This is a genomic window from Polaribacter septentrionalilitoris, assembly GCF_009832745.1.
Lineage (GTDB): Bacteria > Bacteroidota > Bacteroidia > Flavobacteriales > Flavobacteriaceae > Polaribacter > Polaribacter septentrionalilitoris.
This window is the reverse complement of sequence record NZ_VRMJ01000042.1, coordinates 1-115,343: the sequence shown is the minus strand read 5'-3', so window position 1 is coordinate 115,343 and position 115,343 is coordinate 1. Positions and strand designations below refer to the sequence as shown.

At 30.1% G+C, this 115,343-nt stretch carries 105 protein-coding genes (1 of these 105 running past the window's edge); 48 read left to right on the top strand and 57 right to left on the bottom strand.

Annotated features, from left to right (window positions below; all coding sequences use genetic code 11):
• Positions 1–1,893, bottom strand: the 5' portion of a protein-coding gene (locus FP421_RS12985; protein ID WP_159951320.1) for a 3-hydroxyacyl-CoA dehydrogenase/enoyl-CoA hydratase family protein. The gene continues 513 nt to the left of window position 1, outside the view; the window shows 1,893 of its 2,406 coding nt (coding positions 1–1,893); the start codon lies at positions 1,891–1,893; the stop codon falls past the left edge of the window.
• Between the two features lie 14 nt (positions 1,894–1,907).
• Entirely contained in the window at positions 1,908–2,366 is a 459-nt protein-coding gene (locus FP421_RS12980) for a MarR family winged helix-turn-helix transcriptional regulator (RefSeq protein ID WP_159951318.1), read from the bottom strand.
• A gap of 178 nt (positions 2,367–2,544) precedes the next feature.
• Here FP421_RS12980 and FP421_RS12975 point away from each other — a divergent pair, with 178 nt between their 5' ends.
• Genes FP421_RS12975 through FP421_RS12960 form a run of 4 tightly spaced genes read left to right on the top strand, consistent with a single transcriptional unit; the run spans position 2,545 to position 6,804 of the window.
• A complete protein-coding gene (locus FP421_RS12975; RefSeq protein WP_159951316.1) occupies positions 2,545–3,474 on the top strand; it encodes an ABC transporter ATP-binding protein in 930 nt (309 codons plus the stop codon).
• A gap of 3 nt (positions 3,475–3,477) precedes the next feature.
• Positions 3,478–4,803, top strand: a complete 1,326-nt coding sequence (locus tag FP421_RS12970; protein ID WP_159951314.1) for an ABC transporter permease — start codon at positions 3,478–3,480, stop codon at positions 4,801–4,803.
• Between the two features lie 5 nt (positions 4,804–4,808).
• Positions 4,809–5,630 (top strand): mechanosensitive ion channel family protein, encoded by an 822-nt coding sequence (locus FP421_RS12965; protein WP_159951312.1) that lies wholly within the window; start codon positions 4,809–4,811, stop codon positions 5,628–5,630.
• A gap of 10 nt (positions 5,631–5,640) precedes the next feature.
• Positions 5,641–6,804 carry a sigma-54-dependent transcriptional regulator gene (locus tag FP421_RS12960; RefSeq protein WP_159951310.1) on the top strand — a complete coding sequence of 388 codons (1,164 nt, stop codon included), beginning with the start codon at positions 5,641–5,643 and terminating at the stop codon, positions 6,802–6,804.
• On the opposite strand, the gene FP421_RS12955 is transcribed toward FP421_RS12960, so the two are convergent.
• On the bottom strand, positions 6,782–7,279 hold the full coding sequence (locus tag FP421_RS12955; protein ID WP_159951308.1) for an ankyrin repeat domain-containing protein: 498 nt from the start codon (positions 7,277–7,279) through the stop codon (positions 6,782–6,784). The genes FP421_RS12960 and FP421_RS12955 overlap by 23 nt on opposite strands.
• Positions 7,280–7,332: 53 nt before the next feature.
• A complete protein-coding gene (gene katG / locus FP421_RS12950) occupies positions 7,333–9,564 on the bottom strand; it encodes a catalase/peroxidase HPI (RefSeq protein WP_159951306.1) in 2,232 nt (743 codons plus the stop codon).
• 287 nt (positions 9,565–9,851) lie between these two features.
• Here katG and FP421_RS12945 point away from each other — a divergent pair, with 287 nt between their 5' ends.
• From FP421_RS12945 to FP421_RS12935, 3 genes are all read left to right on the top strand, one after another.
• Positions 9,852–10,493: a peroxiredoxin gene (locus FP421_RS12945; RefSeq protein WP_159951304.1), complete on the top strand. Its 642-nt coding sequence runs from the start codon at positions 9,852–9,854 to the stop codon at positions 10,491–10,493.
• A gap of 70 nt (positions 10,494–10,563) precedes the next feature.
• Positions 10,564–10,872: a thioredoxin family protein gene (locus tag FP421_RS12940; protein WP_159951302.1), complete on the top strand. Its 309-nt coding sequence runs from the start codon at positions 10,564–10,566 to the stop codon at positions 10,870–10,872.
• A gap of 2 nt (positions 10,873–10,874) precedes the next feature.
• Entirely contained in the window at positions 10,875–11,132 is a 258-nt protein-coding gene (locus FP421_RS12935; protein ID WP_159951300.1) for a DUF6952 family protein, read from the top strand.
• Positions 11,133–11,185: 53 nt separating this feature from the next.
• Here FP421_RS12935 and FP421_RS12930 read toward each other — a convergent pair whose 3' ends face one another.
• Complete coding sequence (locus FP421_RS12930) at positions 11,186–11,686, bottom strand: cupin domain-containing protein (protein WP_159951298.1); 501 nt, start codon at positions 11,684–11,686, stop codon at positions 11,186–11,188.
• Between the two features lie 326 nt (positions 11,687–12,012).
• Positions 12,013–14,469 carry a TonB-dependent receptor domain-containing protein gene (locus FP421_RS12925; protein ID WP_159951296.1) on the bottom strand — a complete coding sequence of 819 codons (2,457 nt, stop codon included), beginning with the start codon at positions 14,467–14,469 and terminating at the stop codon, positions 12,013–12,015.
• A 96-nt stretch (positions 14,470–14,565) separates the two neighbouring features.
• Between FP421_RS12925 and FP421_RS12920 the strand changes: the two genes are divergently transcribed.
• Positions 14,566–14,928, top strand: coding sequence for a CoA-binding protein (locus tag FP421_RS12920; RefSeq protein WP_159951294.1), 363 nt, complete (start codon positions 14,566–14,568; stop codon positions 14,926–14,928).
• A gap of 162 nt (positions 14,929–15,090) precedes the next feature.
• On the opposite strand, the gene FP421_RS12915 is transcribed toward FP421_RS12920, so the two are convergent.
• From FP421_RS12915 to pyrR, 6 genes are read right to left on the bottom strand one after another with little or no spacing between them, the layout of a single operon-like run.
• Positions 15,091–15,864: a LuxR C-terminal-related transcriptional regulator gene (locus FP421_RS12915; RefSeq protein ID WP_159951292.1), complete on the bottom strand. Its 774-nt coding sequence runs from the start codon at positions 15,862–15,864 to the stop codon at positions 15,091–15,093.
• 10 nt (positions 15,865–15,874) lie between these two features.
• Positions 15,875–16,789 (bottom strand): ribonuclease Z, encoded by a 915-nt coding sequence (locus FP421_RS12910; RefSeq protein WP_159951290.1) that lies wholly within the window; start codon positions 16,787–16,789, stop codon positions 15,875–15,877.
• Positions 16,786–17,106 carry a T9SS type A sorting domain-containing protein gene (locus tag FP421_RS12905; RefSeq protein WP_159951288.1) on the bottom strand — a complete coding sequence of 107 codons (321 nt, stop codon included), beginning with the start codon at positions 17,104–17,106 and terminating at the stop codon, positions 16,786–16,788. Before FP421_RS12905 ends, FP421_RS12910 begins: the two co-directional genes overlap by 4 nt.
• Positions 17,107–17,118: 12 nt before the next feature.
• Positions 17,119–17,451 carry a hypothetical protein gene (locus tag FP421_RS12900; protein WP_159951286.1) on the bottom strand — a complete coding sequence of 111 codons (333 nt, stop codon included), beginning with the start codon at positions 17,449–17,451 and terminating at the stop codon, positions 17,119–17,121.
• Between the two features lie 3 nt (positions 17,452–17,454).
• The gene (locus FP421_RS12895) at positions 17,455–18,384 is read right to left on the bottom strand and encodes an aspartate carbamoyltransferase catalytic subunit (protein WP_159951284.1); all 930 of its coding nucleotides are present in this window, start codon (positions 18,382–18,384) and stop codon (positions 17,455–17,457) included.
• Position 18,385: 1 nt separating this feature from the next.
• Positions 18,386–18,925: a bifunctional pyr operon transcriptional regulator/uracil phosphoribosyltransferase PyrR gene (gene pyrR / locus FP421_RS12890; protein ID WP_159951282.1), complete on the bottom strand. Its 540-nt coding sequence runs from the start codon at positions 18,923–18,925 to the stop codon at positions 18,386–18,388.
• A gap of 189 nt (positions 18,926–19,114) precedes the next feature.
• On the opposite strand from pyrR, the gene FP421_RS12885 reads away from it, so the two are divergent.
• Positions 19,115–20,485 carry a tetratricopeptide repeat protein gene (locus FP421_RS12885; RefSeq protein ID WP_159951280.1) on the top strand — a complete coding sequence of 457 codons (1,371 nt, stop codon included), beginning with the start codon at positions 19,115–19,117 and terminating at the stop codon, positions 20,483–20,485.
• Positions 20,486–20,516: 31 nt separating this feature from the next.
• On the opposite strand, the gene FP421_RS12880 is transcribed toward FP421_RS12885, so the two are convergent.
• On the bottom strand, positions 20,517–21,038 hold the full coding sequence (locus FP421_RS12880; protein WP_159951278.1) for a superoxide dismutase family protein: 522 nt from the start codon (positions 21,036–21,038) through the stop codon (positions 20,517–20,519).
• 14 nt (positions 21,039–21,052) lie between these two features.
• The gene (locus tag FP421_RS12875) at positions 21,053–21,832 is read right to left on the bottom strand and encodes an MBL fold metallo-hydrolase (RefSeq protein WP_159951276.1); all 780 of its coding nucleotides are present in this window, start codon (positions 21,830–21,832) and stop codon (positions 21,053–21,055) included.
• 108 nt (positions 21,833–21,940) lie between these two features.
• Between FP421_RS12875 and FP421_RS12870 the strand changes: the two genes are divergently transcribed.
• From FP421_RS12870 to FP421_RS12855, 4 genes are all read left to right on the top strand, one after another.
• The gene (locus FP421_RS12870) at positions 21,941–22,864 is read left to right on the top strand and encodes a DUF368 domain-containing protein (RefSeq protein WP_159951274.1); all 924 of its coding nucleotides are present in this window, start codon (positions 21,941–21,943) and stop codon (positions 22,862–22,864) included.
• The gene (locus FP421_RS12865) at positions 22,864–23,871 is read left to right on the top strand and encodes a DUF368 domain-containing protein (protein ID WP_159951272.1); all 1,008 of its coding nucleotides are present in this window, start codon (positions 22,864–22,866) and stop codon (positions 23,869–23,871) included. Before FP421_RS12870 ends, FP421_RS12865 begins: the two co-directional genes overlap by 1 nt.
• Complete coding sequence (locus tag FP421_RS12860; RefSeq protein ID WP_159951270.1) at positions 23,852–24,610, top strand: shikimate dehydrogenase family protein; 759 nt, start codon at positions 23,852–23,854, stop codon at positions 24,608–24,610. Before FP421_RS12865 ends, FP421_RS12860 begins: the two co-directional genes overlap by 20 nt.
• A 109-nt stretch (positions 24,611–24,719) precedes the next feature.
• Entirely contained in the window at positions 24,720–26,606 is a 1,887-nt protein-coding gene (locus FP421_RS12855; RefSeq protein ID WP_159951268.1) for a DUF349 domain-containing protein, read from the top strand.
• Positions 26,607–26,679: 73 nt separating this feature from the next.
• Here the strand turns inward: FP421_RS12855 and FP421_RS12850 are convergent, their stop codons facing one another.
• Together FP421_RS12850 and FP421_RS12845 are read right to left on the bottom strand one after the other, a co-directional pair.
• Positions 26,680–27,453 carry a zinc ribbon domain-containing protein gene (locus FP421_RS12850; RefSeq protein ID WP_159951266.1) on the bottom strand — a complete coding sequence of 258 codons (774 nt, stop codon included), beginning with the start codon at positions 27,451–27,453 and terminating at the stop codon, positions 26,680–26,682.
• Between the two features lie 2 nt (positions 27,454–27,455).
• On the bottom strand, positions 27,456–28,550 hold the full coding sequence (locus tag FP421_RS12845; RefSeq protein WP_159951264.1) for a Nif3-like dinuclear metal center hexameric protein: 1,095 nt from the start codon (positions 28,548–28,550) through the stop codon (positions 27,456–27,458).
• Positions 28,551–28,625: 75 nt separating this feature from the next.
• Between FP421_RS12845 and lpxK the strand changes: the two genes are divergently transcribed.
• Positions 28,626–29,657 carry a tetraacyldisaccharide 4'-kinase gene (lpxK, locus tag FP421_RS12840; RefSeq protein WP_159951262.1) on the top strand — a complete coding sequence of 344 codons (1,032 nt, stop codon included), beginning with the start codon at positions 28,626–28,628 and terminating at the stop codon, positions 29,655–29,657.
• 91 nt (positions 29,658–29,748) lie between these two features.
• Here lpxK and FP421_RS12835 read toward each other — a convergent pair whose 3' ends face one another.
• The gene (locus tag FP421_RS12835) at positions 29,749–30,462 is read right to left on the bottom strand and encodes a YebC/PmpR family DNA-binding transcriptional regulator (RefSeq protein WP_159951260.1); all 714 of its coding nucleotides are present in this window, start codon (positions 30,460–30,462) and stop codon (positions 29,749–29,751) included.
• Between the two features lie 114 nt (positions 30,463–30,576).
• Between FP421_RS12835 and FP421_RS12830 the strand changes: the two genes are divergently transcribed.
• A complete protein-coding gene (locus FP421_RS12830) occupies positions 30,577–32,124 on the top strand; it encodes a ThuA domain-containing protein (protein ID WP_159951258.1) in 1,548 nt (515 codons plus the stop codon).
• Between the two features lie 137 nt (positions 32,125–32,261).
• Here FP421_RS12830 and FP421_RS12825 read toward each other — a convergent pair whose 3' ends face one another.
• From FP421_RS12825 to FP421_RS12810, 4 genes are all read right to left on the bottom strand, one after another.
• The gene (locus FP421_RS12825; RefSeq protein WP_159951256.1) at positions 32,262–33,446 is read right to left on the bottom strand and encodes an acetate/propionate family kinase; all 1,185 of its coding nucleotides are present in this window, start codon (positions 33,444–33,446) and stop codon (positions 32,262–32,264) included.
• A 1-nt stretch (position 33,447) separates the two neighbouring features.
• Positions 33,448–35,541 (bottom strand): phosphate acetyltransferase, encoded by a 2,094-nt coding sequence (gene pta / locus FP421_RS12820; protein WP_159951254.1) that lies wholly within the window; start codon positions 35,539–35,541, stop codon positions 33,448–33,450.
• Between the two features lie 101 nt (positions 35,542–35,642).
• Entirely contained in the window at positions 35,643–37,286 is a 1,644-nt protein-coding gene (locus FP421_RS12815; RefSeq protein WP_159951252.1) for an acyl-CoA carboxylase subunit beta, read from the bottom strand.
• A gap of 87 nt (positions 37,287–37,373) precedes the next feature.
• Positions 37,374–41,987, bottom strand: a complete 4,614-nt coding sequence (locus FP421_RS12810) for a T9SS type B sorting domain-containing protein (RefSeq protein WP_159951250.1) — start codon at positions 41,985–41,987, stop codon at positions 37,374–37,376.
• 232 nt (positions 41,988–42,219) lie between these two features.
• Here FP421_RS12810 and FP421_RS12805 point away from each other — a divergent pair, with 232 nt between their 5' ends.
• The 9 genes from FP421_RS12805 (at position 42,220) to ettA (ending at position 50,163) form a co-directional block, all read left to right on the top strand.
• Positions 42,220–42,804: an NUDIX domain-containing protein gene (locus FP421_RS12805; RefSeq protein WP_236548112.1), complete on the top strand. Its 585-nt coding sequence runs from the start codon at positions 42,220–42,222 to the stop codon at positions 42,802–42,804.
• A gap of 211 nt (positions 42,805–43,015) precedes the next feature.
• Positions 43,016–43,552 (top strand): NADPH-dependent FMN reductase, encoded by a 537-nt coding sequence (locus FP421_RS12800; protein ID WP_159951246.1) that lies wholly within the window; start codon positions 43,016–43,018, stop codon positions 43,550–43,552.
• A gap of 2 nt (positions 43,553–43,554) precedes the next feature.
• On the top strand, positions 43,555–43,803 hold the full coding sequence (locus FP421_RS12795) for a glutaredoxin family protein (RefSeq protein ID WP_159951244.1): 249 nt from the start codon (positions 43,555–43,557) through the stop codon (positions 43,801–43,803).
• Between the two features lie 2 nt (positions 43,804–43,805).
• Positions 43,806–44,243 carry a MarR family winged helix-turn-helix transcriptional regulator gene (locus tag FP421_RS12790; RefSeq protein WP_159951242.1) on the top strand — a complete coding sequence of 146 codons (438 nt, stop codon included), beginning with the start codon at positions 43,806–43,808 and terminating at the stop codon, positions 44,241–44,243.
• Between the two features lie 45 nt (positions 44,244–44,288).
• Positions 44,289–45,158, top strand: coding sequence for a pirin family protein (locus FP421_RS12785; RefSeq protein WP_159951240.1), 870 nt, complete (start codon positions 44,289–44,291; stop codon positions 45,156–45,158).
• A gap of 129 nt (positions 45,159–45,287) precedes the next feature.
• On the top strand, positions 45,288–45,995 hold the full coding sequence (locus FP421_RS12780; RefSeq protein WP_159951724.1) for a pirin family protein: 708 nt from the start codon (positions 45,288–45,290) through the stop codon (positions 45,993–45,995).
• A gap of 158 nt (positions 45,996–46,153) precedes the next feature.
• Complete coding sequence (locus FP421_RS12775; protein WP_159951238.1) at positions 46,154–48,178, top strand: NADPH-dependent 2,4-dienoyl-CoA reductase; 2,025 nt, start codon at positions 46,154–46,156, stop codon at positions 48,176–48,178.
• Positions 48,179–48,230: 52 nt separating this feature from the next.
• Entirely contained in the window at positions 48,231–48,413 is a 183-nt protein-coding gene (locus tag FP421_RS12770) for a CAL67264 family membrane protein (RefSeq protein ID WP_159951236.1), read from the top strand.
• A gap of 58 nt (positions 48,414–48,471) precedes the next feature.
• On the top strand, positions 48,472–50,163 hold the full coding sequence (gene ettA / locus FP421_RS12765; protein ID WP_159951234.1) for an energy-dependent translational throttle protein EttA: 1,692 nt from the start codon (positions 48,472–48,474) through the stop codon (positions 50,161–50,163).
• A 178-nt stretch (positions 50,164–50,341) separates the two neighbouring features.
• Here the strand turns inward: ettA and FP421_RS12760 are convergent, their stop codons facing one another.
• Complete coding sequence (locus FP421_RS12760; protein WP_159951232.1) at positions 50,342–51,205, bottom strand: hypothetical protein; 864 nt, start codon at positions 51,203–51,205, stop codon at positions 50,342–50,344.
• 249 nt (positions 51,206–51,454) lie between these two features.
• On the opposite strand from FP421_RS12760, the gene FP421_RS12755 reads away from it, so the two are divergent.
• Entirely contained in the window at positions 51,455–51,937 is a 483-nt protein-coding gene (locus tag FP421_RS12755; protein ID WP_159951230.1) for a DinB family protein, read from the top strand.
• Between the two features lie 4 nt (positions 51,938–51,941).
• Here the strand turns inward: FP421_RS12755 and FP421_RS12750 are convergent, their stop codons facing one another.
• The 16 genes from FP421_RS12750 to FP421_RS12675 all read right to left on the bottom strand — a co-directional run bounded on the left by FP421_RS12750 (position 51,942) and on the right by FP421_RS12675 (position 70,935).
• A complete protein-coding gene (locus FP421_RS12750) occupies positions 51,942–52,937 on the bottom strand; it encodes a DUF6695 family protein (protein WP_159951228.1) in 996 nt (331 codons plus the stop codon).
• A 1-nt stretch (position 52,938) separates the two neighbouring features.
• Positions 52,939–53,181 (bottom strand): DUF6095 family protein, encoded by a 243-nt coding sequence (locus FP421_RS12745; protein ID WP_159951226.1) that lies wholly within the window; start codon positions 53,179–53,181, stop codon positions 52,939–52,941.
• A complete protein-coding gene (gene murQ / locus FP421_RS12740; RefSeq protein ID WP_159951224.1) occupies positions 53,181–53,990 on the bottom strand; it encodes an N-acetylmuramic acid 6-phosphate etherase in 810 nt (269 codons plus the stop codon). Before murQ ends, FP421_RS12745 begins: the two co-directional genes overlap by 1 nt.
• A 54-nt stretch (positions 53,991–54,044) precedes the next feature.
• On the bottom strand, positions 54,045–54,875 hold the full coding sequence (locus FP421_RS12735; RefSeq protein WP_159951222.1) for a DUF4249 family protein: 831 nt from the start codon (positions 54,873–54,875) through the stop codon (positions 54,045–54,047).
• Between the two features lie 3 nt (positions 54,876–54,878).
• Positions 54,879–57,248: a TonB-dependent receptor gene (locus tag FP421_RS12730; protein WP_159951220.1), complete on the bottom strand. Its 2,370-nt coding sequence runs from the start codon at positions 57,246–57,248 to the stop codon at positions 54,879–54,881.
• A gap of 97 nt (positions 57,249–57,345) precedes the next feature.
• On the bottom strand, positions 57,346–58,803 hold the full coding sequence (locus tag FP421_RS12725) for a TolC family protein (protein ID WP_159951218.1): 1,458 nt from the start codon (positions 58,801–58,803) through the stop codon (positions 57,346–57,348).
• Between the two features lie 2 nt (positions 58,804–58,805).
• The gene (locus FP421_RS12720; RefSeq protein ID WP_159951216.1) at positions 58,806–60,140 is read right to left on the bottom strand and encodes an ABC transporter permease; all 1,335 of its coding nucleotides are present in this window, start codon (positions 60,138–60,140) and stop codon (positions 58,806–58,808) included.
• Between the two features lie 4 nt (positions 60,141–60,144).
• Positions 60,145–61,398 (bottom strand): efflux RND transporter periplasmic adaptor subunit, encoded by a 1,254-nt coding sequence (locus FP421_RS12715; protein WP_159951214.1) that lies wholly within the window; start codon positions 61,396–61,398, stop codon positions 60,145–60,147.
• A gap of 98 nt (positions 61,399–61,496) precedes the next feature.
• Positions 61,497–63,716 carry an NADP-dependent isocitrate dehydrogenase gene (locus tag FP421_RS12710; RefSeq protein ID WP_159951212.1) on the bottom strand — a complete coding sequence of 740 codons (2,220 nt, stop codon included), beginning with the start codon at positions 63,714–63,716 and terminating at the stop codon, positions 61,497–61,499.
• Between the two features lie 859 nt (positions 63,717–64,575).
• A complete protein-coding gene (rplS, locus tag FP421_RS12705) occupies positions 64,576–64,926 on the bottom strand; it encodes a 50S ribosomal protein L19 (protein ID WP_159951210.1) in 351 nt (116 codons plus the stop codon).
• Between the two features lie 108 nt (positions 64,927–65,034).
• Positions 65,035–66,513, bottom strand: coding sequence for a glycosyltransferase family 39 protein (locus tag FP421_RS12700; protein ID WP_159951208.1), 1,479 nt, complete (start codon positions 66,511–66,513; stop codon positions 65,035–65,037).
• Positions 66,506–67,183 carry a tRNA (guanosine(37)-N1)-methyltransferase TrmD gene (gene trmD, locus FP421_RS12695; RefSeq protein WP_159951206.1) on the bottom strand — a complete coding sequence of 226 codons (678 nt, stop codon included), beginning with the start codon at positions 67,181–67,183 and terminating at the stop codon, positions 66,506–66,508. Before trmD ends, FP421_RS12700 begins: the two co-directional genes overlap by 8 nt.
• 13 nt (positions 67,184–67,196) lie before the next feature.
• Positions 67,197–68,147, bottom strand: a complete 951-nt coding sequence (locus FP421_RS12690; RefSeq protein ID WP_159951204.1) for a succinylglutamate desuccinylase/aspartoacylase family protein — start codon at positions 68,145–68,147, stop codon at positions 67,197–67,199.
• Positions 68,137–69,012, bottom strand: a complete 876-nt coding sequence (gene rimK / locus FP421_RS12685) for a 30S ribosomal protein S6--L-glutamate ligase (protein ID WP_159951202.1) — start codon at positions 69,010–69,012, stop codon at positions 68,137–68,139. Before rimK ends, FP421_RS12690 begins: the two co-directional genes overlap by 11 nt.
• Entirely contained in the window at positions 69,013–69,465 is a 453-nt protein-coding gene (locus tag FP421_RS12680) for an ATP-dependent zinc protease family protein (protein WP_159951200.1), read from the bottom strand.
• 21 nt (positions 69,466–69,486) lie between these two features.
• Positions 69,487–70,935 (bottom strand): energy transducer TonB, encoded by a 1,449-nt coding sequence (locus FP421_RS12675; protein ID WP_159951198.1) that lies wholly within the window; start codon positions 70,933–70,935, stop codon positions 69,487–69,489.
• A gap of 133 nt (positions 70,936–71,068) precedes the next feature.
• Here FP421_RS12675 and FP421_RS12670 point away from each other — a divergent pair, with 133 nt between their 5' ends.
• Positions 71,069–71,476, top strand: a complete 408-nt coding sequence (locus FP421_RS12670) for a DUF2721 domain-containing protein (protein WP_159951196.1) — start codon at positions 71,069–71,071, stop codon at positions 71,474–71,476.
• 150 nt (positions 71,477–71,626) lie between these two features.
• On the opposite strand, the gene FP421_RS12665 is transcribed toward FP421_RS12670, so the two are convergent.
• From FP421_RS12665 to FP421_RS12645, 5 genes are all read right to left on the bottom strand, one after another.
• Positions 71,627–72,151, bottom strand: coding sequence for a nuclear transport factor 2 family protein (locus tag FP421_RS12665; RefSeq protein WP_159951194.1), 525 nt, complete (start codon positions 72,149–72,151; stop codon positions 71,627–71,629).
• Between the two features lie 95 nt (positions 72,152–72,246).
• Complete coding sequence (locus tag FP421_RS12660; RefSeq protein WP_159951192.1) at positions 72,247–72,972, bottom strand: head GIN domain-containing protein; 726 nt, start codon at positions 72,970–72,972, stop codon at positions 72,247–72,249.
• Between the two features lie 97 nt (positions 72,973–73,069).
• Positions 73,070–74,740: a PspC domain-containing protein gene (locus tag FP421_RS12655; RefSeq protein WP_159951190.1), complete on the bottom strand. Its 1,671-nt coding sequence runs from the start codon at positions 74,738–74,740 to the stop codon at positions 73,070–73,072.
• Positions 74,733–75,077, bottom strand: a complete 345-nt coding sequence (locus FP421_RS12650) for a PadR family transcriptional regulator (protein WP_159951188.1) — start codon at positions 75,075–75,077, stop codon at positions 74,733–74,735. Before FP421_RS12650 ends, FP421_RS12655 begins: the two co-directional genes overlap by 8 nt.
• 19 nt (positions 75,078–75,096) lie before the next feature.
• On the bottom strand, positions 75,097–75,525 hold the full coding sequence (locus FP421_RS12645; RefSeq protein WP_159951186.1) for a DUF4870 domain-containing protein: 429 nt from the start codon (positions 75,523–75,525) through the stop codon (positions 75,097–75,099).
• A 154-nt stretch (positions 75,526–75,679) separates the two neighbouring features.
• Here FP421_RS12645 and FP421_RS12640 point away from each other — a divergent pair, with 154 nt between their 5' ends.
• Positions 75,680–76,138: a DUF4442 domain-containing protein gene (locus FP421_RS12640; RefSeq protein WP_159951184.1), complete on the top strand. Its 459-nt coding sequence runs from the start codon at positions 75,680–75,682 to the stop codon at positions 76,136–76,138.
• Between the two features lie 3 nt (positions 76,139–76,141).
• Here the strand turns inward: FP421_RS12640 and FP421_RS12635 are convergent, their stop codons facing one another.
• Positions 76,142–76,510 (bottom strand): hypothetical protein, encoded by a 369-nt coding sequence (locus FP421_RS12635; RefSeq protein ID WP_159951182.1) that lies wholly within the window; start codon positions 76,508–76,510, stop codon positions 76,142–76,144.
• 126 nt (positions 76,511–76,636) lie between these two features.
• On the opposite strand from FP421_RS12635, the gene FP421_RS12630 reads away from it, so the two are divergent.
• The 5 genes from FP421_RS12630 to FP421_RS12610 are packed head-to-tail and all read left to right on the top strand — an operon-like array spanning position 76,637 to position 83,237.
• Positions 76,637–77,008, top strand: coding sequence for a response regulator (locus FP421_RS12630; protein WP_159951180.1), 372 nt, complete (start codon positions 76,637–76,639; stop codon positions 77,006–77,008).
• Between the two features lie 59 nt (positions 77,009–77,067).
• Positions 77,068–78,114: a hypothetical protein gene (locus tag FP421_RS12625; protein ID WP_159951178.1), complete on the top strand. Its 1,047-nt coding sequence runs from the start codon at positions 77,068–77,070 to the stop codon at positions 78,112–78,114.
• Positions 78,104–79,537, top strand: a complete 1,434-nt coding sequence (locus FP421_RS12620) for a glycosyltransferase family 2 protein (RefSeq protein WP_159951176.1) — start codon at positions 78,104–78,106, stop codon at positions 79,535–79,537. The genes FP421_RS12625 and FP421_RS12620 overlap by 11 nt, the downstream gene beginning before the upstream one ends.
• A 5-nt stretch (positions 79,538–79,542) precedes the next feature.
• The gene (locus FP421_RS12615) at positions 79,543–81,969 is read left to right on the top strand and encodes an alkaline phosphatase family protein (protein WP_159951174.1); all 2,427 of its coding nucleotides are present in this window, start codon (positions 79,543–79,545) and stop codon (positions 81,967–81,969) included.
• A complete protein-coding gene (locus FP421_RS12610; protein ID WP_159951172.1) occupies positions 81,966–83,237 on the top strand; it encodes a YaiO family outer membrane beta-barrel protein in 1,272 nt (423 codons plus the stop codon). The genes FP421_RS12615 and FP421_RS12610 overlap by 4 nt, the downstream gene beginning before the upstream one ends.
• 54 nt (positions 83,238–83,291) lie before the next feature.
• On the opposite strand, the gene FP421_RS15140 is transcribed toward FP421_RS12610, so the two are convergent.
• Entirely contained in the window at positions 83,292–83,438 is a 147-nt protein-coding gene (locus FP421_RS15140; protein ID WP_201288848.1) for a hypothetical protein, read from the bottom strand.
• 147 nt (positions 83,439–83,585) lie between these two features.
• Between FP421_RS15140 and FP421_RS12605 the strand changes: the two genes are divergently transcribed.
• Positions 83,586–84,431: a TIGR00266 family protein gene (locus tag FP421_RS12605; RefSeq protein ID WP_159951170.1), complete on the top strand. Its 846-nt coding sequence runs from the start codon at positions 83,586–83,588 to the stop codon at positions 84,429–84,431.
• 97 nt (positions 84,432–84,528) lie between these two features.
• On the opposite strand, the gene FP421_RS12600 is transcribed toward FP421_RS12605, so the two are convergent.
• From FP421_RS12600 to FP421_RS12585, 4 genes are all read right to left on the bottom strand, one after another.
• Positions 84,529–89,106, bottom strand: a complete 4,578-nt coding sequence (locus FP421_RS12600; protein WP_159951168.1) for a putative Ig domain-containing protein — start codon at positions 89,104–89,106, stop codon at positions 84,529–84,531.
• A 442-nt stretch (positions 89,107–89,548) separates the two neighbouring features.
• Positions 89,549–90,421 (bottom strand): peptide chain release factor N(5)-glutamine methyltransferase, encoded by an 873-nt coding sequence (prmC, locus tag FP421_RS12595; protein ID WP_159951166.1) that lies wholly within the window; start codon positions 90,419–90,421, stop codon positions 89,549–89,551.
• A gap of 5 nt (positions 90,422–90,426) precedes the next feature.
• Complete coding sequence (gene cls, locus FP421_RS12590) at positions 90,427–91,851, bottom strand: cardiolipin synthase (RefSeq protein WP_159951164.1); 1,425 nt, start codon at positions 91,849–91,851, stop codon at positions 90,427–90,429.
• A 2-nt stretch (positions 91,852–91,853) separates the two neighbouring features.
• Positions 91,854–92,348, bottom strand: coding sequence for a GNAT family N-acetyltransferase (locus tag FP421_RS12585; RefSeq protein WP_159951162.1), 495 nt, complete (start codon positions 92,346–92,348; stop codon positions 91,854–91,856).
• A 51-nt stretch (positions 92,349–92,399) separates the two neighbouring features.
• Here FP421_RS12585 and FP421_RS15135 point away from each other — a divergent pair, with 51 nt between their 5' ends.
• From FP421_RS15135 to FP421_RS12560, 6 genes are read left to right on the top strand one after another with little or no spacing between them, the layout of a single operon-like run.
• Positions 92,400–92,858 carry an LEA type 2 family protein gene (locus FP421_RS15135; RefSeq protein ID WP_201288847.1) on the top strand — a complete coding sequence of 153 codons (459 nt, stop codon included), beginning with the start codon at positions 92,400–92,402 and terminating at the stop codon, positions 92,856–92,858.
• Entirely contained in the window at positions 92,859–93,902 is a 1,044-nt protein-coding gene (ribD, locus tag FP421_RS12580) for a bifunctional diaminohydroxyphosphoribosylaminopyrimidine deaminase/5-amino-6-(5-phosphoribosylamino)uracil reductase RibD (RefSeq protein WP_236548111.1), read from the top strand.
• On the top strand, positions 93,895–94,506 hold the full coding sequence (locus FP421_RS12575) for an HAD-IA family hydrolase (protein ID WP_159951160.1): 612 nt from the start codon (positions 93,895–93,897) through the stop codon (positions 94,504–94,506). Before ribD ends, FP421_RS12575 begins: the two co-directional genes overlap by 8 nt.
• Positions 94,503–95,366 carry an EamA family transporter gene (locus FP421_RS12570; RefSeq protein WP_159951158.1) on the top strand — a complete coding sequence of 288 codons (864 nt, stop codon included), beginning with the start codon at positions 94,503–94,505 and terminating at the stop codon, positions 95,364–95,366. The genes FP421_RS12575 and FP421_RS12570 overlap by 4 nt, the downstream gene beginning before the upstream one ends.
• Position 95,367: 1 nt before the next feature.
• On the top strand, positions 95,368–95,976 hold the full coding sequence (locus FP421_RS12565) for an IMPACT family protein (RefSeq protein ID WP_159951156.1): 609 nt from the start codon (positions 95,368–95,370) through the stop codon (positions 95,974–95,976).
• Positions 95,977–96,002: 26 nt separating this feature from the next.
• Positions 96,003–96,965: a D-2-hydroxyacid dehydrogenase gene (locus FP421_RS12560; RefSeq protein WP_159951154.1), complete on the top strand. Its 963-nt coding sequence runs from the start codon at positions 96,003–96,005 to the stop codon at positions 96,963–96,965.
• 11 nt (positions 96,966–96,976) lie between these two features.
• Here FP421_RS12560 and FP421_RS12555 read toward each other — a convergent pair whose 3' ends face one another.
• Positions 96,977–97,375 carry an acyl-CoA thioesterase gene (locus FP421_RS12555; protein ID WP_159951152.1) on the bottom strand — a complete coding sequence of 133 codons (399 nt, stop codon included), beginning with the start codon at positions 97,373–97,375 and terminating at the stop codon, positions 96,977–96,979.
• 175 nt (positions 97,376–97,550) lie between these two features.
• Here FP421_RS12555 and dnaA point away from each other — a divergent pair, with 175 nt between their 5' ends.
• From dnaA to FP421_RS12535, 4 genes are all read left to right on the top strand, one after another.
• On the top strand, positions 97,551–98,978 hold the full coding sequence (gene dnaA, locus FP421_RS12550; RefSeq protein WP_159951150.1) for a chromosomal replication initiator protein DnaA: 1,428 nt from the start codon (positions 97,551–97,553) through the stop codon (positions 98,976–98,978).
• A 128-nt stretch (positions 98,979–99,106) separates the two neighbouring features.
• Entirely contained in the window at positions 99,107–99,556 is a 450-nt protein-coding gene (locus FP421_RS12545; protein WP_159951148.1) for a low molecular weight protein-tyrosine-phosphatase, read from the top strand.
• A 3-nt stretch (positions 99,557–99,559) separates the two neighbouring features.
• Positions 99,560–100,264: an SAM-dependent methyltransferase gene (locus tag FP421_RS12540; protein ID WP_159951146.1), complete on the top strand. Its 705-nt coding sequence runs from the start codon at positions 99,560–99,562 to the stop codon at positions 100,262–100,264.
• A 5-nt stretch (positions 100,265–100,269) separates the two neighbouring features.
• Positions 100,270–101,040, top strand: coding sequence for a hypothetical protein (locus FP421_RS12535; protein ID WP_159951144.1), 771 nt, complete (start codon positions 100,270–100,272; stop codon positions 101,038–101,040).
• Positions 101,041–101,054: 14 nt separating this feature from the next.
• Here FP421_RS12535 and FP421_RS12530 read toward each other — a convergent pair whose 3' ends face one another.
• The 5 genes from FP421_RS12530 to dapF form a co-directional block, all read right to left on the bottom strand.
• Positions 101,055–101,612 (bottom strand): peptidoglycan-binding protein LysM, encoded by a 558-nt coding sequence (locus FP421_RS12530; RefSeq protein WP_159951142.1) that lies wholly within the window; start codon positions 101,610–101,612, stop codon positions 101,055–101,057.
• A gap of 106 nt (positions 101,613–101,718) precedes the next feature.
• On the bottom strand, positions 101,719–102,612 hold the full coding sequence (locus FP421_RS12525; protein ID WP_159951140.1) for a DUF2279 domain-containing protein: 894 nt from the start codon (positions 102,610–102,612) through the stop codon (positions 101,719–101,721).
• Position 102,613: 1 nt separating this feature from the next.
• Complete coding sequence (mltG, locus tag FP421_RS12520) at positions 102,614–103,639, bottom strand: endolytic transglycosylase MltG (protein ID WP_159951138.1); 1,026 nt, start codon at positions 103,637–103,639, stop codon at positions 102,614–102,616.
• Positions 103,640–103,666: 27 nt separating this feature from the next.
• Positions 103,667–104,191, bottom strand: a complete 525-nt coding sequence (locus FP421_RS12515; protein WP_159951136.1) for a GNAT family N-acetyltransferase — start codon at positions 104,189–104,191, stop codon at positions 103,667–103,669.
• Positions 104,191–104,961: a diaminopimelate epimerase gene (gene dapF / locus FP421_RS12510; RefSeq protein ID WP_159951722.1), complete on the bottom strand. Its 771-nt coding sequence runs from the start codon at positions 104,959–104,961 to the stop codon at positions 104,191–104,193. The genes FP421_RS12515 and dapF overlap by 1 nt, the downstream gene beginning before the upstream one ends.
• Before the next feature lie 130 nt (positions 104,962–105,091).
• Here dapF and FP421_RS12505 point away from each other — a divergent pair, with 130 nt between their 5' ends.
• From FP421_RS12505 to FP421_RS12485, 5 genes are all read left to right on the top strand, one after another.
• Positions 105,092–106,480, top strand: coding sequence for a trypsin-like peptidase domain-containing protein (locus FP421_RS12505; protein WP_159951134.1), 1,389 nt, complete (start codon positions 105,092–105,094; stop codon positions 106,478–106,480).
• Positions 106,481–106,616: 136 nt separating this feature from the next.
• Positions 106,617–108,059, top strand: coding sequence for a glyceraldehyde-3-phosphate dehydrogenase (locus tag FP421_RS12500; protein ID WP_159951132.1), 1,443 nt, complete (start codon positions 106,617–106,619; stop codon positions 108,057–108,059).
• A 283-nt stretch (positions 108,060–108,342) separates the two neighbouring features.
• Positions 108,343–108,909, top strand: a complete 567-nt coding sequence (locus FP421_RS12495; protein ID WP_201288846.1) for a hypothetical protein — start codon at positions 108,343–108,345, stop codon at positions 108,907–108,909.
• A 7-nt stretch (positions 108,910–108,916) separates the two neighbouring features.
• Positions 108,917–110,917: an NAD-dependent DNA ligase LigA gene (gene ligA / locus FP421_RS12490; protein ID WP_159951130.1), complete on the top strand. Its 2,001-nt coding sequence runs from the start codon at positions 108,917–108,919 to the stop codon at positions 110,915–110,917.
• Between the two features lie 56 nt (positions 110,918–110,973).
• Complete coding sequence (locus tag FP421_RS12485; protein ID WP_159951128.1) at positions 110,974–111,714, top strand: DUF4294 domain-containing protein; 741 nt, start codon at positions 110,974–110,976, stop codon at positions 111,712–111,714.
• A gap of 29 nt (positions 111,715–111,743) precedes the next feature.
• Here the strand turns inward: FP421_RS12485 and FP421_RS12480 are convergent, their stop codons facing one another.
• Positions 111,744–113,078, bottom strand: a complete 1,335-nt coding sequence (locus FP421_RS12480; RefSeq protein ID WP_159951126.1) for a DUF5723 family protein — start codon at positions 113,076–113,078, stop codon at positions 111,744–111,746.
• A gap of 4 nt (positions 113,079–113,082) precedes the next feature.
• The gene (locus FP421_RS12475; RefSeq protein WP_159951124.1) at positions 113,083–114,744 is read right to left on the bottom strand and encodes a hypothetical protein; all 1,662 of its coding nucleotides are present in this window, start codon (positions 114,742–114,744) and stop codon (positions 113,083–113,085) included.
• Positions 114,745–115,343: the final 599 nt, after the last annotated feature.

Genomic DNA, 115,343 nt, shown 5'->3' with positions numbered 1-115,343 from the left:
CATTTCTTTAGAACCACCACCACCAGGAATTACACCAACGCCAAATTCTACTAAGCCCATATAGGTTTCTGCTGCTGCAACCACTTTATCTGCGTGTAAAGAAATTTCGCAACCACCACCTAAAGCCATTCCATGAGGAGCAGAAATTGTTGGTATTGATGAATAACGCATACGCATCATTGTGTCTTGGAAATATTTAATGGCATAATTCAACTCATCATATTCTTGCTCTACAGCCATCATAAAAATCATACCAATATTGGCACCAACAGAAAAGTTTGCTGCTTGGTTACCAACCACCAATCCTTGAAAATCTTTTTCTGCCAAATCAATACCTTTGTTGATTCCTGCTAAAACATCACCACCAATAGTATTCATTTTAGATTGAAATTCTACATTTAAAATTCCATCTCCAATATCTTCTATAACAACACCAGAGTTTTTGAAAACCTCATTCGATTTTCTAATATTATCTAAAATGATAAAACCATCTTGACCTGGTTTTTTAGTTTGAGATTTAGAAGGGATATCATAATAATAAGTAGCACCTTCTTTTACAGAATAAAAAGATTTAGAACCAGTAGCTAACATTTCTGTTACCCAAGTTGCAGGTTCTTTTCCTTCAGCTTTCATTAATTCGATTCCTTTTTCTACACCAACAGCATCCCAAATTTCAAATGGACCATTTTCCCATCCAAAACCAGCTTTCATGGCATCATCAATTTTATATAATTCGTCAGAAATTTCTGGAATTCTATTTTGCACATAGGCAAACATTGCTGCAAAATTCTTTCTGTAGAATTCGCCTGCTTTGTCTTTACCACCTACTAAAATTTTAAAACGATCAATAGGTTTGTCTATAGTTTTTGTTAGTTCTAAAGTTGCAAATTTTGCACGTTTTTTAGAACGATATTCTAATGTGTCTAAATCTAAAGTTAGAATTTCACTTTTACCAGCATCATTTTTAACTTTTTTGTAAAAACCTTGCCCTGTTTTGCTACCTAACCATTTGTTTTCCATCATTGTGTTGATGAAATCTGGCAGTTTAAACAATTCATGCGCTTCATCATCTGGACAGTTTTCATAAATACCATTAGCAACATGTGCCAACGTATCTAAACCAACCACATCCACAGTTCTAAAAGTTGCCGATTTTGGTCTACCAATTACAGGTCCAGTTAATTTATCAACTTCTTCTACAGTTAAACCTAATTCTTTTACTTGATGAAATAGCGATTGAATTCCGAAAATTCCAATTCTATTTCCAATAAACGCAGGTGTGTCTTTAGCTAAAACCGATGTTTTTCCTAAAAACTTTTCACCATACATCATTAAGAAATCTGTAACCTCTTGTTTACAATCTGGTCCAGGAACTACCTCAAAAAGTTTTAAATATCTTGGAGGGTTAAAAAAGTGTGTTACAGCAAAATGCTTTTGGAAATCTTCGCTTCTTCCTTCATTCATAAATTTAATTGGAATACCAGAAGTGTTAGAAGAAATAATGGTACCAGGAGTTCTGTGTTTTTCTAGTTTTTCAAAAACTGTTTTTTTGATGTCTAGTCTTTCCACCACAACCTCCATAATCCAATCTACATCTGCAACTTTTGCAATATCATCTTCTAAATTACCAGTAGTAATTCTACTTGCAAATTTTTGATTGTAAATTGGCGAAGGTTTGGATTTAAGGGAAGCTGTAAGCGCATCATTTACCAAACGATTACGTACAACTTTGTCTTCTAATGTGAGTCCTTTGGCTTTCTCTTTGTCGTTTAATTCTCTTGGAACAATATCCAATAAAAGAACTTCAACACCAATATTTGCGAAATGACATGCAATTCCGCTTCCCATAATTCCAGAGCCAACTATTGCTACTTTTTTAATTCTTCTTGCCATTAGTTTAGTTTGTTTTATACTGCTTTATTACTGATTTCATCGTAGATTTCTCTATCAGCAATAAGTTTATTAATTGTAGATGTTACTTTAAAAAAACCTTCTAGATCTTTTTCAGAAACGTGTTCTCTTACAGTTTCATTAAATTGGATAACGTGTCCACGAGAAATTCTGCGCATTTCTCTACCATAATCAGTTAATTTGATAATGACACTTCTACCATCTTCAGGATTTTTTTCTCTGCAAATTGCTCCTTTAGCTTCCATAGATTTTAAAATTCTTGAAAGACTCGTGGGTTCCATACCCATTAAAGGACCAAGAGCTGTAGATGGAGTTCCATTTTTCTTATCAATATTCAATAAAACAAAAGCAGTTGCCATAGTGCTATTATGATGAGCGGCTTGCTCATTATACATTTTAGCTACAGCTTGCCATGTTGCTCTTAATTGATGGTCTATCGTTTCATTTTTTTCCATTGCCTCAAATATATAAAAATTTATTATGCACGCATAATAAATGTAGAAAAAGTTATGCATGCATAGTAAAATTAACATAAAATTAAGTTGTAACGTTTTTTGTTTTTTGGCACTAATAGTATTAAAATATGTAAGTTTGTAATTACAGATAGCTTTCATAAAAAATCAACAACACTCAATGAATAATTTATTAGAAATTAACAATGTTGTAAAAAAATATGGAGATTTTACAGCATTAAATGATGTTTCACTACACATACCAAAAGGAAGTGTTTTTGGATTGTTAGGTCCAAATGGAGCAGGAAAAACATCCTTGATAAGAATCATCAATCAAATTACTATGCCAGATAGCGGTACTGTTTTTTTAGACGGTGAACTTTTGGCTCCTCATCATGTTGAACAAATTGGTTACCTACCAGAAGAACGTGGTTTGTATAAATCCATGAAGGTAGGTGAACAAGCTTTATACTTAGCACAATTAAAGGGGTTGAGTAAATCTGAAGCGAAGAAAAGGTTAAAATATTGGTTCGAAAAATTTGATATTTCTGCTTGGTGGGGGAAAAAAATTGAAGAGCTTTCTAAAGGAATGGCGCAAAAAGTGCAGTTTATTGTTACGGTTTTGCATCAACCAAAATTACTGATTTTTGATGAACCCTTTTCTGGTTTTGATCCTATAAATGCACAACTTATTGCAAAAGAAATTTTACAGTTAAGAGATGAAGGTGCAACAATTATTTTTTCTACTCACAGAATGGAATCTGTAGAAGAGATGTGTGATGAAATTGCGCTGATTAACAAATCGAATAAAATTTTAGATGGTAAATTAGATGATATCAAACGTGAGTTTAGAACTAATACTTTTCAAGTAGGGGTATCTGATTCAAATTCATCTGAAATAGAAACTTTATTAAAAGAGAATTTTAAAGTAACAAAACCTAGTTTTAAACTATTAAATGATGCTTTTACAGCCAATGTAACCTTAACAAAAGGCAATACTGCTAATGATTTATTATCGTTATTAACAAGTAGAGGAGAAGTGAATCATTTTGTTGAAGTGATACCAACTGCAAACGATATTTTTATTCAGGCTGTAAACAAAAATAATTAAGAAATGGGTAAGTTAAAACTAATAATACAAAGAGAGTTTATTGCAAAAGTTCGTAATAAATCATTTATCGTGATGACTTTTTTAAGTCCGATAATTATGGTAGGAATGGGAGCTTTGGTCTATTTTCTGATGAAGAAAAACGATGAAAAGGTTAAGAAAATTGTTTATGTAGACAATTCTGGAATGTTTTCTAAAGAAGACTTTAAAGATTCAAAAACCATTCATTATACAGATTATACAGCATTAGGAATTGAAGAAACAAAGAAAAAAGTTGAGGCAGGAAATTATTATGGAGCCTTATTAATACCCAAACAAGATAGCTTAGAAATTCTAGCAAAATCTATTGAGTTCTATTCTAAGGATACTCCTGGAATGTCTTTTATGAATACAATAGAAAATAAAATTGAGCAAAAAATTAGAAACGAAAAGTTGACCAACTTCGGAATTGATTTAGGAAAAATTAAAGCTTCAAAAATTAATACAGACATTAAAATGTATAATTTTTCTGGTGAAGAATCATCCAAACTAATTAATGGTTTAAAGATTGGAGTAGGAGCAATAGCAGGTTATTTTTTGATGATGTTTGTTATGATTTATGGAACCTCTGTAATGCGAAGTGTTATCGAAGAAAAAACCAGTAGAATTATAGAAGTCATTGTATCCTCTGTAAAACCTTTTCAGTTAATGCTAGGAAAAATTATTGGAAACGCTTCTGCAGGATTATTACAATTTTTTATTTGGGGGGTGTTACTTTTTGTAATTATTACAATTGCTTCATCAATCTTTGGTATTGATATGATGGAAATGCAAAGCTCTAGAGTTCCAGCAGAACAAATGGACGCAATCAAACAAACAGCAAGTGGTGATAAAGGACAACTGATTATACAAGAAATTTTAAGATTACCAATTTTAAAACTATTTGTTCTCTTTATATTTTATTTTTTAGGAGGATATATGTTATATAGCTCTATGTTTGCAGCAGTTGGAGCTGCTGTAGATAATGAGACAGATACGCAACAATTTATGCTTCCAATTATGTTACCATTAATTTTAGGAGTTTATGTAGGGTTTGCAACCGTAATTAACGATCCTCATGGGCCAATTTCTGTGGCATTTTCTTATATACCATTTACATCTCCTATAGTAATGTTAATGCGTGTTCCTTTTGGTGTTTCGTGGTATGAACTAGCCATATCTATGACGCTTTTATTAATTACTTTTGTGTTTATGGTTTGGCTAGCTGCAAAAATTTATAGAGTTGGTATTTTAATGTATGGTAAAAAACCAAGCTACAAAGATTTGTACAAATGGTTAAAATATAAAGGATAAATGAAATGGATAAATTAAAAGAGTTTTTAAATTTTTCTTTTGAAATTACTGATACAATACACATAGATGTAAAAACAGTAATCTTTATCATCTTTGTTATACTAATTACTAGTTTTTTGTTAAAACTGATTCAAAAATTGGTGTACAGGAAATTAAATGAAGAAGATAAAGGAAAATTTAAAGCTATTTTTACTTTTCTCCAATATTTCGTTTATGTCACCGTATTAATCATTGCCTTAGAATCTTCAGGAATTGACGTTAGTGTACTTTTAGCAGGTTCAGCAGCATTGCTTGTAGGTATTGGTCTAGGTTTACAAACACTCTTTCAAGATATTATTTCAGGAATTTTCATTTTGTTAGATAAAACACTCACTGTAAATGATATTGTTGAGGTTGATGGAAAAGTTGGCAAGATTATTGAAATAAAACTAAGAACAACAAGAGCATTAACAATTGATGATAAAGTTTTAATTATACCTAATCATAAATTTTTAACACAAAGTTTATTCAATTGGACACAGAATGGAGTACAAACTACAGAAGGAGTAGAAGTTGGTGTTGCTTATGGTTCTGATGTAGAACTAGTGAAAAACATTTTAGTAAACGTAGCAAAATCACATTCAAAAATTTTAAAAAATCCTGAACCAAGAGTTTTGTTTATGGATTTTGGAGATAGTGCTTTACAATTTAAGTTGTTGTTTAATATCAATAACAGTTATGCGCATTTGCAAATTAAAAGTGATTTGCGTTTTGAAATTGATAAAAAATTTAGAGAAAATAATATTACAATTCCGTTTCCACAGAGAGATGTTCACCTTATAAAATAAGAAAAAGAGTATGTCAAAAATCTTAATTATTGAAGACGAAGCAGCCATTAGAAGAGTTTTAACCAAAATCATTTCAGAAGAAAATGATGCTTACAAAGTTGAAGAAGCTGAGGATGGTTTATTGGGTATAGAAAAAATAAAAAATAATGATTACGATTTGGTTTTATGCGATATTAAAATGCCAAAAATGGATGGTGTTGAGGTGTTAGAAAAAGCTAAAAAAATAAAACCAGAAATACCCATTGTAATGATTTCTGGTCATGGAGATTTAGATACAGCTGTAAATACGATGCGTTTAGGAGCTTTTGATTACATTTCTAAACCACCAGATTTAAATAGATTGTTAAACACCGTTAGAAATGCATTAGAGAAAAAAGTATTGGTAGTAGAAAACAAGCGTTTAAAGAAAAAAGTGAGTAAAAACTATGAAATGATTGGTGAGAGTAATGCCATTACACACATTAAAGAAATCATAGAAAAAGTAGCTGCTACAGATGCTAGAGTTTTGATAACGGGTCCAAATGGAACAGGTAAAGAGTTAGTAGCTCATTGGTTGCATGAAAAATCAGAACGAGTAAAAGCTCCAATGATAGAGGTAAATTGTGCTGCAATTCCGTCAGAATTAATTGAAAGCGAACTTTTTGGGCATGTAAAAGGTTCTTTTACAGGTGCAAACAAAGACAGAGCTGGGAAATTTGAAGCAGCAAATGGTGGAACTATTTTTTTAGATGAAATAGGAGATATGAGTCTGTCTGCACAAGCAAAAGTATTGCGTGCTTTACAAGAAAACAGAATATCAAGAGTAGGTTCTGATAAAGACATCAAAGTAAATGTTAGAGTAGTTGCAGCCACCAACAAAAATTTAAAAGAAGAAATAGCTAAAGGTAGATTTCGTGAAGATTTGTATCATAGATTAGCAGTAATTTTAATAAAAGTTCCTGCATTAAATGATAGGAGAGAAGACATCCCTTTATTGATAGATTTCTTTGCCAAAAAAATATCAGAAGAACAAGGTACACCTAAAAAAGAGTTTTCATCTGAAGCAATAGAATTGCTTCAAAAATATGATTGGACAGGAAATATCCGTGAATTAAGAAACGTTATAGAGCGCTTAATTATTTTGGGAGAAAAAGAAGTTTCCGCTAACGATATTAAGTTGTTTGCAAGTAAGTAGATTTATTTTTTAATAAGGCAATTATTTCATTAAACCTATTTTCTTTAGCATAATCTAAAGCAGATTTATTTGCTTTATCTGTAAGTGAGATATCTGCATTGTTTTTAATTAAAAATTCTACCATTTTTGGTTTGTTATAAAGTGTTGCGAAAATAATAGCTGAATAACCAATATTGTTTTGTGTGTTAATATTTGCATCATTTTTTAATAAAAGTGCTGCAATATCAACATTACCTTTAAAAGCAACACCCAATAGCGCAGTATTTCCTTTTACATCTCTGTGATTTACATTTGCGTTATGTTTTATTAAAGTTTCTGCAATTTCTATTTTATCGAAATAGGTGGCATATACAAGTGGTGTAAATCCTCTTTGATCTTTAGCATTTGCTAAATTTGGGAATTTTCTTAATAAGGTTTCTATTAACGTGATGTTTACAGATTGTATTGCGTTAAAAAATGTACTCAAAATATTCATAGTAGAAGTTTTAAAAAAAGGATAGGTCTTAAGCCTATCCTTTTTGTTTTTATTTATTTTAAATCAAATCGATCTAAATTCATCACTTTGGTCCAAGCTTTTATAAAATCTTTAATAAAACGATCTTGACCATCATTGGCTCCATATACTTCTGCAATTGCTCTTAATTCTGTGTTAGAACCAAAAATTAAATCAGCTCTTGTACCTTTAAACACAACTTCACCAGTATTTCTATTGCTACCTTCAAAATATCTATCATCTTCAGATGTTGCCTTCCATGTATATGTAAAATCTAAGATGTTCTTAAAGAAATCATTAGTAAGGCTACCAACATTATCAGTAAAAAGACCAAAGTTAGAACCATCATAATTAGCACCAAGTACACGCATTCCTCCAACTAAAACTGTTAATTCAGGTACAGATAAAGTTAATAAGTTGGCTTTATCAACTAATAAATCTTCAGCAGCGATGTTTAAATCTTTATTAATATAGTTTCTAAATCCGTCTGCTAAAGGTTCTAAATATCCAAATTGCTCAATATCGGTTTGTTCTTGTGTTGCATCTCCTCTCCCAGGATAAAAGTCTAAGGTTTCTGAATATCCAGCATTTTTTAACCCTTTTTCAACTCCTACATTTCCTGCAAGTACAATTAAATCAGCTAAAGATACTTCACCTTTAAAATCATTTTTAATTCCTTCTAAAACTGTAAGGACTTTATTTAATTCTTTAGGATTATTAACTTCCCAACTGCGCTGAGGTTCTAAAGCAATACGAGCTCCGTTTGCACCTCCTCTTTTGTCTGATCCTCTAAATGTAGATGCAGATGCCCAAGCTGTAGTTACTAATTGTGATACAGATAATCCAGAAGCTGATATTAATTCTTTTAAAGAAGTAATATTGTTCTCAGTTAATGTATAATTTACTTCAGGGATAGGGTCTTGCCATAACAAAGTTTCCTTAGGGATCTCAGGCCCTAAATAACGCGAAGTGGGTCCTAAATCACGATGTGTTAATTTATACCACGCTCTGGCAAAGGCATCTTCAAAAGCTTTATGATCTTTATGAAAACGTTTAGAAATTTCTAAATATTTTGGGTCTACCTTTAAAGCAATATCAGCGGTAGTCATCATTAAATCTTGTTGTTCATTGGCATTACCCGCTTTTGGAGCTCTTTTTGCATTTGATGCAGCTGTCGGTTTCCATTGGTGAGCTCCAGCAGGACTTTTTGTTAATTCCCATTCATAATTTAATAAGACATCAAAGTAACCTGCATCCCAACGTGTTGGGTTAGGTGTCCATGCTCCTTCAATTCCACTTGTAATAGTATCATCTAAAACACCAGTACCAAAGCTGTTTTTCCAACCTGTACTCATTTCTTCAATTGCTGCTCCATGTGGCTCTTTGCCTACATATTTATTTGGATCAGCAGCTCCATGTGCTTTTCCAAAAGTATGACCTCCTGCAACTAAAGCCACTGTTTCTTCATCATTCATAGCCATTCTTCCAAAAGTTTCTCTAACATTTTGAGCAGATCCCATAGGGTCTGGATTTCCATTTGGTCCTTCTGGGTTTACATAAATCCAACCCATCATTACAGCAGCCAAAGGGTCTTCTAAGTCGCCATTTTCATATCTGTCATCATTTGCGCCCCACTCAGTTTCACTCCCCCAGTAAATATCTTGTTCTGGTTCCCAAACATCTTCTCTACCACCAGCAAAACCTAAAGTTGGAAACCCCATAGACTCTAAAGCACAGTTTCCTGCTAAAATCATTAAATCTGCCCAAGAAATTTTGTTTCCATATTTCTGTTTTATTGGCCACAACAAAAGACGAGCTTTGTCTAAATTACCATTATCTGGCCAGCTATTGATAGGGGCAAAACGTTGATTTCCAGTTCCTGCACCACCACGTCCATCTCCAACTCTATAAGTACCAGCACTATGCCAAGCCATTCTAATCATTAATCCTCCATAATGACCATAATCTGCAGGCCACCAATCTTGAGAATCTGTCATAAATGCTTTCAGTTCTTTCTTCAGCGCATCATAATCTAAACTATTAAATGCTTCAGCGTAATCAAAATCATCTCCCATAGGATTTGATTTTATTGCATTTTGTCTTAAAATATTAAGTTTTAATTCATTTGGCCACCAATCTCTATTTTTTACACCTTCACCAGATGTTTGTTTTGTTGTTCCGCTTAAAAAAGGGCATTTAGCAGCGCTTTCAGATAAACCTAAATTTTCTGTATTATGTTGATTATTAGAATGTGGATTGTTCTTCATTGGGTTTATATTTTTATTTTACGGCAAAGTTACATGATTTAATCGTATAATTAAAATCTATAATATTTATTTTAAAATAGATAATTATTATTTTACGTATTCTTTTAAAATTACGAAAAAAAATCATAAATAATGAATAAGTTTATCTTATTTATAAATATTGTTTTGATAAATTTAATCTATGCATCAATAAGAACTTAACATTATATTTTTCTTTTTTCTTAATAGTCATTTTTATATTTGTAGTGTAAAAATTGAATTAATAATTATTTTAAAATTTATAAAAAATGGCAACAGCAGTTGGTAAAAAATTTCCAGATTTAAACGTAGATGCAATGAATGAAATGGGCGATACATTTAAATTAAATGTATTAGAAGAAGCAGTTAATAATAAAAAGAAAGTTTTATTATTCTGGTACCCAAAAGATTTTACATTTGTATGTCCTACAGAATTGCATGCTTTTCAAGAGGCTTTAGGAGAATTCGAAAAAAGAAATACGATTGTAATTGGTGCTTCTTGTGATACTCCAGAAGTACATTTCGCTTGGTTAAGTACCTCTAAAGATAATGGAGGTATAGAAGGTGTTACTTACCCTATTTTAGCTGATTCAAATAGAAATTTATCATCAATATTAGGAATTTTAGACATTACTAATGAAACGTATGATGAAGCTACAGACACTGTACAAGTAGAAGGAGATAATGTAACTTACAGAGCTACTTATTTAATTGACGAAGAAGGAACAGTTTTTCATGAAGGAATCAACCATATGCCAGTAGGTAGAAATGTAAACGAATTCTTACGTTTAATAGATGCTTATGCACACGTACAATCTCATGGAGAGGTATGTCCAGCAAACTGGGAAGAAGGAAAAGAGGCAATGTCTCCAAATGCAAAAGGAACTGCAGAATATCTAGCTTCTCACTAAAAATTAATTACAAATTATGAATTTACGAATTTCAAACTCGTAAATTCATAATTTAAAATTCATAATTATTATGGTACAAGAATTAAATCAAGATAATTTAGCAAATATAGTTTCTGATAATAAAAAAGTAGTAGTTCAGTATGCTGCAACTTGGTGTGGAAACTGTAGAATTATGAAACCAAAATTTAAGAAATTATCAACAGAAAATGAAGATATGGTTTTTGTAATTGCAGATGCTGAGAAATTTCCTGAAAGTAGAAAGTTAGCAGATGTAAGTAATTTACCAACTTTTGCAACTTTTGTTGATGGTAAAATTGTAAATCAGACTCAAACTAACAAGTTTGATGTGTTAAAAGACTTGGTAAACGAAGTAGTTTAATTATGAAATTACCTGTAATTAAACACTTAACGAATTTTATCGAAGAAAACGACCAAGATTATGTGTTAGAAACAATCGAAACTCTTGAAGCTTTAACTGAAGTTCCATCTTTAAAAGATGAAGAATTAGATGTTATAGGAGAGTTGATTTCTAACTTATATGGCGCTGTTGAGGTTGATAAAATGATCAAAGATGGTACACCAAAAAAAGAAGCATTAAATGCTTTTATGAAGAGAGTTTTAGGTTCTATTGATACTTAAATCATCAGTATAATTGTTAAATTCCCAAGTTTAGACTTGGGATTTTTTTTTGTTTAATAATGTGTGAATCGTTCAATAATTTCGGAATGTTGAGGGAATTCTGAAGATAGTTCTTTACAACTTGGTAGTACAAAATCTCTAAAATCAAAACCAGGAGAAACAGTACAACCCACAAATGAAAAAGAATCTTTCTCAATAACTTCAGCAGCAAAATAGTAATGCGCTGGCACTTTATATTGAAATACTTCTCCGTTTTTAAAATCATCTCCTATTAAGATAAAAGAATAATCTCCGCTAGGAGAAATTGTATGTAACTTTAAGGTTGAACCTTTGTAGAAATGCCAAATCTCATCTTGATTAATTTTATGAAAAGCAGAGAACTTGTTTGAAGTCAATAAAAAATAAATACTTGTACAATAGTTTCTATTTCCTTCGAAATATTCTGGTAAATTTTCTTCAGCTATGCTTCCTTTACTTCTGTATACCTCTTTAAAATAACCACCTTCTGGATGTTCTTGTAAATTAAAATGATTAATTATTGTTTTTGCATTCATTTTTTTGTCTTTTTAAGGCAACAGAATTTTACGTAAATTATTTAAAAGATGTTAATTGTCTTTTAACTTTTCTTGATTTGCTTTTTTAATGATAGCCTTTAAACGTTCTTTATTACGCTGTTTTTCAAGCTTTACTTTATTGATTTTTCGATTCATCAATTTAGTATGCTTTGCTTTATTAACCGTATTTTTTGCTTTCCCTTTTTTGGGCATCCTAACTTAAAATAAATTTAGATAAACATGATAATCAAATATATAAAAAATAAAAACCTCTCTGAATGAACAGAGAGGTTTTATAGTGTTTTTTATGTTATTCTATTTAATCTCTAAAAGAAACCGCCTCCACCATTTTTCTCTCTATTGTCTCTTCTTCGTCTAGATTTTGCTCTGTTTTTTCCACCACCAAATCTGTAGTTAAAACCTAAGTAAGTTGTTCTACTTTCCCAATTAAACTGGCCATTTTGAACAAAAGGATTTGTTGAGTTAAAAGCAAATTTCATCCCTTGAAAAATATCATTAAAACGTAAGTTTACAGTTCCTTTACCTTTTAAGACAGTCCAACTTGCACCAGCATTTACCATCCACATATTTTCAACATCCCACTGAATATCTTTTTGTGGACCTCTATACATCGCAAATAATTGTAAACGTAAATTTTTAGTAGCTGTAAAACTGTTGCTAACTCTTGCATTAAATACATTATTTTGTACAGATAATTGTGTTGCAGTAGTACCAGTATTGTTAATGTTACCCAATTGTTCTTGAGAATAGAAATCCATACTAGAATTTACTCTCCACCACTTGTTCATTTTAAAATTAGCAGAAAACTCAAGTCCGTAGGCATCTGTATCATTAAAGTTTGTAAAACTTAGTATTTGACCTACATCTGGATTTGCAGGATCTGCATTGGTAATTCTAGAAATAACATCAGAAATTTTTCTGTAAAAAGTACCAAAGGTTAAGTTTCCTCCTTTAATCTGTCTTGTATAGTTTAACTCAAAAGAGTTTGTAAATTGTGGTACTAAATCTGGGTTACCAATAGAAACAATTAATGGTGTACTCCATTCTCTAATAGGGTTTACTTGTCCAATACCTGGTCTATCAACACGCCTACTATAACTAAATTGCCATTGATTTTTTTCTGATGGACTAAATGTGAAAAATGCTGATGGATATACTGTAAAAATATGATCTGTTACAGGATCAGGGTTTTGGCCATCTCTATTAAAAATTCCCTCTACATTAAAGTCTTCTAATCTTGCACCTAATTGCATAGTAAATTTATCAAAAGACGTTGCATAGTTGATGTATCCTGAATAAATATTTCTTTTAAAATCGAATTTAGAGTTTCCTATTAGTTGTGTACCGTTAATAGCACCATTGTTATCAAACGTATAAATCTCTTGATCTGTAATGTTTGTGTTATTAGTTTCATCTGTTCTGTATTCTAAACCTAACTCGAGCTTGGTTTTTTCAGAAAGTGGATTGGTATAATCTAAGTTTATTAGGGTGTTGTTTCTATTATTACCAATATCATTAAAGTAATTAAATACCTTGTAATCTGAATCTGATGGTTGTTGTAAGGTGTTCATGTTATTCAAATCACTTTCTGCATCTGTTTTAGAATAGGTAGCTTCTACCTCTAAATTATGACCTTTTTTTTCAAAATCAACCTTATAATTGATGTTGTAAGTTCCCGTTGGTGAGTTGTTATTTTGAGTATTTGGAGATTGAATCTGAATATTTCCGTTATTGTCAAAAATATCAGCAGTTCCTCTTCCTGAACCATCAAACCAGTTTTGAGTTGTGTAAACTGAAATAGTGTTTTTATCGTTTAAATAGAAATCTGCTCCAAATTTTACTAAATTAGAATTATTTTGATTTATAAAAGTGAATTTTTGATTGTTAACACCAGGTCTTTCTACATTACCAAAATTGTAATTATCACCACTATTATGACCATAATTCATAAAGAAATTTACTTTACCTGTTTTGTAGTTCATGTTAGTTGATGCATTGTATCGTACATAATGACCTGCAGTAACACCGCCATCAACAGATCCGTTAAAACCTATGTTTGCATTTTTATTTAGAATAATGTTGATAATTCCACTCATCCCTTCAGGGTTATATTTTGCTGATGGATTGGTAATCAGTTCAATACTTTTTATAGATGAAGAAGGAATCTGTCTTAATAAATCTGCCACAGGAATATTAGTAGGTCTACCATCAACTAAAACTCTAACATTAGAATTTCCGCGTAAACTAATTTGACCAGTTTGACTGTCTACATTTACAGATTGTACGTTGTTTAGTAACTCTGATGCTGTTGTACCAGCAGAGGTTAAATCTTTACCAACATTAATTACTTTTCTATCTACTTTTTGAACTACTGTAGAGGTTTCTGCTCTAACTACAACTTCATCTAAAGATGCTGCATCCTCTAATAAACCTATAGTACCTAGATCTATACTTTTATTTTTACTAGAAATATTAATTTTTTTTGAAAATAACTTATATCCAATAAACTGAACTTCAACTAAACTATTTCCTCTAGGAATATCTTTAATTTTAAAAGTTCCTTTTTCATCTGTAATACCTCCAGTAAGAATTTTTTTAGCCACATCTCTAATTACAATATTTACATATGGCAATGGTTCTTTTGTATTGTTGTCAATTACTTTACCAGAGATAACTCCTGGTTTGGCAATAAGATCTTTTGACATTTGGGCAAAAGAATTTGAACTCGCTATAAGAATAGCTATTACTAATAATTTTTTCATTTTGGTTGATTTTTTATCCTTGGTTGAATGTCTTATAGACGCCTTAGTTTATATCTTTGTTACTAGGTTTAACTTTCTTTAACGTAATATTAACAGATGAAAAATATAACACTTGTCTTAGGAGCTTCTTTAAACGAGCATAGGTATTCTAACATTGCTATTAAAAGATTAGTAGCAAACAAAATACCTGTTTTAGCTATTGGTTTAAGAGAAGGAAATGTAGCTGGAGTAACTATTCTTACTAAAAAAACACCATTAAAAAACATAGATACTGTTACTTTATATTTAAATCCAAAAAGGCAAGTAGAATACTATAATTATATCATTAGTTTAAAACCAAGACGTGTGATTTTTAATCCAGGGACAGAGAATTTACAATTGATAAAATTGTTAAAAGAAAATGATATTGAATCTGAGGTAGCATGTACTTTGGTGTTGTTAAGTACAAATCAATACTGATGAAGAATAAGGGATAAGGATTGGTTAGTGTAATTCTTCTTTTTCAAAATATCTTTGTAACAAATTAATTATTTCGGTTGAAAACCAATCCTAATCGCCTTAACTTTAGCAAAGGTATAATATGACTGATTTTTACACAATACTCATCTTGAGTATTTATATCTAAATTAATTTAGGGTTATCTTTAAAGTAACTTAATAACTCAAAAGTTGAGTTTAAATTTAATTTTTTAAGTATGTTTCTTCTGTGAGTATCTACAGTATGTTTACTTATGTTTAGGCTTTTTGAAATTTCATTACTAGTCTTTTTAGTAATTAATAATCGTATAATATCTCTTTCACGATTGCTGATTACACCAAGTAAGTTGGTGCTAGACATATTCTTATAGAACAGTGTTTCATACTCATTTTCATCGTTTAAATATTTTGCACAAGCACAAATATCCATTTTTAAATCAGCTTCTAAAACAGTATAGTGAGCTAAACCAATTATAGGTTTTTTTTCATCATCAAACTGAAGTGGAGTAGTATTTTGAATAATGGTAATGTAATTCCCTTTCGCATTTTTTATTCTGTAGTTCCAAGTATAACTCATTCTTTTTCTTTGGTCATCATTTAATTCAGTCATTGTATACGTCATTAAACTTTTTAAAGATTCTATCCAAAGAGGAATGTCATTTTTATGAAGTAGAGACCAAAAATAGTTCATGCCTCCTTTTTGCATTTCTTCTCTAGATAAACCTGTACATGCTTTAAAATTTTTACTGACATATTCAAAATTTTGATTTGCAGTATTGGTAATACAGAAAAATGTTGTGTTATAAGGATAATAATAATCTAACTCAATTAGTTTTTTAATATGTTCTTCTATTTCTACATTAGGATAAGTCTCGAATATTTGATTATATACAGTATGAATGTCTTTAAACGCTATCATATAAATATTTTTAAATAGTAAAAACTTTTCCTGGTTCTGCCAGTTCAGTATTTAGAAAAACTTCTTGAGCTTCTTTTTTAAAAACAGAAATGTCTTTGTATCTCCCAGAATAATGCCCTAAAATTAACTGTTTTATATTTGCATCTTTAGCAATTTCAGCAGCTTCTTTTGTAGTAGAGTGTCTTGTTTTTTTTGCTAAATCTTTTCTATCATCTAAAAAAGTAGCCTCATGATATAACAAATCAACATTTTTAATTAACGGAACAATATCTGGTTTATAACTTGTATCACTGCAGAAAGCATAGCTTAATGGTACTGCAGGATCTAATGTTAACTCAGCATTTGCAACAACCTCACCAGATTCTAAAACATAATCCTTCCCAGCTTTAAGGTTTAGGTAATCTGCTCTTCCAATTTCATTATAACCACTAATGTTAAGCATGTTAAGTTTTCTTGGTTTCTCTTTTTCGGTAAACAAATATCCGTTTGTATATACTCTATGACGTAAAGGAATTGTCCTTACAGCAACTTTATCATCTTCAAAAATAAGTTCACTTTCTTTGGATGATAATTCGTGAAAAATCATTGGGTATTTGGCATGAGATTGAGAAATTTTTAACTGTAATAGTGTAACTTCTTTTATGCCTTTGGGTCCAAAAATATGCAGTTCTTTTTCTCTGTTTAAAATTCCAAAAGTTGATAGTAAACCTACTAGACCATAGAAATGATCTCCATGTAAATGAGAAATAAAGATATGATTGATTTTAGAAAAACCAACTTTATACTTACGCATTTGACGTTGAGTTCCCTCACCACAATCTATTAAAAAATGACGGTTATTTATTTCTAAATATTGTGCAGTTGGAAAAGCGTTTATTCTTGGAGTTGCGGAATGACAACCTAAAATAGTTAGGTTTAAACTCATTTAATGACAAAACGTTTTGATATTGTTTTCTTTTTATCTTGAATACTGTAAATATACATACCTGTTGCCAAATCATTCTTATAAAAAGCGATGGTATTTTTACCGGGTTTTATCGCTATTTTTTTTCTGTAGACGGTTTTACCCAAAACATTTTTTACAGAAAAAAATACTGCAGAAGAGTTTGTTGCAGTAAAACTAATTTTTGTAGAGTTTGTAAACGGATTAGGAGCAGCAGATAGTTTTTCAATAGATTTTTCTTGCGAAAATCCTTGAGAAGCAATACTTAAAAATAAGATAAAAAGTATTTTTTTAATCATCTAACGGTTGTTTTAAAATCCTAATGCTCTTTCAATATTTTCCATTTCTATAACATCTTCTGCTTCTTGCAAAGTAGGCACTATGTTAAAGTCCTCTGGAAAATCATCTACATCAATATCTGAATTTACTATCACAAATGATGTGCCATTTTCCTTTTTTAAAGCAGCTATATCCAAAAATAGTAAAAATTCTTCTTTAGAAACGTTAATATTTTCGAAAACTTGAAGTATAATATTTTCTTCTTGTCGTTTTTTCTCCTCAATTAAAAAAGCATCATAAAACACCGAAAAAGAATCCTCGTCAGATGAAATGATAGTAAGATTCTCTTTTTTTACAATTTGCATTGCTTATCTCTTTACTTGTTGTGCTAATAAATAAATAACCGCCATTCTTACAGCAACACCATTTTCTACTTGATTTAATATGATAGAATCATTAGAATCTGCTACATCACTTGTAATTTCAACACCACGATTTATTGGACCTGGATGCATGATTACAATTTTTTTGCCAAGGTTATCTAAAATCTCTTGATTTATTCCAAAAAGTTGTGTGTATTCTCTTGTTGATGGAAAGTATTTAATGTCCATTCTCTCATGTTGAACTCTCAACACATTAGCAACATCACACCATTCTAAAGCCTTTTTTAAGTTGGTTTCTACCTTTACACCTAAACTAGAAATGTATTTTGGAATTAGTGTTGTTGGTCCACAAACTTTTACTTCAGCGCCTTGTAATTGTAAAGCAAAGATGTTAGATAAAGCAACTCTTGAGTGCAAAATATCACCAACTATTACAATCTTTTTGCCTTTAACATTGCCTAATTTTTCTCTTATAGAGTATGAATCTAGTAATGCCTGTGTTGGATGCTCATGAGTACCATCACCTGCATTGATAATTTTGGCATCTACATGTTTTGATAAGAAAACTCCAGCACCAACGTTAGAATGACGCATCACCACAATATCTACTTTCATGGCTAAGATATTATTCACGGTATCTATTAAAGTTTCTCCTTTTTTAACAGAAGATTGACTTGCAGAAAAGTTAATTACATCAGCAGAAAGTCGTTTTTCAGCCAATTCAAAACTAAGTTTTGTTCTTGTGCTGTTTTCAAAGAATAAATTGGCAATGGTAATATCTCTTAAAGATGGGACTTTCTTAATGGGTCTATTAATAACCTCTTTAAAGTGATCTGCAGTTTTAAAAATTAAATCAATATCTGATGGTTTAAGATATTTTATTCCCAATAAATGTTCTACACTTAATTCTGACATGTTATTTTGGTTCTATGTAAACTGCGTCTTTTTGGTGAGTTTCTTTCCAAGTTACTAAAACTCTTTCTTCGTTAATCGCATCAACTTGACGACCTCTATAATCTGGTTGAATTGGCAAATGTCTGCTAAAACGCCTGTCTATTAATACCAGTAATTCAATGTTATCTGGTCTTCCGTAAGATTGAATTGCAGTTAATGCAGCTCTTACGCTTCTTCCAGAGTATAAAACATCATCAATAATTACTACCTTTTTATTTTCAATAATAAAATTCATTTCATTAGTTTCAGCCGCTAAAGGTGCATCTCTACGTCTAAAATCATCTCTGTAAAAGGTGATGTCTAAAAAGCCTAATTGTAAATCTTTTATATTATACTCAGTTTCTAAAAAACTCGCCAATCTTTTGGCAACATAACTACCTCTCGGTTGTAAACCAATAAGAACAGTATTTGAAAAATCATTATGATTTTCGATTAACTGACATGCTAATCGATGCAGAATTATTTCAATATCTTTAGAGTTAAGTAGTGTTTTTTTGCTCATAAAAGACCTATCAAATTTGGTTGATAGTTATTGAAAATCAAAATTAATGTAAATATATGTATACACAAAATTTATAGAGATGAAAAAGAAATTGGTTTGTTAATTAAATTGTTGAAAACAATTGAATCAAAATGAATAGAGAGCAAAAACTTACACTAATTTTAAAGTAATAATTCAAATCTCATAGTTATGTCTCTATTAAAATTTGAATCAATGCTCAAAACCAATGCCGTTTATTTCTTCGATTTGGTTGAGTTTGAAGAAATTATCATCCATTATTTAGAAGCCGGAAAACATGCTTTAGCTAAAAAAGCGGTTAAATTAGGTTTAGAACAACACCCAGAATCTATTGATTTAAAATTATTACAAGTAGAGTTATATCTTTTTGAAGACAAACTAGATGAAGCTTCTCTGCTTTTGAAAAGGATAGAACGTATAGAACCAAACAATGATGAGGTTTTTATTCAAAAGGCAACCATCAGTTCTAAAAAAGGAAATCATGAAGAAGCCATAGAACTGCTAAAAAAAGCATTGACATTTACTAACGATAAAGTAGATGTTTGGTCTATGATGGGTATGGAATACCTTTATTTAGATGATTTCGAAAATGCTCGTTTAAGTTTTGCAAAGTGTATAGATGTAGATTATGAAGATTATTCTTCATTATACAATATTATATATTGTTTTGATATGGAAAAAGAGCACGAATCTGCAATTAAATATTTGAATTCTTATATAGATACCAATCCATACTGTGAGGTTGCGTGGCATCAATTAGGTAGACAGTATTTTATTTTAGACATGTTTAAAGAAGCGTTGACCTCTTTTGATTATGCTGTTTTAATTGATGAATCTTTTATTGGAGGTTACTTAGAAAAAGCAAAAACCTTAGAACAATTAGAACGTTATCAAGAAGCAATAGATAATTATATGATTACTCTAGAGTTAGATGATGCTACAGCATTTGCTTATGTTAGAGTAGGTGAGTGTCATGAGCAATTGGGTAATTTTGATGAAGCAATTTCTTATTATAAAAAAGCGGTTCATGAAGATCCATTGTTAGATAAAGGATGGATTTTGTTGACAAACATGTATTTTGAGCAAGAAAATTATCAAAAAGCATCGTATTACATTTCTAAAGCTTTAAAAATAGAGGAGGATAATGCATTGTATTGGAGACGTTATTCAGAAATCAATTTAAAATTGAACTTTTATGAAGAAGCCGTTACTGGCTTCGAAAAATGCTTAAGTTTAAATGATCAAGGTTTAGAAATTTACATTGCTTTGACTGATGTTCTTTCTTTTTTAGGTAATTTTCAAGATGCTCTAAATATTTTATTCAAAGCTCAGAAAATCTATAGAGATTTTGCAGAAATCGAATATCGATTAGCGGGTTTATTTTTTATCTTGGGTAAAGAAAAATACGCCTACAATCATTTAATAGCTGCAATGAAAATAGATTACGATTATCATTCCATTTTAAATGAATTATTTCCAACAGTTTATGAAGATTTAAAGGTTAAAAAACTTTTAAAAGATTACAAAAAAGCAATGGAATAAACCTAAGTAAATTCTCTACTATTTAAAAGAGTTATTTCATTTGTATCTCTCCACAAGCCACTCTTTTTCCTGCAGCACCTGAAGGTTGAGAAGTAAAATCATCTGCACTTGCATGTACAATTATTGCATGACCTATGATGTTTTTTTGCTCATCTTCACAACCAATACACCAAAAGTCACTTTCTTTTTCTAAGGTTGCATTTCCATTTGCATCAGTGATAAGGTTCCCTATATCTCCACTATGAAATTCTCCATGTTTCCATTTTCCATGAGGGTCATTAGAAGGGTTCCAATGTCCACCAGCAGATTTTCCATCAGTTGATGAGCAATCTCCTTTTTCATGAATATGTATTGCATGTTCTCCAGGTGTTAATCCTTTAATTTCTGCTTTTAATAGTACTTTTCCATTTTGTTCAGTAAAAGTTACTGTGCCAAATACAGTACTTCCACTTTTTGATTCAAGCTGTGCTACTGCAGTTTTTGAATCTGATGAACAAGATATGATAATAGTACATAAAAATAATAGTGCTAAAGTTTTGTGTATTTTTTTCATAATATAATCTCTTATTATTTTCTATTTGGATACCAATTCCACTGAATTACATCGATAGAAGAATTTTTGTCATTAATAATTTGCTTAAATTTTTTAACATCACTTAAACCATTTGTACCTCTATAATGGTAAGGATATACTTTTTTAGGTTGAAAAGCTAAAACTCCATCAGCAGCACTTTCTACAGTCATAGTGTAGGGTAGATTCATACAAACAAAAGCTTTGTCAATATTTTTTAAGCTGCGCATTTCAGGAATATCTTCTGTATCACCAGAAAAGTAAATGCGTTCATCAGCAATGGTTAAAACATATCCATTTCCTCTTCCTTTACTATGAAATTTTAAAGCTTCTTCTCTTAAATTATACATGGGTATCGCTTCAATTTTAAATTTTGTAAAGCTTTTAGTTTCATCATTATTTATGGTAATGATTTCTTTTACTTTTAATACTGATAAATTATCAGCTACCGCTTTTGGGGCTATAATTGTGGTTGAATCTAAATCTAATTCTTTTAACGTTTTCATATTCATATGATCTCCATGAATATCTGTAATAAGAACATAAGAAGGTTTTTTAAACTTAGAAAATGCTTTAACGCCACCAGTTGGGTCTAAGTATATAATTTCATTACTAAATTCTATTATTGCTGTAGCGTGAGAAACAGGGGTAATTTTAACCTTGCTATTATCTGGTTTTTCAATTTCCTTTTTTGAAAAAACTTCTTTTTTAGTTTCAGTTTTTTTACAAGCAAATACCAAAGAACTGATGACAAAAACAAATAGAATTTTTTTCATTATTTTGAGTTTAAAGGTTAGTTCTTCAAAGATATGAATATTGAATGCTGGTTTGTGTTAACATTTCTCTAAAATCTTTTATCTTCGTTTTTCTAAAATGATATTTAAATGAGTAGAAGTCTCAAAGATTATTTGGTAATTAGTTTAAAAGGAATGGCTATGGGAGCTGCAGATGTTGTGCCAGGAGTTTCTGGAGGTACAATTGCTTTTATTTCTGGTATTTACGAAGAATTATTAGGTTCCATTAGCAATGTAAAATTAAGTTTGTTTAGAACGTTAAAAAAAGAAGGTTTTAAAGAAGCTTGGAAACAATTGAATGGTAATTTTTTATTGGCTCTTTTTATCGGAATTTTTATCAGTATAATTTCTTTAGCAAAAGCCATCAAATACCTTTTAGAAAATCAACCTATTTTATTATGGTCATTTTTCTTTGGATTAGTATTGGCTAGTATCATTTACATTGCAAAACAAATTAAAAAGTGGAATTTTATCTCAGTTTTAGTATTGATATTAGGTGCGTTTTTAGCCTATTATATCACTACTTTAAATCCTTTAGTTTCTGAAAATTCATCATCTTTATATATCTTTTTTGCAGGTGCAATTGCCATTTGTGCAATGATTTTACCAGGTATTTCTGGATCTTTTATTTTGGTTTTATTAGGGGCGTATAAACCTGTTTTAGATGCAGTAAATGATCGAGATTTTAAAACAATACTTATATTTATGGTAGGTGCAGTTGTTGGGTTGTTATCTTTTTCTAAAGTGTTAAAGTGGTTGTTTGCAAATTATAAAAATGCAACTTTAGCAGGTTTAACAGGGTTTATTATAGGTTCTTTAAATAAGATTTGGCCATGGAAAGAAACACTTACTTGGAGAACTAATTCTCATGGAATTAAAGTACCTTTTAACCAACAAAGTGTTTCTCCTTTTTCTTTTGAAGGAGATTCGCAATTAGTGATGGGAATTATATTAGCAATAGTTGGTTTTGGTTTAATTTTGTTGATGGAAAAAATCGCAGTTCAAAAAAAATAATGAAAGAAAACAGAACCTTTTTAGAGAAATTTTATCTTTTTTTAAAAGGTTTGGCAATGGGAGCTGCCAATAAAGTTCCAGGTGTTTCTGGAGGTACAGTTTCTTTTGTTTTTGGTTTTTATGAAGAATTGATTTATTCGTTTAGAAAGGTAAATGTAAAAGCGTTTAAATTACTTTTTAACGGTCGCTTTAAAAGTTTCTACAGATATATAAACGGTCAGTTTTTACTCCTAATTATGGGAGGTAGTATTTTTAGCTATTTTAGCATTTCCTTAGTTTTAGATTACTTTTTAATCAATTATGAACTTTATGTTTGGAGTTGGTTTTTTGGGATGATCATTGGCTCGATTTATTACATTGGTAAAGATTTTGGTGATTGGAACCTTAAAAATATGCTATCCTTAGTTATCGGAGCTTCAATTGGTTTAGGAATTAGTTTTTTAACGCCTGCAACAGAAAATGACAACCTGTGGTTTGTTTTTATTTGCGGAATTATTGGTGTTTCAGGAATGACATTACCAGGACTTTCAGGTTCGTTTATCCTTATTTTAATGGGGAATTATGTCTTGCTCTTGGTGGACTCTGTAAATGAGTTATTCTTTATAATAACCAATTTATTGTCCGGTAATTTTGAAGTGTTATCAGATCCAGTTAAAATAAGATATTTAAAAATTATAAGTGTTTTTACAGCAGGTTCTGCTTTTGGTTTAGTCTCTATTTCTCATGTCTTAGGATATGTTTTAAAACGTTGGAACCAAATTGTAAATGCAATAATTATAGGCTTTATCACAGGTTCTTTAGGGATAGTATGGCCATGGAAAGAGACTGTTTATTTAAAAGAAAACAATACATTTTTATTAGATAACAAAGGCAACAAAATTGTTGAAAACTACAGCCGTTTCATTCCTGATTTTTCAAATTCAGAGACATGGTTTGCAATTTTTTATATTGTTATCGGAATTGGATTAATTTTAACAATTGACTATTATGGAAGAAAGAAAAAATAAATTATTTGGTTTATTAGGAAAAAATATTTCCTACTCTTTTTCTAAAGGGTATTTTAAAGAAAAGTTTGAGAAATTAGGGTTAAAGAAACATAAGTATGTCAATTTTGATTTACAAAGCATTGATGATTTTCCTAAAGTAATAGAAAAAAATGAAGATTATTTAAAAGGCATTAACGTAACTATTCCATACAAAGAAGAAGTGATGCAGCATTTGAATAAACTGGACAAAACTGCTGAACAAATAGGTGCAGTAAACACAATTAAATTTACAAAACGAGGCGATTTAAAAGGATACAATACTGATGTTGTTGGATTTGAAAATTCAATCTCTCCATTGTTAAAAAAGCATCACAAAAGAGCACTAATTTTAGGAACTGGTGGAGCTTCTAAAGCAGTTGCATATGCACTTAAAAAGAATGATATTAAAGTAAAGTTTGTATCTAGAAATCCTACAACTAAAGAGATGATTTCATACAATGACATTACAGAAGAAGTGATGGATAAGTATAAGGTTATTGTGAATTGTACGCCTTTAGGGACATCTCCAGATGTGGATAAATGTCCAGATATTCCTTATCAATTTCTAACAGATAAACATTTATTATTTGATTTGATATACAATCCAGAAGTTACTACTTTTCTCAAAAAAGGAATAGAAAAAGGAGCAATCATAAAAAATGGGTATGAAATGTTACAATTACAAGCAGAAGAATCTTGGAGAATTTGGAATGATGACTAAATTTAGGTTCTATATTAACATTTAGATAATTTGTAGATGTAGTAAGTTGTCAGTATCTTTATGGGAAATATAACTGTAGTGTTATATAAAGACCTTAAACATTGTAGATATGTTAGAAAATAAAGATGAAAACGTTGAAAAAAACGAAGATAAAGTAACTGATGTTACTAAAGAAACTCCTCAAAACGTAGAAGAGCCAAAAACAGTAACAGAGAAAACAGACGAAGCTGTTGATGAAATTGAAAAAAATGTAGCAGAAGAGGCTGAGAATGATACGTCTAAAGAAGATGAAAAGCCAACCATAGATTATAGTAAACTTTCTTTGGATGATTTGGTAGCTGAACTAAAAAAACTACTTTCTAATAATCCTGTTCAGAAAATTAAATCTCAAGTAGAAGGAATAAAAAGTGCTTTTAACTTAAAGTTTGGTGCTTTATTAGCAGAAAAAAAAGCAGCTTTTCTAGAGTCAGGAGGAAACTCTATTGATTTTCAGTTTTCAAGTCCTATAAAATCAGAGTACAACACATTACTTTCCGATTATAAAAAGCAAAGAGACGCTTACTACAGTAATCTAGACAAACAATTGTCAGAAAACTTAGACAAAAGGTTAGCAGTAATCGAACAATTAAAGGGTTTGATTGAGAATGCAGAACCCACTACAATGTATAAGGAGTTCAAACAGTTGCAAGATGCTTGGAGGGCTATTGGTCCAGTTTCGAAAAATAGATATAATGATACCTGGAAAACCTATCATCATCATGTAGAACGTTTTTATGATTTATTGCATTTAAGTAACGATTTTAGAGATTTAGATTTTAAGCATAATTTAGAAGAAAAATTAAAAATCATAGCAAAAGCTGAAGCTTTATCTGAAGAAGAAGATATTAATAAAGCTTTTAAAGAATTACAAGATTTACATAAAACTTGGAAAGAAGATATTGGGCCTGTTTCTAGAGAAATGCGAGAAGAGGTTTGGCAAAAGTTTAGTGATGCCACCAAGAAAATACACGATAGAAGGCATGATTATTTTAGAGAAATGCGTTCTAAATATCAAGATATTATTAATGAAAAATTAGAAGTTGTAGCTAAAATTAATGCTTACGATACATCTAAAAATAAATCTCATAGCGATTGGCAAAAAAGTATAAAAGAAATTGAAGCTTTACGTCAAGAGTATTTTAATGCTGGTAAACTTCCTTACAATAAAAGTGAGCAAGTGTGGCAGCAATTTAAAGGTGCTACAAAGAAGTTTAATAGTTCTAAAAACAAATTTTACAAACAAGAGAAAAGCAGTCAGCAAGAAAATTTAAAGAAAAAAATTGCCTTAATTGAAATAGCTGAGTCTTTGAAAGATAGTGAAGATTGGGAAACAACAACCAATACCATGAAGAAGATTCAATCTGATTGGAAAAAAATAGGTCATGTTCCTCGTAAATTTTCTGATGATATCTGGAAACGATTTAAAGGAGCGTGTAATCATTATTTTGATAGGTTTCATCAGCAAAAGAATTCCCTTAATAAAGAACAGCAAGCAGTTGTAGATGCTAAAAAAGCATTTTTAGACGAGATTAAAGAGTTGAAAAAACCGACTAAGGAAACGGTTCTTGAAGCGATAAATAATTGGAGGGATTTAGGAAGTTTACCTAGAAACGCTCGTTATTTAGATGGGAAATTTAACAAGCAAATAGATAAGTTATTAGAAGGTTTGTCTTTGGATAAACAAGAAGTGGCAATGTTAAAATTTGCAAATGTGGTTGACGGTTATGCAGCTGATAATGATACAAGAAAACTAGATTCAGAACAGTTTTTTGTAAGAAAGAAAATTGATGAAGTTGTCAAAGAAATTCAACAATTGGAAAATAATTTAAGTTTCTTTTCCAATGCAACAGACGATAATCCTCTGGTTTTAAATGTTAAAAATAGAGTAGAGGAATTTAAAAAGGACTTGGCTGTATGGAAAGAAAAACTAAGTTATATCAAGAAAATTGATTATTAAAATATGATTTTCAAATCATAAAAAAAACTCGAAGCATTTGCTTCGAGTTTTTTTATAGTTCCATGTAAAAATATTAAGAAAATAATTTATCCATTTTCTCTTTTTCTTCTTCTGCTAAAGCAGCATCAACTAAGATACGACCACTGTGCTCATCAATTGTTATTTTCTTTCTGTTAGCAATCTCTAATTGAACTTGTGGTGGAATTGTAAAATAAGAACCTCCAGAAGCACCTCTTTCAATTGCAACAACAGCTAAACCGTTTTTAACTTTGTTTCTAATTCTTGTGTAAGCAGAAAACAAATGACCATCTAATGATTGAGAAAATTCTTCAGATTTTGCAATTAACAATTGCTCTTCTTTTTCAGTTTCTTTTAAGATTGCATCTAATTCAGATTTTTTATGACCTAAATGTTTTTCTTGTTTAGCTAACTTCTCTTTAGTAGCGTCAATTACTTCACCTTTTTGAGCAATTTTTGCTTTGTACTCGTTAATTCTTTTTTCAGCCAATTGAATTTCTAATTCTTGAAACTCGATTTCTTTTGCTAAAGAATCAAACTCTCTGTTATTTCTAACATTTTTTTGTTGCTCTTCGTACTTTTTCATCAAACCATTAGATTCTTCAATCGCCAATTTTTTATTGTTGATATCTGTTTCTAAGTTTGCAACATCTTGGTCTAAGTTTGCAATACGCTTGTTTAAACCGGCAACTTCATCCTCTAAATCTTCTACTTCTAAAGGTAATTCACCTCTTACGTTTCTAATTTCGTCAATTCTTGAGTCGATTAATTGTAAATCGTATAAAGCTCTTAATTTTTCTTCAACCGAAACTTCTTTCTTCTTTGCCATTGTTAAATGTAATATATAGGATTTGTACTTTTTTCTGATAAAATGATTGCAAAATTACTAAATTTTTTCGTAAGATAGTCAACCAAAAGGTTTTTTGTAAACTGTTCGCTTTCATAATGTCCAATATCAGCCAAAAGAATACTGTTTTCAGCCTTAAAAAACTCATGATATTTAAAATCGGCACTTACATAAGCGTCTGCTTTTGCTCTTATGGCATTAGAAATGGCAAAACTTCCAGATCCACCTAAAACAGCTACTTTTTTAATTTTTTTATTGATGAAATTAGAATGACGAACACAATCGGTTTTCATTGTTTTTTTTAGATACAATAGAAATTCTTTTTCATCCATTGCAGAAGAGAACTCTCCAATCATTCCCATACCCACATCTTGATGCACGTTTTCTGTTGTAACAATTTCATAAGCTATTTCTTCATAAGGATGATTTTTATGTAATGCGTTTAAAATTGTAGACTCATTTTTACTTTCAAAAATTACAGAAATTTGAACTTCTTTCTCAGTATGATTTTCTCCTTTTTCACCTAAAGTAGGGTTCGAGTTTTCATTTCCTCTAAACGTTCCATCTCCCATTGTATTAAAAGAACAATTGTCGTATTTTCCAATATTTCCTGCGCCAGCTTCAAAAAGTGAATTTCGAACTGCAGCGCCATTATCAACAGGAACATATGTTGTCAGTTTTTTAATAATCGCTTTTTTAGGTATTAAAACTTTAGTGTTTTTAAGACCTAAAACTGCACACATTTTAGCTGAAACTCCGTTTTTACTATTGTCTAAAGCAGTATGGGTGGCATAAATAGCAATATCATTTTTAATAGCTTTTAAAACAACTCTTTCTACATAAGAATTTCCGTTTAGTTTCTTTAATCCACCAAAAATAATTGGGTGAAAACTTATAATTAAATTGCAGTTTTTGGCAATAGCTTCATCTACAGTTTCTTCTAAGGTGTCTAAAGTTACCAAAACACCATTAATTTTAGTATTATAATTTCCTACCAATAAACCTACATTGTCAAAATCTTCAGCATAATTTAACGGAGCTAATTCTTCTAGATAATTTGTGATGTCTTTAATTTTCATAAAAAGCATTTGTATGAAAATCAAAGTTAGTATTTTCAATCCATCAATCCATAAAAATGACTTATTTTCGTATCAATGAAATTTTTACGCTACATTTTGTTCCCGTTTGCAATTATTTATGATGTGGTAACTCGCATTCGTAACTTTTGTTTTAATGTTGGTGTTTTTAAAGAAACTACTTTTCAGATTCCTGTACTTGTTGTGGGAAACCTAAGTGTTGGCGGAACTGGGAAAACACCACAAATTGAGTATTTGATTAGATTGTTAAAAGACAGTTACAAAACTTCTGTTTTAAGTAGAGGTTATGGACGAAAAACAAAAGGCTTTCTTTTGGTAAATAATTCTCATACTGCAGAAGAGGTTGGTGATGAACCTTTACAATACGATAATAAGTTTAGCAATATTGATGTGGCTGTTGATGCCAATAGGGTAGAAGGGATTTCAAGTTTAATAAACAACCAATCTCCAGAAGTTATTTTGTTAGATGATGCTTTTCAACATCGAAAAGTAAAAGGAAGTTTCTATATTTTATTGACTAAATACAATGATTTGTTTACAGATGATTTTCTGTTACCAACAGGAAATTTAAGGGAAAGTAGAAGTGGAGCAAAAAGAGCAGATGTAATTGTGGTTACTAAATGTCCTGAAGATTTAAGTCAACAAGCTAAACAGAAGTTGAAAAATAAACTTCAGAAATACAATAAGCAAGTGTTTTTTACCACCATTTCTTATGATGAGAAAACATCAGGAAGTCAAAATATTTCAATAGATGATTTAAAAAAATATGAAGTGATATTAGTGACAGGAATTGCAAACCCAAAACCAATGTTATCTTTTTTAAATCAAAAAGTAGTGAATTTTAAACATTTAAAATTTGCTGATCATCATCATTTTTCTGAAAAAGAAATAGAAATGATTAAAAGTGAATATGAGGATTTACAATCATCAAAAAAAATCATCTTAACTACCGAAAAAGATTATGTTCGTTTGTCTAACAAGATTGCTGAGATTTCTTATTTAGGTATTCAAACAGCCTTTTTGTTTGACCAAGAACAACAGTTTAATAAAATTGTTACAACTCATATACAACAAAACCAGCGTTATTAACGCTGGTTTTTTTCTTGATTTTTGTTAGAAGTATCTTTTTAAAGTTACTTCATTTATTCTGACACTATATTTTTCTAAAATTCACAAGTTACTATTCTTCCATAGAGTGATATACATTTTGTACATCATCATCTTCTTCTAAGCGCTCTAACAACTTATTTACATCTTCTTTTTGTTCTTCTGTTAATTTTGTTGTTGTGGTTGGAATTCTTTCAAATCCAGAAGATAAAATCTCAATATCATTTTCCTCAAAATAACTTTGTAGCGAACCAAACTGTTCAAAAGGCGCATAAATAATTATACCTTCTTCATCGTCAAAAACTTCCTCTACTTCAAAATCTATCAACTCTAACTCAAGTTCTTCTAAATCAGAAATATTTTCTTTGCTAACGGTAAAGTTACAGGTATGATCAAACATAAAAACTACAGAGCCAGAAGTTCCTAAATTTCCATCACATTTATTAAATGCAGCTCTAACATTGGCAACAGTTCTATTATTGTTATCAGTGGCAGTTTCTAAAAGTATTGCAATTCCATGAGGCGCATACCCTTCAAAAAGAACTTCTTTATAATCTGCGGTGTCTTTATCAGAAGCTTTTTTTATAGCGCGTTCAACATTGTCTTTAGGCATATTAGCTGCCTTGGCATTTTGGATTACAGCACGTAAACGAGAATTTGTGTCTGGGTTAGGACCACCTTCTTTAACTGCCATAACAATATCTTTACCAATTCTGGTAAATGTTTTAGCCATTGCAGACCAACGCTTCATTTTTCTTGCTTTTCGAAACTCAAATGCTCTACCCATTTTTATTTTTTGTTTAAATTAAACGCTCACAAATGTAAAGATTAACCTATGTTTTTGCAATTTATATCACATTAAATTAATGCTATATTTGTTTTATAAATCAAAAAAAAAGAGATGTTAAAAAAAAACTTAATTGTTCTATTTGTTTTAAGCTTTCAATTTATTTTTTCACAAAGTGATTTAAATGTTTTAGTATATTCTAAAACTGGAGGATTTAGACATAAATCTATACCAGCAGGAAAAGAGGCGTTTAAACTTTGGGGAAAGCAAGAAAATTGGAAAGTTTCTTTTTCTGAAGAACCTTCAGATATTTCTAATGAAAATTTAAAAAATATAGATGTCATTGTTTTTTTAAATACAACAAATGATGTTTTAGACTCATTATCTCGAAAAGCATTTAAAAAATTCATAAATAACGGAGGTGGGTATGTTGGTATACATGCAGCTTCAGATACTGAGTTTCATTGGCCTTGGTATTATCAAATGGTTGGCGCGTATTTTAAAAATCATCCAAAAGTTCAAGAAGCTACTATGCTTGTCAATAAAGAAACCAACCATCCAGCTATTACTCATTTTAATGATACGTTTACAGTAAAAGACGAATGGTATAATTTTAAGGATGATGTTTTAAATCGTGTAAATGTATTACTGACTTTAGATGATAGTTCTTATTCAGGAAAGAATAAAGATGAATCACATCCTATTTCTTGGTATCAATATTATGAAGGAGGTCGTGTTTTTTATACAGGAATGGGGCATACAAATGAAATTTATAAAAATTTAAATTTTATAAAACATGTTAAGAACGGTGTTGAATGGGCAGGAAAAAGAATAGATATTCCTTTACAAAAAGGATGGCAAAATTTGTTAGATAAAGATTTAAGTAAATGGGACGTTTTTATAGGATCTCCTCATAAATCAGTAATTTTAGAAGGTTATGATAAAAGCGATGATGGAAAATCTGGAAAACCTATAGGCTTTAATAAAGATCCTAAAAAAGTATTTTCTACGATTGATGAAAATGGAGAAACAATATTAAAAATATCAGGAGAAATTTATGGGGGTTTAAGTACTAGAGAAGAATATGGTAATTACCATTTAAAAGCACAGTTTAAATGGGGTAACAAAAAATGGGCTCCAAGATTAAACCGAAAAATGGATAATGGTATATTGTATCATTGTAAAGGTATTCAAGGTACATTTTGGAATGTATGGATGAATAGTTTAGAATTTCAAGTACAAGATGGTGATTGTGGAGATTTTTATGCATTAGGGGTGTATGGTGATGTACCTTCTAAAAAACTAGAAACTGAAAATGGAAAGAAACAATTTGTATTTACACCTGGAACAACAGTTAATTACGCAAAAAGTAAAAAACTAGCACCTAATTATGTAAAAAGAAGTAAATCTTATGAAAAACCAATTGGTGAGTGGAATACTTTTGAACTAATTTGTGTTGGTGATACTAGTTTACACATTGTTAATGGCTATGTGGTAAATGTAATTAAAAATGCACGTTTTGACAGGGATGGAAAAACATTTTCTGTTAAAAGAGGTAAAATTCAAATCCAATCTGAAGGTGCAGAAGCATATTATAAAAATATAAAAATACAACCTGTATCTAAATTTCCTAGAAAATACAAGAGACAAGCAAAGCTCTAGAAAATACAAGAAGGATTCTAAAAAGTATTAAGTGCTTGTTATTTTGAGAGAAATGAAGTTGAATTTAAAAAATCATTCAATATTTCTCCACAAAGTTGAAAAACAGGTTAAAAATACTTTTTAGACAGCCTCATTTTTTATTGTAATACTTCGTAAGATTGTATTGCAATTTCAACTTCTTCATTAGTAGGAATTACAAATATTTTTACTTTACCACTTTCTTTTTGTATTTCTCTAATCTTTTTAGCACGAATAGCATTCTTCTCTAAATCTAAATCAATCCCTAAGAAATCTAAATTTTCACAGGCTAGTTTTCGCATTAAATCTGAGTTCTCTCCAATACCTGCTGTAAAAATAATAGCATCTAAACCATTTAGTACCGCAGTAAAAGACCCAATGAATTTTTGAATCCTGTAAGCGGCTAACTGCAATGCATTTTTACAATTTTCATCACCATTATTGGCTTTTTCGGAGATTTCTCTTAAATCAGAATAACCTGTTAAACCTAGCATTCCAGATTTTTTTTGTAAAAGTTTATTGACTTCCTCTGCGCTTTTGTTGAATTTTTTCATCAAAAAGAAAATCACAGAAGGATCTATATCTCCAGAGCGTGTTCCCATTATTAAACCATTCATTGGACCCATGCCCATAGAAGTATCAATAGTTTTACCATCTTTTATAGCAGCCATACTACAGCCATTTCCTAAATGAATAGAAATGATTTTAGAATCTTTTTTGTTTAATTTTTCAATGGCTTTTTCAGAAACATATTTATGACTTGTACCATGAAAACCATAAGCTCTTATATGATGTTGATACAAGTACTCATTTGGAATAGCAAATTGATACGCTTTTTTTGGCATTGTTTGATGAAAAGCAGTGTCGAAAATTGCAATTTGTTTTGCTGATGTAAAAATAGTTTCTGCAATTTCTATTCCAGTTAAATTTGCAGGATTGTGTAAAGGAGCTAAATCAAATAATTCTCTAATACTGTCTTTTACTTGATTGGTAACCACAACAGTTTTACTAAATTTATTTCCACCATGAACCACTCTATGTCCTACAGCTTCTATTTCATCAACAGAAGAAATAACACCAATTTTATCGTCCATTAAGATCTCTGCAATTTTTTTTAATCCCGTTTCATGATTTAAAATAGGTAGTGTTTCAGAATATTCTTGTTCTCCTTTTTCATGAGTAAATATCGCATCATCCATTCCAATTCTTTCTACAAGTCCTACACATTTTAAAGTTTGTGAAGGCATTTCTATCAGTTGGTATTTTAAGGATGATGACCCTGCATTTAAAACTAAAATATTCATGTTATTCTTGGTTTGCTTGAATAGCTGTTAATAAAACTGTATTAAAAATGTCTTCTACAGTACATCCTCTACTTAAATCGTTTACAGGTTTGTTTAATCCTTGTAGCATTGGGCCAATAGCTAATGCTCCTGTTTCTCTTTGAATGGCTTTGTAAGTATTGTTACCTGTGTTTAAGTCAGGGAAAATCAATACAGATGCTTGTCCTGCTACAAGAGAATCAGGCATTTTTGTTTTTGCAACAGACATGTCTACTGCAGCATCATACTGTATAGGACCTTCAATTTTTAAATCAGGATTTTTAGCTTTAGCAATCTCTGTAGCTTTACGTACTTTTTCAACTTCTTCTCCTTTACCAGAACTACCTGATGAATAGGATAACATTGCAACTTTAGGTTCTATCCCAAAAGCAGCAGCAGAAGCAGCGGAAGAAAGTGCAATTTCAGCCAATTGTTCTGCATTTGGGTTTGGGTTTACAGCACAGTCTCCCATTACAGAAACTCTATCTGATAAACACATAAAAAATACAGAAGATACAACAGAAACTCCAGGTTTGGTTTTAATGATTTGCAATGAAGGTTTAATGGTATGCATAGTAGTGTGTACTGCACCAGAAACCATACCATCTGCCAAACCATTTAAAATCATTAAAGTTCCATAATAAGAAACATCTCTGGTTAAATCGTTAGCAGTTGCTTCTGTCATTCCTTTATGCTTTCTAGCATTGTAAAGTGTTTTAGCAAACTCCTCATTATGAATAGATTCTTCTGGGTTTAAAATATTTGTTTTATCTAAATCTATTTGTAACCCTAATTGATCTGCCTTTTGCTGAATTCGGTTTTTATCACCTAAAAGAGTTAAGTCTACAATATTTAATAATTGTAAACGAGCTGCAGCTTTCATGATTCTTTCATCTTCTCCCTCTGGTAAGACAATATGCTTTCGATTTGTTTTAGCTTTTTGCAATAAACTATATTGAAACATGCTAGGAGTTAATCGCTCTGAATGAAAAGAGGAAAGAATATTGGTTAGACGTTCTACATTTACATAATTATCAAATGTGTCTAAGGCTAATAAAATTTTACGATTATTAGATGCGTAAATTTTAGGTTTTACTGCACCAATTTTATTAGAAATACCAAAAGTACCGCCTTGAACAGAAATAATCGGAATTGTAGATTGTACTCCCTCTATTAATTTTATTATAGATTCTTCTGGTAATAAACTACCTGTTAAAATAATACCAGAAATTTTTGGGTAATTGCTAGAAGCATTTGCTTGTAAAGCACCTAATATGATATCTGCTCTGTCTCCAGGCGTTACTACAAGAGCATTTTCTCTAATCCTTGTTAAATAATTACGCAATTGCATAGCACCAATACTATAGCTACCAATGGCATTGTCTAAAAATTGATCTCCAAAAAGAATTTTTCCGTCTAAAGCTTCTACCACTTCTTTTACAGTTGGATATGCTAGAAAATTAACATTAGGAATAATATCAATAGAAACTGAAGCTGGAATAACCTTATTCAATTCTTGTTTTATAAAACCTACTTCATCTACTTCTATTTTATTAGCAATAACTCCAACAACATCCACTTCTTTTTGAATAAATTCATTGTAAGTGATTTGCATTGTATTGATAAATTCCTTTTTCTTTTTTCCATTTCCAGCACCTACAATTAGCACAGGAATTCCTAAGTTTTTAGCAATCATTAGGTTTACATCAACTTCTGTAAAGCCGCCTTCTCCTGAAAAATCAGTTCCTTCTACCAAAACATAGTCAAACTTTTTTTCTAGTTCTTTATATTTTTTAATGATAGTATGAATGATTTCGTCTTCTTTACCTTCACTTAATAATTCTACTACTTCAAATTGATGATATGCATAACACTCATCGTGATTGGTATCTAAATTAAAAAAATCAATAGCGGTATTGGTATGATTGTCGAACGCATCATTTTTATCTTTATTGATGATGGGTCTGAAATACCCAACTTTAGAAGATCTGGTTAACATCATTCTTAATAGACCCAAAGAAACTAAAGATTTTCCACTATTAGACTCTATGGTTGTTACATAGATTGCTTTACTCATTTTTATTTTATTGTGTTGATTGCTTTTGCTACAAAAATAAAGTATAAAGAAATGACTAAAAGTGATATTAGTCATTTTAATAAAAAAATATTATAATATTTCTAAACTTGTAAAACTCCTAAATTAAATTTCTTTTCAATGGGAGCATGATTTGCAGCCTCAATACCCATTGAAACCCAAGTTCTAGTATCTAATGGATTGATAACTGCATCTGTCCAAATTCTTGCTGCAGCATAATAAGGAGAAATTTGCTTGTCATAACGCGATTTTATTTTGTCAAATAACTCAGCTTCTTTTTCAGGAGTGATTTCTTCTCCTTTCTTTTTCAATGAAGCGGTTTCAATTTGTAATAAAACTTTTGCAGCAGAATTTCCGCTCATTACCGCTAATTCTGCACTTGGCCACGCAACAATTAATCTTGGATCATAGGCTTTTCCGCACATTGCATAATTACCTGCACCATAAGAATTTCCAATAACGATAGTAAATTTAGGAACAACAGAATTACTCACTGCATTCACCATTTTAGCTCCATCTTTTATGATTCCTCCATGTTCTGATTTACTACCCACCATAAAACCAGTAACATCTTGTAAAAAAACTAGTGGTATTTTCTTTTGATTACAGTTGGCAATAAAACGTGTAGCTTTATCAGCAGAGTCATTATAAATAACGCCACCAAACTGCATTTCTGTGGGTTTGGTTTTAGACGAAGTTGTTTTTACTAATTTACGTTGATTGGCAACAATACCAACTGCCCAACCATCAATTCTGGCATACCCAGTTAAAATGGTTTGCCCATAACCTTCTTTATATTGTTCAAATTCAGAGTTATCAACCAAACGCTTTATGATTTCTAACATATCATACTGTGCATTTCTTTCTTTAGGAAGAATTCCGAAAATATCGCCTTCATCTTCTTTTGGCGGAAATGACTCAGTTTTACTAAAACCAGCTTTATCATAATCACCAATTTTATCAACAATAAATTTAATTTTATCTAAAGCATCTTTATCGTCTTTTGCCTTGTAATCTGTGACACCAGAAATTTCACAATGTGTGGTTGCACCTCCTAAAGTTTCATTATCAATAGACTCTCCAATTGCTGCTTTTACCAAATAACTTCCTGCTAAAAAAATACTTGCAGTTTTATCTACAATTAGCGCTTCATCACTCATAATAGGTAAATATGCACCACCAGCAACACAACTGCCCATTACTGCAGATATTTGAGTGATTCCCATACTACTCATTACAGCATTATTTCTAAAAATACGTCCAAAGTGTTCTTTATCTGGAAAAATTTCGTCCTGCATTGGTAAATACACACCTGCAGAATCTACTAAGTAAATGATGGGTAATTTATTTTCTATGGATATTTCTTGAGCGCGTAAATTTTTTTTTCCAGTAATTGGAAACCAAGCTCCAGCTTTAACAGTAGCATCATTAGCAACAACAATACACTGTTTGCCTTTGATGTAACCAATTTTTACAACAACGCCACCAGAAGGACAGCCTCCGTGTTCAGTATACATATCTTCGCCAGCAAAAGCCCCAATTTCTATGGATTTAGATTTGTCGTCTAATAAATAATCAATTCGTTCTCTTGCGGTAAGTTTTCCTTTTTCGTGGTGTTTGTCAATTCTTTTTTGACCACCACCTAATTTTACTTTTGCAAAACGTTTTCTTAAATCTGAAACTAATAACTTATTGTAATCTTCGTTTTTATTGAAGTTGATATCCATAGAAAAAATGATTTCTTATTTTACGCTAAATTAAGAAATATTCTTCTGAAAGAAATCATAAAATCTTCATCCTAAAAAAGATGTTTTCTATTTTCTTAGAAGAGAGAAATGACCTTTTTTGATTATTGGAGGTTTTGTGTTATCAGCAGGAATTAGCTCTATACTATACCAGTAATCATCAGAAGGTAAAGTTTTACCATTATAGGTGCCATTCCAACCTTGACCATCAATATCAACTTTAGAGATTAGTTTTCCAAATCGATTAAAAATGCTGATACTACTAGTAGGATAAAAGGTTTTATTTGCTCCTTTTATAGTCCAAGTATCATTATTTCCATCTCCATTAGGGGTAAAGAATTTAGGGAACTGAATTACAGAAATCAATAATTCTGAAGTTCCACAACCATTTTTGTTTTCTACAATTAATTTATAGATACCCCCTTCAATTCCGTTAAAAACATTACTGTCTTGAAAATTACGAAAAAACAAACCATTTTCATCTTGTAAGGCATATTGAAATTCTTCATTGATTGCAGGGTTGGTTGGGATGTCAATTCTTACGCTTAAGGTAGAATTGTTGGCAACTGTATCATCAGTAATCGTAACATAATCTTGATTTAACGTATTAAAATCAGACTTATTTACAACAATAGTTCTTGATCGAGAGCAAATTTTTGAGTTTCTAGAATACGCAGTAACTGTATAATTACCAGCATCGCTTATTTGTATAGTTTCAGAGTTTCCTCCAATTTGAGATCCACTATCATCAGTCCAAATATAATCGTAAGTGTCATCAGGATTATCAACTTTTAAAGTATAAGGAATCGTTTTTGGACAAATAACAATTGGATCATTTGGGGCTTCTCCTTCTACATCAAACTCTGGAATAATACTTGTTTTTAAAGTAAAACTTCCAATACCTTCACAATCATTATTGTTTTTATTTTTTACTTTGATATAGATGGTTTGGTTGAAAGGGGAATTTGTATTTCTATGATTTGAAATGTCTGGAATTGCATTAATTGCGGCATCTCTGTCTGTTGTAGTTTCATAAAAAAATACTTCTATATTCCCTTGAATTGGTGCAGGGAAAGTGTTTATGACATCTTGTTTTGCTGAACTAAAATCGAAAAAAGAAATTCCGTCAATATCAGAATTGTTAACTGTATTATTTCCGTCTTTATCTAGAAAATCATCACATTCTTCAAAAACTCCATTATAAGTTACGTTACCAGCAAATGATGCTGTAATTTCTATTTTTGAAATTGTATAACAATTTTCTGGAGAAACTGTTCTAACCCAAGCCGAAGCTGTTCTGTTCACAGGGTATATTTCTTTATTAGTAACTTGATTCGCTGTTCCGCCCGCTTCTGCTTTTGCCAAGGTTTCATAATATTCAAATGTAAATGTTGGGTCAGCAGAAATACGAATTTCTGCTTCAGTAAGGTTAACAGTGGTTATTTCGGCAGCATTATCTGCACACTGATTTAATTGAACTACATTATTTAAAACAACAGGTTTGGTATTTACAGTAAGTGTAATAGAAGGAGTTATTTTTTCACATATATTGTCATCTTTTTCTAAAATAACCCTAAATTGATAGTTATTTAAATTGATATTAGTACTAGTGAGTCTTAGTTTTTTAGAGGTTACATTACTAAATACCGTTCCGTTTACCGTTTGATTTTCTGAAATATTAGTAAAATTAGTTCCGTTATCCGAAGATAGTTGCCACTGCAAACGATCTGCATTGGTTTCTATCTCTAGGTCTTTGGTATCTTCTTCACAAAAAGTAGTGTCCTCGAATTTAGTAATAACAATTGCTGTAGAATTTATGTAATTTGGGTTTGGTATTTTGTAACCATCTGAGTTTTTTACTTTACCATTAGGTTCAATATCTAATGGATTTGGGGCCAGCATTCCAGAACCATTACCTGTAAAACCTGCTTCAATAACATCAAAACAATCATCACCATCTGCATCTAAATCAGCAAAATCTAATAAAGTATCTCTGTTTTCAGGAATTAGAGAGGAGCTATCAGAGTTTCTAATAGGAGTATCCAAAATATTAGAATCTACAGAGGTTTCTAAACTGTCAAACAGTCCATTAAGACCAACATTGGTAGCACTAGCTCCATCAATAAAACCATCATTATTAGCGTCAAACCCTCCAGAACCAGCTTCTACAATATCGTATATTCCATCATTATCAGAATCGATATCTAAATAATTTGGTACTCCATCTCCATCTGTATCTTGATTTGGAGTTACAGTGTTAAAAATATCATCTAGACCATCTGAGTTTGAATCCATACCAGTTAGAATAACCTCTTGAGCGGTGGATTCAAAAAAATCTGGAATAGCATCATTATCAGAGTCTAAATCTAACATGTCTTCAATTCCATCTCCATCAGAATCTCTTGTAAAACAAGTTAATTGAATATTTCCATTAAATGTAGAGCTAGATATAATTCCTGTTGATTTATGTTCAAAAGTGATTTCATTAATTTTATTAGCAACAAATTTAAATGTACTATTGCCTGAATTGATATTATTTTTATACTTAAACCATATTTCTGAGGCAGATATTTGAGTTATTCCCGCTTTAAATTCTTGATTTAAATCGAAACTAGAATTTACCAATAATTGGTCATCAGGATCTAATAAAGTTATGTTTTTACCTGCAGGATTAATTTTTAAAATAAAATACTCACCATCTGAGATAACATGGTTTTGGTTATCAGATTGTTTAAATATAATATTTATATTTTCTTTAAAACTTAAGGTATAGCTAGATTCTGTTAGAGGAGCATTTACAAGAGTTGAGGTAAAGTTTCCAGAACTATCTCCAGTAAAAGAATTTGTAGTTTCTGATGCAGTAAATAAACTATTATTAATTACATTAGTTGCATCTTCTGGATGAGTAACAATTGCATTGTTGAAATCTAACAAATTAATGTTTATGTTTCCAAAAGATTCATCACAATTTAGAATACCATCGTTATCTATATCTATGTCTAAATTATCTATAATTAAATCTCCATCATAATCATCAGGACAAATACTTACAGGGATTTCTATTGATATAAATTCTTCATTAGGATTACAATCTACTTTACCTACTAAACGATACCTGCCAGGTTCTGATTCTGTTGGTTTATAGGTTGCAGTTGTACTTCTTTCAACCCAGTTTGATGTGTTCTCATCGAAATATTCCCATTTAAAACTATCAAATAATCCTGTATTGGCAGCTTGCAATGTAACATTTGGAATACAGCTACCTAGTGCTGCAACCGAGGTGTTAAAATTGATTTCAGGAGCTGTAAGAAAACCCGAGTAAAAACTACCAGATGTAGCTGCTCCATTTTGATTAAAATAAGCACAGTATAATTCTTCGCTACTTTCTACACTTACATTTCCTGATAAACCAGTTACCTTGTAGGTTACATAATCTGAGTTTCCAGTAACATTGTTAGGGCCATTTGGATTAAATGTATTTATAGGATTTCCATTAATTAAAACGGTAGCATTTTTATTAGCTACTATAGTAACACCACCATTAAAAGTAGTGCCTCCAATTTTGTCGATATCTGCAATATTATCAACATTTCCTCTGCTTTCACAACTTAAAGGAGGTACAAAAAACATACCTTGGTTGGCTTCGCTAGGGCTTCCATTACTACCAAGACCACCAATACCCTGATAAGCAAAAGCAGACTTTGAGGTTTCTACATACATATTGTCATCACTGGAGTAATAATTACCTTCAATAACATAGTATTCTCCTTCATTTATTACAGCTACGGCATTTCCAGCGACTTTAACTTCAGTGTTATCTTCATGAGCAACTATTAGTACATTTTCCCAATCATCAGCTCCACTTCCTCTAACAAAAATATATTCTGTACCAACTTTACTAAAATCTACAATTTGGTCTAAACCATAATCTCTTGCACCTCCTGTTCCAAAACTTCCGTTTGCAGAACCTGTATTTACAACAATATTTTTATCAGATTGAATTAGTGTTCCAATTAATCCGTCTCTGTTTACAGAATTCGTAGCAGCATTAGTTGCTACTATGTAACTTTCTCCTTCATCTAAAGTAATTTCAGGTATGGTAGGTTCTCCATTAAAATTTTCAATATCAATGCCATTTGGTAAACCAGAAAAATTAACTTTAGTATCATCTTCTGTAGCCATTACCGAAATAAAATTTAGATAATTGGTTTGAGGGTTTCCATTAGTGAACATTCCTGCTCTAAACACTGTACCTAAAGCAGCAGCACCCTTACTTACTAAAGCACCAGCTTGAGCACTATTTCCTGCTATAACTCTAACAGAAACATAAATTTGTCCACCAGTAGCTTCAATTATATATCCTTTATTAGTATGAATAGAACTTGTTATGTTAGGATTTACAAATAATTGACCTTCATCAGAACCTAAAGGAATTTCTTGTGGTGAACCTTTCGAGACAACTCCAATAATATCATTACTAGATCCAACTTGTGTTATAGTATACGCTACGTCTTGATTACTAGGGGTTGATATGTATAAAAACTGTTCTTGTGGAACAGAGTTTCCCTGACCTGCATATGTTAAGGGTGGTATGTAATGTTTTTTACTTAGTTGTGCATTTATGGTTGTTATTCCAATAAAAAATAATAGGACTAAGAAAAAAAAGGATTGTAAATTTTTCATTAATTGTTTGGGGTAAAATGGTCCATAAAAATAATAAGAAAACGGTTAGAAAATGATAACATTTAAATTTTTTAGACCGTTAGGAACAAAATTAGTTTAAATGCTACTTATATTTAGCATCAATTTTATTTTAATTCATATTTTTTAACGAAATTGAAATCATAAAATTATTCAAGTAAATAAATTTAGATTCATATCTGATAGTTTTCAATTAGATAAAAACAGTTTGAGAATGAGAAACCGTATTAAGAATGTAACATCAAAAGTAATTTCCAACTTTTGGGCAAAATTAGAGCAAGTGAGTTTTGATTTTATTTTCAAGAATGGAAAAGTTGAACGTCTTACACATGAAGTCTATGGCAGAAATGATGGAGTTGCAATATTGTTGTATAATCCCTCTACAAAAAAAGTGATTCTTTCTAAGCAGTTTAGAATACCCATGTATGTTGCTGGGGTAAAAAATGGATTTTCAATCGAAGTAGTTGGAGGAGCTATTGATGAAAACGAATCACCTGAAACCACAGTAATTAGAGAAACTAAAGAAGAAGTTGGGTATCACTTTTCAAAATTAAAAAAAGTTGCTACTGTTTTTTTATCCCCAGGATTAATGAAAGAACAAGTGCATTTGTATGTTGCAGAGTATAATGATGACGATAAAATAGACAAAGGGGGAGGTTTAGCCTCAGAAAATGAAGAAATTGAAGTGTTAGAGATTTCATTTTTAGAGGCTTTACAAATGATAGAAAACAAAGATATAATTGATGCAAGAACAATTATGCTATTGCAATATGTACAAGTCAAAAAGTTATTGTCATAAAAGGTTGCAAAATCAATTATATTAAATGAAGTAAGTCTATTTTTCTAATTTTCGTATTCTAATTTTTTCAATTTTTAAAAAAGTACACCGTAATTACTTTTAATCTGAAGGTTGATATACAACTATGTATTTAAATTAAAATATTTCCTTGGATTTATTTTCCTTGGTAAATAAAATTTTATTTTGTAACTTTGCTTATAAATTAATAAGTATGAAAAAAATATTAGCATTTGCAGGAAGTACAAGTTCTACTTCAATCAACAAACAATTAGCAACTTTTGCAGCCGAAAATTTAGAGAACACTTCATTTGATGTAATTGATTTAAGAGATTTTTCAATGCCAATATATAGTCAAGATGAAGAACAAGAAAATGGTTTTCCGGAAGATGCTAAAAAGTTTTCAGCACTGTTTGATGAATATGATGGATTCATAGTATCTTTAGCAGAACATAACAGTTCGTATGCTGCAGCTTTTAAAAATATTTACGATTGGTCTTCTAGAGTTGAAGCGAATGTTTTTAGAGATAAACCATTATTATTAATGGCAGCTTCACCAGGTGCTAGAGGAGGAGCATCAGTTTTAGAATCTGGTATTGCAAGATTTTCTAGAATGGGAGCTAAAGAATTGGTAAGTTTTTCTTTTCCTAATTTTTATGATAATTTTAAGGATGGAAAAATTATAAACACCACGCTTTTAGAAGATTTAAACGAAAAAGTAAATGAGTTTGAAGCACTTGTAAATCAATAATTATGAAAATCGTTCTATACGGAAAACAAGGTCATGCATATACAGTTGCATTTAAAAATTTTTTAAACTCGATTGATGAACCATATACATACAAAGATATTTCAAAAGATGTAGAGGCGAGAGAGCACAGTAAAGAACTGTATAATGGTATCGCAAAATATCCCACTTTATTTGTGGATGACGAAGTATATTTAACTCCAACAACAGAAGAGTTTAATAAAATAATGCAAGATTTAAAGTTAAGAGCATAGCAATGGGTGACATTTCTAAAGATATCAAATCAAGTTTCATTAGCAACAAAGTAAAAGCTTTAATCAATATAAAATACACATCGAATTGGTTAAATAGTAAAGAAAACGAGTTTTTCAAACCTTACGGAATTTCACCACAACAATACAATATCTTAAGGATTTTAAGAGGTGCAAAAGAGAGAACTAAAGTGCAAATTGTTAAAGATAGAATGATTGAAAGAGCACCTAATGCAACTCGTCTAATGGATAAGTTGTGTGACAAAGACCTAATAGAAAGAGAACGTTGCGAACATGATAGAAGAGTGGTGTATGTAAAAATTACCAATCAAGGTTTAGTTTTATTATCAACTATCGATGAAAATAAAAACCTATCTTTTTTAGATAATTTAACTGATAAAGAAGCAGAAACTTTAAGTAATTTATTAGATAAAATTAGATAAAAAAATTTACAATAATATTTTCCCTGGAAAATAAATGAACACAAAATGAAAACATATAAAACAATTCAACATTCTGTACTAAGCCCGTTAGTAAATATGGGGTCAATACGTTTGCGTCAGCCTCTGCCTACACATGGAATAGAGAATGTAGATCCATTTTTGTTATTACATCATTATGGACCTTATGCAATTTCAGAATTTAACAATCCTTTTGATCTAGGTGCACATCCTCACAGAGGTTTTGAACCCATAACACTATTGTTTAAGGGCGAACAATTTCACAGAGATTCTTTGGGTAATGAAATGGTTGTAAAAGCTGGTGGAGTGCAATGGACAACTGCTGGTCGTGGAATTATTCATGCAGAAGCACCCACCAAAGAGTTTGTAAAAAAAGGGGGCGATTTAGAAGGAATTCAACTTTGGCTAAACTTGCCTGCAAAAGACAAAATGATAACACCTAATTATCAACATTTAGAAGATGAAGAAATTCCTAAAATAATTTCTAAAGATCAAAAGGTACAGTTAAATATCATTGCTGGAAATCAAGATGACGTATTTGGTCAAATAAAAACACAAACATCAGTTAATGTTTTTACAGCAAATGCTGAGGAAAATGGACAGATTGAAATAGAAATTCCAGAAAATCATCAATCTTTAATTTATTTGTTAGATGGTGAGATTTTAATAAATGATACAGAGGTTTTACAAAAAGGAGCACATCAAATGGCAACTTTCCATCAAGATGGAAATACTATAAAATTTAAAGCCCAAAAAGAAAGTTCGATTTTAATTTTATCAGGAGCACCTATTAAAGAAAAAGTAACCCAATATGGCCCTTATGTGATGAATACGCAGACAGAAATTTTAGAAGCAATGCGCGATTATCAACAAGGAAAAATGGGGTATTTGTATTGAAAAAATGCTTTCTAAAATAAAATTTTAGAAAACACTAATTTGTCATTCCTGTGAAAACAGGAATCTAAAAAGAATAATTTTATATTTAAAAAACCTTGAATCAAATTCAAGGTCATAAAAAAGTTTATGATGAATAAGACAATTCACAAAGCAAGCACAAGAGGATTCGCAAATCATGGATGGTTAAAATCATATCATACATTCAGTTTTGCTAGTTATCAAAACCCAGAAAGAATGAATTTTGGGATGTTAAGAGTATTAAATGATGATGTTGTACAACCTAAAATGGGTTTTGGCACACATCCTCATAGAAATATGGAAATTATTTCGATACCAATTACAGGACCTTTGTCACACAAAGATAGTATGGGAAACAAACGTGCTATTGAAGTTGGTGAAGTACAAGTGATGAGTGCAGGAACTGGTATTACACACTCAGAATTTAACGATAGTAAAACTGCTGAAAGTAACTTTTTACAACTTTGGATTATACCAGAAAAAGAGGAAGTAACCCCTTATTATGATCAAAAAGTGTTTGATGAAGATGGTAGAAAAAACAAGTTTCAAACCTTGGTTTCACCAAGAGATAAACAAGTAGAAGGTTCATTGCCTATTCATCAACAAGGATATATTTCTATGATTGATTTAGAAGAAGGTTTTGAAACCGAATACCAACTAAAAAATGGTGCCTATTTTTTCTTAATTGATGGTGAGGTAGAAGTTGCTGATGAAACTTTAGAACATAGAGATGCTGTTGGGATTACAGAAACAGACAAAGTAGCTGTAAAAGCAACAAAAAACAGTAAATTATTGGTTATAGATGTTCCTGTGATTTAATTTTACCAACAGGTTTTATAAACATTTACCTGTTTATACAATTGCCCCAAGTTTATGAATGATAATAATTCGTGAATTTGGGGCAATTTTTTTTAATCCCAAAAAATAAACATATCTTGCAAGTATTATGCATGCATAATAAATTTAATACGGTTTTTATGAAATATCCACACATTTTCCAACCCTTAGATTTAGGTTTTACAACCTTAAAAAATAGAATTTTAATGGGTTCTATGCATACAGGTTTAGAAGAAGAAAAAAATGGTATAGATAGAATTGCAGCTTACTATGCAGAACGTGCTAAAGGTGGAGTAGGCTTAATTGTTACAGGTGGTATAGCACCAAACATACAAGGTTGGACAGGGCCATTTGCAGCAAGAATGTCTACTAAAAAGCATGCAAAACATCATCAGAAAATAACAAAAGCAGTGCATGAAGCTGGAGGTAAAATTTGTATGCAAATTTTACATGCAGGTAGATATGGATATCACCCTTTTAATGTAGCGCCTTCAAAAATAAAAGCACCCATTAATAGGTTTACACCTTTTAAATTAAAAGAATCTGGCATCCAAAGAACGATTAAAGATTTTGTAAATTCTGCAAAATTATCAAAAATAGCAGGTTATGATGGAGTAGAAATTATGGGTTCAGAAGGCTATTTAATCAATCAATTTATAACAAAAAGAACCAACAAACGTACAGATAAATGGGGTGGAGATTATGAAAATAGAATGCGTTTTCCTATTGAATTGGTAAAACAAACAAGAAAAGTTGTAGGTGAAAAGTTTATTATTATTTACAGACTTTCTATGTTAGATTTGGTAGAACAAGGAAGTTCTTGGGAAGAAATTGTACAATTAGGTAAAGAAATAGAAAAAGCTGGTGCAACAATTATTAATACAGGTATTGGTTGGCACGAAGCTAGAATTCCCACAATTTCTACTTCAGTTCCAAGAGCAGCATTTACTTGGGTAACCAAAAAAATGAAAGCAGAAATTAAAATTCCGTTAATTACTTCTAACAGAATTAATATGCCAGAAACTGCCGAAAAAGTTTTAGCAGAAGGAGATGCAGATATGGTTTCTATGGCTCGTCCTTTTTTGGCTGATCCAGAATGGGTACATAAAGCAAAAGAAGAAAGAGCAGATGAAATAAATACTTGTATTGGCTGTAATCAAGCGTGTTTAGATCATGTTTTTCAACAAAAAGTAGCTAGTTGTTTGGTAAACCCAAGAGCTTGCCATGAAACAGAATTAAATTATCATCCAACAACAAATCAAAAGAAAATTGCAGTTGTTGGTGCTGGACCTGCAGGTTTAGCTGCTGCTACTATTGCTGCAGAAAGAGGTCATGTTGTTACTTTGTTTGATGCTGCATCAGAAATTGGTGGTCAGTTTAATATGGCAAAACAAATTCCTGGTAAAGAGGAGTTTTATGAAACCATTAGATATTTTAACAAACAAATTGAAATTCATAAGGTAACCCTCAAATTAAACACAAAAGTGAGTGTTGCAGATTTAGAAAAATCTGATTTTGATGAAATTGTAATTGCTACAGGCATTAAACCTAGAGAACTAAATATTGAAGGAATTAATCACCAAAAAGTACTAAGTTATATTGATGTTTTAAAACATAAAAAAACAGTTGGTAAACGTGTTGCTGTAATTGGTGCAGGTGGTATTGGTTTTGATGTTTCAGAATATTTATCTCACGAAGGTGAATCAACATCAAAAAATATTGATGCTTGGTTGCAAGAATGGGGAATTGACAAATCTTTAAAAGCAAGAGCAGGAATTGAAGGTGTAAAACCTAATTATCATCCATCACCAAGAGAAATTTTTATGTTTAAAAGAAGTGCTGGTAAATTTGGTGGCAATTTAGGTAAAACCACAGGTTGGATTCATAGATCAACTTTAAAAAAGAAAAAAGTACAATTTATTGGAGAAGTATCTTATCAAAAAATTGACGACCAAGGTTTGCATTACACTCAAAATAATGAGACAAAAGTTTTAGAGGTAGATAACGTTGTTATTTGTGCAGGCCAAACTCCGTTTAAAGAATTGTATCAACCTTTATTAGATTTAGGCAAAAATGTTCATGTAATTGGTGGCGCAGATTTTGCAAGTGAGTTAGATGCCAAAAGAGCTATAAATCAAGGTACAAGATTGGCTGCTAAATTATAGAAAATCTCCTTATTTTTTCTCATATTTGTAGTATAACTAACTATTAAGAAATATGGGAATGAATAAAAATACGGTGCTCGCTTGGGCAACGTTTATTATGATTATTGTAGGATTAGGTTTAATAGCTTTAGGTGCATTTAGATATGATGATGTTGCAGGTTGGGGATTTGCTGCAGTAGGAGCTGGTTTCTTTGCAATAGCTTGGGTTTTTAATGCATTAAAAGGTAGAGTCTAAAATAAGTTTATAGCATTTTAGTATCAGTTTTCAGTTTAAAATTTAATACAGCATATTTATGAGTGATGATAAAAAGGTCATCTTTTCGATGAATAAGGTTTCTAAAACCTATCAATCTACAGGAAAACAAGTTTTAAAAGATATATATTTAAGTTTCTTTTACGGAGCAAAAATCGGAATTTTAGGTTTAAATGGTTCTGGTAAATCCACATTGTTAAAAATTATAGCGGGTGTAGAAAAGAATTTTCAAGGTGATGTTACTTTTTCTCCAGGCTATAAAGTAGGATATTTAGAACAAGAACCACAACTAGATCCAGAAAAAACAGTTTTAGAGGTAGTTAAAGAAGGCGTTGCAGAAACAGTGGCCATTTTAGATGAATACAACAAAATCAACGATATGTTTGGTTTAGAAGAAGTCTATTCTGATGCAGATAAAATGGAAAAACTAATGAACCAACAAGCTGAATTGCAAGATAAAATTGATGCAGCTAATGCTTGGGAATTAGATACTAAACTAGAAATTGCAATGGATGCTCTAAGAACTCCAGATTCTGATAAGAAAATTGGAGTACTTTCTGGTGGAGAAAAACGTAGAGTAGCATTATGTAGATTACTGTTGCAAGAACCTGAAATTTTATTGTTAGATGAGCCTACCAACCATTTAGATGCAGAATCTGTACATTGGTTAGAACATCATTTGGCGCAATATAAAGGTACTGTAATTGCAGTAACGCATGATAGATATTTTTTAGATAATGTTGCAGGTTGGATTTTAGAATTGGATAGAGGAGAAGGTATTCCTTGGAAAGGAAATTACTCTTCTTGGTTAGATCAAAAATCACAACGATTGGCGCAAGAAAGCAAAACAGCTTCTAAACGTCAGAAAACTTTAGAACGAGAGTTAGATTGGGTTCGTCAAGGAGCTAAAGGTCGTCAAACAAAACAAAAAGCACGTTTGAAGAACTACGAGAAATTGATGAGTCAAGACCAGAAGCAAGTTGATGCAAAACTGGAAATTTATATTCCTAACGGTCCAAGGTTAGGAACAAACGTAATTGAAGCAACTGGAGTTTCTAAAGCTTTTGGAGACAAGTTGTTGTACGAAGATTTAAACTTTAACCTGCCACAAGCAGGAATTGTTGGAATTATTGGTCCAAATGGAGCTGGTAAAACCACAATTTTTAAAATGATTATGGGAGAAGAAACTCCTGATAAAGGAAGTTTTACAGTTGGAGAAACTGCTAAAATTGCTTACGTAGATCAATCTCACTCAAATATTGATCCAGAAAAAACCATTTGGCAAAATTTTTCAGATGGTCAAGATTTAGTGATGATGGGAGGCAGACAGGTAAACTCTAGAGCTTATTTGAGTCGTTTTAATTTCTCTGGAAGCGAGCAAAACAAAAAAGTGTCTACGCTTTCTGGTGGAGAGCGTAACCGTTTGCATTTGGCAATGACGTTAAAAGAAGAAGGAAACGTTTTGTTATTAGATGAGCCCACCAACGATTTAGATGTAAATACTTTAAGAGCACTAGAAGAAGGTTTAGAAAACTTTGCTGGATGTGCAGTTGTAATTTCTCACGATAGATGGTTTTTAGATAGAATTTGTACGCATATATTAGCTTTTGAAGGAGATAGTCAAGTGTATTTCTTTGAAGGTTCCTTTTCTGATTACGAAGAAAACAAGAAAAAACGCTTAGGTGGAGATTTAATGCCAAAACGTATTAAATATAAAAAGTTGATTAGATAATCACTCTTTAAAAAACAATAATAATTAAAAAGCCTCATTTCTACTAGAAATGAGGCTTTTAACTTCTACTTTACTCTATCACAATTTAAGTTATAAAGCTTTTTCAAATTCAAAAAATTTTACATTACAAATTTAAAAAACTACTCTGAAATAAAAACACGTATAAATACCTGTTTTTTTAATTTCTTCTACTTTTTTTAGAGGTAACTTTTCTTTTTGAGTCTTTTTTTACATCAGCTTTTCTATTGCTACTTCTTCGAGTAGTTACTTTTTTACTGCTGATATTAGTATCAGATTTTCTTGATGATTTAGTTCCTCTTCTATTAGGATCTATATTTCTAATTCTATTATTAGAAGTTGACCTGTTTCTGTCTTTTGTATCGTTTTTTCTATAAGAGTTATTCTCTCTTCTGTTCGGAATTCTTTTTTCAACTCTTTGTGCAACTGGTTTTCTTCTCCTTAAAATCTGACTTCTTTTTCCAATTTTAGCATTTGGGTTTGCTCTATAATAATAGTAATTTCTGTCTTCTCTAATTTTAGAGTAGTTTCTTCTAAAATCTCTTCCAGAGAAGTAAGCATCATTATAATTGCAAATATCACCTATGTTAAGATTAATTCTAACTCCATTATGATAGTAAAAATTACTTCTCACTTGTCCATAAAATGCAGGATACCCCCATCTATCATATCTCACTCTTAAATTACCAACATTTGTCAACCTTCCTCTATAATACCTCATAGATATGTTACCAATTCTAGTTACATTTCCAAAATAATCGTAGTTAATAAAGACATTACCTACTCTTTGAATTCTTCCTCTAAAATCTCTACGAATAGGAACCCTTGTATTTCTAAATCTAGTATCAAAGTCAAAATCTCCATTAGTAAATACAAAGAATTCAACACCTCGTTCAATGAAATTAACAGAGTTGTCATATGAATAATTAAACCCAATTCTGTTTAATAATTTATTGCCATTGTTGGCTTCAACAGAAGAAACCATGATAAGCATTCCTAGTAATAAAAGTAAACCTCTTTTCATAATATATGGTTTTAAGGGTTTTGCCTACTCTAACTGCTTTTCGGCTTCCGCATTTGATTATCATAATTTCAAAGAGCGTGCCATAAACTAAAACTGTTTAAAAATAAGATTAAATTCAATGAATTATTTCGGATGTATTTATTTGATTTATAGGTTTTTATAATTGATTTTTGAATTATGTGAAAAAAATCGATAAGATTTGGTAAATTGAGCAGAATTAAAACGACTTAGAAGTTTTACGATTACAATATGATTGAAGCCATTGAAAAAAACCTACAAAGAGGAATTTCTTTATTAAAAACCATTTCTAATAAACAATATACAGATGCTTCTGTAGCTCCATATTATTCTAGTATTGGATGTCATATGCGGCATATTTTAGATGTTTTCACTTGTGTTTTTGATGGTTTAGAACAAAACAATATTTATTTAAATAAAAGAAATCGAGATAAATCTTCTGAATTAGAGATTAGTTTAGGACTTCAATATTTTGACAGGACTTTAAAAGAACTTCATCAAATTAAAAAAGACGATTTAAAAAAAATAGTTCAAGTACAAGACGATATGGGACTAGGTGTAGAGTCTGTAGCATATACTTTAGGCGCTATTTTAATGCAAGCTCATAGCCATACAATTCATCATTTTGCTAGTATAGGTTATATTATTTATCAGTTAGGAATTGAGTTGCCAGATACAGATTTTGGATTTAACCCAACAACACCCAAAAAGTAGACGTTTAATAGTTCCGTTTAAAAATATACTCTTGCTCATTTTGAACAACAAACATTTCTTTGCAATTTGTTGGATATACAAATTTATGTTGCTTATCAATATTAAAAGAATTTAGATTAATGCAGAATTCTCCTTCGAAATCTAATTTACCATTAGCATCATATCTGTTAATGTAATATGTTTTTGAATCAATTTGAGATTTAATTTTAAACCAAGCACCACTTCCAATTCCTCCCAACCAACTTGCATTTTCTAATGAAAAAATAGTTGTATTTGGTTTTTCTGTGCCAATTAAATTAGGTTGATGATCAATTTTTTTTAAGAAACATTTTTTATATTCTTTTAAAATTGATCTGTTTTTGTATTCTTCAATTTGTTGGTTTTTAACTTCAATAATAACATTGGTAGTTGTTCCTTTAATTACATTTCCTATTGGGCTAGGAGTAAAAAGGTTAGAGGTTTTTAATTGAGTTCTTATTTTTTGAACAGTAGTAGAGTTTACAATTGCATCTGTAACAAAACGAGCGCAATTAGTTCCGTTTTTTATAAAGGCGCCATACGGAATCTCCTTTTGATTAATTAAAGAGTGAATGTAATCTAAAGCTTTAGTAAAATCAATTTTTGTGTTTATGGTAGCAACTAACCTTCCTTCTCCATGTGTTTTTTCTGGATGTTTGTCTAACCATAACAAAATTTCATTTAAATTATAAAGTGCACCTTTTTTAAATTGTGCATCAACAGGAACTAAGAGTTCAGGGTCTGTTTCTTTAGACCTTACACGCCCATTGCCATAGCTGGTAATGTATCTTCCAAAATCGAAATATTGAATTTCAGATACGTCTTTTTTTATCAATAAAAGCGCAGCATGACCAGCTTGAACAGCATGTTTACCACCAATACCAATTTTTGGCCAAATCTTACTAGATTTTTCCCAATAAGCAGGTCTTACAATTGTATCTGGATAAGATAAGATGACAATAATTCCGTCTGTACTTGACATTTTAATCGTTAAAAAAGGCTTTTAAAAGAGTTTTAAATGTTTTGAAAGCAAAGAAAATTGTAAAAATAATGAGTACGCCAGCAAGTGCTATAATAAGATAAGACCAATATACTTTTGGGGTGTTGTCAAACTTTTGTAAAGCTTTAAAACCCATAGTTAATGTAATTGGTGAAGCTATAAATAAGAATATTAATATTGCTAAATTTTTTAATCCTTTACCTAATAAATTGACGTTAGTACTCATTATTTGTAGTTTTTTATAGCGTTTCTAACATTACCAAATTTCTCTAATAATTCACTCGCATTTTTTAAGTCGATATTTAGTTCTTTAGCTAACATTTTTTGTCCTCTCTCTACCAATTTATTGTTAGATAATTGCATATCAACCATCTTGTTCCCTTTTACTTTTCCTAACTGAATCATTGTGGCAGTAGAGAGCATATTTAAAACAAGTTTTTGAGCAGTTCCTGCTTTCATTCTAGAACTCCCAGTAACAAACTCAGGACCAACAATTACTTCTATAGGAAATTGAGCAACCTTAGAAAGTGGGCTGTTTTTATTACATGTAATGCAACCAGTTATAATATTGTTTTTGTTGCATTTTTCTAAAGCAGAAATGACATAAGGTGTTGTGCCAGAAGCAGCAATGCCTACAACAACATCTTTTTGAGAAATGTTATGGGCTTGTAAATCTAACCAACCTTGTTGTGTAGAATCTTCAGCAAACTCAACAGCTTTTCGAATAGCAACATCTCCACCTGCAATTAAACCCACAACCAATTCATGAGGAACACCAAAAGTAGGTGGACATTCAGAAGCATCAACAATACCTAATCTACCAGAAGTACCTGCACCTATATAAAAAAGACGACCTCCATCTTTAAGCTTTTGAACAATTTTATGTGTAAGTGCTTCTATTTGAGGTAATGATTTTTCTATTGCTAAAGGAACGGTTTTATCTTCATTATTAATATTGATTAACAAATCTGTTACAGACATCTTTTCGAGATGATTGTAGTGAGAGTCTTGTTCTGTAGTTTTTGTAAAATTCATCACTCAAAAATACATTTTTTCTTGCATTTTGAATGCTGAATTCTAAAGAAGCTTTTAGTCTTTTTTAACCAAACTAATGGTAAATGTATCTGTTTCTGAAATGTGAAAATATCCTAAAGGAAAATTACTTTCGTTTGTTGTATTGATCATATTTCCTAAAAGTGATGATGGAACAGTCTCAAAAGGGCCTCCAGCATTTTGACCACTTTGATCTACCAATACTCTAAAATAGGTAAAATATTCTTTGGTGATTCCAGACATTTTTATCTCTACAGTTGCAGGAACTTCTAGATCATCTTCATCATAAAAATATGAGAAATTGTAATCTGAACCGTCAAAAAACCTGTCCTCTACAGATAAAAAAAGATTATTTGATAGGTTAAATAAATAGTAGTTTTCTATGTTAGCTGGATCTTTAAAATCTATTTTAAGCTCAGTTTCATTTCCTGAGAATAATGTCTTATCTCCTTGTTCTACTTTTGTAAATGGGGTTGACTTAACTTTAGTGGCAATTCCTTTGTAAGTTTCATTATCGTAAATAATTGTCAATTCGTAATCAACATTATCAGCAGGGATAAAAGGATTTAAAGGTTCATAATTTCCATCAGCATTTCCATCAGAAAAATTAACAATTGTATTGTTTGATAAGTCTGTTAAAAATACGGTTGCATTGGTTACAGTTGGAATTGTTTCTTCAAAATAATCAGCAGATAATCTAAGTTTTACAACAGTATTTGCGGTTACAGGAGTTTCATCAAACAAGACTTCAAAAGATGCATCAACAATTAATTTTGGTTGAATTGAGGGAACATCGATATCTACAACTTTTTCACAATTAGAGAAAAAGAAGCACATTAAAATAGGTAATATATATATCTTTTTCATTTTCTAGAATTTAAAATTATAGGTTACAGAAGGCACTAGACCAAATATAGATGTTTGTACAGCTTCGTTTCTCATTGTTTCTCTATTTTCTCTAAAATTTATAGAGGCTGCATTTTGGCGTCCATAAACATTATAAATTCCAAAAACCCATTCTGCTTGCCATTTTCTATTTTTATTTTTTCTTGGAGTTAAAGTAGCAGAAATATCTAATCTATGGTAGGCTGGAAGTCTATCTGCATTTCTTCTATTTTCATCAAAAATAGGAACGTTTAAACCTTGAATTTCATATTGACCAACAGGATAATTTGTTGGTTGCCCAGTTTGAAATACAAAATTGGTATTGAATTTCCATTTTTTATTTAAGTCGTAGCTTGCGTTTACAGAAAAATCGTGTGTTTTATCAAAAGGAGTACTATACCATTCTCCTCTATTTATTCCTGGTTCATTAGGTGTGCTACCAAGTGTTTGTTGTTCTGATCTAGATAATGTGTAAGCTAACCACCCTTTTAATTTACCTTCGTTCTTTTTAAGTAAAACTTCAAGCCCATATGCTCTTGCTTGTCCATTTAAAATTACGGTTTCAATCTCATTATTAGCAACCAAATTGGCACCATTTATATAGTCGATTCTATTTTGAATGTCTTTGTAAAAAACTTCGGTTTCTAGAGAATAATCCCCGTCTTTTAGCGATTTGAAATATCCAACAGCATATTGGTTTAACAACTGTGGTTTTATGTATCTTCCACTTGGCGCCCAAACATCTAATGGAGTAGGAGAGGCAGTGTTAGAAAGTAGGTGTAAATACTGTGCCATTCTATTGTAACTGGCTTTAACTGATGTGTTATCATCTAAAACATAAGACATAGAAACTCTGGGTTCAAAATTGTTAAAACTAGCAATAGCATCGCTTCTGTTAAAAGTTTCTGTCCCAACAGGAGTAGCAGATTCATAAACTTTGAATTGAGAATTATAAATTACAGGTTGATTATTCTGATACACATTCAATTCATCTTGTCCTAACCTTGTAAAGTTAGAAAAACGAATCCCATATTGTAACCTAAGGTTATCACTTATTTTATGTTTTGCGTCTATGTATGCTGCAAATTCATTGGCATATTTGTCGATTAATTTTTCAGCTACAATTCCAGAATCGTCTCTATTAGGAAAAATATTACCAGGATTAAATTTTGTGTAAATGTTATTGATACCATAACTCAATTTTAACTTATCACTTATAAAGTGATTAAAATCGTATTTTAAGTTGTAGTTGGTAATACCAGAATCCCATTCAAAACCCACAAAATCAAGAGTTAACCCATAAAAATAATCAGAATAAATTAAAGATAAATTAGAGAATAATTTATCAGAAAAAAGATGATTCCATCGTAAATTGGCAACTTGATTTCCGTAAGTATTGACAAAATTTTCACTGATTCCAAAGACATCTTTTCCAAAATATCCCGAGAAAAACAAACTGTTTCTATCGTTAATTCTATAGTTAATCTTGGTATTTAAATCATAAAAATATGCAGTATTGTCATTATCAAAAAGTGGTAAAAATAAGTGTGCATAAGAAGATCTACCACCAATTAAGAAAGAGATTTTTTCTTCTTTTATTGGTCCTTCAAGTAATAATCTACTCGAAATTAAGCCAATACCACCAGTAGCTTTAAATTCTTTACTATTTCCTTCTTTTTGGTATATGTCTAAAACAGAAGATAATCTTCCTCCGTATTTTGCAGGAATTCCTCCTTTATACAAACGAATATCTTTAATAACATCAGGATTAAATACTGAGAAAAAACCAAATAAATGAGAGGAGTTAAAAACCACAGCTTCATCCAATAAAATTAGATTTTGGTCAGCTGCTCCACCACGAACATTAAAACCAGATGCTCCTTCACCAGCACTTGTTACACCAGGTAACAAAATGATTGATTTAATAATATCAGCCTCTCCTAAAACAACAGGGATTTGTTTTATTGAAGCTGCAGTTAATTTATTAACACTCATTTGAGGTGTTCTTACATTTAGTTTTTCAATGTTACTTTCTATTACAATTTCATCTAAACTTTCTGTTTCTTCTTTAAGTTTAAAGTTTTTTGTGATTTTTTTATTGAGTTCAATTGTTTCTAATAGGGTCGAGAATCCCAAATAACTAACCTGAACTTTGTAGGTTCCTTCAGGAATTGTGATCGAATAAAAACCGTATTCATTTGTAGTAGTTCCTGAGTTTAATTCTGGAAAATAAACAGAAACACCTATTAAGGTTTCGTTACTACTATCATCATAAATAGTACCACTTATGGTATATTTTTCTTGACTAAAAATACTAGCGGATAGCAGTAAAATTAGAATAGTTATCTTTTTCAAATTTTGAGTTTTTTTTGTTTGATTAATTGAAATTTAACTTAAACAAAAGTAATATTATAAAATTCAGTGAAAAGATAAAAAAACGTTAAAAAGGAAGTTAATCATAAATTATATCGTCTACTTCTATTTTTTTATTTTTTATAAAATCATATAGAGTTAATCTTCTTAACGTATAATAATCTATCCAAAATTTCTCAAGAGAATTTAAATAACTCAAAACCGATCTGTCTTTTTCTTGAAGTGCTAAGTTTAAATCTGTAATGGTAATTTTACCTAGTATAAATCTTTTTTTAGTTATTTCGTATCTTTTTATGGCTATTTCCTGTGCTTTTTTTGCTGTTTTTAAAAAGTTTCGTTGATTTTGCCAGTTTAAAACATGTAAATAAATTTCTTGTTCAAACTCTTGCTGCTCGATTTCAATATTTGTTAACTCTAAATCTTTGTTGGCTTCGACAAGTTTTCTTCGAGATTTTGAAACACCCCAATCTAAAATAGGAATACCTAATGAAATTACTAAACTTTGTTGTTGATTAAAGTTGTCAAATAAATTGTTAAAGACATCCCCTTGTTGTGAAATTCCAAAATTAGCTCTCAAACTCATTTGTAATCTGTTGTTTCCTTTAACTTCTGCAACATTTTGTTCAGCTTGTAGACGTCTTCTTCTAAATTCAATTACAGCTTTTCTATTTGCTTTAGCTTCTTCTAAAGCTTTTTTTACAGTTACAGTAAATGTGGTTAATTCTTTGGGCGTTGATAATACTATGTTCTCAGTATCTAACACTAAATACCTTGCTAAATTTTGAGAGGTTCTTTTTAAATTAATTTGATTCGTAATTAGGTTATTTTCAGAGTTTAAGACAGATAATTCTATTTGAAGTAAATCATTCTCAGCAATTTTACCCATTTTAAATCTTCCTTTAGAAATCTGAAATAAAGTATCTTGATTTGAGAAATTTGATTTTGCAATTCTAGCTTGGACTTGAGCTTTTAATAATGCGAAATAGCGTCTACTAGTATTTAGAGAGACTTGTTCCATTCTCTCGATAAATTCTCTTTTTGCTTCCTCGTATATTAATGGTTCAATTTTTTTTTGCCATTTAAAAGGATTGTAAAATAAAGAGTTTTGTCTGTAATTCAAAGAAAAAGGAATAACCGCAAAACCGGTAGATTCTGTAGGTTCAAAACGATCTACTCTTTCTAATTGAGAGCTTACAGATATTGTACCTCCTGTTAATGCAATATTTTGATTTAAAGATAAACTACCATCAAACCTTATCTGGTTTGATCTTCTAAAATCGTCAGAACCATCATCTAGTGTAATTCTGTTTACAGAGTTTCTAAATTGCGGTAATGTTGCATCAAAGCGTAACTGAGGTAAAAATCCTGCTTTAAATCTTCTAAATCTCCAATAACTAGCTTGGTTTTCATTTAATAAAGATTTATAATCTGGAGAGTTTTTTTGAGCTATATCAATAGCTTCTTCTAAAGTAATTTTTTGCTGACTATAATTAGAAATTGATAGTATAAAGAAAAATATAATAATTAGTTTTTTCATAGTTATTCGTGTCTTATAGCTTCGATAGGGCTTTTACTAGCTGCAGATTTTGCTGGTGCAATACCAAAAATTAAACCAATAAGTGTTGCAACAAAAAAGGATAGTAAAATAGAACTTAGTGATAAAATAGTTTCAATACCTGTAGAAATTTCTAAAATATAGGAAGATATTACGCCAAGAACAATTCCAATAATTCCACCTCCAATACTTACTAAAACAGACTCTGTTAAAAATTGTAAAATAACATCTTCTTGAGTAGCCCCAATTGCTCTAATAATTCCTATTTCTTTTGTTCTTTCTAATACTGATGCTAGCATAATATTCATGATACCAATTCCTCCAATTAGTAAAGAAATTCCAGCAATTATACTTAACACAATATTAAAAATCTGTTTTGTTTTTTGTTGTTGTTTTAAGAGTTGTATAGGTATAGAAATTTTAAAGTCTATTTTATTATTATGTCTTCTTTTTAACATTCTACTTATTACCTCTGATGTAGCATTTAAGTCTGATGTATTTTTAACTTGTACTACAAGTCTATCTATTTGATGATAATTTTTTTGTTTTGATGAACCTCGATTTCCTTTTGTTATTCTAATTTGTTTTCTGTCTTTATATCTAATTAAAAAAGTATTTATAGGTATATATATATCTTCATTTAAGTTACGAATGTGTAAATTCTCTTGTGCATTTTCCGAAATAAACTTTTCTTCGGTAACGCCAACAACTTCTAACCAAACATCTTTAACTTTTATCATTTTTCCTATAGCACTTTCACCAGTAAAAATCTTACGTTCAATATTTTTACCAATAATACACACAGGTAAAGAATTTAAGTTTTGTTGTTTAGAGAATTTTTTACCACTTTCTATTGTAATATTAGCAGTAGAAAAAAAGTTGTTATTTACTCCAATTAGTTTAACAGCACTTTGTTTTCCTTTTTTAATAAGGTATGTGTCTAGAAAAATTTCAGGACTTATTTGTTTTACAGAAGGAATGTATTTTTGAATACTATTTACATCTAATATATCTAAACCTTTAGAAAAGGTTTTGGTATTATTGTCATTCGTTTCAGTACTTTCAATATCACCATCTTCATTTTCAGTTTTTTTGTCTTTTATTGGAGTAATTACAATATTATTTACACCAACAAGTTTTATTTGATCTAAAATTTCTTTTTCGGCACCTTTACCAATAGCCAGCATAGTTATTACAGCGGCAACACCAAAAATAATACCTAATGAAGTTAATAAAGTTCTTGTTTTATTTGTTAAAATAACACGTATAGCTTCGCTAAAATTAGATTTTAACTTTTCTAAAAATATTTGATTAAACATATTATTATTCTTTTAAAGAAGTTATTGCTACTTCTTCATAACCTTCTGGTTTATTAAGAAAAATAATATCATTTTCATTAAGTCCTTTTTTTACAATAGCAATGTTATTGTTAGTATCACCTATTTCTATTTGTTGTTTTGAAATAGAAAAACCAGCCTTTTTATAAACATAACTAATAGTGTCTTTAGAAAAAATTGTTTCTAGTGGAATCGTTAAAACATCTTTCTTTTCATTAGTAATAATTGCGTTAGACGTTGTCATGCCTGGTTTTATATTTTTATTAGTGCTTTCAAGTTTTACTAGTACTTGAAAAACTTTAATATCAGAACCTCTTTTTCTTTCACCAACATTAGCTACGCTAGTAACCACACCAGGTATTTTTAATTCAGGAAAAGCATCAAAACCTACTTCAACTTTAAGTCCTTTTTTTACTTTTCTAATATCTACCTCATTCGCATATGTTTTTGATTCCATTTTGCTTAAATCTGGTAAATTAGCTATAGAAGGATTCCAAGGAGTTATCGTAGAACCCACTTTTTTCTTATTACCATTCCATTCTTTTACATAGGTTAACATACCATTAGAATCAGAATAGATTGTAAAAGATTTAAGGAGTTCCATCAATCCATCTAGTTTATTTCTTCTTTTAGAAACTTCATTACCAACCATAATCATTTTTGCATTTGCTTGACGCTTTTTAATGAGGTAATTTTCTTTTTTCTCTTTTAAATCTCGTGTTATTTTTTTTAATTTATTTTCTAATTTTTTTATGGTTGATGGTGGTTCGTAAATAGATTGTTTTAATTCTAGACTAGCTTCAGAAAAACTAAATTCTAAATCTTTAATACTTGTTCTTTCTTGTTTTAGACTAAGAGTAGTGTCAAGTTTCTGTTGTGTAAACCTAGAAATAGCGCTTTCTAAATTAAGTCTTCCATCACTAATTTGTTGGTTTACTGCTGATGGATCTAGTTTTCCTACAAAGTCTCCTTTTTTTACAAAAGTACCTTCTGGAACTAAGCTCTGAATTTTAACATTGTAAATATTATTTTTAGTAAGTTGTGTAGATGGACCAGTAATTTTTTTTAAACTATTAGACTGTGCTTCTCCTGAAGTAATAATTTTACTAGTAAAATTTTCTCTCTTTACTTTTGTTGTTAATAATGAGGATTCATCTGAAGAAGAAAAAAAAAAATAATATCCAGAATAAATTATTAAAATTGAAGAAAATAGAATGATAGCAATTTTTTTCTTATTCATAGTATGGTTAATTGTTTGGTTGGCATCAAATCTAACCAAAAAAAGAGTGCTGTACAGCACTCTTTTTGTTAATATTTTAAGAAAATTATTGTAGTTTTTTAACTTAACACCTTGTTAAAGGTAGTGTTAGGTCTCATAGCAGCATCAGCTAAATCATCATTTGGTTGATAATACCCACCTATGTTTACAGAATTTCCTTGTATTTCATTTAATTCTGATATAATTTTAGATTCATTAGCTTTTAAATCAGTTGCTATTTTTGTGAATTGAGCTTTCAATTCAGCATCTTTATTTTGATTGGCTAAACCTTCTGCCCAATACAATGCTAAATAGAAATGACTTCCTCTGTTGTCCATTTCACCAACTTTTCTTGATGGAGACTTGTCATTGTCTAAGAATTTATCTGTAGCATCATCTAGAGTTTCTGCTAAAACCAAAGCTTTAGGATTGTCATTTGTATTTCCTAAATGTTCTAAAGAAACTGCTAATGCTAAAAATTCTCCTAAAGAATCCCAACGTAAATGATTTTCTTCTAAAAATTGCTGAACATGTTTAGGAGCAGAACCTCCTGCACCAGTTTCAAATAATCCACCACCATTCATTAAAGGAACAATAGATAACATTTTTGCAGAAGTACCAACTTCTAAAATAGGAAATAAATCAGTTAAGTAATCACGTAAAACATTACCAGATACTGAGATTGTGTCTTCTCCTTTTACAATTCTTTCTAACGTGAATTCAGTAGCTTTTATAGGAGATAAAATTCTAAGGTCTAATCCAGAAGTATCATGATCTTGTAAATAATTATTTACTTTTTTAATGATTTCTGCATCGTGAGCTCTATTCTCATCTAACCAAAAAACAGCAGGTGTTTCAGAAGCTCTTGCTCTAGTTACCGCTAATTTCACCCAATCTTGAATTGGTAAATCTTTGGTTTGGCACATTCTCCAGATATCACCTTCTTCAACAGTATGTTCTATTAAAGTGTTTCCATTAGCATCAACCACAACAACTTTTCCTTCAGTTTCGATTTCAAAAGTTTTATCGTGAGAACCATATTCTTCTGCTTTTTGAGCCATTAAACCAACATTAGGAACAGTTCCCATAGTTGTTGGATCGAAAGCGCCATTTTTTTTACAAAAGTCTATAGTAGCTGAGTAAATTCCTGCGTAAGAACTATCAGGGATAATTGCTTTGGTGTCTTGTAACTCTCCATTTGCATTCCACATTCTTCCTGAAGTTCTAATCATTGCAGGCATAGAAGCATCAATAATTACATCAGAAGGAACGTGTAAATTGGTAATTCCTTTGTCAGAATTTACCATTGCTAAATCTGGTCCATTTTTATAAGTTTCATCAATATCTGCTAAAATTTCAGCTTTTTTATCAGCAGAAAGTTCGTCAAGATTACTTAATACATTAGCAAAACCAACATTAGCATTTACTCCTACCTTCTTAAAAGTATCTGCATGTTTTTCAAATAAATCTTTGAAAAAAACTTTAACTGCATGACCAAAAATAATTGGGTCAGAAACTTTCATCATTGTTCCTTTCATGTGCAGTGAAAGTAAAATACCTTTTTCTTTTGCATCAGTAACCTGTTCTTCTAAGAAAGTAACTAATGCTTTTTTATTCATTACAGTAGCATCAATAATTTCACCATCTAACAAGTCTATTGATTCTTTTAAAACTGTTTCAGTACCATTACTTGCAACATGTTTTATTGATACACTAGTAGTCTTATCAATGGTAACTGATTTTTCATTGTTTGCAAAATCACCAGAACTCATAGTGGCTACATGAGTTTTAGAATCAGATTTCCACTCACCCATTGAATGTGGATTTTTACGCGCGTAATTTTTAATTGCCTTTGGAGCTCTTCTGTCTGAATTCCCTTCACGTAAAACAGGATTTACAGCAGAACCTTTTACTTTATTGTAACGTGCAAGAATCGCTTTTTCTTCATCTGATTTTGGGTCTTCTGGAAAATCAGGAATGGCATATCCAAGAGACTGTAATTCTGAAATTGCGGCAGTTAATTGAGATACAGATGCACTAATATTTGGTAATTTAATAATATTTGCTTCTGGTTGTTTTGCTAAGTCACCTAAAATGGCCAATGCATCTTCTACTTTTTGTTCTTCTGTTAAGAAATCAGAAAAATTAGCAAGAATTCTTGCAGCTAAAGAAATGTCTTTAACTTCAATTTCTATGTTAGAAGATTTTGTAAAAGCTTTTACAATTGGTAAGAATGATCTTGTTGCTAAAGCAGGTGCTTCATCAGTCTTCGTATATATTATTTTAGCTATTTTGCTCATTTGGACTTAATTTTAGTTATGAACTTGAAATACGAAATGCATTTCGTAAAAAAAGTGGAGCAAATTTATGAATTTAAAACCAAATTTTTATTGATAAATTGTTATTAATTCTGTAGTTTTTATGAGCATTTGATAAAAAATATAATGTATTGATATGAAAGTGAATTAATTGTAAAATAAAAGCCATATCATACAATTTCTTGCAGTGATATGGCTTCTTTGAAATAGTTTTTTGTACTGTTTTGCATTGCTGCTAAAATCAAATAAAAGTTTCCTTTTATATTTCTTTTCTTACAAAGAAATTACTTTACTATTTCAGTTGTTGAAACATCCTTAATTTTAAATTAGCATTCTACTTTTTTAAAATTTTTATTAATGTTTCGGATTGTTTTATCTAAACTTCTATACCAACTTATATGTCTACAAAAAAATACTTTTGATGAATTAAAGTTAAAGTTTTGATTCCACGTTAGTATCACTTTAAATTTCTGGTAGTTTTCATAAACTTTCATTTATACTGTCTACGTTCAATTAAGAGTTTCCTATCTAAATCAAGGTTATCAATCTAATTGTGTCAATTTCATTTTTTGAAATAAATCAATCTTTGGCCTTATGATAAAACAATATGTAAAGAACGTTACTTTATGTATTTACTTTTAATTTATTATAAGTTTTTAAAGACTAATAAGTTCAATTAACTTGTAAATTCTATTGTAAATATAATAGTGATTTTTAAGTTTACAAACTTTTTAACTAATTAAGAATCAACATGATGTTAACCATGGTTATTAACATTTGTTAATTAAAAAAAGCGTTGTGAAAATTCACAACGCTTTTTAAATGTATTTTAAAAAAGAAATTATCTTCTTTTTTCAGTAATTCTAGCTTTCTTACCAGTTAAACCTCTAAAGTAGTAAATACGTGCTCTACGTACTTTACCTCTTTTATTAACTTCAATTTTTTGAATAGAAGGTAAGTTGATTGGAAAGATTCTTTCAACACCAATAGTACCAGACATTTTTCTGATCGTAAAAGTTTCTGAAGCTCCACTTCCTCTTTTTTGAATTACAACTCCTCTAAAAAACTGAGTACGAGTTTTGTTTCCTTCTTTAATTTCGTAGTATACTGTAATAGTATCACCAGCAGCAAATTCTGGTAATTCGTTTTTTGTTACAAATTCGTCTTGAACAAATTTTACTAAAGATTCCATCTTTTAAATTTTAGATTTTTTCTAAAATAACATTCACGATTTTCGTCAGAGGTTAATTTAGCGAGTGCAAAAATAATAATAAATTTTAGTTGATAAAAGGAATATTGATTATTTTTTAGCTTGATAATTAGTACAATAGAATACCCAGAATTTACGAACTTCTCTATCATTAAATTTCACAATAATTGGAGCTAATTCTGTAACAATTTCAAAGTAATGGTCTAATGGTTTAGGATGATTTCCTTTTTTGTCAATATTCTTAAATCGTTTGTCAGAGTCAATAAAAATGGCGTTTTTTGAGGTTAAACTTGTTAAATCATCACCTAGATAATCAAAATGTAACGCTGGTATACCAATGATATTTTGTGCGTAGACCTTATCGTCCATAAAAAAGTTCAAACAAGCTGATGTTTTATAATTATCATCAGAAAACACAAAAGTATTTGGGTATTTCTGTTGTAATTTTTCTGTTTCTATAGCCAATTCTTTCCATCCCACCCAAGTATCATCACTTTTTATAGGAACCAAATAAAATAATACTTGCAAACTCACCAATACATGAATAATAACTGAAATGATAATTTGAGTTTTTAGTAATTTTTTACTGATGAACATACCTGCTAAGATGATTCCTGTGATGTATGAAGGCATCATCCAATTTAATTTTACCCAATAAATAGGAGTGAGGCTAAAAAAACCAACAAAAGTAGGTACAAAAAATGCCAATAAAAATAAGGTTTTGGCTTGTGGGATTTTAAATTTTAGAAGTGCTCGTTTAAGATATTTAAAGGTAAAAGTGATGAAAATCAGAAACAAAACAGGTAACAATAAAAATAGTTGATGCCCAATTGCGCCAAAGAAATAGTTTGGTGAAATTTTAAATTCTGTGATAGAACTTGTTCTCTCTGAAGATTGAAAAGCAAAAGAGGCAAAATCGTTTTGATAATTCCAATACCAAACAGGAAAAGTTACAACTACTGAAATAATCAAGCAAATCCATAACCAAGGAGATATCAATAGTTTTCGATATTTATTTGAAAATAGAAGAAATAGCAGCAATCCTATTTGTAATACTAATGCTGTGTATTTGCTATTGAATGCAAGACCCAATGCAATTCCGCCTAAAATCCAAAACCATTTTTTGTCTTCAAAAATAGCTTTGTAAAGACATATTAAACTGAGTGTCCAGAATAATAATAAAGGAACATCAGGAGTAGAGTTGAATGATAAAATCGAAATAAAAATGGTTGAAACCAATAGTACAAAAGCTCTTTGTAATTTCTCTTTTGATAAGAAATAGGAAGCCAATTTGTAAAAACTTAGAATGGTGAGTGATGTAATTGTAAAATCAGCAAATTTTATTACAAAAATAGATTGACCAAAAACTTCAGAAAAGATTCTTAAGATATAACCAATCATTCCAGGATGATCAAAATAGGATAAAGACAGGTTTTGGCCATACAGGTAATAATAGGCATCTTGAGGCATTAAACCCATAAATGGAAGTAAGAGCAAGCGAAACAATTGGAATCCTAAAACCCAAGAAATTGCTTTGTTCTTTTTTATGATTGAGAATAGCTTAATCATTAAGTAAATCTGGTCTTATTTCTTGTGTTCTTTTGTAGGCTTTTTCACTTCTCCAATCTTCAATTTTAGGGAAATTACCAGATAGTAAAATTTCTGGAACTTTCATACCTTCAAAATCAGCTGGTCTTGTGTAGACTGGAGGAGACAATAAATTATCTTGAAAAGAATCTGTTAGTGCAGATTGTTCATCGCCAATAACACCAGGAATTAAACGTACAACAGCATCAACTAAAACAGCAGCAGCCAATTCTCCACCTGTTAACACATAATCTCCAATAGAGATTTCTTTGGTGATATATTTATCACGAATACGCTGATCTACTCCTTTGTAATGCCCAGTTAAAATTAAAATATTTCCTTTTAGAGAAAGTGTGTTTGCTGTAGACTGATTTAAAGTTTTTGCATCAGGAGTCATGTAAATAATCTCATCATAAGTCCTCTCAGATTGTAATTTTTTGATACAATTTGATATGGGTTCTATCATTAAAACCATGCCAGCTCCACCACCAAATTGAGTGTCGTCAATTTGTTTGTAGTTGCCTAAACCAAATTTACGCAAATCATGTACAACAATTTTTGCCAATCCTTTTTGTTGTGCACGTTTTATAATAGAATGATTAAACGGACTTTCTAATAAATCTGGAGCAACTGAAATAATATCTATTCGCATTTGGTAAAAATAACTATTCTTCTAGACTTAGATGAAATAATGCATCACCTTTGTTTACAATTGGTGTTCTATTTATGCAAAAAACATGACCATTAAAAGGTGCATAAATTTTCTTTTTAAACTCACCAAAAGGATCTTGAATAACCCCTAAAACATCTTTCTTTTTTATGTAGCTTCCGTTTGCAACTCTTGTTTTAAACATACCAGAATCTGAAGCTCTTAACCATTTAGCTTTTTCTACAAAAATGGGTGTTGCTCTAACTGTAATATCACCTTCTAATAAACCTAAATGAATAAGTACATTTCTAGTTCCGTTTACACCTTCGTTAATAATAGTAGGGTTGAGTTCTTTAGATTTTCCGCCTTCAAAAAGGATAACAGTTTTACCCATTTTATGCAAGGTTTCTCGTAACGATTTTACAATATTATTTGAATAAACAATCATTGGTGGATTAAAAACTTTAGCCAATTCTAACCCTTTTTTATCGTCTTTATTACATCGAATTTGTGCAATATTATCACGTTCTCCACCACCTGTATGAAAATCAATTACATAATCTACAAAAGGAGCTATTTTTTCTGAAAACTGATATGCAAATTGGCTAGCCAAAGAACCATTTTGTGTACCTGGAAACATTCTGTTTAAATCACGTCCGTCAGGAAATTCTCTTGTTTGAATTAAGTATCCAAAAATATTAAAAACAGGAATACAAATAATAGTTCCGTTTTTGGGTTTGTTAATCTTTAAGTCGATAATTTCTCTAACAATACCAACACCATTGGTTTCATCACCATGTATACCTGCTAAAAGTAAAACTACAGGTCCAGTGTTGTGAGATCGTTCTACAATTACAGGAACTTTTACAGTAGTTCTTGTATGTAGTTTAGCAACTTCTAGATCTAAAATTGTACGTTTTCCTTCAGGAATTTCTTTACCAAGAAGAACAAAAGGTTTACTCGACATGAATTTCTAAATAACGGATAATTTCTTTGGCAATATTTTTACCAGTAGCAGTTTCAATACCTTCTAAACCAGGAGAAGAATTTACTTCTAAAACCAAAGGCCCTTTAGAGGATTGTAACATATCTACACCAGCTACACCTAAACCAAGTGCTTTGGTTGCTTTTATTGCAGTTTTTTCTTCTTCGTCTGTGAGTTCAATTACAGTTGCATTTCCTCCTCTGTGTAAATTAGAACGAAATTCACCTTCTTTACCTTGACGTTTCATTGCACCAACAACCTTACCATCTATTACAAAAGCTCTAATATCTGCACCACCTGCTTCTTTAATAAATTGTTGAGCAATAACTCTTGCGCCTAAACCATTAAAAGCTTCTAAAACCGAAGTTGCCGCATTTTTTGTTTCTGCCAAAACAACACCTAAACCTTGAGTACCTTCTAAAAGTTTAAGAACTAAAGGTGCACCACCAACAGAATCTACAATATGCTCCACATCTTTGGTGTAATTTGTAAATACTGTTTTAGGTAAACCTACACCAGCTCTTGCTAATATTTGTAAGCTACTTAATTTATCTCTAGATCTTGTTAATGCTTGAGATGAGACAGATGTAAATACTTTCATCATTTCAAACTGACGGATTACAGCTGTTCCATAAAAGGTTACTGAAGCTCCAATTCTAGGTATAATAGCATCAATATCTGTGATGTATTCTCCTTTGTAAAATATTTTTGGTGACTTTTTTTCTATTTCGATATTACATTTCAAGTGGTCTACAACTATTACTTCATGTTTTCTTTTTTCAGCAGCTTCTACTAGTCTTTGAGTGGAATATAATTTTGGATTTCTAGAAAGGATTACAATCTTCATTTATTTTTTGTTTTTTAATTTGTACGATAGATTTTTTTTTGCAGTATCTATCACGAACTTTTTATTTAAGAATTTCCGGCCTAATAATACAGGAAATTTCATGTCAGAACGTTCTGTAATTGTTAAGTTTATAGGGAATTCAGTATTGAATAGGATTATTTTAGTATGAATTAGAAATCTTTTCTCAGATATCCCATTAGAACTTTTTACAATTTTAGAGGAATACTCATCAAAGATAAAATCTTTTTTGTAGTATTGAGGATGTGAGTTGTCTAAAAACTTTAATTTTAAAAAGGTTGAGTTGCCTTCTTTAACTTCGTTAACCTCATAGCAATGGATGGATGAAGTGTAAGCTCCAGAATCTATTTTTATATCGATATTATCCAATTCTATTTCAGGAAAATCAGCTTTATCAGATCTACCTATAAGAATCTTGTTTCTACTTAATTGCATATGTGCAAATCTATGGTATATTTATTTTACAATTATTGTAAAAGGTATTGTAAATTTTGTTTTTATTGGTTTGCCTCTTCTTATAGCAGGTTGTACTTTGGGTAACTTTCTCATCACTCTAATAACCTCTTGGGTTATTTTCTGATGTGGAGCATCAACATTTATGTCTACAATATCTCCATCAATATTAATTTTAAATTTTATCAGTATTCTTTTTTTACCAGGATTTAATTTTAATTTTTTAGGTAAACTTGAATCAAATTTTGTTGAAAAATTCATTTGAATTTTTTTACTAAAACATTTTTTTGCTGCTTTAATATTTTCAGAGGCTTCACAACCTGGATATATCGCGTGCTTTACAGATTCAACAATACTATTAGTGTTTACAAAAGTTTGATGATCTCTAAAATCTAGAATTTGAATGATATAACCATTTAATAAATCTTTTTTATGAAAATTAAGTTGCGAAAAGGGATATTTCTTAAACAATTCAATAATTGTTTTTTCTAAAGAATTTGATCTGGAGTTAGTTCTAAGATTAATAGGTTTTAAGTCTTTATTTAACTCAAAATAAAGTGAAAAGTGATTTTTAATTCTACTTAAATTTGATTTTTTAAGATCTTTATTCGTTAAGTTTTTGATAAAAAACTGTGATAATTTGTTGTCTTGAGATGGTTTGTAAAGTAAATTAAATTCATTTTTTTGATCTATTAATTTAGGAGTTTCTCCTTTTTTAAGCTGAAAAGAAAAACTATGCTTGGGCTCTATAACAAGATTATTTTTTGTGCTTACTTGTTGTATTTTAGGAAACGAACTTAATACTCTATCTGTTTCATAAAGAAACCTTACAGGTAATCTACTCTTTTTGGTATATTTTAATTCTCCTGACTTTGTCACTGAAAATTGAATAAATATATCGATTTCTTCATCTTTAAGTTTGTCTAAAATAGAAAAATCAGCATTTTTATAAAAGTGTTTTTTTACTTCTAGGTTTAAACAAGTTTTAATGTCTTCATAAAGTTTTAAATCTTTACATTCTTTACATATAGGTGGCTTTTCTACAATTAATTTTGAGCTACAATTAAAAATGTTTCTACGTCCTTTTTTTGAAATAATCTGAAGAAAGTATCTATTTTTACTGTCAAGTGAATCTGCTGTAAAGTTTTGTGAAAAATAACTTTTAAAGGTTTCTTTAATTGTGTCGTAATATTCTTTAGAGCCATAAGATGCTACATTTAATCTATAAGGTTCTCCTTGTTCATTAATAAAAAAAGAGAGTGTTACATTATTTTTGTTTTTGAAGAAACGTACATTTTTAAGTAGTTTTTTGTTGATTTTACTTTTAAAATATAATGACAATTTATTCTTTGGATTTGGGTCAGAATATGTATCATAATCAAAATTCTTTTCAGATTGAGAAAAACAGATGAAATATGATAAAAAGAAAAGAGTAAAAATGTGTTTTTTCATAGGAGGCAATTCTAAATTTTAATTTTTATAAAGTTAATGTTTTTCAGCAATTTTAAAAGCATTAAAAGCCTTCATCTAAAAAAAAAGAAAGATAAGTGGAGCTATTTATAAATTGCTTAATTTTGAAATAATTATGGAAGCACTCACATTAACCACCCCAGCACTTTTATTTTCGGCAATTTCTTTAATTATGTTGGCCTATACCAATCGTTTTTTAGCGTATGCAGCTGTAATTAGAAATTTACACGATATTTATTTAGAAAGAAAAGAAGCCTCTTTAATAAGGCAAATAAATAATTTAAAATTGCGATTAAACCTAACAAGATGGATGCAGATTTTTGGAATTAGTAGTCTGTTATTTTGTGTTTTAACGATGTTTTTAATTTATATACATCAACAAAGTTTAGCAGTGTGGGTGTTTGGTTTTGCTTTGATTTTATTAATTATTTCTTTAGCTTTATTAATCAAAGAAATACAAATTTCTGCAGATGCATTAAAACATCATATTGCTGATATCGAAGAGCATTTAGGTAAGAAATAATGAAGTTTTAAACATTTATCTAAATCATTATTAATTAGAATTTTTATAAAAAAGTAAGCGTCGTTTTTTGCAAAACGACGACTTACCAAGTAAACTAATAAAACCAAGTATTAGTAACTATTATTAGAGTTAGCTATTCTAATAAAATTTTTATTCTGTATAAGGTTTATGATTGTAACTCAATACCCTTTTTAATTTCCAATTGTTGTTTTCTAAAATCCATAGATGTGTAAAATCTGCAATACCCACAGTTTTAAAAAAACCGTTTGTTTTTTGCTGAAAAGTATGTTTTCCTTTTTGGATGGCACCATAGAGTTTTCCATTGTTTTTTAATTGATGCACTTCTAAAGAGCCTTTAACTAAATTTCTTTTATTGATTCTTGGTTTAGAGCAAACATTATTTTGAATTGCATCTATAAATTCTTTTTTGTTTTGTGTGCCAACGATATCATGATAAAACTCAAAATTTTCAGCAATGATAGGTGCTAGTTTTTCAGTTTCGCAGTTGTTAAATGTTCTTTCAAAAATAATACTGTCTTTAGATTGTAATGTTTTAAACAAAGATGAGTTTTTATCAACTTGAGCATTTAGAACAAAATTGTATAATAACATCGCTAAGAAAAATATCACTTTAAGAATAAAAGAATTTTTAAAAGGTTCTAAAAAAGCATCCATAAATTGGTTGGTTAGTTGTTGGGTTGATTGTTTTTTTAGAAATCTTGAGGCTTTTTTATCAGCCTCAAGAATTCAGTTTTTGGTTGATTGATTTTTTATTTTCTAGAAACATCGCCTCCAGAAGATGATTTTTTATTTACTTTTTTAGGGTTTCCTTTAAAGTCAATATCACCACCACTAGTTGCTTTAGCATCTAATTTTTCTGATGCATAAATATTGATGTCTGCACCACTAGTTGCTTTAGCAAGAACGTTTTTGCTTTCTAAATCGTAAGCATCTATTGATGCACCACTAGTTGCACTAGAAGCATGGTTTACTGTTTTTCCGGTAATTCTAATATCAGAACCACTTGTAGAACTGGTTTCTACACTGGTTGCATCTACAGAAATTCTAATGTCTGCACCACTGGTTGCTGAAATAGAAATTTCATCAGTTGTAACAACACCTCTTGTATAGACATCACTGCCGCTTGTAGCTCTTAACATGTTTAGATCTTTGATAGTTACATGTACTTTTCTAGCTTTGGCTCTCCATATATTTTTCTCTGAGTAAACTTTTAAAACACCATCTATAACTTCTGTAATAATAATGTCGTGCAAGTTTTCATCTGCTTCTACTTTTATTTTGTTTCTATCACCTTGAGTGATGTATAAATCGATACCTGTACTTACTTTGATTCCTGTAAAGCTATCAGCTGTTTTTCTTGGTTGAGTAATTACATTTCTGTTTCCATTAATTCTATTAAACATATCTACTCCACATGAAGTAAAAAGAGCTGCTACAAATAAGATAGCGATTGATTTTGTAATTGAATTTTTCATGATTTTGGTTTTATTTAGATTGTAAAGGTCATTATGTAGACGCTTAAAATCAAAGTTTGGTTACTCAATTGTTGGTTTTTTTGGATGAATTGTGTTTTTATATTGTTTCTTCTTCGGTTTCATCATCCATTTCCATACAATCTGTACATGTTAGCGTTTTATCTGTCATTTTAAAATGATGGTTAGCCATGTCTTTATCATAAATGTCTTTATCGTTATCTACATTGTATAAAAAGTTTTTTATAGTATTGTCAAAATAAACTGTTACACCTTTTGGTATATAAAAAGTTACATTTACCTCTTCATCTTTCCATAGGTTTTTATATTCTGATAAATAGAAAGCATCTAGTGTAAAATCTGTGCCATCAATTTCATATTTATATTCAATTTTTTCGGCATTTTTATTGGCCTTACTTCTTGTTTTACCTCGAGATTCTTTTTGAATAATTACATATGCATCATCAGAATTACTCTTTTTTACATCTACTTTTACATAGTTTGAATACACTTTTGTTTTTCCATTAATTTCTACTTCATATTTGCGAGAATTTCTTCTTAAATTATGTCTGTAGTAAATATTATCATCATTAACCATTTTTAAATAAAGAGTATCGTTTTTAACAATATTAAAAGGCTCTCTTTCTACTTTTTGTCCATAGTTTGCATGCGAGGTTCCAAATTCTAATCCTGAAAAGAGAAGGGTTAAAAAGGCAACAATCCAGATACCTAAAAGTGTTAAAGAGGTTGGTTTGCTAAATCTTTTTACACTACTAGATAGTATTCTTAAACCTAAAACAAATAGGGCTAAAAAAGGAATTACAAATGCTAAAAACCCAGCTAAAGTTAAAACCCAAGTTGGTATTACAGAATTGTAAAAGAAAGGAGGGTATTGAAAAAATTCACCATCTACATTTAACCATTCTAAACTGCCCAAAGAAAACCCACTAATAATTAGTGATAAAATAACTGCTGCAGAAATAAATACTAAAATCGCACCAATAATTTTTCCGATTACTTTAAAGAAAAGTAAAATTATTTTTCCTAAAGTATCTAAAAAATCTTGCAAGCCGTTATTTTTTTGGGACTTTCCCTTAAAAGAACTGTTTACCTTTTGTGAGATTTCATTAGCACCCTCTTTAATTTTATCAGAAGCATCATTGGCAAAATCTTTTACGTTTTCTGAGACATTGGTGAATTCTTCACGAATTTTTTTTTCGATATTATCTATGTTTACAGCTTCACCTTCCATTTGTAATTTCTCTGCTGTTGTTTTAGCCTCTGGTAACAATATCCAAAGAATGATATATAAAATGATACCAAAACCACCACCAAAGAATAAGGCTAATAACCCAAGACGAATCCAGATAGAATCTACATTAAAGTAATGTGCAATACCAGATGCAACACCACCTAAAAATTTATCATCTGGATCTCTAAATAATTTCTTTCCAGAAGCGCTATTTCTTTTATAAGAATAACTCGATTCGTTATAAGTTTCTTCAGCTTCTGCGTAATCTTCTGGTTGTCCCATAATTTTAATGATGTCATCAATATCACCTTCATTCACAACCTGTCTAGCATCTGTTATTTTTTCTGATAACAATTCGCTAATTCGCGCTTCTATATCTGCAATGATTTCATTTTTTCCTTGTGGATCATCACTTAACGATTTAGAAATTGATTCTAAATATCGTTTTAATTTCTGATAGGCAATTTCATCTATATGAAAGAAAAATCCGCCTAGATTTATATTTATTGTCTTATTCATTTGTAGTCGATTTTTTGCTAATTACTTGGTTTACTGACTTTATTAAGTTGCTCCATGTTTTGTCTAATTCTTTTAAAAACATGCCTCCGTTTTCTGTTAAAACGTAATATTTTCTTGGTGGTCCAGAGGTTGATTCTTCCCATCTGTACGTTAATAATCCTGCGTTTTTTAAACGCGTTAATAACGGATATATGGTTCCTTCAACCACAATCATTTCTGCACTTTTTAGCGTAGAAAGGATTTCTGAAGTATACGCATCTCCATGTTTTAAGATGGATAAGATGCAATACTCCAGCACACCTTTTCGCATTTGTGCTTTTGTGTTTTCTATCTTCATTTATTGTGGTGTAAAATTGTTATTTAATAAATTTTATGGTAAAAGGGTATTTGTAATTTTCACCCTCTCTTGCTTTTAATGATGCAATTATTACAAGTGCAATTCCAATGATATATATAATTCCGGTTATAGAACCAAAACCAATAAATCCAAAAAGATTACTCATGTTAAAGTCAAAATTCATATTAAAGTTATGATGATTCCAGTTTCTAAAAAATGATCCAAACGCAAACGGAATAAAAGCGATTGATATTAAAAATATATATAAAGTGTAACTTAAGTTAAAGTTAACAGCCTCTTTACCTTGGTCGTCTAGAAATGGACTTCTATCTTTTAAGCTTTGCCACGCAATTAAAGGAGTTATAATATTGCCAAAAGGAAATATAAAGCCGGCAAAAGCGGAGATATGTATTAAAAATGCATTGGTGTTTTCGTTATTGTGTTTCATTATTTTAGATGTATATAATACTTTCTTATGCAAATATATGGTTAAAAAAAGGTATTATGCAATACATAGTACCTTTATTTAACATTTTATTAACATGTTGATGTTGTTAAATCTTCTTTAGAAAAGTGGTAAATTGTCAACAAATTCATTACTTATGAAGATAACAGCAAGCAATATCAATTTGTTTATGTTTTTTAAGTTACCATTAGGTTGGTTGTCTGGAATGCGTGTTAAAAAGGTAAACGAAACTTTTTGTGTTGTTCAAATTCGTCATAAATGGATCAATCAAAATCCGTTTAAAAGTATGTTTTGGGCTGCACAAGGTATGGCTGCAGAAATGAGTACAGGAGTTTTGGTAATGAGAGCCATTGCAGTGTCTAATAAAAAAGTTTCAATGTTAGTTACAAAACAAGAAGCTCAGTTTTATAAAAAGGCAACAGGTAAAATTACATTTACCTGTAATGGTGGAAAAATGATTGCTGATGTTATTCAAAAATCGATAGCTACAAATGAGGGACACATGATTACCCTTACTTCAGAAGGTAAAAATGAAGAAGGAATTTTAGTTTCTACTTTTAAATTTGAATGGAGTTTAAAAGTGAAAAATTATTAGAACTTAAATGGTTTTTATTTTATTTAGAATACGTTTGTATTCTAAAATACTTTCTCTGCAAATGGGTATTATAAAGTTAATTCTTTTGTAGATTTCATTTTTTGGAGCCTTGTTTTCTGCTAATTTTTCTAGATCAATAATTTCTTGTAAACAATTAATCCCCATTAAGCTAAAAGAGGGTTTAAAAAAATGAGAAATATTTTTTACTTCATCATAATCTAAGTTAATAAGGTTTTTCTCTAAAATATCAACTTTAGGAATTGTGTCAGATAAATATCCTTCAATTAATTCTATAGTAAAATGTTGATCTTCTGAAAAATATTCTTTGATATATTTCAAATCTAAAATATCACTTCTAATTGCTTTGTTCAAGGACATAAATTTCGTATATTTAAAATAAAATTAAGAATAAAATTATTTCTAATAAAATAATGTTAAATATTTATTAGTAATTTTTTTTAGTGTAAGAAGAGCTATAAATCTGAAAAGCTTTTTAATATGAGAGGAAAAAATATTGTATTAGCAGAAGATAATTCCGTTTTATCACTTGTCTTAAAATTTAAATTAGAAAAAGAAGGCTGTAAAATCTTTATAGCCCAAAATGGCAAAGAAGCTATAGAACTTATTAATAAATATCAACCAGACTTGATCTTAACTGATGTTATGATGGAGTTTGTAAGCGGTTTGGAGTTAATAAGTTATGTTAGAAATGAACTAAAAAAACAAACTCCAATTTTGGTTTTTTCAAGTTCTGGTCAAGAAGAAATGATTTTAAATGCTTTTAAATTAGGAGCAAATGATTTCATGAGCAAACCATTAATACCCAATGAACTCGTTGTTCGTGTTAAAATGTTATTGCTTAAGATTTAATAGTAAAGTTGCCTTTTGTAAGTCATATGGATACTTTTTGGTTAGAATATATAATTTGGATGATTGTAGTAATATTAGCTCTTATCATTACCTTTTTTATTCTAATGCTTAAAATTTTAAGATATCATAATAAATTAAAAGATAGTAAAATACTTACTTATAAAAATGAAACCGAGCATCTTTTAATAGAATATTTATATTCAGCAAAAAAAGGTTTAAATTTTAGCAATTGTCAATTAGATATCATAAAAAAATTAAAAAATGATGTCCTAAACAAACAGAAAAGAAAAGTCATTACAGCCGTTTTTGTAAATCTAATTCAAGAAGTTTCTGGAGAATTAATAGACTCAATGCGAGAATTATACGAAGAAATTGGGTTGTTATATTGTACTGAGAAAAACTTAGAAAGTAACCAGAGTAATTTAATTGCTTTAGCTATAAGAGATTTAAGGCGGTTTAAAATAAAGAAAGTAGAAAAAAAAATAGATAAGTTTATAAACCACCCAAGAAAAGAGGTGAGAAGAGAAGCTCATCTTTATTTTATTCAATTGTTTAAACTTAAAGGACTTGAAAATTTAAAGAAATTAAAATTGCCATTGACGGAATGGGATCAAATTCAATTACTCAATGAATTAAAAAATTTTAATAGTTTAGAATTACCAGACATATCAAATTGGCTTAAGTTAGAGAATGATTATGTTTTAATTTTTATTTTGAATGTTATTAAGATCTTTAATCGAATAGACGCTAAAGAAGAACTTCTTGACTTGTTAAATCATCAAAATTCTGACATTAGAGTTAAGGTTATCGATTTGCTTGACCATTTTGAAATAACTGAGGCAAACCCTAAATTAAAAGAAAGGTATAATAACTTAACCCATAAAGAAAAAAGCGTTTTCTTTAACTTAATAGAAAAAACTGCAACAATAGAAGACACATCTTTTTTAAAGAAATTTGTATATCAAGAAACATTTGAAATAAAATTTAAAGCTTTAAAAATTTTAAAAGGAATAAATCAGAAAGAATACAATTTAATCTCTAAAGAGTCTAGAAATATAGAGTCAAACGAAATTATTCACTTTTTAAATTCAAGTTATGGATTTTGAAAACACATTTAGAATAGTTTTAATAGGTTTAGAATACTTCTTCCTTATTTTTTCGATTTTAATCATTTCGTCATATGTTATTCTAGCGTATTTTTCTTCAAGAGAAACTAAAACTTATCTTAAAAAAAATAATTTTGTAGAGTATAAAGACCTTTTATCATCAAAAATATCTCCTTCAATTTCTATAATTGCACCCGCTTTTAATGAGAGTTTAAATATAGTAGAAAATGTTAGATCTCTATTGTCTATACATTATGTTAATTATAATGTTATAATTGTTAATGATGGAAGTAAAGATGATAGCTTAGAAAAATTAATAGCAGCTTACAGTTTAATAAAGGTAGATTATTTTATTCATAATAAAATAAAAACACAACCACTAAGAAAGGGTGTTTTTAAATCTAAAAACCCAGCTTTTGATAAATTAATTGTAATTGACAAAGAAAATGGAGGTAAAGCTGATGCTTTAAATTTTGGCATTAACATTAGCCAAAGTAAATATTTAGCTTGTATAGATGTAGATTGTTTGTTGTTAGAAGATTCACTTCAAAGAATGGTGAAGCCATTTTTAGATACCAACGATAAAAAAGTTATTGCATCTGGTGGTGTTATAAGAATAGCTAATTCTTGTAAAATCGAAAACGGAAAATTAATAGAAATCAACTTTCCTAAAAAATGGATTGAAAGAGCTCAGGTTTTAGAATATTTGAGGTCATTTTTATTAGGTAGAATGGCATGGGCAAGATTAAATGGGTTACTTGTTATTTCTGGAGCCTTTGGAATGTTTGATAGGGAAATAGCGATAAAAGTAGGTGGGTATGATACAAATACTGTAGGAGAAGATATGGAAATTATTGTCAGGATGAGAAGATATATGGAAGAGACTAAGCAAAAATATAAAGTTGCTTATATCCCTGATCCATTATGCTGGACAGAAGCTCCTGATAATTATAAAATTTTTATTTCGCAAAGAAATAGATGGACAAGAGGTACAATTGAAACGCTTAAAATTCATAAAAAAATTGGACTAAACCCTAAATATGGTATTTTAGGAATGTTAAGCTTTCCTTATTGGTTTATTTTTGAAAGGTTAGCACCTATAGTAGAAGTTGCCGGTATTGTTTACTTTGTTTTACTGGTTGTCTTTAGAGAAATCAATTGGAGTTTTGTCTTAGGGATTTTTTTGATTGCATATCTTTTTTCTCTGATTTTTTCTTTTGTTGCTATTTTTTCAGAAGAGTTAACTTATCGTCAATACAAGAAAAAAGGAATTGGTTTGATATTGGTTTTAACAATAATTTTAGAACCGCTTATATTACATCCTTTTGTTTTATATGCTGCAATAAAAGGAAATATTGATTATTATTTTAATAAAAATAAGAAATGGGGTGTGATGACTAGAAAAGGTTTGTCTAAAAAATAAATATTATGAAATTAAAATTATTATACAACAAGTTTTCTTTATATGTAACTCTAACCTTATCTCTAATTCTTGCTTTTTGGGCAATATATTTATTTGAAATTTTCTATACAATATACAGTGGTAAAGAAATAGAAAATATCATTTTGTATGTATTATTTAAATTATCAAATCATTTTTTAGCAGGAGTACTAATTGCATTATGCTGTTTTCCTATTTATTTAATTTTCAATTTTTTTAACAAGAAAACAGGAATAATCATTGTAAAAATATTGTTTTTTTTAGCGGTTTTAATAGAATTTTCTTTAACCAAATATAGCCTAACAACATTATTAAATTTAGGCGCAGATTTATTTGGATATTCTTTAGAGGATATTTATTTTACTGTAACTTCTTCAGAGAGTATTTCGTTTATATACATTCTTGGTTTTTTTATTTTTCCATCATTGTATCTCTTAGCTTTTTATTTTATTAAGAATAAAACTATTCGTAAGCCTACAGTTTATGGTTTATTAGTTTTCTTAGCTTTTACAATACTAATAAGGTTCTCTTACAGAAAAGTTACAGAAGCTGCATATCAAAATAAAACTTATTTTTTTGTTGCTGATGTTATTAAGTATAAAATAAATAAAGCAGAGGTTAATATGGTTAATTTTAAAGGGGAAAATGAATATCCTTTATTAAAATCATCAAAAGAAACTAAAGATGTCTTAAGTCCATTTTTTAACCTAAATGATAAAAAACCAAACCTCGTTTTTATCATTGTAGAAGGCTTGGGGACTGAGTTTACAGGGGGTAAGTATTATGGAGGATTTACACCTTACCTAGATTCGTTAATGTCTAGATCTATATATTGGGAAAACTTTTTAAGCAACACAGGAAGAACTTTTGGAGCTTTACCTTCATTGTTTGGTTCTCTTCCTTTTGGAGAAAATGGATTTTTAGAAATATCAGAAATTCCTACTCATATCTCTTTATTAAGTGTTTTAAAGAATAACGGTTATACCTCTTCATTTTACTCAGGAGATAGGGTAAGTTTTGATAAGAAAATTAATTTTTTAGAGTACAATGAAATAGACTTTGTAATAGATGAAAATTTGTACGATAATTCATATCCTAAAACAGTAAATGAATCTACTGGTTTTTCTTGGGGATACTCAGATAATGAAATTTTCACAAAAACTCTGAGTGTTTTAGACGATAGAAAAGAGCCTAGACTAGACATTATTGCAACTCAAACTATTCATGAGCCATTTACGTTTCCTTCAAAAGAGCAATTCCTGTCCAAAATTGATAGTATCTTAAATTCTGATAAGAAATTTAAAATGACAAAAAATGAGATACTTACCAATAAAGATATTTTTGCAAGCATTTTATATGCAGATCATAGTCTTAAAAGATTTATGGAGAGGTTAGAAAAAAGAGATGATTTTGACAACACAATATTTATTATTACAGGAGACCATAGGTTAATTCCAATTACTCAAAAAGATAAGCTTTGCAGGTTTAATGTACCACTTTTTATTTACAGTAAAAAGCTAAGAGAGACAGCTTCTATCAAATCAATTTCATCACATTTTGATATCACACCCAGTATTTTGTCTTTATTAAACACTAACTTTAATTTTAATATTCCTCAAAAAATAGCTTGGTTAGGAACTGGTTTAGATACTGTTAAAAAATTTAGAAACAAACATAAAATACCCTTAATGAGGTATAAAGGAAGTATAAATGACTTCATTTATAAAGAATATATGTATTCTGGAGGAGATCTTTTTAAGATTAATGAAAATTTTGGACTTAATAAAATTGATAATCAAGAACTACTAAAAGAAATCAGAGAATCCTTTAATAAATTTAAAGAAATAAATGCTTATGTAACTCAAAAAGATAAGATTTACCCCAAAAATTCTTTTTTAGTTTCAAAAAAGAAATACCAATTTACTTCTAAAGAAAAAGCAATAATAGATTCTTTTTCTTCCAATTTAACCTTAGATCAATTATTTTTAGTTGCTAGAGAAAAAGCTTTTAACAAAGAAAGAAAAACAGCAAGACTTTTATGTAACTATATTCTAAGTAAAGAGCCAAATCATGTAGATGTTAAAATATTAAAAGGAAGAACTTTTGCATGGGATGGTAAATTTAAAGAATCTGAAGAAGAGTTGTTAGACGCACTCAAAAGAGCACCATATTATGATGATATTTATTTAGCGCTTTTGGATATGTATTGGTGGTCGTCACAAAATGAAAAAGCAAAATTAATTTTTGAAAAAGCAAAAAAAAATAACATCAATAATGATGAAGTTGTATTCAAAATGGCAAGAGCTAGTTTGTTAATGAATGATAAAATCAATGCAAATAGATTAATAGATAGTTTGCTCAAAAAAAAGCCAACAGAGCAAGAGTATATAAAATTTAAGAATTCTTTAAAATGATTGAAAAAAAAATATCATCACTAACAATTTTGATAGTAATTCTACTTTTTACTAATCAACTACATTCTCAAAAAAAAGTTTATAATGGTAACCCAGATACAACTTTTAAAACTGCTAGAGAAATGGCTTTCAATGGCAAAAGAAAACAAGCTCAAGATTCATTAAAACTTATTTTAACAAAATATCCAACGTATTTAGATGTTCGTTCTTTTTTGGCGAGTACTTATTCCTGGGATTCAAATTATAAACAAGCAAGAATAGAGTTTGCTAAAGTTTTGAATAAAGACCCAAAAAGAAAAACAGATTGGATTGCAGCGGTAAATAATGAGTTGTGGGCAGAAAAACCTTTTAAAGCTTCAGAATTAATTAAAAAAGGATTAATTTATTTTGCAAATGATGTAGATTTATTACAATTAAAAGCAAAGTCAGAATTTAATTCAGGAAATAAAGAGCAGGCTTTTATAACAATAAGTGAAGTTGTAAAGTTGTATCCAGAAAATAAAAAAGCAGAAGAATACAAAAATTCAATTAATAATTTACTTAGTTTTAACTCTATAGGAATTAGTTATGCCATAGATATATATAGCAAAAATGAAAGGGATGCAATGCATTATAGTACGCTACAATACTCGAGGCAAACAAAATATGGAAGTATTACAGGAAAGATAAATTACTCGAACAGATTTAGGACAGATAACTATCAATATGAAATTGATTTATATCCAAGAATAACAAATGGCTTATATGCTTACGTAAGTGCAGGTTTTTCCAATAGTCCATTATATCCAAGTTTTAGATATGGTGCAGAATTGTACAAATCTCTACCTAAAAGTTTTGAAGTATCTCTAGGATTAAGGGGTTTAAAGTATTCAACAAATACTACTATTTACACAGGTTCTATAGGGTGGTATACAGGAAATAGTTATTGGGTTTTTAGATCTTACATAACTCCAGGAGGCCCAGGAACAAGTAAATCTGGAGTTTTGCAGTACAGAAAATATAGAAATGATGCCGAAAATTATTTTATTATTGGTTTTGGTTTTGGAGTTACTCCAGAGATAGAACGTTTTGTTGAGAATGTAGATCAACAAACAATTTTTCAGTTAGATTCTCAAAAAATTAACCTTGGCTATTTTTTTAGTTCAAAAAACAAGAAAAACGCTTGGGGTTTTTCAGCAGATTTTTATAGAGAAGAAAAACCTTTTTCTCCAGGAGATTTCTTTTTATACACTGCATTAGGTGTTACTTACAATGTAAAGTTTAAATAATTTTTAGATAAAGTTTTTTAAGTAAAAGAACAAATTAAAATATAAGATTATGAATCATTTTCTTTTCTGATAAGGCTTTGGTTTTTGCTCTTTATAGTCAATGTCTTGAAAAATACCACATGAAGTATTTGTACGAGCTAAAGATTTTGTAATTTCATATTGCTTAGATAAGGCTTCGATTTCTGGAGTTAAGTATTTCATAATCAATTTAATTTTGTTATTCTTACAATCAAAAATAAAAATTTTGCTCAAAATCAATAGTTAAAATAATAATAATTATTTATTATATAATTTTAACAAAATCTCGTTCAAGTCATCTAATTAGTGTAAGATTAAAAACAAATTATTATGTATCAAGATAGAATTCCAAAGAACACTTCTAATAATAGTCCTCAAAATGCACATGAAATTGATTATGAAATTTTTGGTGAAGAAATGCAATTTGTAGAAATAGAATTAGATCCACAAGAAGGAGTTGTTGCAGAAGCAGGAACATTTATGATGATGGATGATCAGATTAAAATGAATACCATTTTTGGTGATGGTTCGAATCAAGAAAAAGGATTGTTAGGAAAAATATTTTCAGCAGGAAAAAGAATCTTAACTGGTGAAAGTCTGTTTATGACCGTTTTTACAAATGATGGAATAGGAAAAAAGCAAATCTCTTTTGCATCTCCTTATCCTGGGAAAATTGTTCCAATAGATTTAAATCAATTTGGCGGTAAATTTATTTGTCAGAAAGATGCATTCTTGTGCGCTGCTAAAGGTGTTTCTATAGGGATTGAGTTTTCTAAAAAGTTGGGTAGAGGTTTGTTTGGAGGAGAAGGTTTTATCATGCAAAAAATGGAAGGTGATGGTTTAGGCTTTATTCATGCTGGAGGAACAATGGCTAAAAAAGTTTTGGCTCCTGGTGAAGTATTAAAAGTAGATACAGGCTGTATTGTTGGGTTTACTCAAGATGTAGATTATGATATTGAGTTTGTTGGAGGTATCAAAAACACCATATTTGGAGGCGAAGGTTTATTTTTTGCTACTCTTCGTGGACCAGGAACAGTTTATATTCAGTCATTACCATTTAGTAGGTTAGCAGGTAGAGTTTTAGCTATGGCTCCAAGAACTGGGGGAGGAAAAAGAGGAGAAGGTAGTGTGTTAGGTGGTATTGGAGATTTATTAGATGGTGATAATCGGTTTTAAAATTACTATTGCGTTTAATTCATTATATTAAAGTAATCAGTTAAAAGAAAAGAGGTCGTGTATAACGACCTCTTTTTGTAACTTTAAGAAAAGAGTTTTATTTACTTTTCTCTACTATTAATTTTCTTGTTACTGTTTCATCTGATGTTACTATTTTTAGAATATAGAAACCAGATGCTAAGTTATAGTTACCCATAGTAATTATATTTTCAGAACTATTTTCTTCCGAAATATATTTATGCTCTATAGTTTTTCCTGTAGTATCAAACAAATAGATGTTTGTTTTCATTTGTACTGCAGTTAGTTTAATATCAAATATACCTATTGATGGGTTTGGATATATTGTTAGATTATCTTCAATAGATGCTGTTGTAGCGCTCTTTTTAGAGCTTTTTCTAGCGCTATAATTATCAACACATACTGCGTTACAACCGCCTAAAGTATCTGCATGATCTGTACCTACACCATGTTTTGTTAAGTGTGTCATAACTGCGCTTTTGCTGATACTTATTTGAACATGTTTTGTGCCTTTTTTACCATTTGTATGATGACAAACTAGTACTTTTCCTTTATATCTACCTTTCTTATCGAATGCCCTTGCATCTATCACACAAACATAAATACTAGTAGAAGCTGTACATCCGTTTGAGTTTGTAACAGTTACATCATAAGTAGTACTTATGGTAGGGTTAATACTAGGATTAGCTTCATTTGAAACTATTTCACCTGTATTTGAGGTCCATTCATATTTAAATCCGCTACCACCATTTGTTACTGTAGTTAAGTTGATACTTTGAGGGCCAAAACCTAAGAATATTGTATTCTGTTTCTGAGTTTGTACAGCGTTAAAATCATTAATACTAATAGTTGGTATATCTCCAACAACATTTACAGTTGCAGTTTTAGAGCTAGTGTTTCCAGAAATATCTGTAGCAGTCAAAGTAACTGTGTTTTCTCCAATATCATCACAAGTAAAACTATTGTTATCTAAGGATAATTCAAAAGAACAGTTGTCAAAAGAACCTGCATCTACATCAGCAGTAGTAATACTAGCAGAACCATTTACTAATGTAACTGTTGCTGTTTGAGTGATTACTGTGGGAGAAGTTACATCGCTAACAATAACATTTGCTGAAGCTGTTGAAACATTATCATTGTTATCAGTAACTGAAAGAGTTACTTCATTCACTCCAACATTTGCACAACTAAAAGATGTAGTATCTAGTGCAATAGATTTAATACCACAGGCATCAGATGAATTATTATCAATCATTTCAGGAGTAATAGTTGCGTTTCCATTTGCATCTAAATCTAATGAAATATCCTGAGTTATAGCTGTAGGATTAGTTACATCGTTAACAGTAATATTTGCAGTTGCTGTTGAAACATTATCATTATTATCAGTTACTGTAAGAGTTACTTCATTAACTCCAACATTTGCACAACTAAAAGATGTAGTATCTAGTTCAATTGATTTAATACCACAAGCATCAGACGAGTTGTTGTCAATCATATCTGGTGTAATGGATGCGTTACCATTTGCATCTAAATCAATAGAAATATCCTGAGTTATAGCTGTTGGGTTAGTTACATCATTAATAGTAACATTTGCAGTTGCCGTTGAAACATTATCATTATTATCAGTTACTGTAAGAGTTACTTCATTAACTCCAACATTTGCACAACTAAAAGATGTAGTATCTAGTTCAATTGATTTAATACCACAAGCATCAGACGAGTTGTTGTCAATCATATCTGGTGTAATTGTTGCATTACCATTTGCATCTAAATCAATAGAAATATCTTGAGTTAAAGCTGTTGGATTTATTACATCGTTAATAGTAACATTTGCAGTGGCTGTAGAAACATTGTTATTCGTATCAGTAACTGTAAGAGTTACTTCATTTACACCAATATTGGCACAACTAAATGATGTAGTATTTAAAGAAATAGAGGCAATACCACAATTGTCAGAAGACCCATTGTTTATTTGTTCTGGTGTTATAGTTGCATTACCGTTAGCATCTAAATTAATAGAAATGTCTTGAGTTAAAGCGGTAGGAGCTTTATTGTCTACTATTGTTACAATAGTAGGTGTTCCTGAATTTGAATTCCCAGATGCATCAGTTGCAATTAAGTTAACTACGTTTTCACCGATATTATCACAAGTAAATTCTGTAATATCTAAAGAATATGAAACAATACCACAGCTATCAGTTGAACCATTATTTACCATTTCTGGCGTTATTGAAGCATTTCCATTTTCGTCTAATTCTACTGTAATGTTTTTTGTTATTACATTAGGAGCTGTTGTGTCTTTAATTGTAACTATTGCTGATGCAGTAGCAGAATTACCATTTACATCAGTAGCCGTAATTGTAACTGTATTATTGCCGATGTTTGAACAGTCAAAATTTGATTTATCAATAGAAACACTTGAAATACCACAGCTAGCTGTAAGATCTGTTACTACTGGATAAGAATTTATTACCTTTTTTATTTTAAAATTACCAACAAAAGATCCTGCTGCATCAGAAAAACCAAGTTGCTGAAGTGTAATAAAGGCATTTTCTGATTGAGAAACAGTAAAAGTTACTTTTTCGTTAGTTGCTGTGGCTTGTGAGGCAAATTGTTGACTAAATGAGCTTCCGATAGAAACTTGAACAGAATTTCCTCCACTTGGATTAGAATTTAACTTATTATCAAAAGATAATTCATATTGACCAGGTGTTAAATTTATAGAAGATTTACTTTTTATAGTTGAGTTTGTTGAACCAGCTAGGTCAAGTTCTTTGCTTCCGTTTCCTGGAATAAAATCATTTACATCTACATTACCTGCTAAAACATCCCAGTTATTTAATGAGGTTACGTTACCTCCATTTACATCAGTGTTAAAATCTTCTCCGTAAATATCTATTAAAGTAGAAGTTGTTGCAATTGTTGCGTTTCCATTCTCATCTAAAGCAATAGTTATATTTTTGGGATCTATACTTATAGAACAATTATTTACTGATATGTCAAAAAGTTGATTAATAGTACCTCTTGGATCTTGATGATGATTTTTGTCTTCAGCTTGAATGTTGATTGAAGAAACTCCTACATCTGACACTGATGGTGTTCCAGTCAAAGTAGCTGTTCCATTACCATTGTCAACTAAAGTCAACCAAGATGGTAGGTTTATTCCTAAAATTGATATGGTATCACCATAAGTTACATCAGCATCACTAACATTTATCGTGTAAGAATATGCTACACCTACATCTGCATCTAAAACAGGGTTTGAAGAAAATGTTGGTGGTGTATTGATAAGCTGACTTATTTCATGTCTTGTAACATCTCCATAACTATCAGTTGCATATAGATATACGTGTTTGTGACCCCAGTCGCTTGCTTGTGTAGCCCAGGTAAATATTCCATTAGTTGGATTAGTGGGTATACCATTTAAGTTGTTAAAAGAAGCATTGTTGTATAATGGAATCGGCATGCCCATCATATCTTTTCCTTTGACATCTGTAAAACTAACAATGTCTAATGGGTCTGGATCAGAGGCTTGAATATTGTAACTTATTACATCTCCAGGATTGTATACATTATGAACACCTTCTGCAGGTGTTGGAGGAACATCAAATTGAGGTTTTAGGCTTACGAGAATTGTAACAGAAGTACTTACTTGAGCTCCTACATTATCTTGGGCTAAAAAGTTAATTACATTGGTACCAAGATTATTTGCTGTAGGTGTCCAGCTAAAACTTCCACTAATTGAATTTGTATTTTGATTACTTAAATTAATGTTTGCTCCAGGTGGTACGCCAATAGATTGTAAACTAACTGTAGCACCAGGATCAGTATCATCTGCTTTTATAGTAAAGTTTACAGGAACACCTGGTGAAACTTGATAAACAAATCCATTTGTTGGTGTAGTTGTATAATCAAATAATGGAGGGTTAGATTGTTGAACAATTTTTATGATAAAATCATTAATCACTTTAGTTTTACCATCTTCTACAACAATTGAAGCATTCCATAAACTACCAACATTTCTTCCTTGAGTATTAAATGTTAATAAACCAGTATTTTGATTAATAGAAATCCCTGATGGTTGGTAACCGTTAATTTCAGAGTAACTAGCAAGTCTGTAAGTTAAGTTATCTCCATCAGGATCTGATGCTGGTACTTGAAACGTAGCATTGGTAGTTCCTGTTTGCATGTTAATAATCGGAGCCATGGTGGTTACAGGAGATTCATTACCAGAACCTACGTTAACAATAGTTTCACTTCTCCAGTAAGCGTTACTATTATTAGATAGGGAGCCAATTTTACAACATCCACCAAAGTAAGCAATAAAATTACCCATATTGGCATAAGTATGTGTAAAAGTAGCTTCTCCATAGTACCAATTTTCTGCAGTGTTAACAGCAGTAGCTACAACAGAAAATGACCGTCTTTGGCCATCTCCAAAATAAAATGTATCGCCATAGCAGGTTTGTCCTACGTTAATATTACAGCCATTTCTCCAGGCTTGACTAATTTTAAATTCAACGGTATTACCGTTAACAACACGCCAGCTTATTGTACCGTGTCTAAAGTGGCTTGCTAATAATGAACTAGCAAAAAATAAAAAGCAAAACATAATAATTTTACTTTTAATACTTTTTTGAGTTAATTTTTTTTTCATTTTAAAAAAGTTTAGTTAGTATTAAATTGAGGGTATCTTTTGGACATAATAGTCCATCATAAACTCGTTAAATATGTCATTATATTTAAAAATTTATGTGAAAATTTTAATATGATTATAATTTAAAATTATAAAGGATAAGGTTTCATCTTGGAGGATATTTGGTTGCGTATAGGGATAGCCTCGGTTAGTAATAGTTGAAATTAGGACTTAACTTATTATAGTCATGTTTAAATTAAGTGTAATTACTTTGTTTTAAATTTTAAATGAAATTTTAGAAAACTATGGAAAAGTAAAATTCATGCTTGAGGATGTTATAAAAGCATATAGGGATAACTTTTGGTTAAAGTTAAATATTTGTTGATATTGTAAATATAGTGTTAAAATTTTAATAAATAAAAATATTTTAACAAAACGGGTATAAATACCTGTTTTTAAAACGCTACAATCCAGTACTTAAACTTGCTTTTAACATTCTGTCATTTCCGAAAAAGTCTTTTTTAAGTTCAATGTCTTGAAGCCTTTTTTGACGAATCATTTCTAATGTTTCATTACCTAAATATTGGTTAATTTCAAAAAATAACAAACCATTTGTTGTTAAATGTTTTTTTGCCAAATCAGTAATTTTATTATAAAAAATAAGCGGATTGTTATCATCAACAAACAAGGCTAAATGAGGTTCGTTTTGTAGAACATTATTTTTAATTTCTTCCTTTTCAAGTTCTCTTACATATGGAGGATTTGAAACAATAATATCATATTGTTGAGGTAATTTATTAGCTTTAAGAATATCAACTTCTAAAAAATGAATCTCAACATTATTTAATAATGCGTTTTGCTGTGCAATTTTTAAAGCTTTTTTAGAAACATCAATTGCAGAAACTTCAACATTTTTAAGGTTTTTAGCTAGAGTAATTGGTATGCAGCCAGTTCCTGTTCCTATATCAAGAATCTTTAACTTATGATTACTCAGTATTTGTAATTGTTTAACTTCACTTAATATCCACTCTACCAATTCTTCGGTTTCTGGTCTTGGAATTAGAGTATGTTTATTTACTTGAAAAGGCAATCCAAAAAACTCAGTGTTTCCTAAAATATATTGAATAGGTTCTTCTTTTTGAAGTCGTTTTATAATGTTTTTAAATTCAAGTAATTGATCATCAACAATTATAAAATCAGGTTGTAAAACTGTATCTACTCTTTGTAGATTTAGCTTTTGTTCTATCAATAAAAAGAAAAAAGTATCAACCTCTGTTTTTGGGAAGACATCAGCCAATTCATTAGAAAAAAAGATTTTAAATTCTTTAAGCATCATGAGATTTACAATAAAGGACTAAAAAAACGACACAAGCGCTCTAGAGTTTTTTGAGTTTTTGACCTATTTTTAAATTCGTTAAATTCAATTTTTTGAGCTTTTTCTTTTCGCATGTCAAACTCTTTTCGAATTTCTAAAGTAGTTTTAGAATCGTAAATAATGGCATTCAGTTCATAATTGTGTTCAAAACTTCTGCAATCAAAATTGGTAGATCCTATAGAAGCAATTTCATCATCAATAAAAATAACTTTACTATGTGAAAAATCATCTCTTAAATAAATTTCTACACCAGCTTTTAAAAGGATTTCAAAATAAGAAAACATACTGTATGTAGCTATTTTAGAATCGCCTTTTTTGGGTAGTAATAATGTAACTTTTACACCGCTCAAAGCTGCAATTTTAAATGCTTCTAAAATTGAGAATGTTGGTATGAAATAAGGATTCATCACACAAATACTTTTCTCAGCTAAATTGATAAAACTCAGATACTGCTGCATGACAACTGATTGCTCATAATCAGGGCCGCTAGAAACTATTTGAACTTGAGTATGATGATTTGATTTGTGTGTTATATTGTATTTTTCTTTTTTACTTAAATCTATATCAGTAGCATAAAAGAAATCTTTAATAAACGATTTCTGTAAGCTGTAAACAGCCTCTCCTTCAATTTTGATATGAGCATCTTGCCAAACACCTAAAAAATCATCGTCAGTAATATATTCATCAGTAATATTTACACCACCTGTAAACCCAATTTTGTTATCTACAATACAAATTTTTCGATGATTTCTATAATTTAATGTAAATATAAAATTTCCATATTTCAAGGGCATTTCAGGATATACTTCAATACCAGTATCTTTTAATTCTTGTTTTATAGCTTTACTTAAGCTATAACTGCCGATGGCATCATACAAAATTCTAACGGCTACATTTTCTTTTCGCTTTTCTTTTAAAAGAGAGATTATTTTTGATAAAATCTCACCTTCTTCAATAATAAAATATTGCAAATGAATAAACTCTTTTGCATTTTGAATGGCTTCAAAAATATCATCAAAAGTTTCTTTTCCGTTTTTTAAAATTTTTAAATTATTACTATTAGAAACAGGTGTTTTAGTATTATTATAAATTAAATTAGCTATTTTTTTTTCTTTGATAGTTTTTAAGTCTGATGCAAATTTATCTTCAGAATTCGAAAAAGTACTTTTAATATAATTCTTTCTTTTTTTAGTTTCTTTAAGTTCAAAAAATTTAATTTTTCTTCTGTTGATTCCAAAAAGTAAAAAGGCAAACACACCTATAAAAGGAAAGAGTAACGTAATTAAAATCCAGCTTAAAGATTTAGAGGGTTTTACACCAAAATAGAGAATATTATAGAAAGCCCCACTAAACAGGATTATATGTAAAACACCAAGTATATAAAATGTCAAATTTAGTTTATTTCTTTAATCATCCAGACATTACAGTTGTAATGTCTGGTATTTCCCATAGGTTTTTCTAAGTCTGTAAAACCATATTTTTTATACAATTTTACAGCGGCTTTCATATATGGTAAGGTTTCTAAATAACAATTGCCAAAACCAAATTCTTTGGCTTTTTCTAAGCAAATTGAAATTAGTTTTGTGCCTAAACCTTTTCCTCTTGCAATTGGTAAAAAATACATTTTTTGCAATTCACAAGTATTGCCTTCAAAGTTATCTAATTGAGCAATTCCAGCACCACCAACAATTTTATTTTTATGTTCCATAACAAAATAAGCAGCTTTTGGTTTTTGGTAGTTTTCAAACATTTGGTCAGTAGCTCTATCCTCATATGCAGTGCCAACTTTTGGAGCACCCATTTCTAAAATTACTTCACGGATTACAACTGCCATTTGCGCATTGTCATCAGGTTGAATTTCTCTTATGATAAAATCTTGAGGTATCATATAATACTGTATTTTTGCAAGAGCAATTTACCTATTTTTTAAATATTCTTGATGAAAAAACTGATCTATTTTATTGTTTTGTTTCTTATAATAACAAGCTGTTCTGTAAACAAAGAACCTGTTTTTTTGAAAGTAGATAATGTAAAGGTAATTGCAATTGCATCAGATACAATACGTTTAAAAGCAGAAGCTTTTTTTGAAAACCCAAATGATGTAGGAGGTAAAATTTCTACTGATAATTTGTCAATATTTGTAAATAATAATGAAGTGGCTCAGGTTTTTTCTGATGATTTTAAAGTACCTGCTAGAAAAGAATTTGCTATTCCTTTACACGTTGTCATCCCAACAAAACGAGTGTTTGAAAATAATAAAAACGGAATTTTAGGTGGCTTGCTCAACACTATTTTTAATAAATCGATTAAAATACAATTTAAAGGAAATTTACAATACAAGTTCTTAGGGTTTAAAAAAGTTTTTGTAATAAATCAAACCAAAGAAATAAAGCTATAATTGGATCATAAAAAGTACATACAACGTTGTTTGCAAATTGCCAAAAACGGAATTGGAACTGCTCGTCCAAATCCTTCTGTAGGTGCAGTTGTAGTATATGATAATAAAATTATTGCTGAAGGGTTTACATCACCTTATGGAAAAAATCACGCTGAGGTAAATGCAATTGCTGCTGTAAAAGATAAATCGGTTTTGAAATCAGCAACAATTTATGTGACTTTAGAACCTTGTTCTCATTTTGGTAAAACACCACCTTGTGCAGATTTAATTGTAAAACATCAGTTCAAAAAAGTTGTCATTGGTTGTGTGGATTCTAACAGTTTAGTATCGGGTAAGGGTATTGAACGATTGCAAAATGCTGGAATTGAAGTTGTAATTGGTGTTTTAGAAGATGAATGCAGAGCGCATCATAAACGGTTTTTTACAGATCAAGAAAAAAAACGACCCTACATCATTTTAAAATGGGCGGAAACTAAAGATGGTTTTGTAGCTCCAATTTCTAAGAACAAGCAAGGACCTGTTTGGATTTCTAACCCATGCTCTCAACAATTGGTGCATAAATGGAGAGCTAAAGGGCATGCAATTTTAGTTGGGACAAATACAGTTGTTTCAGATAATCCTAAATTGAATGTAAGAAGTTGGTTTGGCCAAAATCCTGTTAGAATTGTAATCGATAGAACTTTAAGAATTCCTGAAAATTTACATGTTTTTGATGGAAGTGTGAAAACAATTTTTATTACTGAAAAAAATAATTCTCAGATCGAGGGCAGTCAAGAGCTAATTTTTGAAACAATAAATTTCTCAAAAAACATGGCAAAACAAATCTGTGATGTTCTTTACAAGCACAACATTCAATCTGTTATTATTGAAGGAGGAACAAAAACGCTACAAAATTTTATAGATGAAAATCTATGGGATGAAGCTCGAGTTTTTACAGGTGATGTTACTTTTGGAAAAGGAGTTTTAGCACCGATTTTTAACGCGTCAAAAAAAGAACACATAAACATTCAAAAAGATGTTTTAAAAATATATACCAATGATTAAGAATATCATATTTGATTTTGGCGATATTTTTATCAATTTAGATAAAAAAGGTTTTGCAAAAGAAATTCAAAAATTAAATATTTTTGAGACAGATGTTGAAGTGAAATCTATTTTAGATCACTATGAAATGGGATTGATTTCTACGAATGAATTTTTAGAGTTTTTTAATAATAAAGTTGGTGTTTCTTCAGAAGATTTAAAAAACGTATGGAATTCTATTTTATTAGATTTTCCTTTAAGAAGATTAGACTTTCTTAAAGAATTAGTGACAACAAAAAAATATAGAGTTTTTTTACTGAGCAATACCAATGACATGCATATTTCTTGGATTAAAGAAAATTGGGGAATAGAGTTATTTAACGAATTTAAAACCTGTTTTGAACAGTTTTATTTAACTCATGAAATTCATTTTAAAAAACCAAATTTAGATATTTATAAATTTGTTTTAAATGAAAATAAGTTGATTGCTGAAGAAACTATTTTTATAGATGACACCAAAGAAAATACAGACGCTGCACATTCATTAGGAATTCACGTTTGGAATTTAATTCCGGGTGAAGAAGATGTCACTGAATTATTTATCCGAAAAGGCGATTTATTTTGATTTATTTACTCTTAAGCATCCTTTTTTCTACAGGATTATTTGTGATATTTAAATACTTTGGCATTTATAAAATTGATGTTTTAAAGGCAATTGTAATTAATTATATAGTCGCTTTTAGTTTGGGTTTTGCATTTGCAGAAAAAAGTGTAAATTTTTCAGAAATACCTAATCAACCTTGGATTTATGGTGCATTAATTTTAGGTGTGTTGTTTGTGGCTATTTTTTTTGTAATGGCTATGACTGCTCAGAAAAATGGTGTTTCAGTTGCGTCTGTTGCAGGTAAAATGTCTGTGGTGATTCCGGTACTTTTTGGTGTTTTACTTTACAATGAATCGGTTACTTTTTTAAAAGCTATAGGAGTTGCTATTGCACTTTTAGCGGTATACCTGGCATCAGTTAAAGAATCTAAAACAAAAATTAAAAAAGCCAGTTTGTTGTTTCCAATATTGCTTTTTTTTGGTTCTGGGGCAATAGATACTATTTTAAAATATGTAGAAGTAAATTTTGTTCCAGAAAATGAAGTAGCTATTTTCTCAGGAAGTTTATTTAGTGTTGCAGCTATTTTTGGATTAATCATTTTAGGAATAAAATCATTAAAAAAAACAACACCTTTTGGAGTAAAAAATATTATAGCAGGTATTGTTTTGGGGATTCCTAATTACTATTCTATTGTGTTTTTAATAAAAGCTTTACAGCATAAAAATTTTGAAAGCTCTGTTTTGTTTACCGTAAACAATGTAGGAATTGTAATTCTATCTACACTTGTAGGTTTATTTTTATTTAAAGAACATTTTAGCTTAAAAAATAAAATTGGGGTGTTTTTAGCAATTATTGGAATAATTATAGTAACCATAGCATAATATGTTAGAAGACAGTTATAAAACCATAAAAAAAGCTTCAAAAGAAACTTTTTTTAAAGAAAAGGGAAGTAAGTTTTTTGGATATACATTTCCTGTTTTGTCAGAAGATGATGTTAAAACATGTTTAGAAGAGTTAAAGAAAAAACATCACTCTGCACGTCATTTTTGTTATGCTTATCAAATAGGAATAGAAGATATTAAATTTAGAGCAAATGATGATGGAGAGCCTAATAATTCTGCAGGTTTGCCCATTTATGGTCAAATTCAATCTTTTGAGGTAACCAATATTTTAGTAGTTTCTGTTCGTTATTTTGGAGGAACAAAATTAGGGGTTGGTGGTTTAATATCAGCCTACAAAACATCTGCTAAATTATCTTTAGAGTCATCAGAAATTTTAGAAAAGACCATTAATGTTCATTTTCAATTAAATTTTGGTTATGAAATGATGAATGCTGTACAAAGAATTATTAAAGAGAAAAATATCGAAATAATCAATCAAAAATTAGAAATGAATTGTGAGTATCTTATTTCTATTCGAAAAAATGATGCTGATGCTATTTTTAGTATTTTTAAAACTTTGTATAAAGTTGAAATAAAAAGAATAGTTTAGCAATAAACTTACCAAAATAATAAATAATGAAAATTGTAGTTTTAGATGGTTATACGTTAAACCCAGGAGATATTAGTTGGAATGCTTTAGCGGAATTGGGAGATTTAAAAGTTTATGATAGAACTTCATATAACTCAAAGAGTATTATAAAAAATATTGGTGATGCAACTATTGTTTTTACTAATAAAACGACATTAAGTCATGAGATTTTAGCTCAAGTACCGTCCGTAAAATATATAGGAGTATTGGCAACAGGATATAATGTTGTAGATACAGAAGCTGCAAAAAAGTACAGTATTACAGTAACTAATATTCCAGATTATAGTTCAGGTGCAGTTGCACAATTTACAATGGCACTTTTGTTAGAATTAAGTCATCAGATAGGTGCACATAATATCTCTGTAAAAAATGGAGATTGGGTTTCTAGTAAAGATTTTAGTTATTGGAACAGTCCTTTAATAGAATTAGCTGGTAAAACTATTGGATTAATTGGGTTTGGAAAAATTGGAAAAGCTACAGCTAAATTGGCAACGGCATTTGGTTTAAAAATTTTGGTGTATAATAGAACTAAATATGATGAGTTGGAAACTGAAAACTTGAACTTTGTTACTTTGGATGAATTGCTCCAGAAATCAGATTTTGTGAGCCTTCATTGTCCTTTAAACAAGCAAACAGAAGGAATCATAAATGCTAAGAATATTCTTAAAATGAAAAAAACAGCGATGCTGATTAACACCTCAAGAGGGCCATTAGTTGTTGAAAAAGATTTGGCAAATGCGTTAAATTCAAATAATTTAAAGGGAGCTGCTGTAGATGTAATTTCTGAAGAACCAATGCAAAAAGACAATCCGTTACTTAATGCTAAACATTGTATTATTACACCTCATATTGCATGGGCATCAAAAGAAGCTAGATTACGTTTAATGAATACTGCTGTAGGTAATTTAAAAGCTTATTTGGAAAATAACCCGATTAATGTTGTTAGTTAACACTGCATTTTTTAATACCCTAAAGCTCTCAATAAATAATCAGGACAACGTGCAGGTTTCATAGTTTTTCTGTTCATAAAAGCCAAAGTGGTATTTCCTGTACAAATTAATTCGTTATGTTGATTTACAACTTCGTAATCAAACTCAATTTTAACCATGGGCTTTTTTTTGAGAATTGTTTTAATGGTTAAAACATCATCATACAATGCAGATTTAATAAAGTTACAATTTAAAGAAATTACAGGCAGCATTATTCCGCTGATTTCCATATCTTTGTATGTAACCCCTAAAGAACGTAACCATTCCGTGCGTCCTAATTCAAAAAATTGAGCATAATTTCCGTGGTAAACAACGCCCATTTGGTCAGTTTCAGAATATCGGATTCTTGTTTTTGTTGATGAGTTTTTCAATTGTAATAGACAAAATTTATATTAGCATTTTACGGAAAAAATAATTAATAATCAATAGTGATTTGATTTTTTTTTAATGAATTTTATTCACACTTTTGTAAGGCTTTAGAAAAAGGCTTCAAAAAAGTCCATTTTTAACCAAATTATTAACCTAAAAAAAATTTACTTTACCTAAATGACTATAACTGCTGACTCAGTTTGGAATGAATGTTTGTCTTTCATAAAAGACAATATTAAACCACAAGCTTACAAAACTTGGTTCGTTCCTATAAAGCCAGTAAAACTGTCAGGAGAAGCATTAACAATTCAAGTGCCAAGTAAATTTTTTTATGAATGGTTAGAAGAGCATTACATTAAATTATTACGTGTTGCATTGGTAAGACAATTAGGTAATGAAGCCAAATTGATTTACGATGTTAAGATGGAAAACAATTACAGCAGTAACAGACCGCAAATTGTTAAAATTCCAAGTTCTAATAGAGATCCTTTAAAACCTCAAAAAGTAACAGTTCCTTTAGAATCTAATAAAAGAGAATTAAGAAATCCGTTTGTAATACCAGGATTACAAAAAGTTAAGATTGAATCTCAATTAAACCCTAATTACAGTTTTGTAAACTTTATTGAGGGAGATTCAAATAGATTAGCACGTTCTGCTGGCATGGCAGTTGCCAATAAACCAGGAGGAACCTCTTTTAATCCATTATTAATTTATGGTGGAGTAGGTTTAGGAAAAACACATTTAGCGCATGCTATTGGTGTTGATATCAAAGATAAATATCCAGACAAAACTGTATTGTACATTTCTTCAGAGAAATTTACACAGCAATTTATAGATTCAGTAAAATCGAACACAAGAAATGATTTTATTCATTTCTATCAAATGATTGATGTGTTGATTATTGATGATGTTCAGTTCTTGTCAGGAAAAGCAGGTACACAAGATGTGTTCTTCCATATTTTCAACCATTTACATCAAAATGGAAAACAGGTAATTTTAACTTCAGATAAAGCACCTGTAGATATGCAAGATATAGAACAACGTTTGTTGTCTCGTTTCAAATGGGGGTTATCAGCAGAATTACAAGCTCCAGACTATGAAACAAGGATTTCTATTTTAGAAAACAAGTTGTTTAGAGACGGTGTTGAAATGCCAGAAGAAATCATTGGGTATATTGCAAAAAATATCAAATCTAATGTAAGAGAATTAGAAGGGGTTATCATTTCTATGATTGCTCAAGCTTCTTTTAATCGTAGAGAATTCTCTATAGAATTGGCAAAACAGATTGTAGACAAGTTTGTTAAGAATACAAAAAAGGAAGTTTCTATAGATTATATTCAGAAAGAAGTGTCTAAATACTTTGATATGGATGTGGCAACATTACAATCTAAAACACGTAAACGTCATATTGTACAAGCACGTCAATTGGCTATGTATTTTGCAAAAAGATTAACAAAAACATCTTTAGCAAGTATTGGAAATCAGATTGGGCAAAGAGATCATGCAACTGTACTACATGCGTGTAAAACTGTAGATAACTTAACAGAAACAGATAAGCAATTCAGAAAATACGTAGATGATTTAACAAAAAAGTTGACCTTCTAGTATCTTAAAGCTATATATAAATTTCACTTCAATTTTAGTTAAGAAGTATTTATTTCAATTTCATATTTGGATAATGAACTTTCTTTACAACAGAAAATTGTTTTTTATTTTTAACAAATTTTAATCGTATGCAAAGAGTATTGATGGTTTGTCTGGGCAATATTTGTCGTTCACCATTGGCTGAAGGAATTTTACAATCTAAAGTAAATCCTAATGATGTTTTTGTAGATTCTGCAGGAACAGCAGCTTATCACGTTGGAAATAAACCTGATGAACGTTCAATAGCAGTTGCAGCAAAGTATAAATTAAATATTAAAAATCAAAGTGCAAGAAAGTTTACAGTTAGAGATTTTGATGATTTTGATTTGATTTATGCTATGGATGAGAGTAACTACCATAACATTCTTTCGTTAGCGAGAAATGCTAATGATGAACTAAAAGTAAGTATGATTTTAAATGAGATTAATCCAAATTCAAATCAAAGTGTTCCTGATCCATATTATGGAGGAAATCAAGGTTTTGAAAATGTATATCAAATGCTAGATGAGGCTTGTGAAATTATTTCTAAAAAACTATAAATTATGCTCGGTAAACTCTATTTAATTCCTACTACATTAGGAGAAACTGAACCTTTAGAGGTGATGCCTTTATCGGTAAAAAAAGTAGTTGAACAAATTGATTATTATATTGTTGAGAATGAAAAATCGGCAAGAAGATTTATCAAGAAAATTTCACCTAAAAAATCCCAACCTTCGCTGCAATTGATGTTGTTAGATAAATATGCAGAAGAAATAGAAACCAGAAAATATTTAGACGTTTGTAAAGAAGGGATTAATGTTGGGTTATTATCAGAGGCAGGAGTTCCTGCAGTGGCAGATCCAGGAGCGACTATTGTAAAACAAGCGCATCAAAATAACATTCAGGTAGTGCCTTTAGTTGGGCCAAGTTCTATTTTAATGGCAATGATGGGTTCTGGTATGAATGGCCAAAACTTTGCATTTAATGGTTATTTGCCTATTGACAAAGGTGACCGAAAAAGAGCAATTAAAGAGTTAGAGAAGTTATCTAAAGCTAAAAATCAATCACAGATTTTTATAGAAACTCCCTACAGAAATGAAAAAATGTTTGCCGATTTAAAAGCAACATTAACACCAACTACAAATTTATGTATTGCAGCAGACATCACTTTACCATCAGAATATATTAAAACAATGATGATGAAAGACTGGAAACATCAACAACCAGATTTACACAAAAAACCAGCTATTTTCATTATTCAAAAGTAATTTTTATGAAAGCTAAAGCAATTGATATTTTAATAATTTTTGTGTTATTTATTATTTCTAATATTTATTTTTTATTGAAAATTCATACAGTAACAATTTTATTCGGGTGTTTAGTTTTTTTATTACCGCCAATTATATATTTATCATTCAGAAAAAAAAAAGATTGGTTAAAAATTTTAATAATAGCAACTGTAATTGGTGTTATTATAGGTGTGCCATTTACTTTTTTAGGAGAACTTACTAATGCTTGGATTATTCACGATAAAAAATTTAGATTTTTTGATAGCTTTTACCTACCTGTAATTTTAGGTTGGATGTTAATGTCTTCTTTGACTATTATTATTTATCAACACTTTTATTTTACAAATGCAAAAATAAAAACTTTATCAAAAAGATTTAAAAAAGTTTTTTTTACGTTAAGTTTCATTTCTGTTATATTAATTTTAACGTGTTTTATTTACCCTAATTTATATCCAAAACAATACTCATATGCTTATATTGGAATAATTAATATCATTCCTTTTTTATATTATTTAATTAAAAGACCAAAATTTATATTAAAAATTACTCCTATAATCATTTATTTTTTTTCAGTGTATTTTTCAATGGAATACATTGGTTTAACTAATAATCTTTGGTCTTTTAAAGGAAGTTATATAGGTGAAGTTAGCTTTTTTAAAATAACATTTCCAACAGAAGAACTTGTCTATTGGATGATTTTATTCTCTCCTTCAGTTTTATGTTTCTATAATTCATTTGTAATTGATAATGAGTGAAAAATTAGAAAAAATTAAGAAATAACCTTAGCTTTTCGATCTGCTTTAATGTTAGAAACATTATAGCCTCCAAATTTCTTCATGTAGTACTGAATGGTTGCTCCATAAGCATCAGCAAAACGAATAGCACCATTACTTCTCAAGAATTTCTTTACATTTCCAGCTCCACTTAAATGCGCTGCTGCTAAAATTCCTGATTCTGTAATTTTGATTCCGTTAATGGTTTTACCCACAGAACGCTTAATATCTTTTCTTAAAATCCATTTATTTACTTTACATAATGCTATAAAAGCTCGTTCTTGTAATTCTGGATTTCTTAAAAAGGCTTGCGTATTGTAAATTCTGAATCTTTCTAATGTAGTTCTTCCAAATTGATATTTCCCTAAATAACCTAAAGTGTTTACAGCAGTATATTTTCCTTGCGATTCTTTAAAAGCCAAAGCTTCTTTAAAACCAACAAAATCTTTCTGTAAATAAGGAATATTGAAATCTACAAACTTCGGAAGAGAAACTTCGTCTGCTGCATTTGCTTTTTTATCAATGGTTGTTGCGTTGATAAACCCTAAAAACATAATGCATAAAACTAAAAACTTTTTGATATATAGAATCTTTCTGTTTTGCGGATGCAAATGTATAATCAAATATGAGTTCAGTTGATTACCAAAATGTTAAATTTTATCAAAAGTATAAATAATGAAATTTAACTTGACCTTTAGTGTTAATTTCTAAAGCAGGAGCAGGTATTTTTATAAAATTGATAACAGAAAACACAGATTTTAAGAATTTAGATTTAGTAGGAATCTTTACTAAATCGATATCGAGACTTAAATAAAACTGTCTATATGGGTCTTGAAGGGCTGAATTCTGCGTATTTTCATTTCCATAAAGCATACCATCAGCGCCATAACCAACAGCAATATTTAACCATTTAGGAAAGTTACCTTCTTTATTAAAAGACCAAATATTTGCAGAAAGCCAATAGGTTTGTCCGTTATAATCTTTGAGTGCTTGTTGCAAATAATTTTCACCTAAAGTATTAGGCCTTTGTTTTGCAAAATTGGTTTGATGAAAGGAATATTTTACAGTAATTCTTTGTTCGTTCCATAATAATTCTTGTCCAACTAACAGTCCAGTTCCAGCAGCATTTGCTAAAATATCTCCAGGTGAGGCTCCCCATTGTTTTGAAAATCCATCTAAAACTTCTACTGCAGTTAAAAATGCAAAACCATAAGTTGCACCATAAATCAATTGATTTTTTTTAGAAACCCCAGCCCAATCCAAAGCTTCCATTCCAATTTTACCAACATAATATGAGGTCATAAAATGACCAATTTTATCCATTTGTTTCCAATCGTTATTATCATTTTTAAAATGAAAACTTGATTGAGGATAATCTTTATACCAAAGTTGATGTAAGGCAATTAAAGCGCCACCAGCTAATGCACTTTTAGAAATAACAACTACATTTCTTCTTTTTTTATGTAATGTGTCAGACTTTTTAAAAAATGATGAGTTTTGTGCGAAAAATGACAACGAGCATAGTAAAAATGATAACTGAAAGACCTTTTTCATATTATCTATTGATTCTATGTCTGTTAAGCCAACGTTGATATTTAGCGGCATTTCTATTGTGCTGTCTTAAGGTTTTTGAAAATTCGTGATAACCAATCTTATCAACGCTAGCACACATGTAGTAATAATTATGTTTAGCAGGATTTAGTACAGCATCAATAGCAGAAATATCTGGCATTGCTATCAAAGTAGGGGGTAACCCTCTGTTTTTGTAAGTGTTATAAGGTGATTTAATTTCCAAATCTATATTTAAAACTCTTTTAACCACAAAATCTTGTCCTTTTACTCGTTTTACACAATAAATAATGGTTGGGTCTGCTTGTAAAGGAATTCCTTTTTTTAGACGATTTAGATACAAACCTGCTACAATAGGTCTTTCTACTTCTTTTGCAGTTTCTTTATGAACTATAGAAGCTAACGTAATAACTTCCTCTTTAGTTAAGTTTAGCGCTTTTGCTTTTTTTAAGCGAGTATTGTTCCAAAATCTTTTGTAAGCTGTGAGCATTTTTGTTCTGAACTTCTCAGGAGAAACTGTCCAATAAAACTCATATGTATTCGGAATAAATATTTGGAGTACAGAGTTTTTTGTCAAGTTGTTTTTAGATAAGAATTCTTTATCGGTAAAAGCAGTGAGTAAAGAAATTGAATCGGTAGCTAACTGAGTTGCAAGTCTACCAGATAATTTTTCTAAAGTATCTTGATTGTTAAAAGAGAGCTTTAAAGGTGTTTGCCAACCACTTCGTAACATGTTTACCAGGTCGTTATTAGACATTCCTTCTTTTAAAACATATCTCCCAACCTTAGGTTTTGTAACACTTTTTTGTGCTGCAACCCATAAAAACGTGTTAGGTTTGCTTGAGAATTCTGATATTTTTTCTTTAACATCAACTAAACTGTCTGTTGAGTTTACAAACAAAACAGTCTCTTTTGTTATTGCCTCTCCAAATATTTTTTGATAATAATTGTAGCCTAAAATTCCTCCAAGAATCAGGAAGAAACCTATGATGTATAATGATTTTTTACGCAATGAAATTAGTTTTAATGAAAAACAAAATTAGTGTTTTATCAATTGAAACAAAATTTCATCTTTAAATTTTCCTTCAGATAAAATCCAATCTGTTTTAACCCCCACTTTTTTAAAGTTGTATTTTGTAAAAAGCGAGATACTTTTGGTATTATCCGAGGTAATATTTGCATACAATTGATGCAAGTTTAGCTTAGAAAAAGAATAGTTAATTAGTAGTGATAATGTTTCTGAGGCATATCCTTTTTGTTGATAATCAGGATGAATTAAAATGCCAATTCCAGCACGCATATGCTGTGGGTTAAAGTCAAATAAGTCAATTGTTCCTATTTGATCTTTGGTTGATTTTTCTTCGATAATTAAACGCAATTGTTTGGCTTCAAAAATATCTTGATAAGAATTTTCGATATATTGCTTTAAAATATATTTTGAAAAAGGAGTTTGTGTATGGCTAACTTCCCAAAAAGTATCGTTGTTTTCTATTTGAAATAGAAAATTTAAATCTTCTGGTTCTAAAGCACGTAAGTTGATATGTTTTCCTTGTAATTTTTGCATTATGTGATAACAGAACCTTTAAAAACAAATTGAGCAGGACCCGTTAAAAACACATTGGTGTAAAGGCCATTTTTTTCAGAAAAAGAAACCTCTAAATTACCACCTTCTACAGGTAAAGAAATTGAATTACTTTTAGTTTTGTGTGTTTTATGCATTGCAATGGCAACAGCGGTAACCCCTGTTCCACAAGCTAAAGTTTCATCTTCAACACCTTTTTCATAGGTACGAACTCGAAAAGTATTAGCATTAATTTGTTGCACAAAATTGACATTACTTCCTGGGAAATCATATGAATTTCTAATTTTTCTCCCTTTTTCAAAAACAGGAAATTTGTCTAAATCATTAACCAATTCTACGTGATGTTGTGTCCCTGTATAAGCAAAAACAGCATCCTCTTTAACTTTTACTTCGTCAACATCAATCATTTTTAAGGAGACAATTCCGTTATTAATTTCAGCATAATGCGATCCATCTACAGCTAAAAAATCAGTTCTATCTTCAATAATGTCAAGTTGTTTAGCAAAAGCAACAGCACACCTGCCACCATTACCACAAAATGTTTGACTTCCATCAGCATTAAAATAAATCATTTCAAAATCGAACTCTGGATGATTCTCAATCAATATTACTCCATCTGCACCAATACCAAAATGTCTGTCACATAAATGTGAAATTATGTCAGTATTTTCTTTTGGAAAGATTTTTGTTCTGTTATCAATCATAACAAAATCGTTTCCTGTTCCTTGATATTTGTAAAACTCTAATTTCATTGGCACAAAGATAGCGATTTCAATCACAAAAAAATGCTGTTAATACGTGGTTAAAATGCGTTAAAAACAAGTTAAACAGATTTTTTTAAAATGTTAAAATTGTATATTTGAATTATTAAAAACGATGATTATGAAGAAAATTTTTGGTTTTTTAGGAATGGCAATTTTAGGAGGAGCTCTTACATTAGGAGGCTACAAAATGCTATTTAACGATCAGGTTATTGTAGAAAGAACAATTGCAGAGCCTTTAAAAACGGTGCAAACAAATTTTAATCCAACCTACAAGAGCGAAGCTAGTGCAGTCAATTCTATTGATTTTACAGTTGCTGCAGAAAGATCCATTCATTCTGTTGTTCACGTAAAAAATACTGCGGTTAGAACTAGGATGAATCCTTATGATTTAATCTTTGGAAATGGAAATGGAGAAAGAAAGTACGAACAAGTAGGTACAGGAAGTGGTGTAATTATATCTCAAGACGGTTACATTGTAACCAACAATCATGTAATTGCAGGCGCAAATAATATTGAAATTACTTTAAACAATAAGCAAAAATATCCAGCTGAATTAATTGGAACAGATAAAGAAAATGATATTGCATTGTTAAAAATTGATGCTGATTTAGATTTGCCTTACATCCCTTTTGCGAATTCAGATAATCTAAAAATTGGAGAATGGGTTTTAGCAGTAGGAAATCCGTATGATTTAACATCAACCGTAACTGCTGGAATTGTAAGTGCCAAAGGAAGAGATTTAGAAGGAAATTCTGCAATAGATTCTTTTATTCAAACAGATGCAGCTGTAAACCCTGGAAATAGTGGAGGAGCATTGGTAAATACTAGAGGAGAATTGGTTGGGATTAATACAGCAATTTCTTCAAAAACAGGTTCTTTTATAGGGTACTCTTTTGCAGTACCATCCAACATTGCTAAAAAAATTGTGGATGACTTGTTAGAGTTTGGGTCTGTACAAGAAGCTATTTTAGGAATAAACATTGATCAAAGAGAACAGGATATTGAAGGAGTTAGAATTGCATCTTTACCTGATGATAGTGGAGCAAAAAAAGGAGGTTTAAAGGCTGGAGATATTATCAAAAAAGTAAACAACGTGAAAATATCTAAATTTTCTGAGTTAAGAGGTCAATTAACGGCAAAAAGACCAGGTGAATTGGTAAATATTACAGTAGATAGAGATGGACAATTTATTACTAAAAGTGTTAAGCTAAGTAAAAAAGATACTTTTATATCAAGAGGTCTTAATATACAGTTAAAAGATTTATCAAAGAAAGAATTAAAGAAATATAGTCTTAAAGGTGGTGCAAAAATTATAAGAAATGGAAACAGAAACTTAGATTATTACGGAGTAAAAGAAGGATATATTATTACTGAAATTAATAAAAACCCTGTTAGAAGTGCTTCTGAAGCTGCTAAAATTATAGATGCATCTTATGGTAATGGAAAAGTAATTTATTTAGAAGTTGTTAATTTAGAAGGAGAAAGAGAACGTTATGCTTTCAGGTAGTAATAAATCTAAATAATTCAATGAAATCCTGATATTTTATCAGGATTTTTTTATTTACGAAAATTTTACGAAATCGATTTCGTATTTTTAAAAAAAGAAATACTTTTGCACCAGAATGAACACTTAATTCAAACAAATGTTAACAGCCATTAATTACGAAGAAGAAGTATTATCTCAAGCACAAGTTAGAAGAGCAACAGTAGAATTTATCAATATTGTAAACGATTTATGGTATGATAAATCTATTGAATTGGTTTTGTTTAGAAATCCTTTAGTAGACAAACGCGCTAATGAAGTTTTAAATTTGATTGATTATGCTAAGGAGTTTGTAAGTAAACCTATCACTATTAAAGATGCTTTAGAAATTGCCAAAGCTATTCAGAAAGTTGACTTGCCATCATCAAAATTAGATATTGGTAAATTGGCTTATGAAAGTTATTTGAGCCCAAAAAAATCAGCAAATAAAGTTGAGTTTATAAAACACAAATTAAGAGATGCTATAGAATATGGAGACATACAACCTAAAGATGTAGTTTTATATGGTTTTGGAAGAATTGGACGTCTATTAGCAAGAGAATTGAGTTCTAAAATGGGTAGAGGTTCTCAATTACGTTTGCGAGCAATTGTTACGCGTGGAGAAATCAATAAAACTGTTTTAGAAAAAAGAGCGTCTTTGTTAAGTGTAGACTCTGTTCATGGAGATTTCTTAGGAACTGTTCAAGTAGATGCAGAACATAATGCGTTAATTATTAACGGAACTACTGTTAGAATGATTTCTTCAAATAATCCAGAAGATATAGATTATACAAATTACGATATCAATAATGCGTTAGTCATTGATAATACAGGTGCTTTTAGAGATGATGTTGCTTTAGAGAGACACTTAAAAGCCAATGGTGTAGATAAGGTGTTGTTAACTGCTCCAGGAAAAGGAATTCCTAATATCGTACATGGTGTTAATCATAAAAAATACAGTCCAGATAAAGTAGATATTTTCTCTGCAGCATCTTGTACAACAAATGCAATTACACCTGTTTTAAAAGTTTTAGAAGATAATTTCGGAATTCATAAAGGTCACCTAGAAACCATTCATGCATATACTAATGATCAAAACTTGGTAGACAATATGCACAGCAAATACAGAAGAGGTAGAGCTGCAGCATTAAATATGGTAATTACAGAAACAGGCGCAGGACAAGCTGTTGCTAAAGCAATTCCTGCTTTAAAAGGAAGATTGACTTCAAATGCAATTCGAGTTCCTGTACCAAATGGATCTCTAGCTATTTTAAATTTACAACTTCGAACAAAAGTTACTAAAGAAAGAATCAATTCTATGCTAAAAAAATATGCATTAGAAGGTGATTTAGTAGAACAGATTAAATACTCTTTAGATAACGAGTTAGTATCTTCAGACATTATTGGTACAACTGCACCATCAATTTTTGATAGTAATGCAACTATTGTAGACGGAGAAACAATTGTAATTTATGTTTGGTACGATAATGAATACGGTTATTCTCATCAAGTAATACGTTTGGCAAAACACATTGCCAAAGTAAGAAGGTTTACCTATTATTAAAATATTATTTCCCCAGCTTAACACATAAGCAAAGAAACCCGAAGCAATTTTCTGTTTCGGGTTTTATTTTTTTTAGAAGCTATTTCCAGCTTTCGCTACTCGCTGTTTCGTTCCTCAACGAGCTCAAACATACCGCTCAATCTGGGCTAAACTTGTTTGCTTAATTTTAGAGAACTTAATGTAAAAGTCATTGTCAGTTAGAGTGTGCTATTTGATCTAAATGAAAAACAAAATGTATCGAGAACTTTAAATGTTTTCACTATTTTTATCAAAATTTATTTTAATGAAAAAATTAACTTTTGTCTTAGTTTTAATAAACATATTTCTAATGAAAGGACAAGAAAAACTTCCATATTATGAAATACCAAAGATGGATGAAAAATATACAGCACAAAATACAGTAGCAAGAATGATAGATGGTTTAGGCTTTAGATACTATTGGGCTACAAATGGGTTAAGACCAGAAGATTTAGCATATCAACCTGATGGAAAAGGTAGAAACTGTCAAGCTACCATAAATCATTTATACGATTTGTCTAACATGATGTTGCGTTTAACAAAAACAAAAGTTCCTCAAGAAATTGAAAAATCTAAAATGACGTTTACAGAAAAGAGAAAGCAAACTTTAGTAAATATAGCAGCAGTAAGTAAAAAAATAAAGGCGAGTAAAAATTTAGCAGAATTTTCTATAAAAAAGGATGGTAAAATTACCATTCCATTTTTTAATGTAATAAATGGGCCTATTGCAGATGCTATTTGGCATACAGGTCAAGTTGCTAGTTTTAGGCGTTCTTCAGGAAATCCTATAAACCCAAAAGTAAATCATTTTTCTGGCACAGTAAGAGAGTAGAATATAAATGACAGCAGCACAAAAAATACAATCACTTCGTGATGAATTAAACACACATAATTATAACTATTATGTGTTAGATAATGCAACTATATCAGATTACGATTTTGACATCAAACTCAAAGAATTAGAAAAATTAGAATTAGAAAATCCTGAGTTTTTTGATGCAAATTCACCAACACAAAGAGTAGGAGGTACCATCACTAAAAACTTTGAAACGGTTACGCATAAAAACAGAATGTATTCTTTAGACAATTCTTACTCTAAAGAAGATTTGTTAGACTGGGAAAAACGTATTCAAAAAATATTAGGAAGAACAGAGCTTGAATATACATGTGAACTGAAATATGATGGTGCGTCTATCAATTTAACTTACGAAAATGGGCAATTTGTAAAAGCAGTAACCAGAGGAGATGGTTTTCAAGGTGATGAGGTTACCAATAACATTCGTACAATAAAATCGCTACCCTTACAGATCAAAACGGACTTTGTACGCGATTTTGAAATGCGTGGAGAAATTATTTTGCCCCTTGATGGTTTTGCAAAAATGAATCAAGAACGATTAGCAAATAATGAAGAAGCCTATAGGAATCCAAGAAATACTGCAAGCGGAAGTTTAAAGTTACAAGATAGTGCTGAGGTTGCAAAACGTCCTTTAGATTGTTTATTGTATCAAGTAGTTACTTCAGAACGCAAATATAAAACTCATTTCGAAAGTTTAGAGAATGCTAGAAAAGTTGGGTTTAAGGTTCCTAAAACAATCACTTTAGCAACATCAATTGATGAAGTTTTTGAGTTTGTAAATCATTGGGATAAAAAACGTCATGATTTACCATACGAAACAGATGGAGTTGTAATCAAAGTAAATAATCTGCAACATCAAGAAGAGTTGGGGTATACTTCAAAAGCACCAAGATGGGCAATTGCTTATAAGTTTAAGGCGGAACAAGTTTCTACCATTTTAAATGAAATTACGTATCAAGTGGGTAGAACAGGCGCAATTACACCAGTGGCAAATTTAGAACCTGTACAATTGGCAGGTACAACTGTAAAAAGAGCTTCTTTGCACAATGCTGATCAAATTGAAAAGTTGGATATAAGAGAAAGAGATACAGTCTTTGTAGAAAAAGGAGGAGAAATCATTCCGAAAATTATTGGGGTAGATTTTACAAAACGTCCAGAAAATTCTACAACAACTATTTATGCTGCAAATTGCCCAGAATGTAACACACCTTTGGTAAGAACAGAAGGAGATGCAAAACATTATTGCCCAAACGAATTTGGATGTGCTCCACAAATTACTGGAAGGATTCAGCATTTTATTAGCAGAAAAGCAATGGATATTGATGGTTTAGGTGGAGAAACTGTAGATTTATTGCGTAAAGAAGGATTGATTCAAAATTATGCTGATTTATATGATTTAAAAGTTGAGCAAGTAATTCCTTTAGAGAGGATGGCAGAAAAATCTGCTAAAAATATGATTTCAGGAATTGAAAAATCAAAAAGTATTCCATTTGAAAAAGTATTATTTGCACTCGGAATTCGTTTTGTAGGAGAAACTGTTGCAAAAAAATTAGCAAAACATTTTAAATCTATAGACAATTTAATGACTGCTGATTTTGAAACTTTAATTGCTGTAGATGAAATAGGAGATAGAATAGCACAAAGTATTATCGATTTTTCATCCGATTTAGGAAACATTCAATTAATTAATCGTTTAAAATTATACGGACTCCAATTAGAGGTTTCACCTGAAAGTTTAGAAAATCAAACCGATAAATTACAAGGGCAAGTATTTGTGGTTTCAGGAATTTTTCATCAAATGAGCAGAAACGAACTTAAAAAAGCCATAGAAGATAATGGAGGAAAAGTCAGTTCATCAATCTCTAAAAAGACAAATTTTATTATTGCTGGTGATAATATGGGGCCTTCAAAACTGCAAAAAGCTGAAACATTGGGTATCCCAATCATTTCAGAACAAGATTTTATTGATAAAATTAGTCAATAGTTTTGGCAACCTTTTTGTTTAGGTAACTTTGTACTTTATTTTTTCTGTTTGGTAAAATGAAAAACCTATTATACATATATATAGTCTTAAATTGTCTCATTTCTTTTGCTCAAGTAAAAGAGAAAGACTCCTTGCCAGATAATATAGATGAGTATGTTTTTGTAAAACCTGGAGATTCACTAACGGTAGAATTCAAAGGATTCGAATTATTGCCGAAACCTAAATTCAAATCCAGAAATGATATTCGTTATTATTTATGGTTTCGTAGAAAAGTCTTCAAGGCTTATCCTTATGCGCAATTGGCATCAACTAGACTAGATTCTTTAAACGCGAGGTTAAAAAGAATAGAATCTAAAAGAAGACGCAAAAAATACACGAGACAAATTCAAAAGTATATTGAAGGAGAGTTTACAGATCAAATCAAAAAAATGACCAAAACAGAAGGTCGTATTTTAATAAAGTTGATTCATCGTCAAACTGGTAAAACAGCTTTCAATAATATTAGAGAACTACGAAGTGGTTGGAAAGCGTTTTGGTATAATACTACAGCAAATGTATTTAAGCTTTCTTTGAAATCAGAATATCATCCAGAAACAGAAAACGAAGACTTTTTAATAGAGGATGTTTTGCAACGTGCTTTTCAAGACGATAAATTAAAAAGACAACCCTCAAAACTCCAATTTGATTTTTCTAAAATTATAATAGAAAGAAAAGCAGAAGTAGATGTTGACGTTTATAAAAAGATGTTTGCTAAAATTAGAAAAAAGAAGAAAAACAAAAAAAGAAAGAGCAATTAATAAATTGCTCTTTCTTTTTGTATTCAAAATTAATTTTTGTCATCAGTTTCTTTTTTGATTTTCATTTTCGATTTTCCTTTGTAACCAAAAAGGAAGTTCAGTCCAAATCTAAAATTCGCTTGATTTGCTTCTTCAACCTTACCAGAAATATTAGAAATGTCTTCGATAGCTGTATAAAGCTGTAAAAATCCAAGTTGAACAGCAAAGTTTGCACCAAACCTCATGCCTCCAGTATTACCACCAGTACTTGCTATAACTCCATAAGTTGCTTTGGGTAACGTTCTGTTATAACCCAAGCCAAAGCTAGGTTTAGTTTCTACAAACGGATTATTGTTACTAAAATAAGTAGCTCTTAAGGCATTTTTCTCTGACATTTGATAATTTGCCGAGAAAAAAGTTCTCGAACCTATTTTGGTTTTAAAACTATCATTAGTTTCAGATGTTCCAATAACATCGTTTAAAGCATCTTCTATCTCACCTTGCACATTTCCAGAATCTTGGAAATCAAAACCTTGAAAAACTGCTCCTGTAGTGTCTTGTATTCTATAGTTGGTTACATTGTCTGTCCAATTAATAGAACCTAAATCATTAATTGCCAATTCAAAAGAGAATTTGTTATTAAGTTGATAGGCAAATCCTAAATCCATTCCAAAACCACTATTATTTCCAAAGAAAGAGAGATCATCAGTGTTGGCAATTCCAGATGTATTAACTACTGCGTTTGATGCCATGATAGTCCAAAGAAAATTATTCTGATTAATATCAACAGCAAATTCTGCATTATCTTCAATCGAAGAATGTGCAATACCATTTAGCGACTTTAATCGTACTCCAACCGTAAACTTATCGTTGAAAAATTGTCGAGTTATACCCACACCAATTTCACTGTAGGAATTTAATCCTAATCTTTCTTGAGATAAGGCAAAACTTTGCCCAAAACCGTTTGCTGCAATATTGGTAAAAGTGTCCGTAAATTCCCAAGCTAAATTAGCTCTGGCATTAGCAAAAAACGTAATAGAACCTTTTTTAGTCTTAAAAGCTAACATAAATAAGTTTGCAGTTATATCTGTAGCAAAAACATTAGAAGTTCCGGCAACACTATTCAGGTTGTCAAAATCTAACTTTAAACTGTTATTACCACTTTCTACTAATATGTCGTTTAGTTTTATGGTAGAGTTAAGGTTTGCGCCAACATTTAATGGTGTACCAAAACTTACTTTATATTTAGGTAAATAAATGGGTGATAAATCTTGAGTTTGAATTACATAATCTTTTAAACTATAAAAAGATAGATAATCTTGCGCTTTTACAGAGCTGATAAGCACAAAGACAAGTAGGCTTGTTAAATATATATTTTTTTTCATGGTTTTAATCTTCAGATGTTATACTTGCGTTTGCTTCTATACCAACATTTACTTCTAATTCATCACTACCTTTAATAACAACAGAATCTTTTCCTGTTGGTAATTGCAGTGTAACTCTTACGTTTATTTTGCTAGCATTAGTAATATTACTTATTTCAGTTTCATTTAACTCTATTTCGAAGTTCGATGAAACTGCAACACCATCAGATTGTCCATTCTGACCTAAATTGGCAGCTTGAAAAGCGTTTAACGATTCTGTATGTACAATTTGATTAGAATTATCTTTAAATTCTAAAACGATATCTCCTGTTAAAGGAATTTTATTTTCTACACTTGCAACTATTTTAATGTATTTAAAATCGTCTAAATCTTCAGCGCCATCAAAATCAATTTCTTTATCTAAACTTACTTTATCAAAATTAATTTTTACTTCTGCACTTAACCCAGTATTATTCTTGGCGTAAAAGTTTGTGTTTACTCCGCCAGAATTAAGTGGGTTTGCAGAACCTGAAACATCAAATTCTAAAGATGATGGTTTAGATTCTAAAAGGGTTCCTATGTTTGAGTTGCTATTGTCAAGGGTTACACTAGTCATTTTTTCAGCATCTCCAAAGTTGGCTACTTCATCAACAATAATTGTATTTGCTAAAGATTGATTTCCTGTATATGTTAAATTCACTGATGATGAATTATTTACAGCTTTTACAGAAGATAAATCCATACTAATAGGAAATCCGTAGTCATTAGTAACATCTATTGACATAGTAACGTTTTCAAAAGAGACATCACCTTCACTAAAGTTGTCAAAGAAATCTCCTAAATCAATAGTATTTGAAGAAACATTAAACGTTTCTTGTTTAAAATCTCCGTAAATTACCTCATAAGAAACATTAGAAATTACAGCTTTATATGATATAGCATCATCTGCATCTAGTTGGTTTCCAGCTGCAAATGTAAAACTAGAATTTACATCTATTACAACCTTATTTGTTGTTTTACCTGTTCCAGTACCATCATTGGTTAAATCTACAGAATACTCATCTAAATTTAAAGTGATTGTTTCTTGAGTTTCACCAGAAATAGTAACTGTTTGAGTAAAAATACCTCCATCTGTTTTTTTCTTAAATGATGGTATAGTAACTGTTAAATCTATGCTTGCATCAACTTTAGAGGTGAATGTTATTGTAAAAAGACCTCCGTCAAATGAAACTTCTGTTAATTTTTTAGACAAGTTTAAATCATGTACTTTTTGATTGCTTCTTTGATACGTTCCAATTAACGGATTTGTAACTCCTGGAGAAATTTCTTGTGTAATAGTATATGGAAAACTCTCTCCAATTCCATCTAAATCTACTTGAGTTATCGGGCTTTCTATAGAACTTTCTATGTTAGTGTCGTCAATTTTTACATTAAATGCGTCGTTATTTACTCCAGAAAAAGATTTAGAGTAACTAAAGCTAAATTCTTCTGTAGATGTTGGGCTCAAATCACTTGATCCAATGTCGTTAAATATTTCAGACAAATTGTAATTAATAAATCCAGCAGGAATTTTCACATTACCATCCCAGGAAACATCTTCAATTTCTTTGTCAAAATAAGAAACGTCACAGGCGGCAATTAACCCAGCTAGGAATAGCAATAGGTATAGTTTTTTGTTTGTTTTCATTACCAATAATTTTAATGGTTATAATTTAGTTTGATGTTTAGACAAGCACAATATAGTAAATTTAAGTACTTCCTATATAGTAATTAATCTTAGATTTTTTTTTGTGTTTCCCTTTCCGTTGTCAGGGTCAGGCTTTCCTCGCTCGCTTTTTGTTTATACTTCCCAAAAGAGCTCAGACAAACGCTTCAACGCTTAACACGAGCAATTTTGCTGGTATTAAGCATTGGGTAGCTATTAATAGCCTATTTAACTGTATCATGTTATTCCAGAAAGAATATTAATTATTACTATGGTATTTAGAATCGTATTCCATAGATTATGGCGTCCAATTCTTTTGAGAACTTATTAGTGTAATGAATTTACACTATAATTATAATGTAATTCAATCTAATAATAAAAAAAAAGTGATTTATAATCAATTAAGAACAAGCGTTTTAATTAAGGTTTAAAAAGTAATTAAAAAGATTATTCAAAAAAGACTTGTGAGATTAAAAATGGGTTGTATATTTGCACCCGCTAAGCGAAAAAACAAATAGTTTTTAGAGCGAGGATTAGTTCATTGAGAAGTTGTTTTAGGTTGTATTTATTAGTTGTTTTAA

Excerpts from the sequence above, each read along its gene's own strand:
- FP421_RS12980 (WP_159951318.1), bottom strand. The coding sequence starts at position 2,366 with ATGGAAAAAAATGAAACGATAGACCATCAATTAAGAGCAACATGGCAA.
- FP421_RS12975 (WP_159951316.1), top strand. The coding sequence starts at position 2,545 with ATGAATAATTTATTAGAAATTAACAATGTTGTAAAAAAATATGGAGAT.
- FP421_RS12970 (WP_159951314.1), top strand. The coding sequence starts at position 3,478 with ATGGGTAAGTTAAAACTAATAATACAAAGAGAGTTTATTGCAAAAGTT.
- FP421_RS12965 (WP_159951312.1), top strand. The coding sequence starts at position 4,809 with ATGGATAAATTAAAAGAGTTTTTAAATTTTTCTTTTGAAATTACTGAT.
- FP421_RS12960 (WP_159951310.1), top strand. The coding sequence starts at position 5,641 with ATGTCAAAAATCTTAATTATTGAAGACGAAGCAGCCATTAGAAGAGTT.
- FP421_RS12955 (WP_159951308.1), bottom strand. The coding sequence starts at position 7,279 with ATGAATATTTTGAGTACATTTTTTAACGCAATACAATCTGTAAACATC.
- katG (WP_159951306.1), bottom strand. The coding sequence starts at position 9,564 with ATGAAGAACAATCCACATTCTAATAATCAACATAATACAGAAAATTTA.
- FP421_RS12945 (WP_159951304.1), top strand. The coding sequence starts at position 9,852 with ATGGCAACAGCAGTTGGTAAAAAATTTCCAGATTTAAACGTAGATGCA.
- FP421_RS12940 (WP_159951302.1), top strand. The coding sequence starts at position 10,564 with ATGGTACAAGAATTAAATCAAGATAATTTAGCAAATATAGTTTCTGAT.
- FP421_RS12935 (WP_159951300.1), top strand. The coding sequence starts at position 10,875 with ATGAAATTACCTGTAATTAAACACTTAACGAATTTTATCGAAGAAAAC.
- FP421_RS12930 (WP_159951298.1), bottom strand. The coding sequence starts at position 11,686 with ATGAATGCAAAAACAATAATTAATCATTTTAATTTACAAGAACATCCA.
- FP421_RS12925 (WP_159951296.1), bottom strand. The coding sequence starts at position 14,469 with ATGAAAAAATTATTAGTAATAGCTATTCTTATAGCGAGTTCAAATTCT.
- FP421_RS12920 (WP_159951294.1), top strand. The coding sequence starts at position 14,566 with ATGAAAAATATAACACTTGTCTTAGGAGCTTCTTTAAACGAGCATAGG.
- FP421_RS12915 (WP_159951292.1), bottom strand. The coding sequence starts at position 15,864 with ATGATAGCGTTTAAAGACATTCATACTGTATATAATCAAATATTCGAG.
- FP421_RS12910 (WP_159951290.1), bottom strand. The coding sequence starts at position 16,789 with ATGAGTTTAAACCTAACTATTTTAGGTTGTCATTCCGCAACTCCAAGA.
- FP421_RS12905 (WP_159951288.1), bottom strand. The coding sequence starts at position 17,106 with ATGATTAAAAAAATACTTTTTATCTTATTTTTAAGTATTGCTTCTCAA.
- FP421_RS12900 (WP_159951286.1), bottom strand. The coding sequence starts at position 17,451 with ATGCAAATTGTAAAAAAAGAGAATCTTACTATCATTTCATCTGACGAG.
- FP421_RS12895 (WP_159951284.1), bottom strand. The coding sequence starts at position 18,384 with ATGTCAGAATTAAGTGTAGAACATTTATTGGGAATAAAATATCTTAAA.
- pyrR (WP_159951282.1), bottom strand. The coding sequence starts at position 18,925 with ATGAGCAAAAAAACACTACTTAACTCTAAAGATATTGAAATAATTCTG.
- FP421_RS12885 (WP_159951280.1), top strand. The coding sequence starts at position 19,115 with ATGTCTCTATTAAAATTTGAATCAATGCTCAAAACCAATGCCGTTTAT.
- FP421_RS12880 (WP_159951278.1), bottom strand. The coding sequence starts at position 21,038 with ATGAAAAAAATACACAAAACTTTAGCACTATTATTTTTATGTACTATT.
- FP421_RS12875 (WP_159951276.1), bottom strand. The coding sequence starts at position 21,832 with ATGAAAAAAATTCTATTTGTTTTTGTCATCAGTTCTTTGGTATTTGCT.
- FP421_RS12870 (WP_159951274.1), top strand. The coding sequence starts at position 21,941 with ATGAGTAGAAGTCTCAAAGATTATTTGGTAATTAGTTTAAAAGGAATG.
- FP421_RS12865 (WP_159951272.1), top strand. The coding sequence starts at position 22,864 with ATGAAAGAAAACAGAACCTTTTTAGAGAAATTTTATCTTTTTTTAAAA.
- FP421_RS12860 (WP_159951270.1), top strand. The coding sequence starts at position 23,852 with ATGGAAGAAAGAAAAAATAAATTATTTGGTTTATTAGGAAAAAATATT.
- FP421_RS12855 (WP_159951268.1), top strand. The coding sequence starts at position 24,720 with ATGTTAGAAAATAAAGATGAAAACGTTGAAAAAAACGAAGATAAAGTA.
- FP421_RS12850 (WP_159951266.1), bottom strand. The coding sequence starts at position 27,453 with ATGGCAAAGAAGAAAGAAGTTTCGGTTGAAGAAAAATTAAGAGCTTTA.
- FP421_RS12845 (WP_159951264.1), bottom strand. The coding sequence starts at position 28,550 with ATGAAAATTAAAGACATCACAAATTATCTAGAAGAATTAGCTCCGTTA.
- lpxK (WP_159951262.1), top strand. The coding sequence starts at position 28,626 with ATGAAATTTTTACGCTACATTTTGTTCCCGTTTGCAATTATTTATGAT.
- FP421_RS12835 (WP_159951260.1), bottom strand. The coding sequence starts at position 30,462 with ATGGGTAGAGCATTTGAGTTTCGAAAAGCAAGAAAAATGAAGCGTTGG.
- FP421_RS12830 (WP_159951258.1), top strand. The coding sequence starts at position 30,577 with ATGTTAAAAAAAAACTTAATTGTTCTATTTGTTTTAAGCTTTCAATTT.
- FP421_RS12825 (WP_159951256.1), bottom strand. The coding sequence starts at position 33,446 with ATGAATATTTTAGTTTTAAATGCAGGGTCATCATCCTTAAAATACCAA.
- pta (WP_159951254.1), bottom strand. The coding sequence starts at position 35,541 with ATGAGTAAAGCAATCTATGTAACAACCATAGAGTCTAATAGTGGAAAA.
- FP421_RS12815 (WP_159951252.1), bottom strand. The coding sequence starts at position 37,286 with ATGGATATCAACTTCAATAAAAACGAAGATTACAATAAGTTATTAGTT.
- FP421_RS12810 (WP_159951250.1), bottom strand. The coding sequence starts at position 41,987 with ATGAAAAATTTACAATCCTTTTTTTTCTTAGTCCTATTATTTTTTATT.
- FP421_RS12805 (WP_236548112.1), top strand. The coding sequence starts at position 42,220 with ATGAGAAACCGTATTAAGAATGTAACATCAAAAGTAATTTCCAACTTT.
- FP421_RS12800 (WP_159951246.1), top strand. The coding sequence starts at position 43,016 with ATGAAAAAAATATTAGCATTTGCAGGAAGTACAAGTTCTACTTCAATC.
- FP421_RS12795 (WP_159951244.1), top strand. The coding sequence starts at position 43,555 with ATGAAAATCGTTCTATACGGAAAACAAGGTCATGCATATACAGTTGCA.
- FP421_RS12790 (WP_159951242.1), top strand. The coding sequence starts at position 43,806 with ATGGGTGACATTTCTAAAGATATCAAATCAAGTTTCATTAGCAACAAA.
- FP421_RS12785 (WP_159951240.1), top strand. The coding sequence starts at position 44,289 with ATGAAAACATATAAAACAATTCAACATTCTGTACTAAGCCCGTTAGTA.
- FP421_RS12780 (WP_159951724.1), top strand. The coding sequence starts at position 45,288 with ATGAATAAGACAATTCACAAAGCAAGCACAAGAGGATTCGCAAATCAT.
- FP421_RS12775 (WP_159951238.1), top strand. The coding sequence starts at position 46,154 with ATGAAATATCCACACATTTTCCAACCCTTAGATTTAGGTTTTACAACC.
- FP421_RS12770 (WP_159951236.1), top strand. The coding sequence starts at position 48,231 with ATGGGAATGAATAAAAATACGGTGCTCGCTTGGGCAACGTTTATTATG.
- ettA (WP_159951234.1), top strand. The coding sequence starts at position 48,472 with ATGAGTGATGATAAAAAGGTCATCTTTTCGATGAATAAGGTTTCTAAA.
- FP421_RS12760 (WP_159951232.1), bottom strand. The coding sequence starts at position 51,205 with ATGAAAAGAGGTTTACTTTTATTACTAGGAATGCTTATCATGGTTTCT.
- FP421_RS12755 (WP_159951230.1), top strand. The coding sequence starts at position 51,455 with ATGATTGAAGCCATTGAAAAAAACCTACAAAGAGGAATTTCTTTATTA.
- FP421_RS12750 (WP_159951228.1), bottom strand. The coding sequence starts at position 52,937 with ATGTCAAGTACAGACGGAATTATTGTCATCTTATCTTATCCAGATACA.
- FP421_RS12745 (WP_159951226.1), bottom strand. The coding sequence starts at position 53,181 with ATGAGTACTAACGTCAATTTATTAGGTAAAGGATTAAAAAATTTAGCA.
- murQ (WP_159951224.1), bottom strand. The coding sequence starts at position 53,990 with ATGAATTTTACAAAAACTACAGAACAAGACTCTCACTACAATCATCTC.
- FP421_RS12735 (WP_159951222.1), bottom strand. The coding sequence starts at position 54,875 with ATGAAAAAGATATATATATTACCTATTTTAATGTGCTTCTTTTTCTCT.
- FP421_RS12725 (WP_159951218.1), bottom strand. The coding sequence starts at position 58,803 with ATGAAAAAACTAATTATTATATTTTTCTTTATACTATCAATTTCTAAT.
- FP421_RS12720 (WP_159951216.1), bottom strand. The coding sequence starts at position 60,140 with ATGTTTAATCAAATATTTTTAGAAAAGTTAAAATCTAATTTTAGCGAA.
- FP421_RS12715 (WP_159951214.1), bottom strand. The coding sequence starts at position 61,398 with ATGAATAAGAAAAAAATTGCTATCATTCTATTTTCTTCAATTTTAATA.
- FP421_RS12710 (WP_159951212.1), bottom strand. The coding sequence starts at position 63,716 with ATGAGCAAAATAGCTAAAATAATATATACGAAGACTGATGAAGCACCT.
- rplS (WP_159951210.1), bottom strand. The coding sequence starts at position 64,926 with ATGGAATCTTTAGTAAAATTTGTTCAAGACGAATTTGTAACAAAAAAC.
- FP421_RS12700 (WP_159951208.1), bottom strand. The coding sequence starts at position 66,513 with ATGATTAAGCTATTCTCAATCATAAAAAAGAACAAAGCAATTTCTTGG.
- trmD (WP_159951206.1), bottom strand. The coding sequence starts at position 67,183 with ATGCGAATAGATATTATTTCAGTTGCTCCAGATTTATTAGAAAGTCCG.
- FP421_RS12690 (WP_159951204.1), bottom strand. The coding sequence starts at position 68,147 with ATGTCGAGTAAACCTTTTGTTCTTCTTGGTAAAGAAATTCCTGAAGGA.
- rimK (WP_159951202.1), bottom strand. The coding sequence starts at position 69,012 with ATGAAGATTGTAATCCTTTCTAGAAATCCAAAATTATATTCCACTCAA.
- FP421_RS12680 (WP_159951200.1), bottom strand. The coding sequence starts at position 69,465 with ATGCAATTAAGTAGAAACAAGATTCTTATAGGTAGATCTGATAAAGCT.
- FP421_RS12675 (WP_159951198.1), bottom strand. The coding sequence starts at position 70,935 with ATGAAAAAACACATTTTTACTCTTTTCTTTTTATCATATTTCATCTGT.
- FP421_RS12670 (WP_159951196.1), top strand. The coding sequence starts at position 71,069 with ATGGAAGCACTCACATTAACCACCCCAGCACTTTTATTTTCGGCAATT.
- FP421_RS12665 (WP_159951194.1), bottom strand. The coding sequence starts at position 72,151 with ATGGATGCTTTTTTAGAACCTTTTAAAAATTCTTTTATTCTTAAAGTG.
- FP421_RS12660 (WP_159951192.1), bottom strand. The coding sequence starts at position 72,972 with ATGAAAAATTCAATTACAAAATCAATCGCTATCTTATTTGTAGCAGCT.
- FP421_RS12655 (WP_159951190.1), bottom strand. The coding sequence starts at position 74,740 with ATGAATAAGACAATAAATATAAATCTAGGCGGATTTTTCTTTCATATA.
- FP421_RS12650 (WP_159951188.1), bottom strand. The coding sequence starts at position 75,077 with ATGAAGATAGAAAACACAAAAGCACAAATGCGAAAAGGTGTGCTGGAG.
- FP421_RS12645 (WP_159951186.1), bottom strand. The coding sequence starts at position 75,525 with ATGAAACACAATAACGAAAACACCAATGCATTTTTAATACATATCTCC.
- FP421_RS12640 (WP_159951184.1), top strand. The coding sequence starts at position 75,680 with ATGAAGATAACAGCAAGCAATATCAATTTGTTTATGTTTTTTAAGTTA.
- FP421_RS12630 (WP_159951180.1), top strand. The coding sequence starts at position 76,637 with ATGAGAGGAAAAAATATTGTATTAGCAGAAGATAATTCCGTTTTATCA.
- FP421_RS12625 (WP_159951178.1), top strand. The coding sequence starts at position 77,068 with ATGATTGTAGTAATATTAGCTCTTATCATTACCTTTTTTATTCTAATG.
- FP421_RS12620 (WP_159951176.1), top strand. The coding sequence starts at position 78,104 with ATGGATTTTGAAAACACATTTAGAATAGTTTTAATAGGTTTAGAATAC.
- FP421_RS12615 (WP_159951174.1), top strand. The coding sequence starts at position 79,543 with ATGAAATTAAAATTATTATACAACAAGTTTTCTTTATATGTAACTCTA.
- FP421_RS12610 (WP_159951172.1), top strand. The coding sequence starts at position 81,966 with ATGATTGAAAAAAAAATATCATCACTAACAATTTTGATAGTAATTCTA.
- FP421_RS15140 (WP_201288848.1), bottom strand. The coding sequence starts at position 83,438 with ATGAAATACTTAACTCCAGAAATCGAAGCCTTATCTAAGCAATATGAA.
- FP421_RS12605 (WP_159951170.1), top strand. The coding sequence starts at position 83,586 with ATGTATCAAGATAGAATTCCAAAGAACACTTCTAATAATAGTCCTCAA.
- FP421_RS12600 (WP_159951168.1), bottom strand. The coding sequence starts at position 89,106 with ATGAAAAAAAAATTAACTCAAAAAAGTATTAAAAGTAAAATTATTATG.
- prmC (WP_159951166.1), bottom strand. The coding sequence starts at position 90,421 with ATGATGCTTAAAGAATTTAAAATCTTTTTTTCTAATGAATTGGCTGAT.
- FP421_RS12585 (WP_159951162.1), bottom strand. The coding sequence starts at position 92,348 with ATGATACCTCAAGATTTTATCATAAGAGAAATTCAACCTGATGACAAT.
- FP421_RS15135 (WP_201288847.1), top strand. The coding sequence starts at position 92,400 with ATGAAAAAACTGATCTATTTTATTGTTTTGTTTCTTATAATAACAAGC.
- FP421_RS12575 (WP_159951160.1), top strand. The coding sequence starts at position 93,895 with ATGATTAAGAATATCATATTTGATTTTGGCGATATTTTTATCAATTTA.
- FP421_RS12565 (WP_159951156.1), top strand. The coding sequence starts at position 95,368 with ATGTTAGAAGACAGTTATAAAACCATAAAAAAAGCTTCAAAAGAAACT.
- FP421_RS12560 (WP_159951154.1), top strand. The coding sequence starts at position 96,003 with ATGAAAATTGTAGTTTTAGATGGTTATACGTTAAACCCAGGAGATATT.
- dnaA (WP_159951150.1), top strand. The coding sequence starts at position 97,551 with ATGACTATAACTGCTGACTCAGTTTGGAATGAATGTTTGTCTTTCATA.
- FP421_RS12545 (WP_159951148.1), top strand. The coding sequence starts at position 99,107 with ATGCAAAGAGTATTGATGGTTTGTCTGGGCAATATTTGTCGTTCACCA.
- FP421_RS12540 (WP_159951146.1), top strand. The coding sequence starts at position 99,560 with ATGCTCGGTAAACTCTATTTAATTCCTACTACATTAGGAGAAACTGAA.
- FP421_RS12535 (WP_159951144.1), top strand. The coding sequence starts at position 100,270 with ATGAAAGCTAAAGCAATTGATATTTTAATAATTTTTGTGTTATTTATT.
- FP421_RS12530 (WP_159951142.1), bottom strand. The coding sequence starts at position 101,612 with ATGTTTTTAGGGTTTATCAACGCAACAACCATTGATAAAAAAGCAAAT.
- FP421_RS12525 (WP_159951140.1), bottom strand. The coding sequence starts at position 102,612 with ATGAAAAAGGTCTTTCAGTTATCATTTTTACTATGCTCGTTGTCATTT.
- FP421_RS12515 (WP_159951136.1), bottom strand. The coding sequence starts at position 104,191 with ATGCAAAAATTACAAGGAAAACATATCAACTTACGTGCTTTAGAACCA.
- dapF (WP_159951722.1), bottom strand. The coding sequence starts at position 104,961 with ATGAAATTAGAGTTTTACAAATATCAAGGAACAGGAAACGATTTTGTT.
- FP421_RS12505 (WP_159951134.1), top strand. The coding sequence starts at position 105,092 with ATGAAGAAAATTTTTGGTTTTTTAGGAATGGCAATTTTAGGAGGAGCT.
- FP421_RS12500 (WP_159951132.1), top strand. The coding sequence starts at position 106,617 with ATGTTAACAGCCATTAATTACGAAGAAGAAGTATTATCTCAAGCACAA.
- FP421_RS12495 (WP_201288846.1), top strand. The coding sequence starts at position 108,343 with ATGAAAAAATTAACTTTTGTCTTAGTTTTAATAAACATATTTCTAATG.
- ligA (WP_159951130.1), top strand. The coding sequence starts at position 108,917 with ATGACAGCAGCACAAAAAATACAATCACTTCGTGATGAATTAAACACA.
- FP421_RS12485 (WP_159951128.1), top strand. The coding sequence starts at position 110,974 with ATGAAAAACCTATTATACATATATATAGTCTTAAATTGTCTCATTTCT.
- FP421_RS12480 (WP_159951126.1), bottom strand. The coding sequence starts at position 113,078 with ATGAAAAAAAATATATATTTAACAAGCCTACTTGTCTTTGTGCTTATC.
- FP421_RS12475 (WP_159951124.1), bottom strand. The coding sequence starts at position 114,744 with ATGAAAACAAACAAAAAACTATACCTATTGCTATTCCTAGCTGGGTTA.